Origin of the sequence: Pusillimonas caeni (assembly GCF_003545815.1) — a bacterium.
Classification (GTDB): Bacteria; Pseudomonadota; Gammaproteobacteria; order Burkholderiales; family Burkholderiaceae_B; genus Pusillimonas; species Pusillimonas caeni.
In genome coordinates, this window is sequence record NZ_PDUW01000008.1 from 112,121 (window position 1) to 214,852 (window position 102,732).

Below are 102,732 nucleotides of genomic sequence, written 5' to 3' on the forward strand. Positions count from 1 at the left end.
CTGGGCAAGCGCCTGGCGGCCGTGGTGGCGCGGCGCTTCGGGCCCGAGAACTCCATGCTGGCCACCACCGCCGCGGCCGTGGACGAAATCACCGCCACCACCAGCGCGCCCATCCTCATACAAGGCAACGAAGGCCAGGCCGTCCAGCTTGCGCCCTGCTGCGGCCCCCTGCCGGGCGACGCCATCATCGGCGGCATCCGCCTGGGCCACGGCCTGGTCGTGCACATGGCCGAATGCGCCGTGGCGCAGCGCCAGCGGGCCCGCGAACCCGAGCGCTGGATTCCCGTAGCCTGGGACGCCAATACGGCGCGCCACCTGTCCACGCGCCTGGACGTCACCGTCATCAACGAAAAAGGCGTGCTGGGCCGCCTCGCGGCCGAGATCAGCGACGCCGACTCCAACATCCTGCACCTCACCATGCACGACGACGACAACTCGTCCACCACGGTGCTGCACGTCACCGTCCAGGTCGACGGCCGCAAGCACCTGGCCCAGGTGATACGCGCCATGCGCCATGTGCCTCAGGTGCAGAAAATCGTCCGCGTCAAAGGCTGATTCAGGGCTCGAATGCGCCGATGAAAATCGCCGGGTCCACCCGGTTGCCGTTCAGGCTGACATTCCAGTGCAGATGCGGCCCCGTGGCGCGTCCTGTGGATCCCACCTTGCCGATTACCTGCCCCCGCTTCACGGCCTGTCCGATCTGCACATCGGCGGCCGACAGATGGCAGTACATGGTCACCAGCCCCTGGCCGTGGTCCAGGAAGATCGTCTTGCCATTGAAGAAGTAGTCGTCCACGATGGTGACCACGCCGTCGGCCGGCGCCTTCACCGGCGTGCCCTTGGGTACGGCGAAATCCAGGCCCGAATGGGCGTTGCGTTCTTCGCCATTGAAAAAACGCCTCAGGCCGAAAGGACTGGACAGCCTGCCTCCATCCACGGGGCGATCCAGCATGACATTGCTGGGCAGTTCGGGACGAAAGCGCTCATAGGCCGCGATCTGCGCCTTGTACTCGCGCTCGAAGCGCGCTTGCTGGGCCGGGTCCGGATTGACGTAGCTCTGGTTCTTGAGCTTGATGTGCTGCTCTTTGTAGCGCTTGGCCCGCACGTCGAAACCCACGCTGCGGACCCGCCCGTCCACCGTCACTTTCAGCGATTTTCCGCCGGGCGCCGTCTTCAGGTCGATGCCCGCCAGCGCCACCCATTGCTGGTCGCTGTCGCGCATTACCAGAACCGGCTTGCCCTCGTACTGCGCCGAAGGCGCAAGCTCGGCCTCGCCCAGCGGCACCACGGCCACCCCGCCCGGCACCGGCTTGTCGAGCGTGCGCGCCACATAGCCCTGGGCCCAGGCGGCGCCTGCCGCCAGCAGTGCGAGCGCCGCCGCGCAACCGCGCACCATCGCGCCCGCCCCGCGAGTCCTGAAATCAAACATGCTGCTATCCCCCGTGATTCTTTGCCGCCCGCCGCCAGAAAACCGCGAAGGGCTTTTGCACATTGCAGGCCAGCACGCCGATGAGCGCCACCGCGAAGCCCAATAGCTGGATGGGCATCAGCCGATCGCCAAACAGCAGGTAGGCCTCGATGGCGGCCAGCGGCGGGGCCAGAAACATGAGCGACGCCGCCTTGGTCGCCTGGCCGCTGCGTATGATCCAGACCAGGATCATGGTGCCGATGCCGGTCATGACGAAGGCCGTCCACAGCAGCGTCCCCCACAGCGTGGGCGACCATATCCATCGGTCCTCGCCCAGCACCCAGACGAAAAAGCCGGTGAACATCATGGTGCCGATGTTCTGCAGCAAGGCCGATACGCGGATGTCCGCCGCCGAGATCGATGTCTTCTGCAGCAGGGTGCCCAGTGTGATGGAAATGACGGCCAGAAGCGCGATGGCCAGGATGGCGGGCGTGTAGCCCGTTGCGCTGGAATCGCCCAGGGCGGGCTGGATGACCAGGAACACGCCCGTCAGGCCCAGCATGAGCCCTATCCAGATCTTGGCGGTGGGTATCTCTTTGAGGATGGGAATCGCCAGGAGCGCCGTCAGCAAGGGCTGCAGCGACCCGATGAGCGCCATCACCGCCGGAGGCAGGCCGCCGCCTATCGCCCAATAACAGCACGACAGATACAAGCCTTGCAGCAGCACGCCGGCCAGAAGATGCTTGGGAATCTCGCGCCATGCCGGCCAGGCGGCCCTGGAAAACAGGGCGATGGCGGCGAAGAACACCGAGGCGATACAGACGCGGATGAACAGGAACAGCGTGGGATCGGCATAGGGCACGATCGCCTTGCCCACAATGAAGCCCGTGGACCAGATGAACAAGAACAAGGCAATGATGAACAGCTTCATGGATATCCCGCACGCGACGACAAGCGGTACGGTAACACGTCCGGCGCCGGGCTTAGGCCGCCGGCAGGCTCAAGCCTGCAGCCTGCCGCCCTGCAGACGCAGCTGGCGCTGGCAGCGGCCCGCCAGGTCCGGGTCGTGCGTGACCATGACGAGCGTGGCCTGCCGCTCGGAAAGCAGCGAGAACATCAATTCGATGATGAGGGAGCCATTGTGCTGGTCCAGGCTGCCCGTGGGCTCATCGGCCAGCAACAGGCTGGGCTCGACGACGAAGGCCCGCGCCAGCGACACGCGCTGCTGCTCGCCGCCCGAGAGAGTGCGGGGGTAGTGGTGCAGCCGCGAGCTCAGCCCCACTCGCTCCAGGGCCTCGCTGGCCGGGCGCAGCGCCGGCCTGCCCGCCAGTTCCAGCGGCAGCATGACGTTTTCGAGTGCAGTAAGATGAGGCAGCAATTGAAAGGACTGGAACACGAAACCCACGTGGGCGGCCCGCAAGGCGGCCCGCCCTTCTTCATCCAGCGCAAACAGATCGTGGCCCAGCAGCCTGACTTGGCCGGAGGTGGGAACATCCAGGCCCGCCATCAATCCAAGCAAGGTCGACTTGCCCGAACCGGAGCTTCCCGTGATGGCGACGGCTTCGCCCTTCATGATGTCGAAACTGACGTCGGCAAGGATGTCGATCGTCCCGGACGAATCGAGCACCTGCTTGCCGAGATTTCTTACTTCTATCGAATGGACCTGACTCATGCATACCCGCTGGAGATTGTTGATCGCAAGCCTTGTCTTCCTGGGCTGGTTCGGTACCGCCCAGGGCGCAAGCCCGCAACAGGCAAACCATAACATTTTGGTGATCGGAGACAGCCTGTCGGCCGAATACGGCATCCGGAGAGACTCGGGATGGGTGCAGATCGTCCAGCAGCGGCTGCGGGACGAAGGGCTCGGCTACACGATGCGCAACGCGAGTATAAGCGGAGACACGACCAGCGGGGGCCTTAGCCGCATGCCGGCCGCGCTCGAGCAGCACAGCCCCGCCATCGTGATCATCGAGCTGGGCAGCAACGATGCCCTGCGCGGCCTGCCTCTGGACATGACGCGCGACAATCTGGCCCGCATGATCGGCATGGCCGAGGACGCGGGCGCCCGCGTCCTTCTCGTGGGCATGCAGATTCCGCCCAACTACGGGCGCCCCTATTCCGAGCAGTTCCGCAATCTGTTCATCCAGCTGGCGGAAGAACGCGATACGCGCTTCGTGCCGTTCTTGCTGAAGGGCGTGGCGCTGGACAGGACGCTGTTTCTGGACGACGGCCTGCATCCCAACGAGGCCGCGCAGCCCGTCATCGCGGATAACGTATGGGCTGAGTTGAAGCCGATGGTGACGGCGCGATAGCAAGGGATGCCTAGCAAAGACTGCCGGACCCTGCGCTTTTTGTCTGCTGGAGTTCTAAAACGCCCTCGGCGGCGGGCTCTGGGAAGCGGACGGTCGGGTGGTCCGAGGCAGCACCCTCCAACGCCCGCTTCCCAGAGCCCGCCGCCGAGGGCTTGCATTTGTGGCCTGCATAGATTGTAAAAGCCCATCCCGAGAACCATTCGGGATGGGCTTTTTTGCGGGCCTGGCGGCGAGATGCCTTACTTGAGTTGCAGCGCCACCCAAGCAGCAAACATCAGCCCTGCTGCTCTTCCGGCTGCAGGGCCTTCTCCGCTTCGGGCAGCATGCGAACCTTGGCGGCTTCGCGCATGGCCTGCAGCACGGCCGCCTGTTCGGCCATGCCCACGGCCTGGCCGATCTGGGCCGACAGCGATGCCTGCAGCATGGGGTCGGCCTGGCCCGACTTCGCGCCTTCGACACGTACGATGACGTAGCCCTGGCCGCCCTCGACGCCCACGTAGGCGGGCATGCTTTGCGTGTCGGCGCCAAAAGCCGCGTCAAGCACCGGCTTGCCCAACCCCTGGGGATCGACGCGGCTGATGGTTTGCGAGGAGCCGAAGCCCTCGGGCACATCGTTGCCGGCCTGGCCCTTGAGCGCCGCCAGGGCCTCTTCGCCCGCCTTGCGGGCCGCATCGCGCGAGCGCTCGGCCAGCAGTCGTTCGCGAATCTGGTCGCCGGCCTTCTCCAGCGGCAGCACGTGCGCGGGCGTGATCTGGTTCACCCGCACCACGACCATGACGCCCGGGGAGATCTCGATCACGCCGGAATTGTGCTTGTCGGTGTAGCTTTGGCTGGAGAACAAGGCGCGCCGCACGCGCGGGTCGTCCAGCACCTGGGCGTCGTCGCTTTGGGCCGCCGCCTTGCCCCCTTCGATGTCGGTTGCCGCCAGCAGGCGGTCGCGGGCGATGCCGTTGGCGCTGCGAACCTGCAGGCCCAGCGCCTGCGCGGCGGGTTGCAGACTGGTCTGGTCGTCGTACACCAGGTCGGTCAGGCGAGTGGCCATCTCGGCATAGCGGTCGGCGGCAAGCTGGCGCCGGATCTCGCCTTGCACTTTGGCCTTGGCCTGGTCGAAAGTTTCGCCGGCTTCGGCCTGTACGTCTTCGGCCAGAAAGACATGAAAGCCGTCCGGGCCTTCGACGGCGCCGGAGACCTCGCCCTTCTTGAGCGCAAACACGGCGTCCTCAAGAGACTGCGGCCACGACCCCTTGGTGATCCATCCGAGCCGGCCGCCCGAGCCGGCCGTGCCCGCGTCCTGGGACTCGGCCTTGGCGACTTCAGCGAATTGCGCCGGGTCGGCCGCGAGCCGCTTGGCGATCTCTTCGGCCTTGCCGCGCGCTTCGTCGCGCTGCGCCGCGCCTTCGGGCGCTTCGATGAGAATGTGGCTGACCTGCACGCGTGCAGGCATGACGTAGCGCGCCTTGTTCTGCTCGTAATAGGCGCGCATTTCGGACTCGGTGATTTCCGGCAGGCTTTGCATGGCCGCCGCCTCGTCCAGCAGCAGGTAATCGGCCGACACGTATTCGGGCAGCTGCAGCTGCTGCTGGTTGGCATCGTACCAAGCCTTGACATCGGCCTCGCTGATCTGGATCTGTCCGGCGTAGTCGGCGGAGTCGAAGGCGCGCAAGCGGATGGTGCGCTGGGCGGTCAGGGCCTGCTCGACCGCCTGCGTCACCGTGGCGGGCACGCCCGCGGTGGCGCCGACGGGGCCCAGCACGCGCTGCAGCGCCAGTTCGGCGCGCTGGCCCTGTTCGAAGTCCCTGCTGCTGACGCCCATGGACGCCAGCACCTGGTTATAGCGCTGCGGCGAAAAACGTCCGTCTTCCTGCAGTTCGGGAATGGAGGCGATGGCCTCGCGCAACATGGCGTCGGAGACGCTGAAGCGTTCTTTCGAAGCCTCGTCGATGATCAGCCGCCGCTCGATGAGGGACTCGAGCAGCGCCGACCGCGCTTGCGGCGTGTCGAGGGCGGCCGCGTCGAAGGCGCCGCCCGAGCTGGCCTGCATGCGCTGCAATTGATTGCGGCGCGCCTCGTCGAATTCTTGCTGCGTGATCGCCGAGTCGCCGACGGCGACCAGGTCGTGATCGCCCGATACATAATTGGTGTAGCCGCTGACGCCGATCAGGGCGAACGAGGGCAGGATCAGGATCAGCAGCACCAGTTGCATCAGGCGCTGATGCGTACGGATAAAATCGAACATGGACGGACTCGCACACCTTGCTGTCGGCGCCGAAGGCGCCCAGCTTATATTTACGATTTATAGTAATTTGCCCCGATGGGCCGAACGCCGACCTATACGCAAGACCGGCCGGGCGCCGAAGTTTTGCAGTTTACCATCACTGGAACACTACGCTCATGTGGCCCTATCCACGAATCATCGCCCATCGGGGAGCCGGGCGCCTGGCGCCGGAAAACACGCTGGCCGCGATGCGGCTGGCCGCCAGCCGCGGGCTGTCCATGGTCGAGTACGACGTGGCGCTGAGCCGCGACGAAGTGCCCATCGTCCTGCACGATCGCGACCTGCGGCGCACGTCGAACGGCAGCGGCAACGCCGACGCATTGAGCTTCGCCGAACTGGCCCGATACGATTTCGGCGGCTGGCACAGCGCGGCCTACGCCGGCGAACCCCTGCCCACGCTGTACTCGATCGCCGCATTCACCCTGGCCAACCGCATGCACAGCAATATAGAGATCAAGCCGCAGCCGGGCCGCGAAGCCCTTACCGGCCGCGTGGTCGCGCGGATTGCCGCAAGGCTGTGGAAGGATGCGGACGCGCCGCCCCTGCTGTCCTCCTTTTCCGAAGCCGCCCTTTCGGCCGCCCGGGACGCGGCGCCGGGACTGCCGCGCGCTCTGTTGCTCGAAGGCCCGCTTCCCTGCGACTGGCGCGAACGCATGTCCCGGCTCGGCTGCATCGCACTGCATCTGGAGCAGGCCCGCATCGATCCGGACGTCGTGCGGGCGGCGCACGGCAAAGGCTATAAAATAGCCGCCTGGACCGTCAATGACGCCGAGCGGGCGCGCCGCCTGCTTAAATGGGGCTGCGACGCGGTGTTCACCGACGCCATCGACACGCTGCCCGGCGTTCTTCAACCCACATAGGCCCGCCCTTGTTCAGCTACCGACACGCCTTCCACGCCGGCAACCATGCCGACGTGCTCAAGCACGCCATAGTCGTCCACATCCTTGACCACTTCAACCTCAAGGACAACCCTTATTGGGTCATGGATACCCATGCGGGCGCCGGCATCTACGATCTCACCAGCGACTGGGCCAGCACGAACGGGGAATTCGTCGACGGGCTCGACCGCCTGCTGGGCCCGGACGAAAAACCTCATCTCATCATGCGCTACCTGGAAGAAGTCCAGCACTTCAACCCGGACGGCGTGGCCAACTTCTATCCCGGATCGCCCTGGCTGGCGCTGCGCGCGCTGCGCGACAAGGACCGCCTGCGCCTGTTCGAGATGCATCCCTCCGAAGTCGAAGTGCTAAAGCACAATCTTTCGCAGCAAGACAAGCTGGCCAGCCGCCAGACCATGGTCTACGAGGCCGACGGTTTCACCGGCCTGAAAGCCCTGCTGCCCCCGCCCACGCGGCGCGGCATCGTGCTGATCGACCCTTCGTATGAAGACAAGAACGACTACCGCAAAGTGATGCAAACGCTCAACGAAGGACTGAAGCGCTTTGCTACCGGCTGCTACGTCGTGTGGTACCCGCTGGTGCAGCGGCGCGAGGTCGCCGAGATGGCGCGCTCGCTCGAGAAGCTCAAGCTGCCGTGGACCCACGCCATGCTGGCCGTGCGCAAGCCGGTCAAGACCGGCTTCGGCCTGCACGGCAGCGGCATGTTCGTCCTCAATCCGCCCTATACCTTGTACGAACGGCTGGAGCAGGCCCTGCCCTGGCTGGCCAAGACCCTGGCCCAGGACGACCGGGCCACGCACACGCTGAAAAGGTCCGGCTGAAGGCTTCTGCAGGACCGACGTCGCACGACGAAATCGCCCGGGACGGGAGCCTGCGGGCAGGCCGTGCTTGAATGGCCGCCATGCCGCAGGAACTACATGAAGCGCTCGCCCTCGCGCAGATAGCGCCATTTGCCCGGCGGCAGGTCGCCCAGCACGATGCGGCCCATGCGCACGCGCTTCAGGCCCACGACCTTCAGGCCGACGAGTTCGCACATGCGCCGGATCTGGCGCTTCTTGCCCTCGTGCAGCACGAAGCGCAACTGGTCGTCGTTCTGCCATTCCACCTGGGCCGGCTTGAGGGGCTGGCCGTCCAGGCTCAGGCCGTGGTTGAGCAGCTTCAGGCCGTTGCCGGCGATACGCCCTTCGACTCTGACGAGATATTCTTTATCGATGTCCGAATTCTCGTCGATGAGCTGGCGCGCAATGCGTCCGTCTTGCGTAAGCACCAGCAGGCCCTGCGAATCGATGTCCAGGCGCCCCGCCGGAGCAAGCCCGCGCAAATGCGAAGGGTCGAAAGGAAACGGCGCGCGAGAGGGATTGTGCAGGGTGCGGGCGGTAATGAGGGACACCGCCGGACGATAGCCGCGCTCGGCTTGGGCGGACACATAACCCACGGGTTTGTTGAGCAGGATGGTGACGCGCGCGCCCTGGCGCCGCTGGGCCTGCTTGTCCAGGGTGATCTTCTGGTCCGGATAGGCTTTGCTGCCCAGTTTGGAGACCACCACGCCGTCCACGCGCACCCAGCCGCGCTCGATGTAGGCATCGGCCTCGCGCCGCGAACACAGGCCGCGCTCGGCCATCAGCTTCGATATTCTTACTTTCTCCATGGGAAATGGGACGGTCTCACTGGTAGTCTTCGGGCCTGGGCGAGTCGGTGGGGTTCGCAATGACCTTTTCCAGCTCGGCCGACATGGGCCAGTTCAGGTTGATGTTGCGCGGCGGGATGGGCTGCGTGAACCATTTTTGATACATCTGCTTGAGGCGGCCGTCTTTCATCATGGCCTTCACGGCCTCGTCGACCGCCCGCTTGAACTCGGGATCGTTCTTGGGCAGGATCATGCCATAGGGCTCGACCGTATAGGCTTTTTCGCTGATGGCCCAGTCGCCGGCGTTGCGCGAGTTGGCCACCAGGCCCGCCAGCAGGATGTCGTCCATGAAAAAGGCCACGGCGCGGCCGCTGTTCACCGTCAGAAACGCCTCGGAATGATCCTTGGCATTCATGATGCGCATGCCGAGTTTCTGCTGCGCGTTAACCTGCGTAAGCCAGCGCAGATTGCTGGTGCCGGCCGTGGAAATCACGGTGGCGCCCTTCAGGTCGACCAGGTCCTTGACGTTGGACGACTTGAGCGAGGCGAAGCGGGTCGAGGTGACGAAGGTGGTGGGCGCAAAGCTGACCTGCTGCTGGCGCTGCTCGTTGTTGGTGGCGGAGCCGCAGCTGATGTCGACCGTGCCGTTGGCCACCAGCGGAATCCGGGTCGATGACGTGACCGACACCTCTTTGACGCTGAGCTGCTCCAGCCCGAGTTTTTCCTTGAGCGCGTCGACGATGCCGTGGCAGATGTCCATGGAATAGCCGATGGGTTTTTGCGCATCGTCCAGGTAGGAGAACGGAATCGACGATTCGCGCACGCCCAGCGTGATCTGCCCCGTGTCCTTGATCTTGTCGAGCCGGCCCTGGGCCTGAGCGGCCGCCGGCAAGGCGATCAGGGCGGCCAGCATCATGGGTAGTAGCTTCATTGTCCCTCCTTGGGTTGCGGATTGCAGCGCCGCTACAGCGCCTCGACGCCGCACTCGCCGGTGCGGATGCGTATGGCCTGCTCGACGGGCAGGACGAATATCTTTCCATCGCCGATCTTGCCGGTGCGCGCGGCCTTGACGATGGCCTCGATGGCCGATTCGACCATGTCGGCGGGCAGCACCACTTCGATGCGGATCTTGGGCAGGAAGTCGACGACGTACTCGGCGCCCCGATAGAGCTCGGTATGCCCTTTCTGACGACCGAAGCCCTTGACCTCGGTGACGGTCAGGCCGCTGACGCCGATCTCGGCCAGGGCCTCGCGCACCTCGTCGAGCTTGAATGGTTTGATGATTGCGGCGATCAGCTTCATATGCTGGGCTCCCAAAGTGGTGTGTATGCCTGGTTTCGAAGTGCGTCAGTCGCGATAGCCGTTGGCGATGGGCATGCGCCAGTCCCGGCCGAAGGCGCGCGAGGTGATCTTGGGACCGACCGCGCCCTGCCTGCGCTTGTATTCGTTGAGGCGTATGAGCCTGGCCACCTGCGCCACGGTTTCGGGTGCGTAGCCGGCTTCGACGATCTGCTGGATGGACTGATTGTGCTCGACGTAGCGTTCGATGATGCCGTCCAGAATGTCGTAGGGCGGCAGGCTGTCCTGGTCGGTCTGGTCGGGGCGCAGTTCGGCCGAAGGCGGACGCGTGATGATGCGTTCGGGTATGACGGGAGAACGCTCGTTGCGCCACCGCGACAAAGCATACACCATGGTCTTGGGCACGTCTTTGAGCAAGGAGAACCCGCCTGCCATGTCGCCATAAAGGGTGCAATAGCCCGTCGCCAGTTCGGACTTGTTGCCTGTGCTCACCACCAGGCTGCCGAACTTGTTGGACAGGGCCATGAGCAGCGTGCCGCGGATGCGGGCCTGGATGTTTTCTTCGGTGGCATCCGCCTGCAGGCCGGAGAACAGCGGCGCCAGCGCCGCGTCGAAGCCGTCGGCCAGGGGCCCGATCAGGATCTCGTCGTGGGCGACGCCCAGCGTGCGCGCCATTTCGAGCGCGTCGGCCTGGGAGATGTCGGCCGTGTAGCGCGACGGCATCATCACGGTGCGTACGTTGGACGCCCCGATGGCATCGACGGCCACGGCCAGGACCAGCGCCGAATCGATGCCGCCCGACAGGCCCAGCACGACCTTGCTGAATCCGGTTTTGGCCATATAGTCGGACAAGGAGAGCTTGAGCGCGCCGTACACCTGTTCGAGCGTGGGCGGCCATTGGCCGGTGGCGGGCTGCGAAGGCTCGCCCGCCGCGGAATAGACGCTGTTCACGGGCAGGCCGCGCTCGTCCAGTTCGACAAGCCCATAGGCCTCTTGGAAAACCGGCAGGCGCGCCCGCACCTCGCCCTCCGGATCGAGCACGAAGGAGGCGCCGTCGAACACGAGCTCGTCCTGGCCGCCGACCTTGTTGACGTAGACGGCCGTCATGCCGCGCACATGGGCGCCCACCTGCTCGAAGCGCAGCCGCTGCTTGTCGGTGCTGTAGGGAGAGGCATTGAGCACCAGCAGCACTTGGGCGCCATGCGCGGCGGCCATGGCGGGGCTGGAAGGCAGCCAGGCGTCTTCGCAGATGTTGAGCCCGAAGCGCAGGCCCTTCACCTCGAATACCTTGGGCTCCCGGCCCGTGGAGAAATAACGTTCTTCGTCGAACACGCCGTAGTCGGGCAGCTCGTGCTTGCAGTAGCAGGCCAGGACCCGGCCCTCGCCCACCACCGAGGCGACGTTGTACAGCTTGCCGTCGATGCGGCTCACGTGACCCACCACGACGCGCATTGCACTATCCAGGGCCGCCAGGTCGGCGCGCAGCTGCTCGAAGGCTGCGTCGTGCCGGCGTATGAATTCGTCGCGCAGGAACAGGTCTTCGGCCGGGTATCCGGTAAGGGTCAATTCCGGGGTCGCCAGCAGGTCGACGCCCTGCCCGTGCGCCCAGCGCGCAGCGTCTAGAATCTTGGCCGCATTCGCCTTCAGGTCGCCCACGCGGGAATTGATCTGGGCAAGACCGACTTTCACAACCGTCATTGACAGGAGACCGTGTTGAATTCAAGGAAATAAATTATCGCACGAGGTGTAAAGGCCCGCGCCGGACAGACTTAAGTCCTTCTGCTGTCCTGTTGCATTCTTGAACACTGCCGGACTTGGCGTGATGGTCATTATTGGTTTTTAAGCGCTGCTGGCTTGATGGGAAGGCCAGTATTGGGTCTTAAAGCGCTGCTGGCTTTGATAGGAAGGCCGTTATTGGGTTTTAAAGCGCCGCTGGAGCAGGGGGTATTTGCGCCGGGCGGTCGGGCGGTCCGAGGCAGCGCCCTCCAACGCCCGGCGCAAATACCCCCTGCTCCAGCGGCTCAGGCTTGGGCAAGCCATACACGCCGGCGTTCTGTTGTTATGTTGCTAGTTAGCGAATCTCGGCAAGCCGCCACCGCAAGCCGTTGGGGGTGATGCCGTTTAGGCCGGGCGTTGGAGGGCGCTGCCTCGGACCGCCCGACCGCCCGGCCTAAACGGCATCACCCCCGACGGCGCTTAAGGACCCAGATCGACAAATGAGCCTATATCGCTGCCCCGCCGCTCGCAATCCACGCAGACGCGGACTAAGAAGAGCGAGGCGGACCGGAACGCCCGGCGGCCGGCTCGGCCATCGCTGACCGAGCGGCGGCGCCTTGCAAACCATAGATGAAGTCGGCCCCGGACGGCGCCTGGTACAGCTGCAGCGACAGTTCGGGCAATATGGCCAGCAGATGGTCGAACACGTCGCCCTGGATGCGCTCGTACTCCACCCAGGCGGTATTGGCCGAAAAACAGTACACCTCGACGGGAATGCCCTCGGACTCTGGCTCCATCATGCGCACGATCATCAGCATGTCCTGGCGCAACTCGTTGTGCTGCTTCAGATAGGCCAGGGCGTAAGCCCGGAAGGTGCCCAGGTTGGTCAGGCGCCGCCGATTCACCGGTTCGACCGCCAGATCGCCCAGCGCCCGATTGCTTTCCGCGATTTCGGCCTCTTTGCCCGCCAGATAGTCCTTCAGAAGTCCGAAGCGGGTCAGGTCCCGCACCTCGTCCTCGGTCAGAAAGCGCACCGTCGCCGCATTGATGCGCAAAGTGCGCTTGATGCGCCGACCGCCCGACTCGAACATATGCCGCCAGTTGCGGTAGCTCTCCGAGAACAGCTTGTAAGTGGGAATGGTGGTGACCGTCTTGTCCCAGTTCTGCACCTTGACGGTGTGCAATGCAATGTCGATGACGAAGCCGTCGGCGTTGGCCTGCGGCATCTCGATCCAGTCGCCGATGCGCAGCATGTCGTTGGTGGTCATCTGCGTGCTGGCGACCAGCGACAGCAGCGTGTCCTTGAACACCAGCAGCAGCACCGCCGACAGCGCTCCCAGGCCGGACAGCATCAGCAGAGGCGACCGGTTGATCAGCAGGGAGAACACCAGAATGACGCAGATGCCCCACAGGATGATCTTGGCCAGTTCCAGATAGCCCTTGATGGACCGGGTCTGCGCCCGCGTGGTGGCCGAGTAGGTGTCCAGCCAGGCGCGAAGCAAGCCGTTCAGGGCCATGAAGAAGAACACCAGGCACACCGCCTGCAGAAAACGCGATATGGGCTCGACGTATTTCTCGGTAATGGGCAGCAAGGTGACGTTGATCGTCAGGACCAGCATGGGTACCAGATAGCCGATATGGCGGAATACGCGCCGGCGATGCAGCGCCCTGGACCAGTCGTCGTGCCCTATCGCTTTCAGCATGCGGCGCGTTACCGTGACGGCCACCTTGTCAGTCAGCCAGCTGGCCAGGAACACCAGCACGGCCAGGACTACCAGCCCGATCACCACCTGAGCCCAGATCGAATCGGGAATGTGATTGCCCAGCCAGTTGTCGCCCAGCCATTTGGCCATCAGATTGTTGTGTTCTACCGCAAGATCCATGTCCATGTTCAGCCCCGCATGGCAACGCCGCGCAACATCCGGCGGACGTTTCGCTGGCGTCAGGCAAACGCTTCGTACTGTACGAAAAGCCTAATACAATACCTCATTCGCGCAAGATTTCGTTACCTGCGCCTGTTTTATAATCCGCCCTTATGTCCAAAAACACCTCCCCATCCGGGCAAAGCCAATTTGCCAACAAAGCCCAGGCCTGGTCTGCGCGCTTTTCCGAACCGGTTTCCGACCTCGTCAAACGCTACACCGCCTCGGTCGACTTCGACCGCCGGCTGGCCGCGGTGGACATTCAGGGCTCTCTCGCTCACGCCGACATGCTGGCCGCCATCGGCATCATCAGCCAGCAGGACAACGCCGACATCCAGCGCGGCATGGCGCAGATTCTGCAGGAAATCGAGCAGAACGCCTTCGAATGGTCGCTCGACCTCGAAGATGTGCACCTGAACATCGAAAAACGGCTGGTGGAGCTCATTGGCGATGCCGGCAAACGCCTGCACACTGGGCGCTCGCGCAATGACCAGGTGGCCACCGACATCCGCCTGTGGCTGCGCGCCGAGATCGACACCAGCATCGAATTGCTGCGCCAGCTGCGCCGCAATCTCGCCGGACTGGCCCTGCAGCACGCCGACACCATCCTGCCCGGCTTCACCCACCTGCAGGTGGCCCAGCCCGTCACTTTCGGCCACCACCTGCTGGCCTATGCCGAAATGTTCGATCGCGACGCGCAGCGCCTGGCCGACTGCCGCAAGCGGGTCAACCGCCTGCCGCTGGGCGCCGCCGCGCTGGCCGGCACGTCCTACCCCATCGACCGCGAGCGTGTCGCGCGAGCGCTCGGCTTCGACGGCGTATGCCGCAATTCGCTCGACGCCGTGTCCGACCGCGACTTCGCCATCGAGTTCTGCGCCGCCGCAGCGCTGGTCATGACCCACATCTCGCGACTGTCCGAAGAGCTTGTGCTGTGGATGAGCCCGCGGGTCGGCTTCATCGACCTGGCCGACCGCTTCTGCACGGGCAGCTCGATCATGCCCCAAAAGAAGAATCCCGACGTGCCCGAGCTGGCTCGCGGCAAGACCGGGCGAGTCAACGGCCATCTCGTCGCCCTGCTCACCCTCATGAAGGGCCAGCCCCTGGCCTACAACAAAGACAATCAAGAAGACAAAGAAGGCCTGTTCGACTCGGCCGACACCATACGCGACACGCTGACGATCTTCGTCGACATGGTCAGCGGCATCCGGGTCAAACCCGAAGCCATGCGCGCCGCGGCGCTGCAGGGGTTCGCCACCGCCACCGACCTGGCCGACTACCTCGTCAAGAAAGGCGTGCCCTTCCGCGACGCCCACGAAACCGTGGCCCATGCCGTGCGCAGCTGCGAAGAACAAGGCTGCGACCTGGCCGACCTGCCTCTCGAACAACTGCAGGCCTTCCACGCCTCGATCGAATCGGACGTGTTCGACGTGCTGACGCTGGAAGGCTCTGTGGCGGCCCGCAATCACATCGGCGGCACCGCGCCCGAGCGAGTCGAGGCCGAAGCGCAGCGGGTGCTGGACGAAACCCGCTGAGCCATAAGGGCGGGGCCGCCGCCCGGCCTGTTCGAATACTCGCTTCGGCGGGCTGCGCCGACTTAGAAATAGCGCAGCAACTGCACCCAGACCCTGGGCTTGCGATCGGAATCGCTTTGCGGTTCTGAGCCCAGCCGCCACGCCGCTACGGCGCTGAGCTGCCAGCCGTACCGGGCCCAGCCAAGACTCAAGCCGGTGGCGCTCAGATCGCGGTGGTTGTCGCCCTCCGCCCAGGGCTTCTTGTTGACGGTGACGCGGCCGTGGTCGACAAAGGCGCCCACATGCCAGGCCGGCGCAAAGGCGTAGCGCAGCTCCATGCTTCCCATCCAGCCCTGGTCGCCGCTGGCCTCGCCCTGCGGATAGCCACGTACCCCGTAGGCCCCGCCCAGGCCCAGCTTCTCGGATGAATCCAGGTTCTTGCTCGCCCACTGTCCCTGCAGGCGGGTGTACAGGCTGAACTTGTCATTGAGCCGCTGCAGGCGCAGCAGCGATGCCGTCAGCTTCTGGAAATCGCCCGCTGTTTTCGCCGTAAGGTCGTCGATGGCCTGATCCAGGGCGCTGCTCAGAGTCAGGCGGCCACTGCTGTACGACAACGCGAAGCTCGTCACGCCCCCGCCGCCGAAATTGTCGCGGGCGTCGCCGGTGAGCGAGGCCGTCCAGACCCTGGAGTGCTTCAATGTGTCGAAGGCCAGCAGGTCGATCTTGTCGTGCAGGCGTTTGTAGTCGTATTGAAGCTGGCCGTACAGGCTGAAGTCGCGACCGCGCACCAGAGGCTGGATCAGATAGCCGCTGGCGATCTGCGCCCGGCCGTACGCATCCAGCACCTCGAAATCGCGCGCCAGTTCATAGCGCATATTGGAGAACGCAGCGCCCACACGCGTAGCCCAGGGTCCGACAGGAAGCTGGTAAGCCAGCCTGTAGTAGGTCTGGTATTCGTCCGTGCCCATCAGCCGCAACGTGGCCGCATCGCCCAGGCCCAGCGGGTTGTTCAGGTTGAGCGTGCCGCCCAGGCGCCACTGACCCGTATAGCGGCTGCCGTAGTTGTCCAGGTCGACCGAACCGCTTACCAGCGGACCGGGCTTCACGTTGACCAGCAGGTCGGACGCGCCCACGCTGGCGCCGGGACGCAGGGTGGCGTCCACCGACACGCCGGGCAGGTCGGACACCAGCAAGAGGCTGCGTTCCAGCGTGTCGCCGCGCACTGAACCGCCCGACTCCAGATCGCTCAGGGGCGCCAATGCCCAGCCGCCGGCACGCGACCGGTTGTCCACCGATACCTCGCCATAGCGGCCCTCGAGTACGGCGATGCGCACCTGGCCGTCGTTGACCTCCTGCGCCGGCAGATAGGCGCGCGCCAGCAAATAGCCCTGCCGGCGATAGTAGGCCGTGATGCGGGCCACGCCGGCCTGCAGCTGCGCCAGGCTCAGTTCGCGGCCCTTCAGATCGTCGAGCAGCGGCAGAAGCTGCTCGTCGCCAATGGCCTGGTTGCCGCTGAGCGCAAAGCTTTCCACCCGCGCCCTGGCGCCGTCCGAGGCCACGCCCGAATCTTCGGTGACGGGCAGCTCCAGCCGTAGACTGGAATCGGACGGCAGCGTCAGGGGCGCGGCCTCCATCTCGCGGATCGACTGCCCGGCGTCGGGCGTGCCCAGAATGGATTGCGCGAACGCGGGCCCGGCCAGCGATACAGAGGCCAGCGCCAGAAGCACCCGGGACAAGCCCGGGACAAAACGGCTCGTGGGCGCCATGTCAGATTCCTTCGGGCATGCGCAGCCCATTGTTTTCTATGTGATACAGGGATTGAGGCTGCGAACCGCCGGAAACCGGGCCGGCTGTCCCATCGCCTTGATGCTGATCGAAGGCCATGGGCCCTTGCTGCATAGTGTGGGCCGACACGGTCGCCGCATGGTAGGCCGGCGCCAGCTCACCCAGATAGTCGTCGACGGTGCCCGGCAGCACGACCAGTTGTCCGTCGACGAAATCCAGCACATAGTTTGCTCCGGCGGCCAGACTGCCCTGCCTGATCGCATACGCGCCCAGGCCCTCGCCCGGATCCCGGTTCAGAACTCCGCTGAGCCGGTCGTCGAAGGCCAGACTGCCCCCCGTGATGCGCCAGGTCAGCGCCGGGTCGGCCTGGCCGAAATATTTGCGCTGGTCATCGGCCGTGACCATGATGGAACGAGGAGTAATGCTCAATGCGGCGCCCGAGAATTCGGCGACTTGGTAATTGTCGTTGCCCAGGCTGCCCAGCCCGATCGCATAGCGTCCCACATTCTCGCCGCCCGCCCGCGCCAGCGCGCCATTCAGGCTGTCGCCCGCCACCAATCCCTGCCCACCCACGGTGTAGCTCAGCGAAGGATCGGCATTGCCGTAGACCTTGCCCTGGTCCCGGGCCGAAATAGTGATGGCGCGCCGGTCGATGCGGCCGACGTCGGCTGATGCCGAGGCATTGATCCGATAGCCGTAGATCTTAGCGCCGCTATCGGCCTCATAGGCTTCCAGAATCTGCAGACCGTCAACCGTTACGGTTTTGCCTGCAGCGGCGTTCTGGTCGCTGTAGCGCCCTTTCGCGGGCTTGGAAAACGCGACGTGGTCGCCATCCTGCAAGCCGGCCTTCAGCACATAATTTGAATCCGTAATGGCGGCGGCGTCTGTGCCGTCATAGGTTTTGTCGACCACCCCCTTCAAGCCCACATCGAGCACCGGCGCCAGGGTATACAACACGCCATTGCCTTGGCCCAGCACAGCGCTGCTTCCGTAGCGAGCGTTGTATTGCTTGAAATCGTAGGCCAGTCCGTCCAGATTGGTTTGCGCGGGGCCCTGCGACCAGACGCGCCAGCTTCCGTCGTTGGCCTGCAGGGCATCCGCGCCCATCTCGTTGCGAAACGCGCCGGCGCTGACCAGGTCAATGTCGCCCTTCCCGACAACGCGAACCACTCCTGACGGTGGGGCCGTCATCGTGGGCCCAAAGGGCGGAATCAGAACTAGGTCGCCCGCCGTCGTGCGAATGAGGATGTTGCCGTCACCCGCGACAGTGGCCTCTTCCACCTCCAGCCGTTTGCCATTGACTAAACTCAGCCCACTCCGCGCCGACGCGACGAGATTATCGATCTGATGCACGCCCTGGTACAGCGCGATCGCTCCATCGTTGCTCCTTACCTCAAGCTGTGGAGTAGTGATAGCCCCGTCGCCGTTGGCAACGATGTCTCCCTCGGCCTCCATGAAGACGGCCTCCGCCGACAAACCCGCGCCCAGGACGATGGCGCCATCCGAACTGATGTCGATCACGCCTTCTCCATCTATGGACACATCACCATTGATCACGATGTCGCCAAGCGAGGGATTGCAACTGCAGGTCTCCAGATCGATAAATCCGCCGCCGGCAACCGTTACCCTGTCGTTGATGCGCAAGCTGTTGCCACTGAGGGCGATCTGCGCCTCGTCGCCTGTTATCGATACTTTGGAATCGATCGTAAGATCGCCGCCAAGCAGTGTGATCGTTCCATCCTGGCCTGCAATCGATATGTCTCCCGCCGTCCAGATACCGTCGTCCGCCATCATGAAGATGTTGCCGCGGTCACCGGTTATCGATACGGCGTCGTTGACCAGAATATCCCCGCAGCCGGATTCGCGGCAGGCTACGAAGGCGATCGTTCCATCGTGCCCGTTTATTGAAACCGGGGAATCGACGGACACATCGCCGCCGATCATGGCGATCGCGCCCGCGTTCCCGTCGATGGAAACATTGCCGCCTATCGAGATGACGCCATCTGCAGGCACGAAAGTGCTCGATTCATCGTAGTTGGCGGGTATCACCTCGTCCCCGAGAATATCGGTGCATTCGGAGTCGCCGCAGGCCACGAGCGCGATGGCTCCCTGCCCTCCCTCGATCGATATCGAAGAGCCTTCCTCTGTAGTGAGTCCGCCGCCAAGCAGGGCGATCGCCCCATCGTCTCCGGTGATCGACACGTCGCCGGCTATCGATATCCCCCCGCCTGCGGCCATCATGATGCTGCCTTGGTCGCCTTCTATCGCCACTTCGCCGTTTAGCGCCATCTGCCCGCATTCGCCGCCGCAAGCGCCGAATGCCATCGTTGCAGAATCGCCTTGTATGGATACTTTGGAATCGATCGACAGATTGCCTCCGATCAGGGTGATCAAACCTTCATCTCCGTCGATCTGGACGTCGCCGCCGAGCGAGAGGTCGCCCTGCGCCATGGCGATAATCGAGGCTTCGTTGCCGATCGCCGTCAGTGTGGAGTCGCTGCCTGTTGACAGGCCATGCCCGGCAAGGCTGATGCTTCCCTCAGTCCCATAGACCGCCATATCGCCCGTTATCGAGACGTCGCCGTTCGCAATCAGTGAGATGCTTCCATTATTGCCGTGTATTGAAACTTGGCTGTTTATCGCGATATCGCCTCCATCACTCCCCTCACCCGCGTAGAGTTGCAATCCCGCGTCGTCTCCAATGGCCGTGATGTTGGCGTTGACGTTAATGTTGCGGTGCGCGGAAAGCGTCAGGGTTGTTCCGGCATTCCAACCGACGGCGCCATCGACATGGATGTCGCCCGCCTCATCGCCATGATCGACAGTTTCAATCGATATATCGGTAGTAGCCAGTTGAGTTGACAGCGTGTCCGCCCCTATTCCACTGTCAGTTTTGGGATCGTTGCCCGCCCTGATCGTGAAATCCGTCGGATCGATCAGCCACGTGCCCGTCTTGCCTTGCGGCGCCAGGGTCGTAACCTTGACGCCGTCGGCGATCTGCACATGCGCGCCGGACGTATCGATAAAGCCGCCATCGCCGCCATCAGGCGCGCTGGCGTCCAGCTTGCCGTCCACCTTCACCGTGCCGCCGGCGAAATCGCCCAGCAGCACGATTTTGCCGGCGCGGTTTTGCAGGGTGCGGGCTTCGACTACACCGGTGTTGTTCACCACTGTCTGCAACAGGGCGTCGGAGGCGCTGGCGGTCATGAGGACCTGGCCGCCGTCCGCCTGGATGAGTTGGCCGTTGTCGACCAGAGCGTTCTTGGCGGCCTGGTCGACCTGCACGTTGAGCAGGCCGTCGCCGGCAAAGTCGAGCGTGACGGCATTGCCCGCGGCCAGCGCGACGGTGCCCATGCGGGCCTGGATGACGCCCTGGTTGTGCACCTGCCCGCCCAGCAGGGCCACGGCGCCGCCGTCGCCCGCGTTGATGCGGCCCCGGTTCACCACGGGCGCCGGGTTGCCGTTGCCCTGGAAGCGATAGTGGCCGGCCATGAAGTCGGCGTTGCCGATGTCGAGGGTGGAGGCCACCAGCCCGCCAACGTTCACTTGCGCATTCTGGCCGAACAGCACCCCATTGGGATTGATCAGGAAGACCCGGCCGTTGGCCTGGAGCTGGCCCATGATCTGCGAGGCGTCGGGCCCCAGCACCCGGTTGAGCGCCACGGCGTCGCGCCCGGGCTGGTTGAACTGAACGGTATTGTCCGCGCCGATATCGAATTGCCGCCAGTCGATGGCCAGACGATGGCTGGCCTGGTCGATGACCAGTTTGCCCCCGGCCGCCGCGCCGATGGAGCCTGAACCGGCCACCACCTGGCCGCCGGCTGGCAGCCCCTGGCCCAGGGCCGGGGCCGACGCGAAAAGGCCGGCCACCAGCCAGGCGCCACGCGCCCGGCTCCATACGATGCTGAATATGCGGTTCATCTTGTCCCCAAGAAGTGGTCTATATGCCACATGGCCGGTGCGCCTTGCAGGCTCACTGCCATGAGCCGGGGAATCTCGCCGCCTTTGGCGTAGTTTCACCGCGCTGAGACCGAGGCGCAGGCAATGTTTTATACGTTAGGTTTATTTTCGAAATATTCTAAATTAATTAATTCGTATTACGTCTTTTTGATTCTTTTGGTAACTTGAGTGGCAACAAAAAAGGGCTGAGCCCGAAAAGCCCGCCCATCAGTCCGCCAGAAGGGAAAATTGCTTATTCGTGAGAGCCGGCACCGGTCAGCGAACTCTCGAAATAGGAAACGACCTCGCCTCGGTCGATCGAGACGCACAGTCGGCGCGCGGAGTCGGCCACGACGTCCACGGCTTGTTCGAGCGATCGGACCGCATACAGGTTGTCGAGCAAGGAAGCGTCCTGGCTGGTGAGGCGATGCAGGGTTTCAAGGGTCTGGAGCGAAATGTTCATGGGTCTCTCGTGCGTCAAAAGTGGCAAACGGACAGGGTCGCGTGCGGGTTGAACAGTGGCGCGCGTTCGGCCGGCGCGTTATGCTTGGCCAAACAGTTCACAAAAAACTTACATTTGTATTGATTTGACCAAAGCAGCGTAAGCCGCCCGTAAGCCAGAATGCGCTCATGATTCCGACCCGCTCGCCCCAGCCCCGTCTTTCCATATGCCTGCTAGGCGAGGCGCGGCTGGTGCGGGACGATCTTCCCTGGCGCGGCAAGCTTTATGACAAGGTCATCGCGCTGCTGGCCTACCTGGTGGTCGAATCGAACCGCAGCCACCCTCGCGAACAATTGGCCGCCCTGCTCTGGCCCGCTCTGCCCGCCGAGGCCGCACGCACCAATCTGCGCCAGACTCTTTATTATCTGCGCCAGCTCTTCGGCGCTGAATCCGATGAACTGCTGCACGCCAGCCGGGAGACGGTACGTTTTTCATACTCGCCCCGGCATTGCTGGGTAGACGTCAAGACCCTGACCGAACAGGCCCCGACGTGCCGCGACTGCCCCACGACGCCCGCCTCCCCGCCTTGCGAACGCTGCCTGGCACGCATCAAGGCGCGGGCCGACGCCTATCAGGGAGAATTCCTGGCCGGGCTTTCTCTTTCCGACGCGCCCGATTTCGACGTCTGGCTGGACGCTCAGCGCCATAGCTTGCGCGGACATGCGTTTTCTTGCGCAGAGCGGCTTCGCAATGCCTATGAGGCGAAAGGCCGGCTCGGCCCCGCCCTGGCCTATGCGCAGCGTTGCGTACAGCTCGAGCCCTGGAACGAAGCCGGCCACCGCGAGCATATGCGCCTGCTGGCATGCAAGGGCCAGCATGGGACGGCCGAGACGCTTTACGACGTCTACCGCGACACCCTCGCACGCGACCTCAACGTAGAGCCCGAACACCTGACGCGGGCCCTTTTCGAGACGATTCACCGGCGCCAGCTCGAGCCCGAATCCTCTCCCCCGGCAAGCATTGGAGCCTTCGCCGGCGGTGATTCGGACGGACGGCGGCAGGCCACCATCATGTGCTGCCATATCGACCTGCCGCCCGGCATCGCGCAGCACAACATCGAACAACTCGCCAAAGCCCGCTCTCTCTGCGCGGCGGCGCTTCGGCGCCATGCCGGCCATCTCACGCTGGGACAAGGCGGATACATCTACGCCTATATGGGCTACCCCCGAGCATCGGAGCACGCCGCTGAACTTGCCGCGCAAACCGCCCTGGAACTGCAGGGCCGCTTCTCCGACCGCTATCGTTTCCGCGCGGGCATCCACACCGGGATCATTCTTGCCGGTTTCGATCCTTCCCTGCCCGACATCGTGGGTGACGTTTCGACCATTGCCTGGCGCCTATGCAGCCGTATGCAGAAAAGCGGCGTGGCCGTCAGCGATGCGACGCGCCGCCTGCTGCACGGCCGCTTCAGGCTCGATACGCTCAGGCCCCTGGCGGCCGGCGCCGACAGCGTGCAGGAGGCCGGCGGCCCCATGCCGGCCTTCAGGCTGGCCGGCATGGGGCAAACCACGGGGTCCGGCGATGTATTGGCTCGGCCGGCAACGCTCGCCGGCCGCAAGGCCGAGCTGCGCCGCCTCAATGACTTGTGGACTCGGGCCTGCACCGGCAGCCCGCAGTTTCTCGTGGTGCGCGGCGAATCGGGCACGGGCAAGACGCGGCTGGCCCGCGCCCTGCTCGACGTCGTGGACCCCACTGCGTGCGTCGTCCACCATATGCGCTGCTATCCCGAACACCGGCACACACCGCTATATCCCGTCATCGCCCTGTTCGAAACCGCCATGGGTTTCTCGATGGGCGATACCGTCCATCAACAGCGTCAAAAACTCGACCGCTATCTTGCCCTGCATCATGGCGCCATCGCGGACCAGGCGCGGCCCATCATCATGGACATGCTTTCGATCGCGCCCGGCGACGCCCCCGTTCTGCCGCCGCGCCAGCGCAAGCTGCAGACGCTGGAAATGCTGCTGACGCTGCTGGACAACAGGGCCTCGCGTCAGGCCGTGCTGTTGATCATCGAAGACGCGCATTGGCTCGACGTCACCAGCCGCGACCTGCTCGAACGCCTGATCGGCCGGCAGGACCGGGCGGCCGTGCTGACCCTGGTCACCGCCCGGCCCGAGTTCAGGCCGCCGTGGCTGAGAGCCGACTCGGTGCTCGATCTTGCCCCTTGCCCGGCTCATCGAACACCGCGATAGACTCCACGTGACCGGTATGCGGGAACATGTTGACGACGCCCGCGGCGCTCAAGCGATAGCCGCCCTCGTGCACCAGGATGCCCGCATCGCGGGCCAGGGTGGCCGGATTACAGGAGACGTACACCAGCCTGGACGGGCGTTCGCGCGGCTCGAGCGCCGCCAGGGCGCGTGACACGGCCTCGGCGCCCTCGCGCGGCGGGTCGATCAGCATGCGATCAAAGCGGCCCAGCCCGCGCAGCCACTGCGCGTCGACGGTGAACAGGTTCAGCATGGCGAAGCGCGCCCGATCGGCCAGGCCGTTTTGTGCGGCCGCCGCCGACGCCCGGTCCACCAGGGCCTGGCTGCCTTCGATGCCCACGACCTCGCGCGCACGCGTGGCAAGAGGCAGCGTGAAGTTGCCCAGCCCACAGAACAAGTCGGCCACCCGATCTTCGGGCTGGACTTCCAGCAGGCCAAGGGCGCGTGAAATCAGAGCCCGGTTGATCTGGCTGTTGACCTGGGTGAAGTCGGTCGGCCGATAGGCCATGCGCAAGCCGAACTCCGGCAATAGATAAGCCAGCCCGTCGGCGTCCGAGCGTTCCAGCGGATGCACGGTGTCCGGCCCCTTGGGCTGCAGCCACCACATCACCTCATGCCTTTGCGCAAAAGCGCGCAGCAATTCCATGTCGCGATCGTTCAGCGGCTCCATGTGGCGCAACAACAAGGCGCTTCCTTCGTCGCCCACCGCCACTTCGATCTGCGGAATGCTTCTGGGTATGCTCAAGGCGCCGATCAGCTCGCGCAAGGGCGTCAACAAGTCGGACACATGGCGCGGCAGCACCAGGCACTGGTCCATGTCCGCCACATAACTGCCCCGCTTCTCGCGAAAACCCACCAGCACCCCGCCCTTCTTGGCCACCAGGCGCACCGAAAGACGCGCTCGGTAGCGATAGCCCCAGGTGGGACCGTGCATCGGGGCCAGGACCTGGCCCGGCTCGACCTTGCCGATATGTCCCAGAGCGTCCTCCAGCACCCGCTGCTTCACGGCCACCTGGGCCGCCGGCGTAAGATGCTGCATGGCACAGCCCCCGCACTGTCCGAAATAGCGGCATGCGGGCTCGACCCGCTGGGCGGACGGCTTCAGGACGCGTTCGGTGCGCGCGACATCGAACGAAGGCTTGCGCCGTGCGACGTGGGCCTGCACCCGCTCGCCCGGCAAGGCGCCCTCGACGAAGACGACCTTGCCGTCGTGATGCGCCACGCCCCGGGCTTCCAGATCCAGGGACTCGATATCAAATACTTCGGACATAAAAATGCGGCCGGAAAAAGTCAGGAGCGAATTGTAAAGGACGCACCGCGCTTTGCCCCGTTCCCGCGCCGGCTCCTTGCCCCTCTGTCGCTTCTTCGCTCGCCGGGGGCAGCCGAAAATAAACCGGCGCCCGGCTTGAAGAAGCATCGGGCGCCGTATGGGGCGGACGAGCGCGGCGGCATTCCGCGCGCAGAAGACTAATGCGGCATCAGGACTGGACCTGTCCGGCGGCCTTGTCAGCCGGCGCCTTGTCGCTTGTCTTGTCCTGCTTGGCGGCGCGGCGTTCGGCATGCTTCTTCATGAACTCGGCACGCTTCTCGGCCCGCTCGGCGAACTGCTGGGCGACGAGCTTCTGTTGCCCATCGTCCAGCGAATCCCACAAGGCCAGCCATTTCTCGGAGATTTTTTCGTGGCGCTCGGCAGCCGCCTTGCGTGCCGAATCGGCTTCCTTGAGCGCAGCGCGCGGATCGAGCTTGCCGGCCTTGAGAGCGTCGACGCGCTCCTGGCGCTTCTCCTTCATGGCTTCGAAGCGTTCGCCGCGCTCGACCTTCTGGGCGTCGCGCGCTTCCTGCAGCAGCTTTTTCTGGTCGTCGTTCAGCTTCAGGGCGTCGACCGATTTCTCACCCAGCGGGCCATAGCCGGGAACCAGCATGGCGGCGCGCTGCTGAGCATGGCGATGCATGTGCTTGTGGTGCTTGTGGTGCATGTGCCCGTTGCGCTTGACGTCCGGTGTTGCGCTGGCGGCCTGCTGCGCGTCGGGCGCTGCGGCGGGGCTTGTTGCGGGCTGTGCCAGCGCGATGCCTTGCATGGAGACGGCGGCGGCGATGGCGGCAAGCTTGAGGGTCAGGGCGGTGGTTTTCTGCATGATGGCTTCCTTCTTGAATAGGAGTCGCCATTGTCGGTTCCAAGCAATTTCGGAACTGTTTCATCGCAGAGGAATTGTTTTCAGCCGATTTCAGGCGTTCCAGACGGCCATGTATTGTTTCCAGTGCGCCGCGTCGCTGGCGGTGAGCGTTTCGCGCACGAGGTCGACCTCGGCCTGGTAGGCGGTCTGGTCGAGCTCGCCGCGCAGGAAGCGGAAGCGGCAGTACACCAGCCAGGTATTGACGACGTCGGTTTCGCAATAGGCCCGCACCTCGTCGGCCTGCCCGCCGGCCCAGGCGCGCCACACCTGGCTGCCATCCATGCCCAGCTTGCCCGGAAACCCGCACAGCTTGGCCAGATCGTCCAGCGGCGCATTGGCCCGGCCGTTGTACTTGGCCAGCAGGTCCATGAGGTCGGTATGTCGATTGTGGTAGCGGCTGATGTAGTTGTTGAACTTGAAGTCGCGGTCGTCCTCGCCCATGTCCCAGTACCGGGGCGCCTGCACGCCGTGTATCAGGCTGCGGTAATGCAGCACCGGCAGGTCGAAGCCCGAGCCGTTCCAGCTGACCAGCCGGGGCGTGTAGCGTTCGATGGTCTTGAAGAAGCCGCCGATCAGCACTTCTTCGGGGTCGTCGGCCTGTCCCAGCGTCTTGACGCGAAAACCGTTGTCGTCGCGAAAGACGCAGCCTATGACCGCGATTTTATGCAAATGCAGGGGCAGGAAGTCGCTGCCGTGGCTTTCCATGCGGGCCTGCAAGGCCGCTTCGATGACCTGCTGGTCGGTCATCGCCGAGTCGTAGTCGCCCAGCGTACGCAGGCCCTGGGCGTCCGGTATGGTTTCGAGGTCGAAGACCAGCGTGGGGGTCATCGCTTGGGCAGGTAGGAAAGCGGATCGACGGGCGTGCCGCTGCGGCGGATCTCGAAGTGCAGGCGCGGCGAACTGGTGTCGGTCTGCCCCAGTTGAGCGATTTTGTCGCCCTTGGAAACCGAGTCGCCCGACTTGACCAGCAGCTTGTCGTTGTGCGCGTATGCCGTGATGAAGCCGTTGCTGTGGCCGAGGAGAATCAGGTTGCCCAGCCCCCGCACGCCGTTGCCGGCGTACATGACCTTGCCCGACGCGGCCGCCACGACCGGGTCGCCCACCTGTCCCTGGATGTCGATGCCCTTGGTATTGGAATTGAAGCCTTGGATGATTTTGCCGCCGGCCGGCCAGCCCCAGGAAATGAGGTTGGCATCGGCCGCGCGCGTGGGGGTGGGCGGCTCGGACGGCGCGACAGGAGTGACCGGTATGGGCGTGGCCGTAGAAGGCGGCGCGGAAGGCGCCGCCGATGCGCTGCCCGACAGACGCAGCGTCTGGCCCACCCGCAGCTGGCCGGGATCGGTGATGTTGTTGAGGCGCACCAGCGTGGCGACGTCCATGCCGTGGCGCTGGGCGATCTGGTACAGCGTGTCGCCCGGCTTGACCACATAAGTGCCCGAAGCGGGCGCAGTGTCCGTCTGTCCGCCGGTCATGTCCGTAACCGGCGCGCGCGTCGTTCTGGACGCGCAGCCCGCCAATATCGCCAACGCCGACAAGGACGCAATCACCAGGGCTTGGCGACTGTGCCGGGGCCGGATCGATGTCGTGACGACAGACGGGGACGTCGCTGAATGCATAGGGCTCTCCTAAAACCAGAAACTTTATGACTGCGTGCCGGCCCGCAGCGGGACGAACCGGACCGATTCAAGCTCTTGCCGCCGCCACGTGGCGGGGCCGGTGCGCTCGATCAGCACCAGGCGCTGGGTTGCCGCGCCCTCGGGCGCGATGAGCCGCCCGCCGATGGACAACTGCTCGAGCAATGTTGCAGGGATTTTAATCCCTGCAGCAGCCACAATAATACCGTCGAAAGGGGCGTTGCCGGACAAACCCGCCATGCCGTCGCCAAACGATAGCCGCACCCGGCTGGCCAGCCGAAGCGTGCGCAAATGGAAGCGCGCCATGTCGTACAGGCCGCGGATGCGCTCGATGGCATAGACCTCTTTGATCAGTTGCGCCAGCACGGCGGCCTGGTAGCCGCAGCCCGCTCCCACCTCGAGCACCCTCGCGGGCATGCGCTCTTCGCACAGGGCCGCGATCATGCGGGCCACCACCCAGGGCTGGGAGATGGTCTGCCCGTAGCCTATGGGCAAGGCCGCATCCTCGTAGGCCCTGCTGGCCAGGCCTTCGTCGACGAAAACATGCCGCGGCACGGCCAGCATGGCGCCCAGCACTCTTTCATCTTGTATGCCTTGGTTACGCAATCTTTGCACCATGACGGCGCGCTGGCGATCGGAATTGAGGCCCAGGTTCGCCGTGGCGGCGGCCAGCGGGCGCACCGGCGTGGCGGGCGTGGCGATGCGGCCCGGCATGGTGGCGATGCGCGCATTGCTGTTGGTGGTGGACGGCCCGCCGCCCAGGCTGGAGCGCCCGAACCGGTTCATGGTGCCCGATGCGAAGGGAAAACGGTTTACCGGCTTGCGCATAGCGGATCGGCCCAAGCCTTGAGATGGGTCAGTTGTTCGTAGTGGGTAAGGTCGAGCCGCAGCGGCGTGATGGACACCGCATGCTGTTCGATGGCGCCGAAATCGGTATCGGCGGCAGAGTCGGACACCAGGCCCACCGGCCCGATCCAATAGACCGGATCGCCATAGGGGGTGCTGCTCTTGACCACGGGCTCGGACGGGTGCCGCTTGCCCAGGCGGGTGACGGTGAAGCCCTGCATGGCTTCGTAGGGCACGGCGGGAATATTGACGTTGAGCAGCGTATTGCCGGCCAGGGGCTCGGCGATCTGGCGCTCGACCACCTGGCGCGCCACGCGCGCGGCCGAATCGAGGTGCTCCCAGCCTTTTTTGACCAGCGAGAAGGCGATGGCGGGAATGCCGAACAGATAGCCTTCGGTGGCGGCCGCCACGGTGCCCGAATACAAAGTATCATCGCCCATGTTGGCGCCGTTGTTGATGCCGGAAACCACCAGGTCGGGCCGGAAGTCGAGCAGGCCGGTCAGGGCGATATGCACACAATCGGACGGCGTGCCATTGACGAAATAATAGCCGTTGGCCGCTTGGCGCACCGACAGCGGGCGGTTCAGCGTCAATGAGTTGGATGCGCCGCTGCAGTTGGTTTCGGGTGCCACGATGGTGAGTTCGCCCAAGCCTTTAAGAGCCCCCACCAGGGCCTCGATGCCCTCAGCGTTGTAGCCGTCGTCGTTAGACACCAATATGCGCATCATTACTTCCAGGAAACTCAACCGAACGTAGCCAATTGTACCCGGTCGTTTTATGGTTTTGGCCGCGCGCGCTAGAATTCAGAGCCTGCCCAGCTCAGCAAATCCGGAGCCCATAGTTTATGTCGTCGTCGTTCCTCGCGCTTGCCGTCCTCGTTCTGATCGCCCTGGCTTATCTGCTGGGCTCCATCCCTTTCGCGGTCGTGGTCAGCCGCGTCATGGGGTTGCAGGACCCGCGCAGCTACGGTTCGAAGAACCCCGGAGCCACCAATGTGTTGCGTACGGGCAACCGAGCGGCGGCCGCGCTGACTCTTCTGGGCGATGCGGCCAAGGGCTGGGCCGCGGTCTGGCTGGCCGCGCTGCTTGCACGGCAGTGGGGCCTGCCCAGCTATGTCATCGGCCTGGCCGGCATCGCCGTCTTCCTGGGGCACCTGTATCCGGTATTCCTGAAATTCAAGGGGGGCAAGGGGGTGGCCACCGCCCTGGGCGTGATCCTGGCCTTCCAGCCCTGGCTGGCCTGCGCCACGGTCGCCACGTGGCTCATCGTGGCCTTCGCCACCCGCTACTCATCGCTGGCGGCCATCGTCGCGGCGATCTTCACGCCCTTGTATTATCTTTTCGGCGGCAACATCGCCTGGCGTTTCGACGGCTTCACCTGCCTGGCCATCGTCGTGATCAGCGTGCTGCTGTGCTATCGCCACCAGGCCAACATCGCCCGGCTGCTGGCCGGCAAGGAAGACCGCATCGGCAAGGACAAGGGGCCCGCCGGGCCGCGGCCACGCAAGCACGGCGGCAAACGCTAGGACAGGGCAAATGCCGGGACGGCGGCAAGCGCTGCGGAAGCGGCCGGCGCTTTGGCCGGCCGGCGCCATGAGCCGCCTACGCCCATGCCTTCCCTGCCCCGATCAGGCCAATGCGGGCGCGGACTGCTCGTGAAGATCCCAGCGAGGGCGCACGGTAAATGCGTGGCCGCGGTCGGTCAGGTCGACCAGCCCGGCCTGTACGCGCTGGGCGGCGGCAAATGCAATCATGGCGCCGTTGTCGGTGCATAAATCCAGGGGCGGAAAAAAGACCTCGCCGCCCAGTTTCTTCATCTCGTCGACCAGGCGCTGGCGCAGCAGCCGATTGGCGCCCACGCCTCCGGCCACCACTAGGCGCTTCAATCCGCTGCGCTTCATGGCCTTGATGGCCTTGCCGCCCAGCACGTCCACAATGGCGGCCTCGGTGGCGGCGGCAAGATCGGCCCGCTGGCTTTCGGTCAGGCCGCCGGGCTGGCCCTCGAGGGCCTTCAGGCGTGTCAGCACAGCCGTCTTCAAGCCGCTGAAACTGAAGTCCAGATCGGCGCTGTGCAGCATGGGACGAGGCAGGTCGAACGCGGCCGCATCGCCCTGCTGAGCCAGGCGGGACAGTTCGGGCCCGCCCGGGTAGCCCAGCCCCAGCAGTTTGGCGGATTTGTCGAAGGCCTCGCCGGCCGCGTCGTCCAGCGTCTCGCCCAGCAACTCGTAGCGCCCCACGCCTTCCACCTTCATCAATTGCGTGTGTCCGCCGGACACCAGCAGCGCCACGAAGGGAAAGGACGGCGCGGGCGCGGCCAGCAAGGGAGAAAGCAGATGGCCTTCGAGGTGATGGACCGGAATGGCGGGAAGCCCCAGGGCCCAGGCCATGGATTGGGCCACACTGGCCCCCACCAGCAGCGCGCCGGCCAGGCCGGGACCCGCCGTATAGGCGATCGCATCGACGTCCTCGAGCGTAAGGCCGGCGGCATCCAGCGCCTGCCGGGTCAGGGGCAGCACACGCTGGATATGGTCGCGCGACGCCAGTTCGGGCACCACGCCGCCATAGTCGCGATGCATCGCGACCTGGCTGTGCAGGCTGTGGGCCAGCAGGCCGCGCTCGGTGCAAACCAGCGCCACGCCGGTTTCGTCGCAGGAACTCTCGTAACCAAGAATAATCATGATGTGCAAATGTACATCTGGGCAGAAAACAGTCTTAGAATGCTGGCTGTCGGACCAGAATCAATAAGTCATAAAACCATACCGCTTTTTGGGGATGAGCCAATGCTAGAAAAACTTTTCAAGCTGAACGAACACAATACGAATGCCCGCACTGAAATATTGGCCGGGATAACCACCTTCCTGACGATGTCGTACATTATCTTCGTCAACCCGGCCATTTTGTCGACCACGGGCATGGAGCACAGCGCCGTGTTCGTCGCCACCTGCCTGGCCGCCGCCCTGGGTACGCTGATCATGGCCTTCGTGGCCAACTGGCCGATCGGCATGGCCCCCGGCATGGGCCTGAACGCCTTCTTTGCCTTCACGGTAGTGGGCGCCATGGGCTTTACCTGGCAGCAGGCCCTGGGAGCGGTGTTCATTTCCGGCGTGATCTTCGTCATTTTAACCGTTACCGGCATTCGCTCGTGGCTGATAGAAGGCATACCCAAATCGCTGCGCTCGGCCATTGCCGCGGGTATCGGCCTGTTTCTGGCCATCATCGCCCTGGGGCCCAACGGGGCCGGCATCGTGGTCGCCAACGAAGCCACCATCGTCGGGCTGGGCGACCTGACCGCCACCCCGACCCTCTTTGCCATTCTGGGCTTCTTCATCATCGCGGCCCTGGATGCGCTCAAGGTGCGCGGCGCGATCCTGATCGGCATTCTGGTCATAACCATACTGTCGATGCTGACCGGCAACAACGAGTTCCACGGCATATTCTCGGCGCCCCCCAGCCTGGCTCCCACCTTCCTGCAACTGGACATCATGGGCGCCCTGCACATGGGCATCGTCCACGTCATCCTGGTGCTGGTGCTGGTCGAGGTCTTTGATGCCACCGGCACCATGATAGGCGTGGCCAAGCGCGCCAACCTGCTGCCCGAAGGCAAGCCCAACCGCCTGGGCCGCGCGCTGCTGGCCGACTCCACCGCCATCGTCGGCGGCTCGCTGCTGGGCACCAGCAGCACCACGGCCTATATCGAAAGCGCCTCCGGCGTCCAGGCCGGGGGCCGCACCGGCCTCACCGCCCTGACCGTGGCCGTGCTGTTCCTGCTGGCACTGCTGTTCTCGCCGCTGGCCCAGTCGGTGCCCGGCTATGCCACCGCGCCCGCGCTGCTGTATGTGGCCGGCCTCATGCTGCGCGAAGTCGGCGAAATCGACTGGAACGACATCACCGAAGCCACCCCGGCGGCCATCGCGGCGCTGGTCATGCCTTTCACCTACTCCATCGCCAACGGCCTGGCCTTCGGCTTCATCAGCTATGTGGTGCTCAAGGCCATCACGGGCCGCTTCCGCCAGATCCATCTCGCAACCCTGATCGTGGCGGTGCTTTTCGTGATCAAGTACGCTTTCTATCCGGAATAAAGCTCCAGACCAAGCCGCCCCCCTCCGGGGGGACGGCCCTTGCCCGGCGAGGCGGAGTCCCGCCCCGCGCTTCCCGCACCGCAGCTCAAGGCCTTGCACAAGGCGACGACCTGGATCTGGGAAGCCGTCTCCGCAAGCGCGATCTGCTGCCGCAACTGGAAAAGCGCGCGCTGGTTCTCCAGCACCGCCTGGTAGGAGCCCGACCCGGCGCGGTATCGCTTCTCGGCAATCTCGAGCGCCGCGCCGGCATGCCGGGCCGAACCCAGCAGCGCGGCCAGGCGCTGCTGCGCTTCGGCCAATTGGGTGACGGCATTCTCCACCTCTTCCTGAGCGTGCAGCAGTACCTGTTCGTAGCGGGCCAGCGCCCCCTCGGACAGGGCTTGCGCGCCGCGCAGCCGCGCGCGGGCATTGCCCCAGCGCAGGGCGGGCCAGGTAATGCCCGGCGTCAGCTCGAAGGCGCGGGAGGCAGCTGCGCCCAGGTCGCCGTCGCGCAACACAAAGAATCCGACGAAGCCGCCGAGGCTGAGCCTCGGATAGAGATCGGCTGTGGCAGCGCCCACGTCTTCGACACTGGCCGCCAGCAACCGTTCGGCCCGCCTGACGTCCGGACGACTGCGGATCAGGCGGTCGGCGCCGGCCAGGGACAGCCGCTTGACCAGCGGCACGGCCGTCGCAGCGCCGACATTGGCCCGCACGGCTCCGGGGCGCCGGCCGGCCAGCACGCCGAGGCGGTAGCGCGTCCGCTGCAAGGCCGCCCTGAGCGGCGGAATGGCGGCCTCGCTACGCAGCAGGTTGGAGCGGGCGTTCTGCACTTCTTCCGGCAGGCCCGCGCCGCCTCGCGACAGGGCCTGGGCGAGCGCCAGGGTTTCCCGCCAGCTGGCCTCCTCCTGTTCGGCGGCGGCCAGCTGCCGCCGCAAGCCTTGCGCCTCGAACCAGAGTCGCGCCACGTCCGCCGCGACGCTGAGCCGCATCAGGTCCAGCTCGGCCCCGCTGGCCTCAGCGCGGGCCGTCGCCGCCTCGCGCAGGCGATCCAGGCGGCCGAACAGGTCGATCTCCCATTGCATGTCGAAGCCCGCGCGAAAAGATTCGGCCAGGCTTCTAACCGGTTCCGCGCCGGCTCCCGGCCGCTGCTGAATGCCACGTGAATAGCGGCCGTCGGCGGTGGCGCCGGGCAGGCGGTCGAGCCGCCGCTCGTCAGAAACGGCGCGCGCCGCCAGCAGGTTGGCGCGCGCATGACGGACATCGTGATTGTGAGCCAGGGCCGCCTCGACCCAATACGTCAGGCCCTCGTCCTCGAACAGGCGCCACCAATCGGCCGGCACCGCCTCCCCCCCCTGGGCGTCGAACTGCGCGGCCTGGGGGCTGGCCAGCTCGATGACGGTGGGCTCGGGCTCGACGTACCTCGGACCGACTGCGCAACCGGCGAGGATCGCCGCCGCGCCGAGCGTCCACGCATAGCGCACGCAGGATTTCATGGATGTGCTTCTCATGCCGCGGCCCCTTCTTTCTCGGCGCGTTCCATCTCGGCCAGCTGAACGTCCCGCGCGCTTTGCACACGATGGTCGCGCGCCAGCCAGGTATAGACGGTGGGCAGTATGAACAAGGTGAACAGCGTGCCCACCAGCATGCCGCAGACAATCACCGCTCCCAGGCCGAAACGGCTGTTCGCGCCGGCGCCGCTCGCGAACAGCAGGGGCACCACGCCGAAGGCCATCGCCCCGGTGGTCATCAGCACGGGGCGCAGCCTGAGCTGAGCGGCGCGGACGATCGCCTCGGCAGGCGCCAGGCGTTCCCGCGCCTGCAGTTCGTTGGCGAACTCGACCATCAGGATGCCGTGTTTGCTGATCAGCCCGATCAGCGTCACCAGGCCGATCTGCGTATAGATATTGAGCGTGGCCCAGCCCGCCGCCAGCGGAAGCAGCGCTCCGCAGACCGACAAGGGCACGGTGATCAAGATGATAAGGGGATCGACCAGGCTCTCGTATTGGGCGGCCAGCACCAGATAGATCACTACCAGCGCCGCTAGGAAGGCGGACACCAGCGCGTTGCCCTCCTGCACGTACTGGCGCGACTCGGACTGCCAGTCATGGCTGAAGCCCGGAGGCAACTCGGCGACGGCCTGTTCCAGGAAAGCCACTGCTTGGCCCAGCGTCACCCCGGGCCCCGGAATCGCCTGCAGTGTCGCGGCGTTCTGCTGGTCGAACTGCTTCAGGCGATTGGGCTCGACCTGCATCTCCAGCCGCGCCACGGCCGAGAGCGGGACCAGCGCGCCGTCCCCGGTACGCACGTACTGCCGCTCGAGCGCCTGTGGCGTGAGCCGCTGATCGCGTACGCTTTGCGGGACCACGTCGTAGGAACGGCCGAAGAGCGCAAAGCGGTTGATGTAGTTTTCGCCCACCAGCACTCCCAGCGAGTCGCCGATGTCCTGCATGCGGATGCCCAGGCTGCCCGCCTTGGCGCGGTCGATGCGCACCTGCACCACGGGGCTGTCGTACTCCAGGTCGCTGTCCACCACGGCGAACAGGCCGCTCTGACGGGCCTGATGCTTCAGCTCTTCCATGGCTTCGTACAACACCGGGTAATCCTGCGCGCTGCGCAGCACCAGTTGCACCGGCAGGCCGCCGCTGCCGCCGGGCAGCGGCGGCAACTGGAACACGAAGATGCTGCTGCCCTCGACCTCGCCGACGGCGCCCTGCAGATCGGCGACGATCCGCGGCTCCTTGCGGACCCGCTCGCTCCAGTCGGAGAGGTTGACGCCGCCGAAGCTGGCTGACGGGCCGTCGATGCCGTTGATGATCCAAGTGCCGATCGATTCGGGAATGGCCGCCATCGCTCGATGCAGTTCATCGGCGAAGCGTTCCGCATAATCGAGGCTGGCATGCTGCGGCGACTTGATCGCGGTCATTACCGCGGCCTGATCTTCGGACGGAGCCAGTTCGCGCTGCGGCATCTGATAGAGGAAGGGCAGGCTCAGGCAGACCAGCAAGGCCAGGCCGCCGCTGAACCGGCGGTGCCGCAGGGAGGCGCGCAGCGCGCGCCCGTAGCGGCGCGCGAGACTGCCGAAGACATGTTCGGCCTGCGCCGCCATGCGGCCGCCGCCCCTGCCGCCTCCGGGTTTCAGCAGCAATGAACTCATTACCGGGGAGAGCGTCAAGGCCACCACACCGGAGACCAGCACCGCGCCGGCGAGCGTCAGGGCGAATTCGCGGAACAGCGCGCCGGTCAACCCACCCATCAAGCCAATGGGGGCATAGACGGCCGCCAGCGCGAGCGTCATCGCAATCACGGGACCGGCGATCTCGCGGGCGCCGACCAGCGCCGCCGCCACGGGGGACTTGCCGTCCTCGATATGGCGATGCACGTTTTCGACCACCACGATGGCGTCGTCCACCACCAGCCCGATCGCCAGCACCATCGCCAGCAACGTCAGAAGATTGATACTGAACCCGAAGGCCAGCATCAGCGCCGCCGCGCCCAGCATCGACAAGGGAATCGCCAGCACGGGGATGAGCACGCTGCGCAACGAGCCCAGGCACAGCCAGATCACCAGCACCACGATCAGCACGGCCTCCAGCAGCGTCTTCATCACTTCGTCGATCGAAGCCTCGATGAAGCGCGCACGCTCATACACCATGTCCACCTTCACGCCGGGCGGCAGCGTCTTGCCGATGTCCGGCAGCAGGCGGCGGATGCCGTCCACGATGACGAGTGGATTGCCCTCGGGCGTGGGATAGAAGGAAAGATAGACGGCCGGCCGGCCGTCCATCCGGCCGCTGGTCTGCGTCGCGGCGGCGCCCAGTTCCACGGTGCCGACATCGCGCAGGCGAACCAGGCCGTGGCCGTCGTTGCGGATGACGAGGTCGCGGAACTCTTCCACACTCACCAGATCCGTATTCACCCGCAAGTTGGAAATCACGTACTGTCCGCGCACCTGGCCCGCGGCGGCCTGGTAGTTGTTGCTCTGTACCGCCTCCGCCACGTCCGACGCGGTCAGGCCTCGTCCCGCCAGACGCTCGGCATCCAGCCACAGGCGCATTGCCAGGCGTTGGCCGCCGTCTACTTGCACCTTGGCCACGCCGTCGATGCCGGAGAACAATGGCTCGACGACGCGCGCGAGATAGTCCGTCAGCTCGGGGACCGACAGGCTTCCGGTCGAGAAGCCGACATAAGCCACGGCGGTCGAATCGCCGGCCGACAACTCGATCACCGGATCATAGGCCCGTTCCGGAAGCCTGAATCGCACTTGATCGACCTTGGCCATGGCTTCGGTCAACGCCTGGGTCGAGTCGCGGTTCAGCTCCATGCGTAGCGTGACCAGGCTGCGGCCCTGCATCGACGAAGACACGAGATAGTCGATGCCCTCGACCGAAGACACCGCCTGCGTGATCGGCTGGGTCACGAAGCCCTGCATCAGCTCCGCCGAAGCGCCGGGGTACTCGGTGCTTACCGTGATGGTCGAGGTTTCCAGCGCGGGATACTGCCGGATGGGCAATTCGCCCAGCGCGAACAATCCCAGCAGCACGATCAGGCAGCTCACCACCAGCGCCAGCACCGGCCGGCGCACGAAGACATCGGTGAACCTCATGCTGTGCTCCCCCGTGCCTGGCCGGCATCCGGCGTTTCTTCGCTCAGGGCATCGCTTGCGGCCGGCTCCAGCGCCATGCCGTCGGCAAGTTTGATCTGTCCCGACACCACTACCCGCTCGCCCTCCTCGAGGCCCGAAACAATCTCCACCCGTCCGTCCCAGCGCTCGCCCGTCTTGACCGCCACGCGCCGCGCCTTCAGGCCCTGCCGCCCATCCGATTCCGCCACGAATACCATCTGTCCGTAGCTGGCGTAGGTCACGGCGGTCTCCGGCACCGCCAGTACGGAGGGGGACTGCTCGCGCAGCAGGCGGATGCCGGCGAACATGCCCGCTTGCAGCAGGCCTTCCACATTCGATAAGCGGGCCTGGACCCTCAACTGGCGCGACTTGTCTATCAGCGGATCGATCGCCGCGACCTGTGCGACGAAGCTGCGCTGCGGCCAGGCGTCCACCTTCACCTCCAGAGGCTGGCCGGGATGCAGCCGGGACGCTGCTCCTTCATCCAGCGCAAAGTTCACATGGAGCGTGCCGGCATCGACGAGGCTGGCGATGGTTTCACCCGCACGAAGGTAATGGCCTTCGTGCACGCGGCGGATCCCGATCACGCCGCTGAACGGCGCCGTAATCGCCTTCTGCGCGATCATTGCTTCAATGCCTTGCAATGCGCCGCGCGCCATGTCTCGCGTCGCGAGGGCGTTGTCGAGTTGCTCTTGGTTCGCCACCTTGTCGGCCAGAAGCCGCCGGGTCCGCGCCAAGGCCGCCTCGGCGTTGCGCAGTTGCGCGCGCAGGCGCAGGCGCTCGGCCTGTTCGGGCGCATCGTCGACCTGCACCAGCAACTGGCCTTTGGCGACCTGCTGGCCCGATTCGAAGACGATCCGCGCAATGCGACCGGACGCCTCGGAGGCGAGCTCGACCTGGCGGACGGCTTCCAGTTCGCCGACGCCATGCAAGGCGCGCGGCGCAGCGGCGCGCTCCACCGTCGCCAACGCCACCTTGGCGGCCAGCCAGCCGCCGTCTTCGGCGCCGGGCGTGCACGCCGCCAGCATTACGGCGCAGACCGCCGACGCGGCTGCCAGGCCGCGCACTACTGTGGACCGGTTCATGCGTTCTCCTCCCTCGCCCGCGCGGCGCGCAGCCGGCGTCGCGCGCGGCTGGCGACGGCCGCCGCCGTCAGGCCTCCGATCACCGTGATGTGCTCCAGCGCCCAAAACATCGCCTGCTTCGCCAGCGGCTCGGGCAAGGCCCAGAAGCGATGCACGACCAAGATGGTCAGCAGCAGGAACAGCGCCAATGCGCCGGCGCCGGCCCACAGCACGCGGTCCAGCACCAGCAGCGCGGAGCCGCCGATCAGCACCACCGCAGTGGCGATGTTGAACAGCCCCGCCGGCTCCAGACCCGCCGCGCGCATCTCGGCCAGCCCTCCCTGGAAGTCGATGAGCTTGGCCAGCCCGGAAGAAAGAAAGACCACCGCCAGAAGAAGGCGGGCAGTGATCCACAGCCAGCGGCTGTCCAGTACGTCGTCGATGAGATTGTGCATATGAGTCCATTCGTGATGAGCGGCCGCAAGGCGTTCGCCGCGCAGCCGCAGGGTTTGCCAGGACATGGCAACCGCGGTTGCCAAATGTGGCACGGCGGACTATAAAACCTCAAGTTAAGTTGAGGTCAATAGCCATGGCACAAGAAAAAACGATTGATTTCACCCGCTCGCTCACCGTCGGGGAAGTGGCCCAACGCAGCGGCGTCCCTGTATCGACCATCCATTTCTATGAATCCAAGGGGCTCATTGCCAGTACCCGCAGCACTGGCAACCAGCGGCGCTTCCCCTCGGTGGTGCTGCGCTACATCGCCGTGATCAAGGTGGCGCAGCGCACGGGCATCCCACTGGATGAAATCAAGGAAGCGCTGGGGCGCTATCCGGCGGGCAGCAAGCTTACGGCGGCACAATGGCGGGAACTGTCCTCGCGCTGGCGGCAAAGCCTGGAGGAACGCATCCGCACGCTCACTCAGCTGCGCGACAAGCTCGACGGCTGCATCGGCTGCGGCTGCCTGTCGCTGGAAGAATGCCCGCTGCGCAACCCCCAGGACGTCTTGGGCCGGCAAGGCCCGGGACCGAGGATTCTGGAACAGTCCTGACGCCCCGAACGGGCCCCAGGTCCTGTCGCTCCATGGCAAAAAAACGGTACACTGGTATCGAACGCAGCATTCTTGAAACTGGCGGCCTTTGATAGGCCGCTTTTTTATTCTGGATATCTCATGAGCACTATCGAACTTACCAAGGACACCTTCCAGGAAGCCATCCAGAGCGACAAGCCCCTGATCATCGATTTCTGGGCGCCCTGGTGCGGCCCCTGCCGCACTTTCGCGCCGGTCTTCGAAAAGGCGGCGGAACAGCACGAAGACGTGACTTTCGCCAAGATCAACACCGAGGAACAAGACGAGCTGGCCGCGGCCATGCGCATTCGCTCCATTCCCACGTTGATGGTGTTTCGCGAGCGCGTCATGCTGTTCAATCAGGCAGGCGCGCTATCGGCCGGACAGCTCGAAGAACTGATCACGCAGGTCAAGGCCTTGGACATGGCTCAGGTACACGCGGAAATCGCCCAGCAGGAAAACCAGGGCAATCAGCAGTAAAGCATCCTCGGCTTATCGGCCCTCGTCGATGCGGGCGTCGCCCCGCCCCCGCGTCAGATCGACGAAAAGCGCCATGAAGGCGTCGACCTGTTCGCTGGGCAGCGCCAGGCGCCAGCTTACGCCTTCGGCATCGAATGTTTCGCCCGCGACGGCGGCGTCGAAAGACGGGAATTTCGACTGCACCAGCGCCATGTCGCCGAACGGGCAGCGGCAGACCAGCACCGTGCGCGGCACGATGGGCGTCTTTGAGCCCAGCCTCAGGCACTGCGCCGCCGCGCCTCCATAGGCGCGCACCAGGCCTCCCGAACCCAGCTTGATGCCGCCGAACCAGCGTATCACCAGCACCACCGCCCGATCGCACTGCTGGCCGTCTATGGCCTGCAATATGGGACGGCCGGCCGTGCCTCCGGGCTCTCCGTCGTCATTGAAGCGATAGGCGTCCCCGACGCGATACGCCCAGCAATTATGAGTGGCCGAAGCCACGCTGTGCGTGGCGATGAAGTCCAGGGCCTCGTCGGCCGAAGCGGCCGGCCCCGCCATGGCGAGAAACCGGCTCTTCTTGATTTCTTCTTCGTGCGTGTGGAGGCCGTCAAGCGTGTAGAGCATGACCGAAAGGCCTGTGCGCTTAGGGCCTGCTGGCCCTAGCTGGCGATGCCCCGCGATGCGAGGTAGTCGTCGTAGTTGCCCTGGTAGTCGATGATCTCGCCGGTGGGCAGGATCTCGATCACGCGCGTGGCCAGGCCCGATACGAACTGCCGGTCGTGCGAGACGAAGAACAGCGTGCCCTCGTATTTTTCGAGCGCATACTGCAAGGACTCGATCGACTCCATGTCGAGGTGGTTGGTGGGTTCGTCCAGCAGCATGACGTTGTGGCGGCCCAGCATCAGGCGCCCGAAGGTCATGCGGTTTTTCTCGCCGCCCGAAAGCACCTTGACCGGCTTGACGATGTCGTCGGCCGAAAACAGCAGGCGGCCCAGCACCGCGCGGATGGCCTGGTCGTCGTCGCCGGGCTGGCGGTAATCGTCCATCCAGTCGAACAGATTGCTGTCGGACTGGAACTGGTCGGAGACGTCCTGCGCCATATAGCCCAGGTCGGCGCTTTCAGACCATTTGATGCTGCCCGTGTCGGGCTGCAGGTCGCCCGCCAGCATGCGCAGCAAGGTGGTCTTGCCCACGCCGTTGGCGCCGATGATGGCCACTTTTTCGCCCGCTTCGATCATCGCCGAGAACGAGCCGATGACCGGCTGATCGTAGGCCTTGCTGATCTTCTCGGCGGTGACGGCCAGACGATGCATCACTTTATTCTGCTCGAACCGTATGTAGGGGTTCTGCCTTGAAGAAGGCTTGACCTCGATCGTGTCGGCCTTGATGCGGTCGATCTGCTTCAGGCGCGACGTGGCCTGGCGCGACTTGGACTTGTTGGCCGCGAAGCGGCGCACGAAGTCCTGCAGTTCGGCCACGCGCTCTTTCGCCTTGGCGTTGACGGCGCTGATTCGCTCGCGCGCCTGGGCCGCCGCCAGCATGTAGTCGTCATAGTTGCCCGGATAGACGCGCAGCTCGCGGTAGTCCAAGTCGGCCATGTGGGTGCACACCTCGTTGAGAAAGTGGCGGTCGTGGCTGATGATGATCATCGTGCTGTCGTAGCCGTTGAGCACGTCTTCGAGCCAGCGGATGGTGTTGATGTCCAGGTTGTTGGTGGGTTCGTCCAGCAGCAGCACGTCCGGGTTCGAGAACAGCGCCTGGGCCAGCAGCACGCGCAGCTTCCAGCCCGGGGCGATCTCGCGCATGGGCAGCTGGTGCTGTTCGGTGGGAATCTCCAGGCCCAGCAGCAGCTCGCCGGCGCGCGCCTCGGCGGTGTAGCCGTCATACTCGGCGAACTTGGCCTCCAGGTCGGCCGCGCGCATATAGTCTTCTTCGCTGGCATCGGGGTTGGCGTAGATCGCGTCGCGCTCGGTCATGGCCTGCCACATTTCCTCGTGGCCCATCAGCACCACATCGAGCACGCGCACGTCCTCGTAGGCGAACTGGTCCTGGCGCAGCTTGCCCAGCCGCACGCCGGGCTCCAGCGACACGTTGCCGGCAGAGGGCTCGAGATCGCCGCCTATGATCTTCATGAAGGTGGACTTGCCCGAGCCGTTGGCGCCGATCAGGCCATAGCGGTTGCCATCGCCGAACTTGACGCTGACGTTTTCAAAAAGCGGCTTGGGGCCGAACTGGATGGTGAGATTTGCGGTGGAAATCAATTGAAGCCGTATTAATGTGAGGAATTCTGGCGCTACGCCGTGGGCCGCTTGCGGCCGAACGCCTGCGCCAAATGAAAGATGGGCCGGGACGGCCCATCGTACAGATGCAAAGAGCTAGTGTATCAAGTTTGGCCTCGCGGGCGGCCGCTGCCGCGGCGTGCTAGTTGCCCGAACCGGCGTAAGGCGTCCCCGTGTGGTAGAAGAATGCGGTCCATAGATAGGTCAGGACGGTCTGCCAGTTTCGGTTCAGGCTGTGCCCGTCCTTGGGAAAGGCATAAAGCAGGTAGGGGTTCGTGCCCGTGGCGATGTTTTGCAGCGCCGCGGCGAACTTGTAGCTATGGGCGGGCATCACGCGCCCATCCGACTTGCCCGTGAAAACGTAGGTGGGCGGATACGCCAGTGGCTTCACGTTGTGCAACGGCGAAAACTGCATCATGTTCTCGAATTCTGCCTGCCTGGTGGTTTGGCCGTAGTCGCCGTGCCAGCCAAAGCCCGATGTGAACTTATCGTAGCGCACCAGATCCAGCACGCCGACCGTGGGAAAGACGACACTGAAGAGATCGGGCCGCTGAAGCGCCACGGCGGCGGTGGTCAGCCCCCCGTTGGACTCGCCCTGAAGGGCCAGTTTGCCGGGGCGGGTCAGGCCTTGATCGATAAGGTGCTGAGCCACCGCAATGACGTCGTCATAAGTGTTCTGCTTGTTCAACAAGCGGCCTGCATCATGCCAGGCGGAGCCGAATTCATTTCCGCCGCGCACCTGCGCCACGGCATAAATGCCCCCGTTTTCAAGCAAGGGAATGGCCTTTTCCTGGAATCCGGGCGTCAGGGCGACACCGAAGCCGCCGTACACGTAGATGAGCGTGGGCGCCTCGCCGGACGCCTCGAGGCCTTTCTTGTGCGCGATGTAGACGGGCACCTGGGCCCCGTCGGCGCCGGTCGCGATCAGGCGGCGCATCTCGTAGAGGCTCGGATCATAGCCTTCGTAGCGTCGCGCCGGCCCCCGGGTGGCCACGTTTGTGGCGGGGTCGTAGCTGAAGTCGATTCTCGGCTGGGCCAGCGTCGAGAACCAGTAATTCAGTATGTCCCGGCCGTCCAGCTCGGAGCAGTACATGCCTGAAACCGCGCCCATGCCGGGCAGCGGAATTTCGCGGGCGCCGGCCGCGCTGTAATGGAACAGCCTGCTGCTGCCGTGGTCCAGATGCTCGGCGTAGTAATCGCTGCCGCAGACCATGATCTCGTTGACGTACACCGTTTCGCCCGCCGTGCTGCGCGGCAGGATTTCACGCCAGTTGCCGGGCGAGGGGTCGGCCGGGTCCACTTCGATCAAGCGCTTCGACGCGGCGCCTTGCGTGGTATCGAACAGCAGCTTGGCGGGGTCTTCGGCGCTTGGGCCCAGGAAGTTGAAACTTTGCGGGTCCGCGCCTGCGTCGAGGAAAACGTGCGCGCCCTGCTCCGGGCGGGCCGGATCAAGACGCAGCTGGGCAGACTGCATATCGGTCAAGACAGTGATGTAGAGCTGGCCCTGATGCAGGGCCGTACCCGCGATCTGGTCGAACTCCTGACCCTGGAACCACACCTGGCGCCCGCCCCCTGTAAAAGGCTGGTAGTACAGGGATTGGAATGTATGCGGGGAAACATGCGGATCCTCGGTGCCGCTCGGGGAGGAATAAATTACCCCGTCGCCATACAGAGTGAATTCGCTGGAAAAGACATGCGGTATGCGCAACAGCGGCTGCGTGGGCTCCATCAGGTCGATGACATGCAGCTCTGCCAGATCCGCGAAATTGCGCTCCATGGCGTAAACCATGTATTTACCGTCGGGCGACACCTGATGATTGACTAAGCGGATGTCGTCGTCCGGATCGGTGCGGAAATCGTCCACGTTGACCAGGACCTTGCTTTGATCCACGGCGTCGGGGCCGGATGCGACATAGATGATGTTGTCGGCCGAAACGAAACGGACGGAGGCTGCCGGGATACGCTTGTGATTGCGTTCCTGCTGGACTTGAAGCTGGTAGTAGAAGTGGCCGTCCACGCCTTGCACCCCTTGCACGCGCCGGGTGCTTTCTTCTTGCTGCACGCTCAGCGACTGCATGGCCGCAGCCTTGCGCGGCGCTGCGAACCACGGTGCAATGCGCCGGGCGATGGCGTCGTAATCGGGCAGCGCCTTGATGTAGTCGGCCGTGAACCGGTTTTGCGCCTGCACCCAGTTGTCGGTCTTCTGGCTTCGAATGTCTTCGAGCCAGCGATACGGGTCGGCCACCGTACGGTTGAAATAGGTATCGCTGTCGGAACCGGCGGCCGTTTCAGGATAGGCCAGCTCGGGAGCCGGGGGTTCGCTGTGCTTGCCCGAGCCGCCGTCGCAGCCGGCCAGCGCCAGAAGAGCAGTCAACGCCAAGGTGAAACGACATCCGAGCATCGAAGGCTCCCGAGTGAAAGATGGCGTATTCTATGTCATATTGATACATAATGTTTGATTATTTATCGTCGTTTTCTGCCCAGGACGCCAACAAAAAAAGCCCGCTCGCGGCGGGCCGGCATCTGCGCTTTTCAATGCTAGTCGTGCTCGTGCAGCAGCAGGTAGGCCATGCCGCCTTCGGTGGCGATGCCCACCCGCCGGCCCACCGGCAGCGTGGCCTTGACCTTCACGTGGCCGTACGGCAGGCCCGTCACCACGGGCACCTTCACGTTCTGCCGCAGCCAGGCCACGACCGCATCCAGGTCGTAGCCGTTGTCGTTCTTGCCCAGGCGGTATTCGGTGAATCGCCCCAGCACGATCGCTTTCTGCTTTGCCAGCACCCCCGCGTGCAGCAGTTGCGACAGCATGCGCTCGATGCGGAACGGATGCTCGTTGACGTCTTCCAGGAAAAGAATGCCGCCGCGCAGGCGAGGCAGGAACGGCGTGCCGACCAGCGAGGCCACCATGGCCAGGTTGCCGCCCCACAGCACGCCCCGCGCATCGACCGGATCCGAGCCGGGCGCCTCGAAACTGAGGATCTCGAGCTCGCCCCGCAGCGTCTCGGTGAACAGGGCCGCCGTCAGGTCGTCCATCTTGGCGGCGCCGAAATCGAATACGGCCGTGGGGCCCGCCAGACTCTCGGCTCCGGTGCGGGCCAGCAGCGCCAGATTGAACACGGTGAAGTCGCTCTGGCCGATGAAGAGCTTGCCGCTTTCCGCCACCGCGTTCCAATCGATGCGATGCAGGAGGCGGCTGAGGCCATAGCCGCCCCGCGTGGCCATGACGACGGGATGCTTCTGCTTGAGCGCGCGCGTTATGGCCGCCAATCGCTGCGCATCGGTGCCGGCGAAGCGCTCGTGCACCGCCAGGGCCGTGCGGTCGAGGGCCGTCTTGAAGCCCAGGCCGGCAAGCCGCTCGCGAGCCAGGTCCACGGCGGCCGGATCGGGCACCGCGCCCGACGGGGAAATCAGATAAATGCCCTTGGGAGAAGCATGATGCGCATGTGCCATGGATGGTCGGTCTTGATAGCGAGGTGATGAAATGGGAAAGCGGCCGCCGCAGCGCGGATGCCGCGGCGGCCTGCAGCGCAACGATTGCGCAGGCGTAAGTATAGAGGAGACGAAAAGCATGACGCATGCATGCCGCGGCAATAAGGGGCGGAGGCGCTCGAGCGGAAATCGGGCGCGCCTTGCGATGCGTCAGCCTTGTGTACGCGCCTGTTTGGCGGCCTGGCGCCGCGTCCGGAAAAACCCGCGCAGCAGCTCGCCGCATTCCTGCGCCAGCAAGCCGCCCTCGACCCGGGTCTGGTGATTCAGCTGCGCGATGGCGGGCACGTTGAGCACACTGTGGCAGGCGCCCGTCTTGGGGTCGGCCGCGCCATATACCACGCGGGCCAGGCGCGCGTGCAGTATGGCGCCGACGCACATGGCGCAGGGCTCGAGCGTGACGAAGAGGCTGGCCTCGGGCAGGCGGTAGTTGCCCAGCGCCTGCGCTGCCTGCCTCAGGGCTACGATCTCGGCATGGCCGGTGGGGTCATGCCCGCTGATGGTGCGATTGAAGCCGGCGCCTATCACCCTGCCCGCGGCGTCGAGCACCACGGCGCCCACGGGCACCTCGCCCAGGGCCTCGGCCTGAGCCGCCTGCTCCAGCGCAAGCCGCATGGCGTCGGCGTCGTCTGCATTGAACGGCTCGACAGGCGTTTCGCTGCCAGGCACCGCATCGGCGGACGCCGTCCCGGCCGTGCCATGATGCCCGGCCGCCTTGGCGGACGCCTCGTCCGGTCGGTCGCGCTCAGCCGCCATAAATGCGCGCATTGAGCGAGATGCGCCCGGCCAGGCTTTCCACCGCCTCTTCCAGCCATTGGTAGAGCTCGGCCTCTTCGTCGTAGCGGGCCTGGTTCAGGTTGGAGACCCGCCCTTCCTGGATGAAGCCCCAGGCGCGGCTGCGCTTGTCGCGGTGGCGCGGATCCCACACGCCGAAGGCCACGCCGCCCGAGCGCCGTATGAGCGAGAAGCAGGGGATGTCGGTGTAGCCGTCGCCCACGAAGATCATCTGCTGGAAGGGCACGCGCAGCTTGTCCTGCTCCACCTTCTTGTTGACCTCGAAGGGCTTGTTGCGCGAGGCCGCGCCGACGATGCCTTTCTGGATGTGGAAGAGATAGCGCGTCTTGTCGGTGAAGCTGACGATGCGCTTTGGAAAGAGAATGCCGCCCTGCTCGTCGTAGATGAACTCCGACGCCCAGATGTCCGTGAATTCGTGGGCGATGGCGGTGTGCCTCACCACGTCGCCGATGCCGCTGGAAATCAGGTAGAACTCCAGCTGCACCTGCGGATGGTTCTTGCGCACCACCTCGCGCAGGCGGTTGAACAGCGTCTGCACGCCGTCGTGCAGCGGCAGCCGACTGCCCCATTCTTCGAGCCGCTGGCGTGTGATGGGGCCATGGCGTCCGCCGCGCGACAGCTCGATGAGCTTGTACAGATAGGCCGGCACCGGATCCCAATCGTGCTCGGCCAGCAGCGGACCGACCTCCTGCGACCAGAAATGGGCCGCGTCGACCCCCATGTCGGTCAGCAGACCGGACGTGCTGTCGGGCGCCAGGGTGTCGTCAAAGTCGAAGATTAAAGCGATTACGTCGGACATGTAGGACCTCGGGCGGCGCGGGCCGTCCACCGGCCCGCACTACGTTGGAACCGCAAGTGTAACGCCTGGCGTGGAGGGATAGGCCTTGAGCCGGCGCAGTACACGCGGCAGCATGGCGGGCAAGTCTTCGGACACCAGGCCGGGGCCGAACTGGCGCGCCGCCTCGCCATGCAGCCAGGCGCCGGCGCTGGCGGCCAGGAAAGGCGCCATGCCCTGCGCCATGAGGCCCGCGATGAAGCCGGTCAGCACGTCGCCCGTTCCACCCGTGGCGAGCGTGGCCGGCGCATTGCTGTTGATGACGGCCCGCCCGTCGGGCGACGCAATGACGGTGTCGGCGCCTTTCAGCAGCACCACCGCCCCGCTTTGGCGGGCGGCCTGCCGCGCGCGCTCTAGCTTGCTGCCATGGCCCGCGAACAGCCGGCTGTATTCGCCTTCGTGCGGCGTCAGCACGCAAGGCCCCTTGATGGCCGAAAACAGGGCGTGCGGGGCGGGGCCGAAAGAAGTGATGGCATCGGCGTCCAGCACCACCCCCCTGCCCGTGTCGAGCGCAGCCAATACGTGCTGGCGGGTCGCTTCGGACACGCCCGCGCCCGGGCCCACGACCAGCACGTTCTTGCGCGCATCGGCCAGGATGTCGTTGAGGTTGCTGGCGTCGTCGAGCGGCTGCACCATGACGCTGGTCAGCGCGGCCGCATACACCGGCCACACGGGCGCGGGCGCGGCCACCGTGACCAGTCCGGCGCCGGCGCGCGCCGCCGCCATGGCCGAGAGACGCGCCGCGCCGGTCATGATCTCGCCGCCCACCACCAGCACGTGGCCGCGCGCGTACTTATGGTCGTCGGCACGCGGCCAGGGGAACATGTCGCGCCACAGCGCCGGCTCGTTCTCGAAGGCGATTTCGTCCATGCCCTCGACCACCTGCGGCGGAATACCGATGTCGGCCAGCGTGATCTGCCCGCACAACTGCCGGCCGGGCAACAGCACGTGCCCCGGTTTCTTGCGAAAGAAGGTGACCGTATGCCGGGCGGGCACGGCCATGCCCAATACCTGTCCGGTGGCGCCGTCCAGCCCGCTGGGCACGTCCACGGCACAGACCGGAAGGCCGCGATGCGCCACCTCGCGCAGCACTTCCAGCGCCGGTCCTTCGATGGGACGCGCCAGGCCCGCGCCGAACAAGGCGTCCACGATCACGCTTGCACCGTCCAACAGGCCGGCATCGAAAGGTTCGATTGCATCGCCCCACAGGGCGGCGTGATGAGCGGCATCGGGTGTAAGGCTGTCGGCCGAACCGAGCAGGCCAAGGCGCACCGGCCAGCCCCAGGCTCGCAGGTGGCGGGCGGCCACGAAGCCGTCTCCGCCGTTGTTGCCGGGGCCGCACAAGACGGCCACCGGCCCCATGGGCCAATGGCGCCGCACTGTCGCCGCCACGGCCAGGCCGGCGGCTTCCATCAGATCGGCGCCGCGCGCACCGGCGGCGATGGCCGCCTCGTCGGCGGCCGACATTTGCTCGGGTGTCAACAGGACGGAGTGGCTCGCATCCGCGCGGTTGCTCATGCTTTCTTCCCTTACTGCGATTAACACTAAAGACGGAGTGTGTACCAAGGTTAAATGATAAGCTGCCCCACAGAGAGTGAAACATCGTAAACGGACGTCACCATGCCCGCGGTCATTTCAGTATCCAAGCTTTGCAAATCCTACGCCTCGGGGTTCCAGGCCCTGAAAGACATCGACCTGGACATACAGCAGGGCGAGATCTTCGCTCTGCTGGGGCCCAACGGCGCGGGCAAGACGACACTCATCAGCATCATCTGCGGGCTGGTCATGCCCACCAGCGGCCACGTCACCGCGGCCGGCTACGACATCATCACCCAATACCGCCAGGCCCGCTCCCATATCGGCCTGGTGCCGCAAGAGCTCACCACCGACGCCTTCGAATCGGTGTGGGACACCGTAAGCTTCAGCCGCGGCCTGTTCGGCAAGCCGCCCAATCCGGCCCACATCGAAAAAGTGTTGCGCTCTCTTTCTTTGTGGGACAAGAAGAGCAACAAGCTCATGACGCTGTCCGGCGGCATGAAGCGCAGGGTGCTCATCGCCAAGGCGCTGTCCCATGAGCCCGACATTCTCTTCCTGGACGAGCCCACCGCCGGGGTGGACGTGGAACTGCGCAAAGACATGTGGGAGCTGGTGCGCTCGCTGCGCGCCATGGGCGTGACCATCATTCTTACCACCCACTACATCGAAGAGGCCGAAGAGATGGCCGATCGGGTCGGCGTCATCCGCAACGGGCGCATCATCCTGGTGGAGGAAAAGCACCGGCTGATGCGCCAACTGGGCAAGAAACAGCTTTCCCTGCAGCTTGCCCAGCCGCTGGCCCGGGTTCCGGCAGCGCTGCAAGCCTACGAGCTGCGGCTTTCCGAAGACGGCCACGAGCTCGTCTACACTTACGACTCCAGCCGCCAGGACCGCGACATCGCCACCTTGCTGAACGACCTGCAGCAGGCCGGCGTAAGGTTCAGCGACCTCCAGACCCGGCAAAGCTCGCTGGAAGACATCTTCGTCAGCCTCGTCAAGGACGCCGCATGAACCTGCATGCCATACGCGCTATTTATCTGTTCGAAATGGCCCGCAGCTGGCGGACGCTGTCGCAAAGTCTGCTTGCCCCGGTGATTTCCACCTCTTTGTACTTCGTCGTATTCGGCGCCGCCATCGGCAACCGCATCAACGAGGTGCAGGGCGTCAGCTATGGGGCCTTCATCGTGCCCGGCCTGATCATGCTGTCGCTGCTGATGCAAAGCGTCACCAACGCCTCGTTCGGCATTTATTTTCCGCGCTTCACCGGCACCATATACGAGATTCTTTCAGCGCCGCTGTCGTACATGGAGATCACCTTCGCCTATGTCGCGGCGGCAGCCACGAAGTCCATCATACTGGGCCTGATCATCCTGGCCACGGCCACCCTGTTCGTGCCGCTGCATATCGACCATCCCGTCTGGATGCTGCTGTTCCTGGTGCTCACCGCCCTCACCTTCAGCCTGTTCGGCTTCATCATCGGCATCTGGGCCGACGGCTTCGAGAAGCTGCAGCTGGTGCCGCTGCTTATCATTACCCCCTTGACCTTTCTGGGCGGCAGCTTCTATTCCATCGACATGCTGCCGCCGTTCTGGCAGACGGTAACGCTGTTCAATCCGGTGGTGTATCTGGTCAGCGGCTTTCGCTGGAGCTTTTACAGCATCGCCGACGTGCACGTGGGCATCAGCCTGGGCATGACCGTGGTCTTCCTGGCGCTGTGCCTGGGCGTGGTCGCATGGATGTTCAAGACCGGCTATCGGCTCAAGGCCTGAGCCTCAGTCGCGGAAATTATTGAACTGCAGCGGCAGGTCGACGTCCGTCTTTCGCAGCAGGGCGATGGCCTCTTGCAGGTCGTCGCGTTTCTTGCCGGTAACGCGCAGCTTGTCCTTGTTGATTTGCGCTTCGACCTTCAGCTTGGCCTGCTTGAGCGCGGCGATGAGCTTCTTGGAAACCGCCTGCTCCAGGCCCTGGCGCACGGTGATTTTCTGGCGCGCGCCGCCCAGGTTCTCGTTGGGCTCGGCCACGTCCAGGCAGCGCACGTCTATGCCGCGCGCCGAGAGGCGCCCGCGCAGGATGTCGAGCATCTGCTTGAGCTGAAAAGCGCTGGGCGCCGTCGCCGTGACCACGAAGCCTTCCAGCTCGAACCTGGCGTCCACGCCCTTGAAATCGAAACGCGTATCCAGTTCGCGATTGGCCTGGTCGACCGCATTGGACAGTTCGTGCTTGTCTACTTCCGAGACGACGTCAAAAGATGGCATGGCGCATATCCCCGTTATGAATGGCTTTATGATGAGCCACAGTTTAAACGATGGACGCTGCCCGGCGGCCGGCGTAAACGGCAAACTTCGCGCAGGGCGGCGCCGATTTCCGGCCGCTCCCGCGCGCGGAAATCGACAAGCGGCGGCGCTGCTGTCAGAATAGCCTACTTTATCTCCCGCTCGCCGCCGTGACTTCCGGAAACTCGTCGTTCAGCCTGCGCGGCATCGCCGTCGCCGCCTTTGGTCCTTCGCTGCTTTTCGGCATTGGAGAAGGCGCCATCTTCCCGGTCATTGCGCTCAGCGCCAAAGAGCTGGGCGCATCGGTGGCCCTGTCGGGCTTCATCGTATCGCTGATCGGCATCGGGTCCCTGCTCAGCAACATTCCCGCCGCCCTCGTTACCGCCCGCTATGGCGAACGCCGTTCCATGATCGGAGCGGCCGCCCTCACTGTGCTGGCGCTGGTGCTGTGCCTGTTCGCCTCCACGACCTGGATGCTGGGGCTGGGGGTCTTCCTCATCGGCGCGGCAAGTTCAGTCTTCCTGCTTGCCAGGCAGACCTTCCTGACCGAGGTGGTACCCATATCGATGCGCGCCCGGGCCTTGTCCACGCTCGGCGGCACCATGCGGGTGGGCCTGTTCATAGGCCCGTTCGCGGGCGCCGCCGTGATGCATTTCATAGACCTGCCGGGCGCCTATTGGGCGGCCATCGTCGCCATGGTGGGCGCAGGGCTGCTCTCGTTCGCCATTCCCGAACTCGAGCACGGCAGGCAAGCCAAGGCGGCCGACGTCGTGCCGGCGCGGCTGGGCGGGGTGTTGCGCGACCACGCGCAGGTCTTTCTTACCCTGGCGCTGGCCGGCTCCCTGCTGGCGGCCATCCGGGCATGCCGCCAGATCATCGTGCCGCTGTGGGCCAGCCACATCGGCCTGGACGCGCCCACCACCGCCGTCGTGTACGGCGTCATGGGTTCGATCGACATGCTGCTGTTCTATCCAGCGGGCAAGGTCATGGACCAGCACGGGCGGCTGTGGGTCGCCCTGCCCTCGATGCTGCTGATGGGCGGCTCGCTGATGCTGATGCCTCTGACCACCGGCCTGGCCGCCTTCGTCATCGTGTGCATGGTCATGGGGCTGGGCAACGGCATAGGCTCGGGACTGAACATGACCATAGGCGCCGACGCCTCGCCGCCCGGGGCCCGCACCCAGTTCCTGGGCATCTGGCGGCTGATCACCGACTTCGGCGCCGGCGGCGGCCCCCTGCTGCTGTCCGGCATCATCGCCGTCCTGTCACTGGCCGCCGGCATCCTGGCCATCGGCTCGATGGGGTTCATCGCCGCCGCCATGTACTGGCGCTGGCTGCCGCGGCGCGTCGAAAAGTAAAGCGCCTATCCGCAGTAAGCCCTTACCACGACGTCGTAGTCGTTGAGCTGCAGGTTCAGGCGTTCGGACCGGTATTCCTTGGTGACCATCTGGCCCGGCCGTATGACGCGTATCATGCCGGCGCCGCTGCTGCGCCGCGCTTCCTGCTCGAGCTCGGCCGAGATGCGCTTGCCCGTGACATGAGAAGCGTTGTCCGCATTGCAGATGCGGGGAATCGTATTGTTGTCGGGCTCATTCAGGTCGACCGACGAGCACGCGGCCAGGGCGAGCGTTGCCGCCGATACCAACAGGATGCGTGTGAACATGGCGTCTCCTTGGATTCGGACGCTCGGCGAATCGGCGTCCCAAATCGATTTTGCCATAGTGCAACGCGACGCCGGCGAAGAGGTTGTTATCACTTGCGACAAAAACGCCCCCCAAGGGGGCTTTTTTGCCTTGGGGCGGCCCGGCGGCAAAAAATGGCCCCCACGCCACGCAGGCTGGGCCTGCTTGCTGCCCCCCAAGGGGGCTTTTTTGCCTTGGGGCGGCCCGGCGGCAAAAAGCTCAACGGCAAAATTCGCGTGCCAGAGAGGCGCAGAGGTCGGGCCGCTCGAGTTGCAGGAAATGGGTTGTCCCCGGCACGCAGGCATAGTCCAGGTTGAATTCCCGCGCCAGGTCGCGGTCGATGGCCGCGGACGGCTGGACGCCGGGCACGTCCGGGTCGGCGCACAGCAGCTTGAGCGGGAAATCGACCCGGCCGAGCCACGACCACAATGTGGTGTCGTCATTCGACGCGAATATTTTCGCTTCCTGCTCGGGTGCGCAGGAAAGAGTCCAGCCGCCGCCCTCGTCCTCGGAAACCGGGCGCAGCAGCGCACGCGCCATCTCGTCGCAGGCATCCGACTGGCAGCGGGCAAACATGGGATTGCGCCGGTACTGGCCGGCCAGGTCGCGCCAGTCGTCGAAGTGCGCGCGCCGCTTGGCGACCCGGCTTGCCAGCCCCATCATCTCGTCGACGTGCGAGGCCTGCATCGGATGGCCGTCGGGCGGGATGATGGGCGGATCGAACAGCACGAGACCGTCGCAGGCAGGGCCGAAACGCCGCGCATGCAGCAGCGAGACAATGGCCGACAGCGAATGAAAAGCGCCATAGGTCTTGCGCTCGCCCAGCGCCGCCCGGATGGCGCACATCGCCACGTCGAAATCCAGTTCGAATTGCGCCCACGAATGGTTCTCCAGGGAACCGCGATCGCTCATGCCGTGGCCGCGAAAGTCGAGCAGGACGAGCTGGTACTCCGAGGCCAGCCGGCGCCAGAAAGAGGCATAACCGCTGGCGGCCAGGCCATTGCCGTGGCTGACGATCAAACGCGTGGCATCCGGGCGGCCGCATACCTGCGCCCTGATGATGACATCGTCGTCGGCTGCGATTTCGAGTATTTGTCCTTGCGATATTGCTGTCTCGGCCTGCATGAAACCATTCCTTGATAATTACTGAGCGCGGGCGGCAGCGCCCGGACGAAGCACGCGGTTCACGCCCGGCGACTGCGCTGCACCACTGAGCGATGATACCCGAACCCGCCTATGCGGGCGGACCCGTCCGCGCCGTATGCTGCACAGGCTGTATAGAGTCAGCCCCCCGTCCGGTCCTGCGCCCGACTAAACTCCCTGGCTTCCTGCAGAAAGGCCTCGAGCAGGTCCTGGGCGGGCAGCGTCAACGGCGCATCGGCCCGCAACACCGCATAAATGGTGGTGACGGGCAATGGGTCCTCGATGGGTAGCGCCACGAGGCCGGCCCTGCGGCCGTGGCGATCCAGGAAGCTGCGAGGCATGATGCCCACGACGTCCAATGCGGACATGAGGCCCAGCAAGGTGGAAAACGATTCGCACTCCAACTCGACATGGGGCGGCCTCAGCCCCAGCGCCTCGAATCGAAGATGGGCGGGATCGCCCGGGCCGTGCGTCGGCCCGGTCAGTATCCAGCGCGCATCCACCAGATCGGCCAGGCGCCGGGCGCGCGAAAGAGGATGACCGCGCCGGGCCGCGATGATCTCCTGGCTATGGAACAAAGGCTGGCGCAGCAAGTCACTTCCCACGCCCGCCGCCGGAACCGGTCCGAGCACGAAATCCAGCTCTCCGCTGCGCAGCTGGCGCAAAGCATGTGGATACAAGGCGTCGCGCATGCATAGCTTCACACCGGGCCATCGCGACGCGAAACGGGCCGTCGCCCCGGGCGAAAACAGGATCGCCACTGCCGGCGACATGCCCAATGTCACTTGGCCAGCGGTATTCCCCAGGTGCAATGCGATGTCTTCGCGAGCCCGATCCAGCTCGCGCAGCGCTGTCGCGGCCCGGGCGGCCAGCAGCTCCCCCGCCGGCGCGAGCCGCGCACCTTTGGCGCTGCGCTGCACCAACGCAATGCCGAATTCTTCTTCCAGCTGCCGCAGCGACTTGCTCAAGGCCGGCTGGGTGACATTCAACTGCTCGGCCGCGGCGCGAAGACTCCCTTTCTCGCCCAGCGCGATCAACAGCTCGAGTTGTTGCAGCCGCATGCGACCTCCCTTGTAGTGATAACCAATGGTAATAGACATGAAAACAAAACACTACTGGCAAGCGGAGGCGGCTCCTAAAATCAAAACCAAATTACATACCCCATGACACAAGACTATGGAGGAGACCATGACGCGCCACGTTAAGAACGTGCTCTTCATCATGTGCGACCAATTGCGCGCCGATCATCTATCGTGCTTTGGCCACCCCAATCTGAAAACCCCCAATCTGGACGCTTTGGCCGCCAAGGGCGTCCTCTTCGACCGCGCTTATGTACAGTCTCCTGTCTGCGGCCCGTCGCGCATGAGCTACTACACCGGCCGCTACGTACACTCTCACGGGGCGAGCTGGAACTTCGTCCCGCTCAAAGTGGGCGAGATGACCATAGGTGATCACTTGCGCCCGCTCGGCGTACGGTCCGTCCTGGTCGGCAAGACGCATATGCGGGCCGATCTCGCCGGCATGGCGAGGCTGGGTATCGATCCTTCATCCCAAGTCGGCGTGCGCATCTCCGAATGCGGTTTCGATCCCTACGAGCGCGACGACGGCATCCATCCCTACTCAGGGCACGATCCGGATCCGGCCTACAACCGCTATCTGAGGGAACTGGGTTTCGACGGCGACAATCCATGGGAAGAATGGTCGAACTCCGCCATGGACGAGGACGGCCAGATGCGATCCGGATGGTTTCTCAAGTACTCGAACCTCGCGGCCCGGATCCCGGACGAGCACTCCGAAACGCCCTACATCACCCGCCGCGCCATGGACTTCATCCAGGAGGCGGGCGACGAGCCCTGGTGCCTGCACCTGTCGTACATCAAGCCCCATTGGCCTTACTTGGCTCCGGAGCCCTACGCCGGCATGTACAAGCCGGCCGACGCGCTGCCCGTGCGACGGTCGGAGCAAGAGCGGCTGGAGCCCCATCCGGTGTACGAGGCCATGATGAACCACCGGGTCTCCCGCACATTTTCCCAAGACGGCACAAGGGACGCCGTGATGTGCGGCTACATGGGCCTGATCAAGCAGATAGACGATCAGCTGGGACTTCTGTTCTCGTTTCTCGAGGAACGGGGCCTGATGGACACGACCATGGTCGTGTTCACCGCCGACCATGGCGATTATCTGGGCGACCACTGGATGGGCGAGAAAGACCTGTTCCACGAGCCTGTGATCCGCGCTCCGCTGATCATCTACGATCCTGATCCCAGAGCCGACTGCACCCGCAACACCCGCTGCCAGGCGCTGGTCGAAGCCGTCGACCTTGCTCCGACCTTTCTCGATGCCTACGGCGGTCCCGCCGTGCCCCATGTCATGGACGGCCGTTCGCTGCGTCCCCTGTTGTTCGGCCAACAGCCCGGCGACTGGCGCGACACCGTGATCTGCGAATACGACTATGCCTTCCAGGACGCCCGCATCGATCTGCAGACCAGGCCTCGCCAGGCGTGGATGCGCATGGTCTTCGATGGACGCTGGAAGTACGTACTGTTCGAGGACTACCGCCCCATGCTGTACGACTTGCAGGCCGATCCCGACGAATTCCATGATCTGGGCGCATCGCAGCAGCCCGAGCATGTCCAAGCCCGCGCCCGGCTGCACGAGGCCCTCTTCCGGTGGTCGCGCCAGCCCCGCCAGCGCGTCACCGTCGCGGACGAAGCGATCGAATCGATCGAGGTGCAGCCGCGCATCTCGGAAGGCGGCATTTTGATCGGCTACTGGGATGAAGAGGACCTTGCTCAGGCGCGCCAAGGCTTCAAGCCCCGCTTCGCCTCCACCAATCCATTGGTCAAGCCTACGCTGGACCGTCTGACGTCATTGCAAGGAGATCCGCATCATGCTTGAAACCCCCGACATCACGCCGGCGCATTCCGGCCTGGACGGCGTGGCCTGGAACGTCATGGGCCAGGTCTACGTTCCCAAGCAGGTGAGCGAAGACAGCTTCGCCTGGCACGCCACGTTTCCCATCGAAACCTTCGTGCCGCCCCACACTCATCCCTATCAGGACGAATACATCTTCGTGCTCGACGGCCGCATCGACCTACTGATCGACGGGAAGAAACGATCGGCTCAGAGCGGAGACCTGGTCAGAATGCCGCGCGGGATTCCGCATGCCTTCTTCAACAATTCGGGCGAACCGGTCACCGCGTTGTTCTGGGCAGCGCCCGCGGGCAAGCTGCTGGCCCTGTATCGCCGTCTTCACAACGTATCGAGTCCGGCGGAGGCCGTCCGGATCGCGCGCGACTACGACGTTTTATTCGGGCCGCCGGTTTCATCGGCCGCCTGAACCCCGGACGCCGGCGGGCAGCGAACACAGAGTCGCACCCGGCCGGCGCCGCAGCGCGGCGCCAAAGACCGCGCATCCAGCCTCATGTCCGAGGATGGAAACCCACAAAAATGGAGGAGTAGGATGGCAATCTCTACAAATATGCCCGTCGGCACGGGCATGGGCGGCAACATCGCCTCTGTGCAACGCCGGGCGTGGCTGGTCACCGGCATGCTGACGCTGTTCATGGTGCTCAACTTCGCCGACAAGGCAGTGTTGGGTCTGGTGGCCAAGCCCGCCATGGCGGAGCTCGGCCTCAGTCCGGTACAGTTCGGCTTCATCGGCAGCAGCTTCTTTTTTCTGTTCAGTCTCAGCGCCATTGTCGTGGGCGCGGTGGCGCACCGTTTCTCCAGCCGCTCGTTGATACTGGTTTTGACCGTGGTGTGGGCCGCGGCCCAGTTTCCCATGCTGTTCGGCGGGGCGACGGTATTGCTGGCAACCCGCATTATGCTCGGCGCGGGCGAAGGGCCGGCCTTGCCGGTCGCCCTGCATGCGACCCACAATTGGTTTCCCACCGAGGACCGCGCTCTGCCCAGCAGCCTTATCGCCATAGGGCCCACCATCGGTGCTGCGGCGGCCGCTCCCCTGCTGTCGTTGATCATCGCCTCTCCGGCCTTGGGATGGCGCTGGGCGTTCGGCGTGCTTGGCATCGCGGGCTTGATCTGGGGAATAGCCTGGGCCTTCATCGGCAAGGACGGTCCGTATCAGGCCGGCGGACCCGCCAATGAAAACCATGGCGTCACGCCCTCGGCCACTGAAAAACTTCGCAAGGTGAGTCTTTGGCATGTCTTCACCGGTCGAGCCTGGCTGGTGGCGACACTGGCCGGCTTCGGCTGCTTCTGGGCGCAGGGAGCCATGACGACCTGGCTGCCCCGATACATCGGCGACGTTCTTGCCGTCGCGCCTGAAAAAGTGGGCATGGTGTACGCCCTGCCCTGGACCTTCGGCACGCTGCTCCTGCTTCTCCTCGGTTTCCTTGGACGCAAGCTGATGCGGCGCGGCGTATGCGCGCGCTGGGCCGTTGCGGCGCTGTTTGGCCTGGCCCTGGCCATCTCCGGTCTTTGTCTGCTTGCGCTGCCCCACCTGTCGGGGATGCGCGCCATGGCCGCCATGACCGTGGGCTGGGGCGCCTTCCTGGTGTTTCCCATGGCGCCCACCGCCATTGCCTACGCCGTCAACCCGCAGCAACGTGCGGTGGTCATGTCCGCGTTGGTAGGGCTGGCTTCGGTGGGAGGCGTCGTATCGCCCGCCATCGTGGGCTGGCTGGTGGAGCGCGCTGGCTACGGCCTTCGGGCGGGCGACGCGGCGTTGACCGCCGGGCTGCACGATGCCTTTACGCTCACCGGGCTGATTCTGCTGGCTGCCGGCGTGGCCGCCATCGTGCTGCTCGATCCGGAAAGAGACTGCGCACGCCTTCAACGCCACTGCACGATAGAACCTCGATAGTCCTAGAAGCTGCCGAACATCGTCCCCAGGCTAATGACGGCGATCAGCGCGACCATGGGCACGCCCATGGTCACCGCCGCGATGTTCATGTACGACTGCCGATGGGTCAGACTGCAGATGGACAGCAAGGTGATGATGGCGCCGCAATGAGGCAAGGTATCGAAACCGCCCGCCGCCATCACGGCGACACGGTGCATCAATTCGGGACTGATTCCGGCCTCTTGCGCCATGCGCAGGTAATCGGCGCCCAAAGTCTGCAGGGCAATGCTCAGGCCGCCCGATGAGGAGCCGGTGATGCCGGCCAGCACGTTCATGGCGACGGCTTCGGAAACAAGCGGATTGCCCGGCGCCACATTGAGCACCGCGTCGCGGATGATGGCAAAGCCCGCCAGGCCGGCGATGACGGCGCCGTAGCCTACTTCCGAAGCCGTGTTGAAAAGCGGCAGCATGAAGCCGAAGACGCCCTTGTTGACCGTTTCGCGCAGATCGATCCAACGGCCCAGGCGTGACACGACCAGGGTTGCGCAGGCCACCACCAGCGCGACGATCAGCGCCCACAAGCCGGTCATCTTCTCGGGCGCCACCTTGGGAAAGCGTTCAATAACGAAGGACAGATCCATGTTCGGGAACACGGCGTAGGTGAACAAGGCGTTGACGCCCACCACCAGCAACAGGGGCAAGACAGCCAGAGCCAGCGGCATGCGCGACATGGGACCGCGCGCTTCATCGGCCGCGTCCGCAGCGGCCACGCCCTCGGCATGCACGCCGTAGCCCTCGCCCTTCAGGCGCGCGGCGGCCTGGCGCGACAGCAGCCACCACAAGCCGCCGCCCAGCATGATGATGCCGCCGATGATGCCCAGCCCTGGCGCGGCAAAGACATTGGTGCCGTAATAGGGAATCGGGATGGCGTTCTGGATGGCCGGCGTGCCGGGCATCGCCGTCATGGTGAAGGTGAAGGAGCCCAGTGCAATGGACGCCGGGATGAGGCGCTTCGGAATGTCCGCCGCGCGGAACAGGCTGCGCGCAATGGGGTAGATGGCGAAGGCCACCACGAACAGGGACACGCCGCCATAAGTGAGCACGCTGCAGGCCAGCACCACCGTCAGAATGGCATGCTTGTGGCCCAGGCGCTCGACGATCCATCGCGAGATCGTGTTGGCCGCACCCGAATCGGCCATGAGCTGCCCGAACAATGCGCCCAGCAGGAATATCGGCAGGAACTGCAGCACATAACCGCTGAGCGCCGACATGAACGTTTCGGTGTAGATCGGCAGAAAGTAAAAGATATCTCCCGACAGCAGCACCGCGAGCGCGGCCATGAGGGGAGCCAGCAGCAGCACGGTGATTCCCCGATAAGCGAGATACATCAGAAGAAGAAGCGAAACGACGATTGCGAGCGTGCTGCCCATGCCTCATGCCTTGTCAAACGGTTGCCGGGGCCGCCCCGCGCCGTGCGGCGGCCAATAGCCGTCGAGTGTGGCATCGGGCACGAAGCGGTCCATTACAACGGAATGACGGTCTACGAATTTTGCCGGCGGCAAAACTGGCTTCGCGGCCGCAAACCGTCTACCATACTGGCGGTAACTATGTATATCCGGTCGATACAAACATTGGAAGATTCATGGTTGAAACACCGTATTGCGCGGCCATCCTGCTGGCCTGTATGGCGATAAGCTCGCCCGCTGCCGCAGAGCAGGCGCCGAACGATCAAGGCATGTACGCGGGCATATTCGGCGGGCTCGGCGCCGCCACCGCGACGAGCCTGCAACAGCAAGGCGCGGTCTACCTGCGCCCGCCGCAAAGGCTGCCCATACTGCCCATCAACGCCAAGGGCTCCACCGCCAGCAGCACCAGCGTCGCGCTGGGCGGCGCGCATCTGGGCTATGAATGGAATCGCCTGAACCTCGCTTCGAACTGGGGGTTGCGTCCGGCGGCTGAACTGGAAGGCGTCTACATCGGCAAGCATTCGCCCACCGGCGAAATGCCCGTCATGCCGCGCTTCCTGGGCATGCAGTATGTCACCGTTCCCACCACGGCCGGGGTCTTCCTGGCCAACGCGATCTTCACCCTCGAAACGCCCTACTCCAGTAAAGTCCTTCCCTACATAGGCCTGGGCGCCGGCATGGCTTTCGTGTCCATCAAAGGGTCCGATTCCGCCAACCCCTCCGAACCCGGCATCAATCACTTCAACTCCGATCCCGACGCATCGGACTCCGCCTTCGCCATGCAGATCAAAGCCGGCATCAAGGGGCGGATCACCAAGAACCTGCGCCTGTTCGCCGAATACAGGCATTTGTCGATCGACGCGACAAGCTACAAATTCGGCGCCACCGACTACCCCGGCCTGCACCTTCCCACCGCAACATGGCATGTCAACATGGGCCGCCAGAAATACAATCTGTTCGTGGCCGGCCTGCAATATAAGTTCTGAAACCAGTCTCCCTGCCAGCGCGCGGCGCCGGCAAGCCGCAACCCCTACCTTCTTTTTTGTGCCGTCATCTACGACCTGGGCCAGGTATTCGCTCAAGCCGCGCCGTGAACCATGCCGCGCCGGTCCGGCCTGAACGACGTGCGCATCGTGCGCGACATTTATCCGCCGCGCTTGGACCTGGACTACCAGTTGTCCGATGAGCACGGTGCCACGCTGCGGGAAGGCAGCGCAACGCTGCGCGATCCCAGCTTCCAGCGTCCGAACATCCAGCCACTCGGGACGCCAATAATTAACCTTCCAACTCCCGTTTAGGGTTTTTCCGGATCATATCCATGCTTGTCATCCATTGGCGTGCCATGTAGTATCGGCCGTATATCAGGATACCTGATACTGCCTTGATTCAAACACTCCACCATCCAAGCGCAATTGCCAATCACCAATAACAAGCAAACGGGAGACATGCATGGACAAGCGCCTTACCCTCACGACCCTGGCCGCGTTGACCGCCCTGCTGTATGGCTGCCACAGCAGCAGCGGCGACAATAAGCCCGACGACCCGCCGCAGCTCAGCTGCGCCGACATCACCACCGAAGCCCTGGACGTTCCGGGTCTGGTCATCACCAACGCCGTCGCCAATCCGGCCACCGACGCCGGCACCAGCCAATCCGCGCCGGCGCACTGCCTGGTGGAAGGCCATTTGAACGAACGCAAGAGCGAGGTCGACAACCAGCAGTACGCCATCGGTTTCGAAGTGCGCCTGCCCACCGACTGGAACGGCCGCTTCTTCTTCCAGGGCGGCGGCGGCACCGACGGCGCCGTCAACCCCGCACTGGGCAGCCTGCCCGGCGAAGGCCAAGCCACCAACGCCTTGAGCGAGGGCTATGCGGTCGCCAGCACCGACGGCGGGCACAAGAGCATCGATGACGGCACGCCCGCCGGCGGCTCGCTGTTCGGCGTCGACCCCCAGGCGCGTATCGACTATGGCTACAACGCCGTGGGCGAGGTCACCAAGGTGGCGCAAACGCTCATCCAGCGCCATTACGATAAAGGCGCAGATCGTTCGTACTTCGTCGGCTGCTCCAACGGCGGCCGCCAGGCCATGGTGGCCGCCTCGCGCTTTGCGGACCTGTATGACGGCGTCATCGCGGGCAATCCCGGTTTCAATCTGCCCAGGGCGGGCATCCAGCACGCCTGGGACAACCAGCAATTCGCCAGCGTCGCGCCCCGTGACGCCGCCACCGATCGGCCCATCATCGAGCAATCGTTCACCTTGCCCGACATGCAGCTCGTGGCCGGCAAGGTGCTGGGTGTATGCGATGGGCTGGACGGCTTGAAGGACGGCATGATCTTGAACTCTGCCGCCTGCCAGGCCGCCTTCGATCCGGCGAAAGAACTGGTTTGCGTTTCCGGCCAGACTCCGGGCACCGACTGCCTTGGCGATGCAGCAAAAGTCGACGCGCTCGTCCGGGTGTTCGATGGGCCGCGGAACTCGCAGAATCAGGCGCTGTACGCCAGTTGGCCATGGGATGCCGGCGTCGGCGAGATGGGCTGGCGCATCTGGAAACTTGCCATGCCGTTTCCCAACCCCGATCCCACCATTCCCAATTCCATCATTGCCACCATGGGCGGATCGGCTCTGCCCTACATCTTCATGACGCCGCCCGTACAGGTTCCCGGCGCCGGACATGGCCTGATCGACTACCTGCTGGGCTACGATTTCGATGCGGACGCTCCCGGCATCCACCGCCGCACCGACGTCTACACCGAATCATCGATGGAATTCATGACGCCTCCCAATCCCACCGACCTCGGCGCATTCAACGCCAAAGGCGGGAAGATGATCGTCTACCATGGCAACAGCGATCCTGTGTTCTCGGTGCATGACACCATTCAATGGTACGAGAACCTGAAAAACGCCGACGCCGAGGCCGGCGACTATGCCCGCCTGTTCACCGTGCCGGGGCAGAACCACTGCAGCGGCGGCCCCTCCACCAGCCAGTTCGACTTGCTGACCGCCCTGGTCGATTGGGTGGAGAACGACAAGGCGCCCGAGCAGGTAATCGCCATGGCTTCGCCCGACAGCACACTGAGCGGCGTCGAAAGCCGGCCCCTGTGCCCGTATCCGCTGTACGCCAGATACGACGGGCACGGAGATCCGAAAGTGGCTTCCAGCTTCGAGTGCGTCGAGCCCTGAGCCGATGCCTAGCGATCTCATTGCGGAAGCCGGCCAGGAGGTTCGGCTTCCGCAAATTATTTGTATATGCCCTATGGCCGTGCCGACCGTTTGGCTCCGGCGACACAGAACACCGCGGCCAGGGAGACCCCCAGCATTGACCAGCTCACCCGCTCGTGCAGAAACAAGGCGGCCAGGCCCAAGCCCATGAACGGCTGGAGCAATTGAAGCTGACCCACCGCGGCGATGCCGCCCAGCGCGAGCCCACGGTACCAGAACACGAAACCGATCAACATGCTGAACAGCGCTACGTAGGCAAGGCCGAACCAGGCTGGTCCGCTACATGAGCAAAGGACTCCGGCGAGGTCACCGAGACTTGCCGCTTTCGACGGCCTGTCGCGCGTCATTCCATATCGGCAGCTTCTCCAAAAGCGTGTCAGCCTCTCTGCGCTGCGGCTACATCGCGGCCCGACCCGATTGGATCGAATCCCTGACCAACCTGAAAATCGCCACCGCCTTCGGCGGCGGGCGGCTGGCCGCCGACGTCGTGTTGAAGGTGCTCACCGACAGCGGCTACCGCAAACACATGGAGTCCATACGGCTGCGCCTTGCCCGCGAAATGGAAAAGACACTTGCCGGGCTTCAGAGTGTTGGCATCGAGCCGTGGCTCGTCCCCCGTGCGGGGATGTTTCTTTGGTGCCGCCTTCCACAAGGCCTGGACGCGGCTTCCGTTGCGCGATCATGCCTGAAAGAAGGCATTGTGCTGGCGCCCGGCAACGCGTTCAGCCAGTCATTGAGCGCAGGCGATTTCCTGCGCTTCAATGTGGCGCAATGTCATGACCCGCGGATCTTCGAGGTCTTGAGTCGCGTGTTGAATCAGCAAGCGGGAAGCGCCTGAGCAGACCGCCTTTCAGACACGCCCTTTCTCTGAGCAGGTTTATTCCACAACGCACGGCGGAATTTATCCACTGAATCTGTGCGCAAGGCTGTGAATAATTATTGAACGAATCGCCGCGAGCCCGGTGGCGCATGGTGTTGTCAGCGTGGTCTCGTATTTGAGACTCGATCTATCCAGATAACGAGATGACAGGATATTTTCGTCCTTTTCAATTTTGACCGCAGAGTACCTATGCAGCATTATTCTCAGCGCTGCCGAGGTTTTCCGGAACTCACGCATACTAGCACTTTATTAACATATTTGTTAACATTCTCCTATGTCTTACAGCATTCACTACTATAGTGAAGATGTAGAAGCAAAAGTTCTGGCTTTGCCCAAAACCCTACTTGCTCGTTACTTCAGCCTGACTGACCGCATGATCTTGATGGGCGCCAATCTGGGCGAACCGCATACTAAGGCCTTCGGCGGCGGCCTGTTCGAATTGCGCCTCAAAGGGGCTGAAGGTGTCGCTCGTGTTTTTTATTGCACACGCATTGAGCGCCGTATCGTGATGCTTCACAGTTTCGTGAAAAAGACGGAAAAAACGCCTCCTGCAGAACGACGCATTGCTGAAGCCAGATTGAAGGAGATCCAGAATGCGAACTCATGAAAAACTCAAGGCTCTGGCCCTTTCCGACCCTGAGGTCCGCGCCGAATACGAACGCATCGAACGCGAGGAAATGCCCATGCTCGATGCCATTCTGAAAGCTCGAGCCGAGGCGGGCCTGACCCAGGCTCAAGTCGCGGAACGGATGGGCACCAAAGCTCCCGCCGTGGCACGGCTGGAAAATTCCCTCGTAACCGGAAAGCATTCGCCTTCAGTGGCTACGTTGCAGAAATATGCCGCGGCCCTAGGCAAGAAACTGGAAGTCCGTTTCGTCTAAAGCGCGGCCGTCCGGCGTATCGCGAGCCGGTGTCCCCGCTGCGGTCGGCGGGCAACTGCTTTGAAGCCGCAAATCACGAGATTTGCGGCTGACTCGTACAGACTCCGCCGATATGCATCAGCGCCTCGTCCACCCGATCGATCAGGATCAGGCACAGGTCGCCTGCCCGCAGGCGTGCCAGCGCAGTATCGATGGCAAGGAATTCCCCGTTGACCTCATCGATATGCCGGGTACGCTCGGCCCCGGCCAAGCCCCGGCGCAGCAAGGCGATGACCTCGCCGTCTTGGCGGCCGCGCTGGCAGGCGTCCTGATACAGCACGGCCTCGTCGAAAGCCCGGCCAAGGATTTCGGTCTGCCGGCGGATATCCTCGTCGCGCCGGTCGCCGGGAGCGCTGATGACGACGGAGCGGCGTGCCGCCGGCATCGACTCGACGGCCCGCGCCAGCGCCTCGATGGCATCGGGATTGTGGCCATAATCGACGATCAGGGTCGCGCCTTGGTAGTCGAACACGTTGAAACGTCCGGGCGTGGTCGCGGCATCGCTGACGAACCCCTCCAGGGCCTGTTCGATGATTTCCCAGGACATGCCCAGGGCCCAACCGGCGGCCGTGGCAGCCATCGCATTGTCGACCTGGAAACCGATGCGGCCGCCGTGAGTGAGCGGAATCCGGCTGAATGGAATGGCGTGCTTCGCGCTGCCTTCCTGGCAGACCAGAGCATCCGGCTCGGCATAAACGACGCGCCGGTTCTGGGCGCGATGCGTGGCCAGCACCGGATCGGCCTTGTCGCGGGCGAAGAAGATCACGTCTCCCGGACAATGGCCGGCCATGCCGGCAACCACGGGGTCGGCGGCGTTGAGCACGGCGGCGCCGCCCGGGGCGACATGCTCGACGATGACGCGCTTGACCACGGCCAGCTCATTGACGGTGGTGATGTAGTTCAGGCCCAGATGGTCGCCCTGGCCGATGTTGGTGACCACGGCCACATCGCATAGGTCGAATCCCAAGCCCTCGCGCAGTATGCCGCCGCGCGCGGTCTCCAGCACCGCGGCGTCCACGTCAGGATGCATCAGCACATTGCGCGCGCTGCGCGGCCCCGAGCAGTCGCCCGTATCGATGCGCTTGCCCTGCACGTAGATGCCGTCGGTGCTGGTCAGGCCGACGCGCTTGCCGCCGGCCTCGAAAATGCGTGCGATCAGGCGGCTGGTGGTGGTCTTGCCGTTGGTGCCGGCGATGGCGACGAGCGGGATGCGGGCGTTGTCCGGCGTACCGTCGGGGCCGCCGCGGAACATCATGTCGATGACGGCCTCGCCCACCGCGCGGCCCTTGCCGAAAGACGGATCGAGGTGCATGCGCAGGCCGGGCGCGGCGTTGACTTCGACGATGCCGCCCTGTCCTTCCAGCGGACGGAGTACGGTCTCGCACACGATGTCGATGCCGGCGATGTCCAGGCCGACCGTCTGCGCGGCCGCGACGGCCGCGGCGGCCAGTTCCGGATGAACGTCATCCGTCACATCGGTGGCGCTGCCCCCCGTTGAGAGATTGGCGTTGTCGCGCAGCACCACGCGCGCGCCCAGAAGCGGCACCGACTCGGCGCTGTAGCCTTGCTCGGCCAAGCGTCCCAGGGCGACCTCGTCGAACCGGATCTTGGTCAGCGAAGTGGAATGCCCGTCCGAGCGGCGCGGATCGCTGTTGACGATGTCCACCAGTTCGCGGACCGTGTGCGTGCCGTCGCCCACGACCGTCGGCGGATCGCGCCGCGCGGCTGCGACCAGCTTGTTGCCGACCACCAGCATGCGCCAATCATGGCCGGGAAGATATTGCTCGACGAGCACTTCGTCAAAGCAGCTGATGGCGTGCCTGTATGCCTGGCGCACCCGCTCCTCGCTGCCCAGGTTGACCGAAATGCCCCTGCCCTGGTTGCCGTTCTGCGGCTTGACGACCACCGGCAGACCCACTTCCTGCGCCGCCCGCCAGGCATCGTCCTCGTCTTCGACCGGACGGCCGCGCGGCACGGGCACGCCGGCCGCACGCAGCAGTCTCTTGGTCAGTTCCTTGTCCTGGGCGATGGACTCGGCAATGGCGCTGGTCAGGCTGGTTTCGGCGGCCTGAATACGCTTTTGCTTGCTGCCCCAGCCGAACTGCACCAGGCTGCCGCGCGTCAGGCGGCGGAACGGGATGCCGCGCGCCTGAGCCGCCGACACGATGGACTGCGTGGAAGGACCGAGCCGGACGTTCTCATTGAGCTCGCGCAGTTCGCGAAGCGCGCCGGCAAGATCGAAAGGCGTGTCGTCCAGCGCCGCCCGGCACAGCTGCCCGGCGCACTCGAAGGCCAGCCGTCCGACCTCCTCCTCGGTATATTCGACGACCACCTGATAGACGCCGGCCTCGACGGTTCGAGCAGTGCGGCTGAAGGTCACCGGACAGCCCGCCTGGGCCTGCAAGCCCAGCGCCGCGAATTCGAACACATGCGCCAGCGACACGGGGTCGAACGCATCGTGGGGAACCAGATGGCCCACCTCGGGAAAGCGTTCGCGCAAACGGATCTCGAAGCCGGGAAGCTCTTCGATGTCGCATTCGCTGCCGTGGCAGGTCACGACGGCCTGGATGGCGGTGCGCCGGCTCCACAGATTGGGGCCGCGCAGCGCGCGGATACTGGAAACGTCCATGAGGCCTGTTCCTCTATCCTGTCTTTTGGGTCAATATTGTCGAAGGGCGTCAAACGCGGGCGGCGGACGGCTCGGGCAGTTCCAGGCCGTAGGTCTCGACGCCGGTGCTGATCACTTCTTCCGTCAGGCCGAGGGCCCAGCCCGCGGCGACGGCGGCCAGCACGGCGGCGACATCCTCGGACCGCTCGTCCCGCCCGACCAGCGGCACGTCGTCCAGGCGGCACAGCACGGTCTGCTCCGCGCCGCCGGACAGCACAATGCGTCCGTCAGCGACGAACACGCCGCGTTCGCCATGGCCCAGATGGGCGTCAAGCACGGCATTGCGGCGATCGAGCGCGAAGTAGATCACCTTGCCGTCGCACAGCCCGGCAAGATCGGCCGCCTGTTCGTCTTCGGCGTTGAGCACCGCATATCCCGACGGCAGCACAACGTCGACCTGCGTGCGGTAGATGGCGCGCGGCGTGGTGTAATACTCGCCGCCGGTCGGCTGCACATCCCAATGCGTCAAGTCCTCTGCCTGCGGCAGGATGTTGGTGACGACGCCGACCGAGCATCGGTCGTAAGCCAGGCCTTCGCCCAGAATCAGTTCGGCGCCGTTCTCGATGACGGCGGCTTCGACAGCGCTGTTGAGCAGAAGGCGGCGGCCGTCCGCCCAGTTGACGGCATTGCCGGCCTGCACCTGCCGCCGGCCGAGGAACAGGCCGTCGGCGCATGCCAGGCCGGCATGCCGGCCGGCCAGATACAGCATGTGCGCCACCATCCGGGCAACCGGGGTGCGGCCCCGCGTGCCGCTGATGCCGACCAGCGGAATGCGGCCGCTCTCGTGCTGTGCGAAAAGATTGGCGACTATAGCCTGGCCGACCGGACGCGTCTTGCCCTCTCCCGGCTTGATGTGCATGAGCAGGCCGGGACCGGCGTTGACTTCGACGATGGCCCCTGCCTGTCCGGCCAAAGGCTTGCCGATGTCCTCGCAGACCAGATCGATGCCGGCAATGTCCAGACCGACGACGCGCGCCGCCAGCGCGGCGGCCTCGGCGGTGTCCGGATGTACTTCGTCGGTACAGTCGAAAGCATGATTGGCGTTGCGCTGGATCAGCACGACCCGGTCTCGCGCCGGCACCGCGTCGGCGCTCAGCCCCTGGCGCTCGAGCTCGATGCCGGCGGCGGTGTCGATTCGGACGACGGACAAGGGATGCAGTTCGGTCGGTCCGCGCCGCGGGTCGCTGTTGATCTGGCTGTCGATCAACGCCTGGACGGTCTGCCGCCCGTCGCCCATGACGGTGATAAGGTCGCTGCGATTGGCGGCGACCAGGCGGCCGCCGACGATCAGCAAGCGGTGTTCAGTGCCCGGAATGGAGCGCTCCACCAATACGCCGGAGCCCTCCTCCACGGCGATGGCGTAGGCCCTGGCCACTTCCTCCGGGCTCTTAAGATCGATGAACACGCCGCGCCCGTGATTGCCGTCGATCGGTTTGACCACGACCGGAAAGCCGATGTCTGCGGCGGCATCGAGGGCGTCCTCGGCACTGTCCACTTCGCGCCCGGCCGGCACCGGCACGCCGACCGCGGCGATCAGTTCCTTGGTCAGGTTCTTGTCGCGGGAAATGGCCTCGGCGATGGCGCTGGTCCGGTCGGTCTCCGCCGTCCAGATTCGGCGCATGGCGGCGCCGTAGCCGAGCTGCACGAGATTGCCGTCGTCGAGCAGGCGGACGTGCGGAATCTTGCGTTCTTCGGCGGCGGCAACGATGGCCGCCGTCGAAGGCCCGAGATATTTGCGGTCCACCAGGCGGCGCAACGGCTTGAGCGCCTCGGCCAAATCGAACGGCTCGTCATGGATGGCTGCCAGCAAGACATCGCGGCCGATCGCCAGGGCCAGGCGCGAGCACTCGTCGTGAAAATTGCTGATCGCCATCTTGTAGACGCCGCGCTCGCTGGTTTCACGGGTGCGGCCGAAGCCGTCCGGCAGGCCGGCCAGCGCCATCAGTTCGATGACGATATGTTCGAGGACATGGCCGGCCCAGGTGCCTTCCCGCAGGCGGCGCAGGAAGCCGCCGCGCTCGTCGTAGTTGCAGCGGTGTTCGACCAGGGATGGAATCCAGGTCGCGAGACGCTCGTAAAACCCGGGAATCCGATTGGAGGGCAGGTCTTCCAGCTCGCCGATGTCGATCCAGGCTTCGATCGAAGGGGGGTAGGTCCAGATGCTGGGACCCCGCAGCGAAATCGTGTTTCGAAAAACAACGTCGTACTTCTTCATGGTGGCGGAGTCCGATGGCCCGTGGAACCAGTGAATCGGCTGGCTCGCACATTATCTGCCCTTTTTTCGTTCAGCAGATGAGCGTTAAAAAGAATAAATTGATACTTTTTATTACAAAACTCTCTTCACAGAAAACGGTCCAGCAGCTTCCTGCTTCGCTTGTCCAACGCGGCTACGTCGCGCACCAGAAAATGGACGCCATGGCTATCGGCGACCATCAGACGCGTGCGGCCCAGCCGGCGGATATCCTCTTCGCCCTTCAATGTCAGCTCGGTCGGGCCGCGGTCGGTCAGCACTTTCCACGTACTCGGACAAACGAAGCCTGACACCTCGACAATGCGTTCGATCTCGGGTATGAATTCGCGCGCCGCCAACTCTTCTTCGATCATGGCGCGGATGGGCGCCGGCAGGCCCGACAGGCGTTCGACCCAGCCGACCTCATGTCCTTCGGCGCTGACCAGAGACAGCCCCTCGTCCGGCGCAGCGATGGGAAAGGCCCGTACCGGCGTGACGCCGACATGGCGCCGGCCGTCGAAAGTCGTCAGGACCAGCCGGCCGTAGGCGTCGCGCTGCAATTGAAAAGAATCGACCATCATGATCGTTCCGATGCGGTTTCGGATATTACCGGCCGGGCGGCTTCGCTGAGCGGCGATGCCTCGTCGCCGTTCTCGGCGGTGCGCGCCTGCGCCATGAAGAGCTTGTAGTAGTAGCCCTCTGCGGCCATCAGCCGGTCGTGGGAGCCGATCTCGACGATCCGGCCGCGGTCCATGACCACCAGCCGATCGGCCTTGCGCAGCGTGGACAAACGGTGGGCGATGGCGATGGTGGTACGCCCCTTGACCAGGTTGTCCAGCGCCTTCTGGATCTCGTTCTCGGTCTCGGTATCGACCGCCGACGTGGCTTCATCGAGGATCAGGATGCGGGGATCGATCAGCAGCGCGCGGGCGATCGAAATGCGTTGGCGCTCGCCGCCGGACAGGCCCTGGCCGCGCTCGCCGACCAGCGAATCATAGCCATGCGGCAGGCGCAGAATGAACTCGTGGGCATGGGCGGCGCGCGCGGCATCGATGATTTCGGCGCGCGTGGCCTCGGGCTTGCCGTAAGCGATATTGTCGGCAATCGTTCCGAAAAACAGGAACGGCTCCTGCAGCACCAGCCCGATATGCCGGCGAAACTCATTGACCGGGACGGAGCGCACGTCGACGCCGTCGATCAGCACCCGCCCCTCGGCTACGTCGTAGAAGCGGCAGATCAGGTTGACCAGGGTGGACTTGCCCGATCCGGAGTGTCCGACCAGGCCGATCATTTCGCCGGGTTGAATGACCAGGTCCACATCCCTGATGACTGCGCGGGTGCCGTAGCGGAAACTGGCGCGCTGCAGTTCGATGCGGCCGGCCACCTTACCCAGGCGCACCGGATTGGCCGGCTCGGGCACGCTGGAAACGTGGTCGAGAATATCGAAGATGCGTTTGGTCGAGGACGCGGCCCGCTGCGTCGCCGAGACGATGCGGCTCATCGAATCCAGGCGCGTGTAGAAGCGTCCGATATAGGCGAGAAAGGCGGTCAGCACGCCGACGGAGGAATCGCCGCGGGCGATCTGCCAGATTCCGAACACCCAGACGATGAGCAGGCCGATTTCGGTCAGCAGCGTCACGGTCGGCGTGAAGAGCGACCAGGTCCGGTTCAGTTTGTCGTTCATCGCCAGATTGTGCTCGTTGGCATCGCGAAAGCGCGCCGCCTCGCGCTTTTCCTGGGCGAATGCCTTGACAACGCGTATGCCCGGGATGGTGTCGGCCAGCACATTGGTGACTTCCGCCCAGACGCGGTCGATCTTCTCGAAGCCGGTGCGTAGCCGCTCGCGCACCAGGTGGATCAGCCACGCGATGATGGGCAAAGGCAGCAGCGTGACCAGCGCCAGCCACGGGTTGATCGAGAACAGAATCACCGAAGTCATGGCGATCATCAGCACGTCGGTGGCGAAATTGAGCAGATCGAGCGACAGGAAGATGTTGATCCGGTCGGTCTCATTGCCCAGGCGCGCCATCAGATCGCCGGTGCGCTTGCCGCCGAAGTATTCGAGCGACAGGCCCAGCAGATGCTCGTAGGTCCGCGTGCGCAGGTCGCGGCCGATGCGCTCGGAAACCCGTGCCAGAACATAAGTGCGCAGCCATCCCAGCACCCAGGCGAGCGCCGCGGCGCCCAGGAGGCCGCCCAGATACATGCGGACCAATGGCCAATCGATGGGTCGGCCGTTCTGAAACGGAATCAGCACCTTGTCCATCAGCGGCATGGTGAGATACGGCGGCACCAGCGTCGCCGCGGTCGAGGCCAGCGTCAGCGCGAAACCGGCGAACAAGCGCCAGCGGTATGGCCGGGCGAAGCGCCAGAGGCGCAGCAGCGTCCAGGTCGATGGCGCGGCGGTTCCACGCATACAAGCGGGACATTCGCCTTCAGGCGTCAGCGGCGTCCTGCATTTGGAGCAGACGCCCTCGGCAGCCTGTTCCCGGCATGCTGCGCCGTTCGCCGGGCCGTCGCGGCACAGCTCGAACGCGGCGATGAGCTCCATGGCCGCGACATTGCGTCCGAGCGTGTAGCGCCAGCAAGCCAATCGGCCCCGATCGTCGAGCAGCTCGAGCTGGCCGACACCGGCATGATCGAGATGCTCGAGCCGCAGCCCGGACCGCAACGGCCAGCTTTGCCAGGATGCGTCCTGCGGAGCGCGGGCCAGCACGCGGCGGTCGGTGACCACGACCAGCCCGACGGCAAAGCGCAATTTTGCGTCGAGATCGGTTTCGAGGCAGGCCCTCACCCGCTCACCGGCCTGCAGGGCGGCGAACAGCTCGGCGGCAAAGCGCTCCGGCACGGCGGACGCGAGGACGCCGGCGGTGTCCGTCGAAAGCGGTGCAGCGGTCATCACGCGAAAATCACCTGGATATCCCCGGGGCCCTGGAGCAGTCCGGCGCAAAGCCGCCCATGCGACAGGCATGGAAACATGATCTTTACACGGAGGGATCGTAGATTAGCGCTGTTTCCCCCCGCCGTCCAGCCGCTGGGCAAGGCGCTGGGCGTCGAAAGGCGCCTGGCTTTTCGTGTCATTGTCAAAGTAGCAATACACGTCTCGCCGCGATCGCTTGCGGGACGCCAAATCCGGCGCGATCAGGCGGGCGTCCGCGGGCTGGCTTCCAGCCGCCCATTGCCGAATCCGGGCGGCCCAGCGATCCAGCGACGCATCCGTGTATTCACCGGCATACTTGGTTTGCGTGCCATGCAGCCGCAAGTAAACGAAATCAGACGTGAGGTCCTGCACACAGGGCCAATTCGCGGTGGAATCCGAGACCACCAGGCCGCAGCGGTATTTGCGCAGCAGCTTTATGAATGCCGCGTCCCGAAAGCTATCGTGGCGGATCTCGACCGCGTGGCGCATGGGGCGGTTCTGGTCGATGGCCACATAGGGCTCCTTGACGTGCTGGTCGTGGCGCCGGGCCAGCTCGAGCGCGCCACTGCCGTCCTTGGGAAGCATGGCCAGAAAAGCCTCGAAGCGCCCGGCCTCGAACTTGAAGTTCGGCGGAAACTGCCAGAGTATCGGCCCAAGCTTTTCCCGAAGCAAAAATACCCCCTGAGCGAAGAAGTTCGCCATGGCCACCTGGGCGGTCTCATTCCGGAAACGCAGTATGTGGGTCAGATACCGAGAGCCTTTTACACTGAAGACAAAGTCGGACGGCGTCTCGTCGTACCAAGCCCTGAAGCTTTTGAGCGACTGAAGCTTGTAGTGCGTCCCGTTTATTTCTATGGTGTTCATCGCGCGCGAGGCGAAATGCAGTTCGCTCGCCTGGCGCAGGCCCTCGGGGTAAAAAAGACCGCGCCAACCGCCATAGCGCCACCCGGATATGCCGACGCGCACGATGCCTGGCTTGATGTGGCCAGCCATATCGGTTTCCTTCACTTGGCAAAGACCATTCCGGAGCAACTGCCATGCCGGGCAGGAATGCCTTTTGCTCTCTGTACACATCGGATCCACATGTTCGGCCCGCCTTGCCAAGCGGCGCGGAACGCAGAACCCAGCCAGGAGAGCGATATGCCAGACGAATCCAAGACCGGCCGCAAAGACACATTGCAAAGCCACGAAAAGCCGAACCGCAATATCCAGGGCAAGGCCGACGCCCAGCCGGGGACGGAAGAAACGCCCTACGAACGGACGCATACCGGCCTTCGAGCAGCCGGCCATGGCGGAGGCGAACTGGACGGCGGCGGGATAGCGCCCGAGGAACGCACCGAGCAGGGCTATGCATTCGGCGGCGGTGGACAAGGGCATACGCCGGTGCGCAGCCAGCAGTATGAAGCCGAGGAAGACCTGGAAAGCCGCAGCGGCCCCTTTACGCGGACAGGCCGACCCGGCGGCGATGCTCAAAAGGGCGCCGCTGAAACATCAGGCGCGGAAGGCCGCAAGGACTCCGCGCAAGCGTCATCCCCGCGAGACCGCAAGGACACCGCCCAGACGCCCGGAGCAGGAAAGAAAGCCTGACCTGACTTCGCATGTCATCGACATGGCCTCGGGGCCAAGCGCTTCGGCAAGCGCCGTTCGGCGGGCGGCCGGTCTGGGCGAGCCGACCCACTCATCTCGGGAGGCCGCGTTTTTTCAGGGCATGGCTGGGAGGATGTCCGAAGCGCTCGGTGTAGCGCTTGGTGAAATGCGAAGGATTGTTGAACCCGCATGCGTATGCGATCTCGGTGACGCTGGCCGCCGCTGCCGCGCCCAGCAAGTCATTGGCCATGTCCAGCCGGGACCGGATCAGATACGCTTCGAACGATGTGTCGCCATGCCTGGCAAACAATCTATGCAGAGTGCGCAGCGAAACGCGGCACGCGGACGCCACCTGCGCGGCGGACAGCTCGGCGTCGGCCAGATGCCGATCGACATAGCGCTTTACGATTTCAAATGAGGATTCGGTCGCCGTGGGTACAGAGACTCCGGCATCGACGAAATGCATGCCGAGCACGGCCGCCAGGGCGCCAACCAAGGTCTCGACCGACTGCCTCTGCGTGCTTCGCTGATGGTTTGTCAGCGTGACGACCAGCTCTTTGAGCAATGGGGCCAATGTATCTTCTTTGCGGATGAACAGAGGTCCGAACGAACGCATGACGACGGGCAGCCGGGCGCCCAGCGCATGCCGCGGCATCACGACGAGGCTGCGCTTGGTGTGCTGGGGGAAGGCCACTTCGAACGCAGAGGACGTGTCCAGCAGGCAGAAGTCGCCCGGCCTCGATACGCCCTCTTTCCGGCCCTGCAAGATATGAGCGGTTCCGGACCATTGAAAACTCAAGATCAGGCTGTCTTCGGTCGTGCGGCGCAGCCGCGGAGCCCGGCGGAAAATACGGTGCGGTGAGTTGGTGAAATTGACCAGCCTGATATCTTGATGCTGGCGGCTGTACATGGCGCCTTCGAACTGGGGTTCGCTCGCCGCAAAATCGGTATCCATAATACCGCTACGCACCGCATCAAGCCAAAACTCAATGGGATTCAAGCTTCGATTTGTGTTCCAGGCTTGCCAATCTGCAGACATAGAATTCAGAAATACTCGAGAAACTGCCAACACTGCTGGTGAATCAATAGAATTAATTAGTCTAATCAGAGCGCCAACGGACCGCAACGGGGTTTACCCCTGGGCGCCTGCCCCGGTCCGGATACAGCTCGCCAAGCCCATACGCCAGCCTGACACTGTCAGACAAATCGCGTGGCACGCACAACCATGACAATCGTCTTCTTGGATCATAAAGTGGGAGCCAGGCAGCACTTTGTGATTGCGCCGTCGCGAACGGCCGCAGTGAGGAGACCCATATGAAGATGAAAAACATGATTGCCGCCGCGCTGGCCTTCGGCGCCCTGGCCGGCGGACCCGCCGCCGCCCAGCAGGCCTCTTACCCTGAGCGCGTCGTCAAGATCATTGCCGGATTTCCGCCCGGCGGCGGCAACGACGTGCTCGCGCGTCTGCTGGCGGAAAGGCTTCAAAACGTTCTCGGCCAGCCCTTTGTGGTGGAAAACCGGCCCGGTGCGAACGGGTTCATTGCCTTCGACGCCGTCAGAAAGTCGAAGCCTGACGGCTATACCCTGCTGGTCGGCCCAAGCAGCGGCATGGCCGTCAACCCCGCCGTATACCGCAAGCTTCCGTATGACCCGCTGAAAGACTTCGCGCCCATCAGCATGGTCGGCGGGTTTCCCTTGCTGGTCACGGTAAAGCCCGACAGCCCGTACAAAACGCTCGATGACTTCGTGCAAGCCGCAAGGAAGGACCCCGACAGCATAGACTACGGCTCGGCGGCGACATCGTTCCAGCTCGCCACCGAGATGTTCGCGCAGCAAGCGCAAATCAAGCTGCATCATATTCCCTATACCGGAAGCGCCCAGGCGGTCCATGCGGTGCTCAGCGGCGAAGTGCCGGTCACCTTCGCCGACAGCTCGGCAGCCGTTCCGCAAATCAAGGCCGACTCCCTGCGCGCGCTCGCAGTCACCACCGGGCAGCGTATTTCGTCATTGCCCGATGTGCCGACTGTTCGGGAAGCAAACTATCCTGGCTATGAAATGATGCTGTGGTCCGGTCTGTTCGCGCCGGCCGGCACGCCTCCTGAAGTTCTGAACAAACTCGAGCAGACCGTACGCGACATCGTGCAAGAGCCCGGGATCCAGGAGAGGCTTCAGGCGCTAGGCATAGAGCCCATCGGGAGCACGTCCGAAGAATTGACGGCGACCATGCAGACCCAGATCGAACAATACAAAGAAGTGGCGCGCAACGCAGACATCAGCATTGACTGGTAAACGCGCGCAAACCGCGTCTCGGCCCGCCCCTGGATGGACCGGGGCGGATCCCTGTCGGCAAAAAAAAAGAGGGATGCTCTTGAAGTTCAGGATCAATAAGCGAGAGGCGTGGGCCAGTGCCCTGCTGTGCACGCTCGGCCTTGGAGTCGTTCTGATAGGAAGCGGCTACTCTTTAGGCTCCCTGGCAAGGATAGGGCCGGGCTTCTTCCCCGTAGCGCTTGGCACGCTGCTGACCTTCCTGGGCCTGCTCTGCCTGTTTACCGGCGGCATGTCGCCCGATGAAGAAGGCGAGGATGCCGACGCCCCTCCTCAATGGCGAGGCTGGGGCTGCATCATCGGCGGCGTCATCGCCTTCATCACCCTCGGCAGATACGGCGGCTTGCTGCCCGCCACATTTGCATTGGTGTTCATATCGGCGCTGGGCGATCGCACGCACACAGTGCGCAGTGCGCTTCTGCTATCGGCGTTTGTGACAGTGGTCGGCATACTTATTTTTTCTTGGGGGCTCGAGCTGCAGTTTCCCTTGCTTCAGTGGGGTTGACGATAGATGGAAACTTTTTCGAGCTTGATGCACGGCTTTACCATCGCCTTCCAGTTGGACAACCTGATGTGGGCCGCGTTCGGCGTGTTCATGGGCAACCTCATAGGCGTCTTGCCCGGCATGGGCGCCCTGGCGGCAATATCCATTCTCCTTCCGTTGACCTATGCCATGACACCCACCGCGGCGTTGATCATGCTGGCCGGAATGTATTATGGCTCTCAGTACGGCGGAGGCATTACTTCCATCATGCTCAATCTGCCGGGCACCGCTTCGCACGCGGTCGCATGCCTGGACGGCAATCCGCTCGCGCGCAACGGCAAGGCGGGGTCTGCGCTGTTCATGCTGATGTTCTCCTCGTTCTTGGGCGCAACCTTCGGCATCCTGGCCATGATCCTGTTCTCGCCATGGCTCGTGCAACTGGCATTCGAGTTCGGCCCCGCCGAGTATTTTTCAATGATGATGCTGGGTCTGCTGGCCGGCGCTACATTGGCCAAGGGCTCGGCTGTCAAGGGCGTGGCCATGGTGGTGGTCGGCTTGATTCTAGGCCTGATAGGCACGGACGTGAACAGCGGGATTTCTCGTTTCGACTTCGGGGTGCCCGAGCTTCAAGACGGCCTGCAGATCGTAGCGCTCGCCATGGGGCTGTTCGGGGTTGCGGATTTCCTGAAGAATATAAACCGGGGCGGCGGCGCGCATACGCAGGTGCTGGGTCGAGTTTCCACGCGCTCCCTGCGCCCTCAAAAAGGCGACATCAAAGCGTCGCGCGGCGCGCTGATGCGGGGAACGGGCATCGGGGCGGCCTTTGGCGTCCTGCCCGGAACCGGCCCCACCATAGCCTCGTTCATCGCTTATGCAACCGAAAAGAAAGTCGCCAGAGAGCCGCATCGTTTTGGACGAGGAGCCATAGAAGGCGTTGCCGCGCCCGAAGCGGCGACCAGCGCCGCCACGCAGACCGGTTTCATCCCCACGCTCAGCCTGGGCATCCCCGGCGACCCGGTCATGGCGCTGATGCTGGGAGCGCTGATCATCCACGGCATCCAGCCGGGTCCGCAAATGGTGGTCGAGCATGCCGACATGTTCTGGGGCCTGATTGCAAGTTTCTGGGTAGGCAACGTACTGCTGCTCCTGCTGAATCTGCCTTTGATCAGCGTATGGATACGTTTGTTGTCGGTACCCTTCAGGCATTTGTATCCTGCGGCACTGTTCTTCGTCTGCGTGGGCGTCTATAGCACCAACAACAACCTGTTCGACGTAGGTATCGTGCTGCTGTTCGGCATTGTCGGATATCTATTGATGCGCTTGCGGTTCGAGGCTGCGCCCCTGCTGCTGGGCTTCGTGCTCGGCCCCATGGTCGAGGTGAACTTCCGGCGAGCACTGTTGCTGTCACGAGGCGACCCCATGATATTTGTCGACAGGCCGATCAGCCTGGCGTTCATCATTGCCGCCGTGCTGCTCATTGCCGGTTTAGTGTATTCGTCCTGGCGTTCCATCAGTCGCGCGGGCCAAGTCGCCGCTGCCGCCTGATCTGCCGCTACGCCGCAGCTGCAGCACGAGCGTTACGCTCACGAAGACGATCAATGTGGAAACCAAGAGCACTCCGCCCTCCACGAATCCCGAGGTAAGGGCCAGACCCCAGAGGATTCCCCCCGTCCACAAGCCGCCATCGACGGAAAGATTCCACATGACCGAAGCACGACCCGCGTCCATCAGCCGCATCGCCGTGTGAAGCGTGACGGTCTGCACGATTCCGACGCCCAGGCCCACAAGCCCCCCGGCGGCGACCACCACCGCCGGGATGGCAGCCAGTACACCCGCTATCCCTCCCGCGGCAAGCAGGACCGCCCCGGTCACGATCGTGACGCCGGTAGTGGATCTTGCTTCCAGTTCACCGCCCAGCCAGCGCCCCAGCGCATTGCCCGCCTGCACCGAGAAGATGACGACCGCCGCGTAGGCCGAGGCCAGCACGGGCAGGCTCGACAGCCCGTGGGAAAGCACGATTATTCCAAGGAGCAGGAAACACAACACCAGCCACGGCGCATCCGCCAAGAGTCTACGCAGGCGTCCCGCCCCGCCCTTCCCGCTGGCGGCGCAATGCCCGCGCTCCTCGGCCGCCGCGGCGGGCCGGCTGCCGGAAACCCGGCCCACGGCCGCGGGGACGCCGAACGACAAGCCCGCCGCAATGATGCCTGCAAACAAGGCGCATACGCCGAATATGGCCGGCGAGAACGTGAGCGCAAGCTGGACTCCCAAAGGAGACCCCAAGGCGGAGGCCGCCATGGTGATCAGCCCGTACACGCCAAGCGCCCTGCCAAGCTTGTCGGCGGGCACGAGCAGCGCCACACCCTGCGCGCCGGCAACGATCAAGGTGCCAAAGCCCGCGCCGCCGGCCACCGCGCCGATGAGCAAGGTGGACGTACTGGCCGACATGCCGGTGATCAGCCCTCCCACGGCGGCGAGGCCGACCGAGCCGGCGAGCACGAATCGAAGGGAAAACCGTCCGACCAGCGCCGGCGTGAACGCCTGCACGCCCATGACGAAAGCCATCATGGTCCCGAGAAAAAGGCTGCTCAACCCGGGCGAGTCGGCGCGGGTCACCGGAACGAGCGAATACAGCGTAAAGAAGATCGTAAGGCCCAACGACACCGCCGCCGTCAACGCCGCGAGGGGACGAGTGCTTGGCGCCGGCATTACAGCGCGGTTCTCACCGTCCATATCTCCGGGAACAGCACGACCTCCAGCATCTTCTTGAGATAGCTTACGCCTCCCGTTCCGCCGGTGCCGCGCTTGAAGCCGATCACGCGCTCGACCGTGGTGACGTGCCGGAAGCGCCAAAGACGGAAGGCGTCCTCGATGTCGGCAAGCTTCTCGCCCAGCTGATAGAGGTCCCAGTGGGCATGCGGCTCGCGATAGATCGTCAACCAGGCCGCCTCGACCTGCGGGCTCGCGACGTACGGCTGCGTCCAGTCGCGCTCGAGGTGGTCGGCCGGAATGGCCAGGCCGCGGCGCGCAAGCAGCCGCAGCGACTCATCATACAGCGAAGGCGAGCGGTACGCCGCCTCGACCTGGGCAAGCAGATCGGGCCGGTGCGCGTGAGGCTTGAGCATGGCGGCATTCTTGTTGCCGAGCGCGAATTCGATGCAGCGATACTGCGCGCTCTGGAAGCCGCTGGAACTGGCCAGGTAGGGACGCATGGCCGAATACTCGGGCGGCGTCATCGTCGAAAGCACCGTCCAGGCGCTGACCAGCTGCTCCATGATGCGCGAGACGCGCGCCAGCATCTTGAAACTGTCGGCATGCTGGTCGGCCGCCACCGCCGCCGTGGCGGCGGCGAGCTCGTGCAGCATCAGTTTCATCCAGAGCTCGCTGGTCTGATGCTGAATGATGAACAGCATTTCGTCGTGCGCGGGCGACAATGGATGCTGAGCGCCCAGGACCTCGTCCAGATGAAGGTAGTCGCCGTAGCTCATGGACTGGCTGAAATCCAATTGCGCTTTTTCTTCGGCGACGATGCGCTCGGTTTCGCCGGCGCCGTTGCCAGCCGGGGTTCGCGACGTGCTCATTGGGACTCTCCCAGTACAGTAGTGATGGCGTCCGCCACATATTGCACATTGTCGCGCGACAGGCCCGACATGCACATGCGGCCCGACCTGACCAGGTATACGCCGTGCTCTTCGCGCAGGCGATCGACCTGCGGCGCGGTAAGGCCTGTGTAGCTGAACATGCCGCGCTGAGTCAACAGAAAGCCAAAATCGCGCCGCTCGCCGAAATTGTCATGCAATGCCTGGTAGAGTCGCGCACGCATGTCCTTGATGCGCTCACGCATTCCGGCCAGATCCGCCTCCCAGCTCGCGGCCAGTTCGGGCGACTGCAGCACGTGCTGGACGAGCCGCGCTCCCTGCAAAGGCGGCGAGGAATAGTTGCGGCGAACCGTGGCCTTCAACTGGCCCAGCACATTGTCGGCGGTGGCCGCGTCAGTGCATACCACGCTGAGCGTGCCCACGCGCTCGCCGTACAGCGAAAAGTTCTTCGAGAACGAATTGGCGACGAAGGCCTGCGCGCCCGCGTCGGCCAAGGCTCGCACCGACCAGGCGTCTTCGTCGAGCCCGTCGCCAAAACCCTGGTACGCCATGTCGACGAACGGGATCAGCCCGCGCTCGACGATGAGGGGAATCAGCGCCTGCCACTGCTCGCGGGAAAGATCGACGCCCGTGGGGTTATGGCAGCTTGCATGCAGCAGCACCACGCTGCCCGAAGGCAAGCCGCGCAGCGATTCCATCATGTTGTCGAAACAGACCGTCCCGGTGGCCGCATCGTAATAGGGATAGCGGTGCGCGCGAAAACCCGCACCCTCGAAAATCGCCACATGATTCTCCCAGGTCGGATCGCTGACCCAGACTTCGGCTTCCGGGAAATAGCGCTTGATGAAGTCGGCTCCGACCTTGAGCGCGCCCGAGCCGCCGGGCGTCTGTATGGTGGCGATGCGCCCGGCGCGCACGGCTTCATGCCCGGCGCCGAACACGAGGTTCTGCACCAGCCGGCGATATGAGGCCAGGCCCTCCATGGGAAGATAGCCGCATGGATCCGTGCTGTCGGCCAATGACCTGACCGCCCGGCGCACCGAATCCAGGACGGGCAGGCGCCCCGCCTCGTCAAAATACAGGCCGATGCTCAGGCTGACTTTATCCGGCCGCGGATCCCGCTGGAATGTCTCCATCAGCGACAGGATGGGATCGCCGGGATAGGCGGGTACATGGGCGAATATGGAGTTTGTCTCAGGCTTCATTCTTGAATCGTATATAAATTTATGCGTTCGAGTTTATCTATTTTCCATGGCCCCGCGCCACACGCGGCGTGATAGGGGTTTTCTCTATTGCCGCAGAGCGAGCCTCCCCTTAGACTTTGATCAAAGATCAACGATCTTGGCTCGATACCCGTTTCTTTTTGCGAATCCCAATGAAAAACTCAGATGCCCCGGGCACAAGCGCTCCGCTGAGGGCCTACCGGCCCATCGTCCGGCAATCCGTCAACGAAGCGGTGTATCAAGCCCTGAGCAACAAGTTGATGCATGGCGAATACCGTGCCGGCCAGGTGCTTGGAATCCAATATCTCGCCGACGCCCTGGGCACCAGCACGATGCCTGTGCGCGAAGCCCTGCGGCGCCTGGTGGCGCAACAGGGCCTGGAGCCCTTGCGCAACGGAACGACCCGCGTGCCGCTCATCACCAAGGCGCGCCTGAACGATATCCGACGCGCCCGCGTACTGATCGAAGGCATGGTCACCGAGTGGGCGGGCCCTTGCCTTGCCTCGCAGACACTGGCCGAGCTCGAGCAACTGGCGCGGGAAATCACCCAGGCGCGCCGCACGCGCAAAGGCGTTGCCAGCAGCCTTGAAAAAAACCGGGTCTTCCACTTCACCATTTATGGCGCCGCGCAGTCTCCCGTCATGCTGGCGATGATCGAAAGCCTGTGGCTGCAGTCGGGGGCCTACCTGCGCGAGACCCGTGAATTGCTGCACACCGACGAACAGCCCGCTGATCAATTGCATGAATCCACGGTGAAAGCGCTGCGCGCCGGAGACTTCGGCAAAGCGCGCCAGTACATCCAGGAGGACATCTCCTGGGTGTTCGACCGCCTGGATCTGGCCGACTAGATCACTCTATCAATCATCAAACCCCTTAGCCTCATGCTTACAAAACATCGCTCCAAAATGGTTACCGAGGGCGCCACCCGCACACCGCATCGCGCCTTCCTGCGCGCCACCGGCCTGGACGACGACGACCTGGCCAAGTCGATGGTGGCCATCATTGGCACCGCCGGCGACAACACGCCCTGTTCCAAATCGCTGGGGCCCCAGGCGGACAGCGTCCGGTTGGGCGTGGCCGAAGGCGGCGGCGTGCCGGTCATGATGAACACCATTTCCGTGTCCGACGGCACCTCCATGAACCACGACGGCATGCGCATGAGCCTGATCTCTCGCGAGATCATCGCCGACAGCATGGAGGTGGCCGTACGCGGCCATGCCTACGACGCCTTGATAGGCCTGGGCGGCTGCGACAAGACGCTGCCCGGCACGCTGATGGCCATGGTGCGGCTGAACGTGCCCTCGGTATTCATCTACGGCGGCTCGATGCTGCCCGGATACTCGCCGGACGGCGCCGAAAATACGGTCCTTACCGCCATCGAGGGCGTGGGCCGCTACCAGACCGGCGCCATTTCCCTGGAGCAGTTGCACGGCATCGAGCGCACGTGCGCCATGACGGTGGGCTCCTGCCCGGGCCAGTTCACCGCCAACACCATGGGCATGGTGGCGGAAGCCCTGGGCCTGTCCTTTCTGGGTTCATCGACCATTCCGGCGGTGTACAGCCAGCGGCATGCCCTGGCCCGCCGCGCCGGCCGCCGCGTGATGGAAATCCTGGCCGGCGGCGGGCCGCTGCCGCGCGACCTCATCACCCGGAAAAGCCTCGAGAACGCCGCCGCCGCGGTCGCGGCCACAGGGGGCTCGACCAATGTGGCGCTGCACATTCCCGCCATTGCGCACGAGGCCGGCATCCGCTTTACCATGGACGACCTGGCCGAAGTGTTCAACCGTACGCCGCTGATTGCCGATCTGCAGCCGGGAGGGCGCTATCTCGCACGCGACCTCGACGTCATCGGCGGTGCGCCGGTGGTGTTCAACGCCCTGTTGAAAAGCGGCCACCTGCATGGCGACGCGCTCACCATCACCGGCGAAACCCTGGCCGAGGCATTGGCGCACTTTCCCGGCGCCGACGGCCGCATCGTGCGCGACAGCGCGCAGCCCATCCATGCTTCGGGCGGCCTGGTGGTCCTCAAGGGCAATCTCTGTCCGGACGGCGCATTGCTGAAGATCGCCGGCCTGAAGTCCCTCACTTTCGAAGGGCGAGCACGCGTTTTCGAAACCGAAGAAGACTGCATGCGGGTGGTATCGCAGCAGGCCTACAATGCCGGCGATGTACTGCTGATTCGCAACGAAGGGCCGAAAGGCGGGCCCGGCATGCGCGAGATGCTCAGCGTCACCGCGGCCATCTACGGCCAGGGCAATGGCGAAAAGGTGGCGCTGCTTACCGACGGCCGTTTCTCCGGCGCAACGCGCGGCATGTGCATCGGATACGCCAGTCCCGAAGCGGCCGCGGGCGGGCCCATCGGGCTGGTGCGCGACGGCGATCGCATCACCATAGACGCCACGCGCGCCAGCATCCACCTGCATGTGACCGACGAAGAACTGGTCGCTCGCAAAGCCCGATGGCAGCCGTACGCCCGCGAGCGCCTGGCCGGCGCTCTGGAGAAATACGCGCGCCTGGTGGGGCCGACCCATGAAGGCGCGGTCACCCACTCGGGCGCCGCCGAATGGCCGCTGGAAGACAACGAGGACGCATGACATGAAACTGGGATTCTGCGGTTTGGGCTTGATGGGGGCAGCCATGGTGCGGCGCCTCCTGGAAGCGGGCCATGAAGTAAAGGTATGGAACCGCTCGGCCGCGAAGGCCCAGCAGTTGGGTGCCCTCGGCGCCCAGGTAGCCGCCAGTGCGCGCGAGGCGGCCGAAGGCGTCGACGGCGTGCTGCTGTGCCTATTCGATGCCAAGGCGGTGGAAGCCGTGGTGTTCGGTCCGGAAGGCGTGGCGCAGGCAAGCGGCTTGAAGTGGCTGGCGGACCATTCCAGCATCGATCCCGAGGCGACCCGGGGCATGGCGGCCCGCTTGGCACAGGCCAGCGGCGCCGACTGGATCGATGCTCCGGTTTCGGGAGGCGTTCCCGGCGTGGAAGCCGGCACGCTGGCCATCATGGCCGGCGGGAACGAAACTTACATGCAGGACGCGGCCGCCGCAATGCGGGCCTACGCGGGCAACTTCACGCATATGGGGCCGTCGGGAGCCGGCCAGGCAACCAAGCTGTGCAACCAGACCATCGTCGCCACTGCGGTGGTGGCGCTGGCCGAAGCCATCGGCTTCGCCCAGCGCAACGGCATCGACGTACATAAACTGGCGCCCGCATTGGCCGGCGGCTGGGCGGACTCCAAGCCGCTGCAGATATTCGCTCCGCGCATGATAGACCCTCCGCCGAGCAGCATCGGCGCGCTGTCCACCATGCTCAAGGATGTCGACACCGTCATCGCCAACGCCCAGCAAAGCGGCGCGCCCATGCCCGTCACCGCCAGTGTGCAGCAGATGCTGCGCATGGCGGGCGCGCTGGGCCTAGCGCAAGCGGAACTGTCCGCGGTGGTCAGCGTCGTCATGCCCGAACAGCGCGACGCCTTCCTACGGCAGGTCGGGGGCTGAGGAAGGCCGCGCCATGCAATTATCCGCCAACCTCAGCTGGCTCTATCGGCATCTGGACTGGAGCGAGCGCTTCGAAGCCGCCGCCCGCGACGGCTTCCGGGGCGTTGAAATTCTGCTGCCCTACGATCATCCGCCTGCCTGGTACGCCCAGCGCCTGAGCGATGCGGAACTGGCGCTCACCCTCATCAATACTCCGGTCGATCAAGACCGGGGGCGCCTGGGCTGGGCGGCCGTCCCCGAGGCTCAGACGCACTTTCAGCATGCATTCGATCGCGCCCGCGCTGTGGCGCATGCCACCGGATGCCGTCGCATCCATGTGATGGCCGGGGACACGAGCGGACTATCGCCCGACGCCTGCATGGCCGCGCTGCGCCGCAACCTGGACCATGCATTGGCCGTGGCCGAAGCCGATGACCTCGTACTGACGCTGGAAGCGCTGAATCGCAGCGATATGCCGGGTTATTTCTACCATCTGCCCGAACAGGTGGTCGAAGTGCTGAGCCGGTTCGATTCGCCGCGCCTTCGCCTGCAGTTCGACTACTACCACTGCGTCAAAGAGGGGCTGGACGTGCCTTCCAGCGTCGCCGCCTGCGGACCCTGGATCGGCCATGTGCAAATCGCGGGCGCCGACGGCCGCCATGAGCCCGATCTTGGCCGGCACGGCCTGCTCGAGGGAGTGACCGCCCTGCCCGGCCTGGGCTATGACAGCTGGCTGGGTTGCGAGTACCAGCCCCGCGCCCTGCCGGCGGACGGCCTGGCATGGTGCCGGCCCTTGATCGACCGGGGGGTGCTGCAATGAAGCAGGTGTTGGTCACCGGCGCCAACGGCTACATCGGCCAGGCACTGGCCCGCGCATTGGCCAAGCGCCTTGCATCGGGCGAAATGCAAGGCCTGACCCTGACCGACCTCATGCTCGATGACCGGGCCTGCCATCACACGCCCGGCGTGCGCCTGGTGGCCGGAGACCTATGCGACAAGGCTGTGCTCGACGCCGCCCTTGCCCCTGCTCCCGATGCCGTTTTCCATCTCGCTTCCATCACCAGCCGGCGCGCCGAAGAAGACTTTGCGCTTGGACTGCGCGTCAATCTGCACGGTACCTTCGCCTTGCTCGAATACTTGCGGCGGCAGGAGCAATGCCCCGTCGTGGTGTTTGCAAGCAGCATCGGGGTATTCGGCACGCCCCTGCCCGGCCAGGTGGACGACGACACGCCGCCCGCGCCCACGCTAAGCTACGGAACACAAAAGCGCATGGTGGAACTGCTGCTTGCCGACTACAGCCGCCGCGGCTGGCTGGACGGCCGCTCCGTTCGCCTGCCCACGGTCGTCGCTCGGCCGGCCGCAGCCGATACCGCGCTGTCTTCCTTCGCCAGTTCGCTGATCCGCGCGCTGGCCGAAGGAAGCCCCTACAACTGCCCCATCGGGCCCGGGGGCTGGATGTGGCTGCTGTCCTTGCCTGCCTGTGTCGAGCATCTGATGCAGTCGGCCATGGTTGAGAACACCCAGCTGCCCGCGGGCCGGGCGTGGAATCTGCCCGCCCAGCGCATCCAGGTGGCAGAGCTGCTGCGGGCCGGGCAATCCCGCTACGGCCCCTCCGCCGATGCCAAGCTGCACTTCCAGCCCCAGCCCCAGCTCGAGAAGCAGTTCGCGCAATGGCCGCCGTTGACGACTTCGATCGCCGCGCGGCTGGGCATGTACCATGACGGCGACGTCGATACTTTGATTGAGCGGGCCCTTGCTTCCGAATCCCGCGCTTGCTGTCCCGACCCTACCACCAAAGAAAGGATTTCCTCATGAAGAACCGATGGATTTTTCGCCTGCTGGGAGTCGCTCTGGCCACTCTTACCATGGCGGCCGGCCCCGCCAAAGCCGACAAGCCCGTTGAACTGACTTTCTCGACCTGGATTCCTCATACCCACATTCTGGTCTCCAACTTCATGATGCCGTGGGCCAAAGAGGTTGAAAAGGCCACCGAAGGCCGGGTCAAGATCAACTTCCTCACCAAGCCCGCCACCAATCCGGTCGGACACCTCGATGCAGTGCGCAACGGCGTGGTCGACCTGGCGTTCATCTCGTATTCGTACTACCCCGGGCGTTTCGACCTGATGAAATTCGCCGTCCTGCCCTTCTCGGGCAACTCGGCCGAGTCGACATCGGTGGCCGCATGGCGCGTCTACGACAAATACCTGCATGGGGCCAATGAACATCGCGGCATCAAGCTGCTCGGCATCTATGGCCACGGGCCCGGCGGCGTCTACACGACTGCAAAGCACGTCGAAAAAATTGAAGACTTCGACGGCCTGAAGCTGCGCATAGGCGGCGGCATCCAGGCCGACGTGGCCAAGGCGCTCAATGTCAATGCCGTCGTCAAGCCGGCGCCCGAATCCTACGAGCTGTTGAGCACCGGGGTCGTGGACGGCGTGCTCTTTCCGCCGGAATCCGTCGCCTCCTTCCGTCTGGACACCGTCGTCAAACATGCCACTTTCTTCCCGGGCGGCCTTTACGCCGACGTGCATGGCATCATCATGAACCAGGGCGCCTTCGACCGCCTTCCCGAGCGCGACCGCGAGATACTGCTCGGCTTGTCTGGCGAGCATATTGCGCGCATGGGCGGCAAAGCCTGGGGCGACGCCGACGTCGCGGCGCTGAAGACACTGCGCGAGCACAATGTGGCGTTTCATGAGGCCAGCGACGCACTCGTGGCCGCCGTGAAAGAGCGTACGGCGAAGTTCGAACAGGCCTGGCTCGATGCCGCAAAAGAAAAGGGCATCGACGGGCCGGCCGCACTTGCAGAGTTCCGCGCCAATCTCAAAGAGCTGGAAAGCGGACGCTGATCGGCCGCGTTCCAGCCCCTGCAATCCCGCTGTGCGCCCTGCGCCTTCTCCGCTGCAATGAAGCCATAAACGATGAAAACCATTTTCCCTCTGCTGGCAGCGGCCCTTCGTCGTCTGGCCGAGCTATGCATGGCGGCCCTGGCCCTGCTGACGCTCGCCGACGTGCTGGGGCGCTATGTCTTCAATGTATCGGTGATGGGCTCCGTCGAACTCACCGAGATACTCATGGTGGGGGTCATCTTCTGCGGCATCGTACTGGCGACGATGGAACGCGCGCATGTGGTGGTGGACCTGCTGCCGCTTCCCTTCGGGGAACGCGGCGCGCGCGTCGCCCACGCCGCCACGCATCTGCTTGCAGCCGGCATCAGCGCCCTGCTTGCCGTGGTCAGCTGGAGCCAGGCCGAATCGGCCCGCGAATACGGCGACCAGACCACCATGCTGGGCCTGCCGCTGGCCCCGGCCGTTTACTTCATGAGCATCATGCTGTTCATCAACACCGCGGTGCAGCTGGGCCTGCTGCGGCGGGACCTGCGCAAAGAGGCGGCCGATGACTGAAGCGCTCATCGGCTTCGCGGCCATGCTGGCCCTGATATTTCTGCGCGTGCCGGTGGCGTTTTCCATGGCTCTGGTGGGTTTCATCGGCGTCGGGCTGATGCGCAACTGGCCGTCGGCCTATGCAATGACCGGCGCCGTAGTGCGCGAAAGCGGGTTCCAGTACCTGCTGTCGGTGCTGCCCCTGTTCATCCTGATGGGCAATTTCATCACCCGCGCCAGGTTGTCCAAGGAGCTCTATGCCGCCGCCTATGCCTTCCTGGGGCATCGCAAAGGCGGCCTGGCCATGTCCACCATCGTGGCCTGCGGCGGCTTTGGAGCGGTATGCGGATCCAGCCTCGCCACCGCCGCGACCATGTCCAAGGTGGCCTATCCCGAAATGCGCAGGCTGGGATACAGCCGCGCGCTCGCATCCGGCTCCATCGCCGCGGGCGGCACACTGGGCATATTGATTCCCCCGTCGGTGGTCATGGTGGTCTATGCGATCCTGACCGAACAGAGCATAGGCAAAATGTTCGCCGCGGGCATTCTGCCGGGCCTGCTGGCCGTCGGCTTCTATCTGCTTGCCGTGCGGTGGACCATATGGCGCGATCCCGACTCCGGGCTGCCCGGACAGCGCCTGAGCTGGATGGATCGCCTGCGCGCGCTGCGTGACGTGTGGGGCGTGCTGGTGCTGTTCGCCGTGGTCATGGGCGGCATCTACGGCGGGGTCTTCAGTTCCACCGAGGCGGCCGGCATCGGCGCCTGCGGCGCTTTCCTGTTCGCATTGCTGCGCGGCCGGCTTACCTGGCGGGTGCTGTCCGAAGTGCTGGTCGAATCGGCCCGCACCACCGGCATGCTGTTCATGGTGCTGATCGGCGCGCTGCTGTTCGCCAGTTTCATCAACTTCACCTCTTTGCCCGGCGACCTGCAGGAATGGGTGCAGCGCTTCGACATCGATCCCCTGATAGTGATACTGCTTATCTGCGCGATATACATCGTGCTGGGCAGTGTGCTCGAAAGCATGTCCATGGTCCTGCTTACGGTGCCGATCTTCTACCCCTTGGTGCAACACCTGGGCTTCGACCTGATCTGGTTCGGCATCATCGTCGTGGTGGTGACCGAGATCAGCTTCATCACGCCGCCCGTGGGCATGAATGTGATGGTGCTGAAAAGCCTTTTGCCCAACGTGACCATGCGCACGCTGTACCGGGGCGTCATCCCCTTCGTGGTGGCCGACGTCCTGCGCCTGGCGGTGCTGCTGGCCTTTCCGGCGATCTCGCTGCTGCTGCCGAGGTATCTGGGATAGCTCTTGAACGGATTCGCAACATGATCATCGACCATAGAACCTACACCATCCAGACGGGCCTGCTGCGCGACTTTCTGTCGCTCTATGCGGCGGAGGGGCTCGCCGTGCAAACTGAACACCTGGGCGCTCCGCTGGGCTACTACACCACCGAAGTCGGCGAACTGAACCAGGTGGTGCACCTGTGGGCCTACACCGACATGGCCGACCGTGAACGCCGCCGCGCCGCACTGGAGGCCGACCCGCGCTGGCTGGCCTATCGACGCAAAGCGGCGGCGGCAGGCCAGGTGCTGCGCCAGCACAACACCCTTCTCAAGCAGGTGGATTTCACCGCCTTTACGCCCGCATCATGACGCTTACCCACGAAACGCCCCCACACCGCGCCGAGGCGGCCCAGCCTCAGAAAATCCTTCAGGCCGGCCCATTGCCGCCCGGCCTGGCCGGCCAGCTGCCCACCTTGGGTCCCGTCGAGATCCTTAGCGACATGCCCGACCCGGAAGCGTTCCTGCAGGAACGAGGCGGTGACTTCGCCGTGCTGGTCACGACCGGAACGGGCGGCGCAGGCCGCTCGCTCATCGATGCACTGCCCAACCTGAAGGCCATCTGCAGCCTGGGCGTGGGCTACGACGCCATCGATATGGAGGCCGTCCGCGCCCGCGGCCTAATGGTCAGCAACACGCCGGACGTGCTCAACGATTGTGTGGCCGACCTGGCGATGGGCTTGCTCATCGACGTGGTGCGTGGCCTTTCCGCCTCCGACCGCCACGTACGGCGCGGCGACTGGAACAGGGTCGGGCCCACCCGCCCCAGCACCCGGGTAAGCGGCAAGCGCCTGGGCCTGCTGGGCATGGGCAGGATCGGCCAGGTCATTGCACGCCGCGCCACGGGCTTCGACATGGACATCCGCTATCACACGCGCAGCGCCAAACCTCATCTTCCGTGGCAGCACGAACCCTCGCTCATCGCATTGGCGCAATGGTGCGACTTTCTGATCGTGGCCTGCCCGGGCAGCCCCGAAACCTTCCATCTGGTTTCCGCCGACGTGCTCAAGGCACTCGGGCCTCAGGGATACCTCGTCAACGTCGCACGCGGCACGGTGGTGGACGAGCGCGCCCTGGTGGCCGCGCTTCAGAACGGCGAACTGGCCGGCGCCGGCCTGGACGTGTTCGAACACGAACCCGAGGTGCCCGCCGAACTGATTGTCAGCGAACAAGTGGTGTTGCTGCCCCACGTCGGCAGCGCGACCCGCGAAACCCGGGCCGCCATGTGCAATCTGGTGCTGGACAATGTGCGAGCCTTCCTGGCAGAGGGACGTCTTCTTACGCCGATCGGCCTATAACGCACCCTGCCGCCGCAGCATGTAGACTTGTCCATGGAGCCATGTGTTTTGAGAGTGCTTCGTCGACACGGAGAGTCATCATGAACAAGAAAGGCAGCGGCGCCGTTCGTATAGGCATAGGTGGCTGGTCGTATGAACCATGGCGGGGCTCCTTCTATCCCGCAAAGCATCCTCAAAAACGCGAGCTCGAGTACGCCAGCCGGCGGCTGACTTCAATTGAGATCAACAGTACCTACTATCGCGCCCAGACGCCCGAAGTCTATGCGGGCTGGTACGAGCAGACGCCCGACTCCTTCGTCTTTTCCGTCAAGGCGCCGCGCTATGCGACGCATAGAAAAGTACTGGCAGACGCGGGGGAAACGATAGAGCGCTTTCTTGCCGGTGGATTGACAGAGCTCAAGCACAAGCTCGGCCCGGTCAATTGGCAGTTCATGCCAAGCAAAGTGTTCGATGCCGACGACTTCGAAGCCTTTCTCAAGCTGCTGCCCAAAAACCTCGACGGCCTGCCCTTGCGCCACGCAGTCGAAGTGCGCCACGACAGCTTCCTGACGCCCGAATTCATTGCACTGGCTCGAGAGTACGCTGTGGCCGTGGTGACGGGCGCCGATTCAAAGCATCCGTTCATCGCCGACGTCGCCGCGCCCTTCGTCTATGTGCGGCTGATGGGTACACAGCACGACGAGCCGCTTGGCTACCCCGCGAAAGTCCTGGCACAGTGGGCCGAAAGAGCAAAGACTTGGGCCGGCGGCGCCACACCCTCGGACCTGCCCAGGCTCGCGCCCAAGTTGCCGGACACCGCCGGGCGCGACGTCTATCTCTACGTCATCGCCGGCAACAAGGTGTCCAACCCTCAGGCGGCAATGTCGCTGATCGAGCGTGTGAACTAGAGGCTGTTCACGGGCCGTAGTCCAGGGTCGCGCAAACCAGCGCATGGTCACGGCGCGGGAAGTTCGCCCATCGCCATCAACCGCTGCATCAACGCCAGCGCGTTCGGTATCGCCTCGCCCGCCGCGGTATTGTCGAAAATGCACCATACCTGCTGTCCCGACCGGCGGGCCTCGGCGATACGCATCGCTACCGCATCGATGTAGGCCTCGTCATACGCTGAGTAGTACATATGGGGCGAGCCATGCAGCCGTATATACAGAGTATGGGGATCGCCTGCCGGCTCGGCGCCGGGAACCGGCTGCGGGTCGGCCCGGACGCAGGCCACGCCCGCATCCCGCATGATTTGCTCGGCTTCCGGCGTGAGCCAGCTCGCATGGCGCGGCTCGCACACCACCGGCACGCTGGTCAGGCCGCGCAGCATGGTAAAGAACGGCACGGCGGTTGGAATCTTCAGCGCCAGACTGGGAGGAAGCTGCAGCAGCAGGCAACCCAATTTGTCGCCCAGCGAGCTTGCCTCTTCAATGAACGCATGCATGGCCGCATCGGCCTCTCGCAGCCTGAGCTCATGCGTCACCGTGCGCGGCACCTTGACACTGAAGCGGAACGCATCGGGCACGCTTTCGGCCCAACGCGCATAGGTCTTGGGAAGATGCGCGCGATAGAACGAAGAATTGATTTCCACCGACGGAAAGACCCGGGCATAGCGCTCGAGATGGCTGCCCTCGCCGGGAAAGCGCTCCGCCACCTTCGAGGACAGGGACCATCCGGCGCATCCTACGAGAATCGGCTTGACTGGGTTTTCCTGTCTGGAGTCCATGATTACTGTGTCAGCGCATGCGACTTATCCACCGAATCTGTGCGCAAGGCTGTGAATAATTATTGAACGAACGGCCGCGGGCGTGATGCCGCTTGGCGTTGGCAGTGATGGCCGAATATCGGCCATGTCGTGGACGGACTCGACAGTACATAGATCATGCTAGCAGCATACCCCCAACGCGCGGCCTTGCCCTGAACCACCCGGTCGAAACGACCGCTCCATTTGGCGCCGGATCGGTCTAGCCGGCAAAGGTATCGCAGGCCCGCAACATGCCGCTGTCAAAGCCGCGCTTGAACCATGACACCCGCTGCGCCGAACTGCCGTGCGTGAACGAATCCGGAACGACATAACCTTGGCTGCGCCGCTGAAGGGTATCGTCGCCCACGGCGGCGGCCGCGTCCAGCGCCTCCTGCATATCGCCGGGCTCGAGAATCTCCCGCTGTGCATTGGCGTGATGCGCCCAGACGCCCGCATAGCAATCCGCCTGCAGCTCCAGCCTCACCGAGGCGGCATTGCCGCCTTGTTGCGATCCGCGCATCTGTTCGGCGCGCTGCATGGCCCCCAGCTGGTTCTGCACATGATGGCCGATCTCGTGGGCAAGCACATAAGCTTGCGCAAAATCGCCCGGCGCATTCAGCTGCTGCTCCAGTTCATCGAAAAAAGACAGGTCGATGTAGACCTTCTGATCGCCGGGACAATAGAAAGGCCCCATGGCCGACTGACCCGTGCCGCAGGCCGTCGGCGTAGCGCCCCGGAACAACACCAGCGTCGGTGCGCGATATTGGCCGGTGGTCTGTTCCATGAACACCTGGTTCCAGACGTCTTCCGTCTCGCCCAATATCCTGGCCACGAACTGCCCCTGCGCGTCCGTGGGGGCACCATGCTGCCCCTCCACCTGCGCCGTCGGCGCGACCTGATCCTCCATCTGCAGCACGACGTTCGGATCGACACCGAAATACACGGCGATCAATGCCAGTACGATGGTGCCGATACCAATGCTCCGCCGCCCCACCTGGCGTCCGAGACTGCGTCGGTCATCGATGTTCTGGCTGGCTCGCGATCTGTTGAGGCGCATGGCGGATTCCGATACGAAGTGACGATGCAGCTAATTTAACGCCAAAACGGGCGCTTAGGGATTCGCATAACGCCTGCCTCCCTCAACTGGAGGCGCCTGCCCTGTAGTTCGAGACTCATGGGCATCAGCCGATCCGCAGGGACTTGATCTTGTCGGCCTCCAGGTCGAATACATGATCGAGCCGCACCGGGCTACCGGGGAAGTTGCCGACAACGTTGGCCGTGACCGTCAGCCGATCACCATCTCGGGACGCGCTGACAGGCTCAACGATGTACTCGAATTTCGCGCGCGCCTCGCGTTGCCAGAGGTGGATGGCATCGTGGCCGTGGTACGTCCTGCCTTCGTCGACTACAACCGCGTCCCGAGTGAAACATCGGGCAAGCCGAGTAATATCCGAGCCATTGCTGATATCGAAATAGGCGGAAACCGGATCCGGAAGTGAAAGACTCATGACAGCATTCTCGCTATGTTTTGCCGTATAGGCATTTTCGTCATAGACTAGTTAATTATCAAGAACGCACCAAAAAGTAAGCTACTGTCTTATGGGAAATACCCACACGCCGGCGAGCGCCGCACTCGGGGTCGAAGAGGTTCTTCGGATGCTGGAAGGGCGATGGAAGCTGATCATTCTTTTCCATCTCTTCGACGGAAAAGTACAGCGCTATTCGGACTTAGAGAAACTGATCCCCGGCATTTCCCAAAAAATGCTGGCCCAGCAACTTAGGCAATTGGAAGCTGACGGACTCGTCTCGCGGAAGCTGTATCCGCAGGTACCTCCGAAGGTTGAGTATCGCCTGACAGAATGGGGGCAAGCCTTGTGTCCCGCTTTGGACGCGATACTCAAATGGGCGGAGCAGCGTGAGGCCCTGCTTGCGAAAGGACGTTTCCTCACTCCCACTCGATAGTAGCAGGCGGCTTGCTAGACACGTCATACGTCACCCGATTGATCCCCCGCACCTCATTAATGATCCGCGAGGACACCTTCTTCAGCAGCGAATACGGCAGTTCCGCCCAGTCCGCCGTCATGAAGTCCGACGTCTGCACGGCGCGCAGCGCCACCACATAATCGTAGGTGCGGCCGTCGCCCATGACGCCGACCGACTTCACCGGCAGGAAGACCGCAAAGGCCTGGGACGTGAGGTCGTACCAGTTCTTGCCGCTGACGGGGTCTTCGGCGCGGCGCAGTTCTTCGATGAAGATGGCGTCGGCGCGGCGCAGCAGGTCGGCGTATTCATGCTTGACCTCGCCCAGGATGCGCACGCCCAGGCCCGGACCGGGGAAGGGATGGCGGTAGACCATGGCGGGCGGCAGGCCCAGGGCGACGCCCAGCTTGCGGACTTCGTCCTTGAACAGCTCGCGCAGGGGCTCGAGCAGCTTGAGGTTGAGGGTGTCGGGCAGGCCGCCGACGTTGTGGTGCGACTTGATGGCGGCGGCCTTGCCGGTCTTGGCGCCGGCCGATTCGATGACGTCGGGATAGATGGTGCCCTGGGCGAGCCAGCGGGCGTTGGCGAGCTTGCCGGCTTCGGCCTGGAAGACTTCGACGAATTCTTTGCCGATGATCTTGCGCTTCTGCTCGGGGTCGGTGACGCCGGCCAGCTTGCTCATGAACTGTTCGGTGGCATCGATGTGGATGATCTTCATGCCGAAGTGGTCGCCGAAGGTGGTCATGACCTGGTCGGCTTCGTTCAGGCGCAGCAGGCCGTGGTCGACGAAGACGCAGGTGAGCTGGTCGCCGATGGCCTTGTGGATGAGTGCAGCGGCCACGGAGGAATCGACGCCGCCCGAAAGCCCCAGAATGACCTCATCGCTGCCCACTTGGGCGCGGATGGCGGCGACGGCTTCTTCGACGTAGTCGGGCATGTTCCAGTCGCCGGCGCAGCCGCAGATTTCATGGACGAAGCGCGACAAAAGGGCCTGGCCCTGGGTGGTGTGGGTGACTTCGGGGTGGAACTGCACGCCGTAGAAGCCGCGTTCTTCGTCGGCCATGCCGGCGATGGGGCAGGATTCGGTCGAGGCCATCAGCTTGAAGCCGGGGGGCAGTTCGGTGACCTTGTCGCCATGGCTCATCCACACCTTGAGCATGCCGTAGCCTTCGGTGGTGGTGAAGTCTTCGATGCCCTCGAGCAAGCGGGTGTGGCCGCGGGCGCGCACCTCGGCGTAGCCGAACTCGCGCTTGTCGGACCACTCTACCCTGCCGCCCAGCTGCATGGCCATGGACTGCATGCCGTAGCAGATGCCCAGCACGGGCACGCTGGCCTCGAACACGGCGGCCGGCACGCGCAGGGAGTCCTCGCTGTAGGCCGAGGCATGGCTGCCGGAAAGAATGATGCCGCGCAGGTTCTCCTGACTCTTGACGAAGCCATCATCGACATCGCCCGGATGGATTTCGCAGAACACGCCCGCTTCGCGCACACGGCGCGCGATCAATTGGGTTACCTGCGAACCGTAGTCAAGTATGAGGATTTTCTGGTGCATGATGGCTGGGTGGTTTGAGAGCGCCACCCGAAGGTGGCGCATTATTTGTCAGCGAAGTACCGTGAGGGAAATCAATCCGCCCGGTAGTTCGGCGCTTCTTTGGTGATCTGCACGTCGTGCACGTGCGATTCGCGCACGCCGGCCGAGGTGATCTCGACAAACTCGGCCTTGGTGCGCATTTCCTGGATGGACTTGCAGCCGCAGTAGCCCATGGATGCCCGGATGCCGCCCACCAATTGATAGATGATGGCGATGACGCTGCCCTTGTAGGGCACGCGGCCTTCGATGCCCTCGGGCACGAGCTTGTCGGCGTTGTTGGCCGGGTCCTGGAAGTAGCGGTCGGCGGAGCCGTCGCTCATGGCGCCCACGCTACCCATGCCGCGATACGATTTGTACGAGCGTCCCTGGTACAGCACGACGTCGCCCGGCGCTTCTTCGGTGCCGGCGAACATGCCGCCCATCATGCAGGTGAAGGCGCCGGCCGCCAGGGCCTTGGAGACGTCGCCCGAGTAGCGGATGCCGCCGTCGGCGATCAGGGGAACGCCGGTGCCTTCCAGCGCTTTGGCCACGTCGGAAATGGCGGTGATCTGGGGCACGCCCACGCCCGCGACGATACGCGTGGTGCAGATGGAGCCGGGACCGATACCGACCTTGACGGCGTCGGCGCCCGCTTCGACCAGCGCAAGCGCGGCTTCGGCGGTGGCGATGTTGCCGCCCACGACCTGGATGCGCGGATAGTTGCGCTTGACCCAGCGCACGCGCTCGATTACGCCGGCCGAATGGCCATGGGCCGTATCGACCACGATGACGTCGACGCCCGCGTTGGCGAGTTTCTCGGCGCGCTCTTCGGTGCCCTCGCCCACGCCCACGGCGGCGCCTACGCGCAGCTGGCCCTGGGCATCTTTGGAGGCAATGGGATGCTCGGTGTTCTTGACGATGTCCTTGACGGTGGCCAGGCCGCGCAGCTCGAATTTGTCGTTGACGATCAGCACGCGCTCGAGGCGGTGCTTGTGCATCAGGGCCTGGGCCTCATCCAGCGTACCGCCCTCGTCCATGGTGACGAGGCGCTCTTGCGGCGTCATGATGTCGCGCAGGGAAACGTCGAGGCGGTCTTCGAAACGCAGGTCGCGGTTGGTGACGATGCCCACCAGCTTGCCGCCTTCGACCACGGGCAGGCCCGAGATGCCGTGCTGGCGCTGCAATGCGATGGCGTCGCGCACCTTCATGGTGGGCGTGACCGTGACCGGGTCGATGACGATGCCGAACTCGTGCCGCTTGACGCGGGCGACTTCACGCGCCTGCTGGTCGGCGCTGAGGTTCTTGTGAATGATGCCGATGCCGCCCTCTTGCGCCATGGCGATGGCCAGACGCGCTTCGGTAACCGTGTCCATGGCCGCCGAGACGAGCGGAATATTGAGCGTGATGTCGCGGGTGAACTGGGTAAGCAGTGAAGTGTCGCGAGGCAGAACCTCGGAATAGGCAGGGACCAACAACACATCGTCGAAGGTCAGTGCTTTTTTGATGAGCCGCATTCGATAACTCCGTGCACAAAGCAAGATTATACGCTTATCCCAGCCACACCCGGGCGTTGCGGAACATGCGCATCCAGGGGCTGGCGTCGCCGCCGGCGTCCCGGGCGCCCCAGCGTTCGGGGTGCCACGACATCATCACATTGCGGGTGACGCGCTCGGGGTGCGGCATCATCACGGTGAACCGGCCGTCGGCCGTGGTGGCGCCCGCCAGCCCGTCGGGGCTGCCGTTGGGATTGTAGGGATAGGTTTCGGTGCGCCGGCCCTGGTTGTCGACATAATGCAGAGCGCCCGCGACGCGGGTCAGGTCGCCCTGGGTCTGGAAGTCGGCGTAGCCTTCACCATGGGCGACGGCGATCGGCACCCGGGTGCCCGCCATTCCTTTCAGGAACAGCGAAGGCGAGTCGGCGATCTCCACCATGGACAGGCGGGCCTCGTATTTCTCGGACAGATTGCGCGTGAAGCGGGGCCAGTGGTCCGCGCCGGGAATCATGTCGGCCAGGGTGGCCATCATCTGGCAGCCATTGCACACGCCCAGGGCGAAGGTGTCTGCGCGCTGGAAGTAGGCGGCGAACTGCTCGGCCAGCCGGGGATTGAAGCGGATGGTGCGCGCCCAGCCTTCGCCCGCGCCCAGCACGTCGCCGTAGCTGAAGCCGCCCACGGCCACCAGGCCCTGCACGTCGTCCAGCCGGATGCGGCCGGACAGCAGGTCGGTCATGTGCACGTCCCAGGCTTCGAAGCCGGACTTGTCGAAGGCCCAGGCCATCTCGACCTGGCTGTTGCAGCCCTGTTCGCGCAGTATGGCGACGCGCGGGCGCTTGCCGGTAGCGATGAAAGGCGCCGCGATGTCCTCTTGCGGGTCGAAATTCACGATCGGGCTGAAGCCGGGGTCTTCCGTGTTTTTCCAGACGTCGAACTCGGCCTGGGCGCAGGCCGGGTTGTCGCGCAGCGCCATGATGCGGCGGCTGACCTCGCTCCATTGCTGGGCCAGCTCGGCGCGTGCGCGGCTGTAGACGCATTTGCCGTCGCGGTAGATCTGGATCTCGTCCAGTGTGTTCAGGCTGCCCACCACATGCGAATGCACCGACAGGCCGGCCTCGCGCAAAGTCTGCATGACGGCATCGCGCTGCGCCAGCGGCACCTGCAGCACGGCGCCCGCCTCTTCGGCGAACAAGGCCTTCAGGCTCAATTCGTCGCGCTGCACGGCCACCTGCTCGGGCCGTATCTTGTAGTCGCCCCAATCGGCGGCATGGGGATCGATGGTCAGCATGTCGAGGTTGAGCGAAACGCCCACCCTGCCCGCAAAAGCCATCTCGCAGACCGTGGCCAGCAGGCCGCCGTCCGAGCGGTCGTGATAGGCCAGCACCCTGCCCTCGTCCGCCAGCTTGCGCACCACGCCGAAGAAGCCGGCCAGCATGGCGGCATCGTCGATGTCGGGGGCCGCGTCGCCTGTCTGATTGAACACCTGCGCCAGCACCGAGCCGCCCAGCCGGTTGCGGCCCTGTCCCAGATCGACCAGGATCAGCACCGTGTCGCCGGCGTCGGCACGCAATTGCGGCGTCAAGGTCGCGCGCACGTCCCGCACAGGCGCGAAAGCGGTCACGATCAAGGACACCGGCGATATCACTTCGCGCGCGCCGTCCTGCTCCTGCCAGGTGGTGCGCATCGAGAGAGAGTCTTTTCCGACCGGTATGGAAAGGTCGAGCGCCTGGCACCACTCGCTGACCGCCGACACGGTGTCGTACAGCGCCGCGTCCTGGCCCTCGACGCCGCAGGCCGCCATCCAGTTGGCTGAAAGCTTGATGTCCTTGAGCGAACGCACGTCCGCCGCGGCGAGGTTGGTCAGCGCCTCGGCCACCGCCATGCGGCCGGACGCCGGAGCGTCGATCACGGCCAGCGGCGTGCGCTCGCCCATGGCCATGGCCTCGCCGCGCACACCCTCGAAGTCGGCCAGGGTGACGGCGCAGTCGGCCACCGGCACTTGCCAGGGCCCCACCATCTGGTCGCGGCTGCTGAGGCCGCCGACGCTGCGGTCGCCGATGGTGATGAGGAAGGTCTTGTTGGCCACCGTCGGATGGCGCAGCACCCGCTCGACGGCCTCTTCCAGAGGCAGGCCCACGACGTCCACGGGCTGATGCAAGGCCTTGGTCCGCCGCACGTCGCGCGTCATGCGGGGCGGCTTGCCCAGGATGACGTCGATGGGCACGTCCACCGGACGCGGGTCATGGGCCGGTTGGCCTTGCGGCGCCTGCGCCACGCCGGGCAGGTCCTCGCCCAGGGTCACGCGCAGCCGGCGCTCTTCTGTGGCGACGCCCACCACGGCGTACGGACAGCGCTCGCGGTCGGCGATGGCCGCGAAGCGCGGCAGGTCTTCGGGCAAGATGGCCAGGACATAGCGCTCCTGCGCCTCGTTGCTCCATATCTCTGCGGCCGACATGCCCGACTCTTCGAGATGCACCTGCGTCAGCTCGAAGATGGCGCCGCGCCCGGCATCGTTCACCAGTTCCGGAAAGGCGTTGGAGAGTCCGCCGGCGCCGACGTCATGGATGGCAATGATGGGATTGCGTTCGCCCTGCTGCCAGCAGCGGTCGATGACTTCTTGCGCACGCCGTTCAATTTCGGGATTGCCGCGCTGCACGGAATCGAAGTCCAGTTCGGCGCTGTTGGCGCCCACGCTCATGCTGGAAGCCGCCCCGCCGCCCATGCCGATGCGCATGCCTGGGCCGCCCAGTTGCACCAGCAGCGCGCCGGGAGGAATCGGATCCTTGTGCGTCAGGCGCTGGTCGATGGCGCCCAGGCCGCCCGCAATCATGATGGGCTTGTGGTAGCCCCAGCGGCTGCCCGCCGCCTGCAGCTCGTAGCTGCGGAAGTAGCCCAGCAGATTGGGCCGGCCGAACTCGTTGTTGAAGGCCGCGCCGCCTATGGGCCCTTCGATCATGATGTCCAGCGGGCTGGCAATGCGCTCCGGCAGGCCGTGCGTCTCGGCCTCCCAGGGCTCGAGGGCGTCGGCGAAGCGAAGATTCGAGACCGTGAAGCCGGTCAGCCCCGCCTTGGGCTTGGAGCCGCGCCCCGTGGCGCCCTCGTCGCGGATCTCGCCGCCGGCGCCCGTGGCCGCGCCCGGAAACGGGGCGATGGCGGTCGGATGGTTGTGGGTCTCGACCTTCATCAGCGTATGCATGACGGCGTCGTGGCTGGCATAAGCGGTGGCGCCGGGTTCGTTCGAATCGGGCGATGCGCCGGCATGGAAGACGCTGGCGGCGCCGCCGGCCATGATGGCCGCATTGTCCGAATAGGCCACGATGGTGCCCTCGGGCTGGGCCGCGTGAGTCGCCCGGATCATGCCGAACAGCGTATTGGGCTGCTCGACGCCGTCGATCACCCATTTGGCGTTGAAGATCTTGTGGCGGCAGTGCTCGCTGTTGGCCTGGGCGAACATCATCAATTCGACGTCGGTGGGATTGCGGCCCAGCTGGCGGAAGGATTCGTCCAGGTATTCGACTTCGTCTTCGGACAGCGCCAGGCCCAATTCGACGTTGGCGTCCACCAGGGCCTGTCGGCCCCGGCCCATGACGTCCACCGTCTGCATGGGCTTGCCGGGCAGGGAGGCGAACAGCTCGGCGCCATCGAAGCGTTCGTCGACCACGGTTTCGGTCATGCGGTCGTGCAGGCAGGCGGCGATCCGGCCCAACTGCTCGGCGTTGATGCTCTGGCTGCCCAGCAGCCCGCGCGTGGGCTTGATGGTGTAACGGACGCCCCGCTCGATGCGCCGCACCTGCGGCAGTCCGCAGTTATGGGCGATGTCGGTGGCCTTGCTGGCCCACGGCGAAACCGTGCCCAGCCGGGGAATCACGCGCAGGGTGAGCGCATGGCGGTCTTCTTTCTGCGGCGGAACGGGCGCGCCGTAATCCAGCAGCGCGGCCAGCTTGTCCTGCTGGCCGGTTTCCAGGTCGGATTCGACCCAGACAAAGTGTTCGTACTGCCCCTGGATATCGGAAACCGGCAGGTCCAGCTCGGCAAATCGTTTGAGAAGGCGCTCGCGGCGGAACGGCGACAAGACCACGGAACCGGGGAAATGCTGGATGGAAGTCACGATAGGAGGGGCAAAAATGGCTGGGATTAGTGGAATCCCTTATTTTAGCGGGTTAAGTTCGAGTCGGGTGGGGCCTGTAGGGATGGCCGCCTTCGTGGCGGATTGCTGCCGAGCTCTGGCTCCGTGGTTCTTGCCTTCCTCTGTTTTTCTCGTTGCTCCGTTGTTCTTGTTGCTACGTCGTTCTTGTAGGGTTTGATATCTGAGTTCTAAAGAGCCGTCTGGGACAAAGCCCTTTTGGCCGGGCGGTCGGACGGTCCGAGGCAGCGCCCTCCAACGCCCGGCCAAAAGGGCTTTGTCCCAGACGGCTTGCATTGGCGGCCGGCCGCGGTTTCGGGGGATCTCAAGACTGTGGTGGTATTGCGAATGCGGGAAGGTCTTTAATCTACGATCTAACACGAATGTGGTGGCTCTTAGCATCACGGAATTTCGCCATGCCACATCACACATTCCAGGACGCCGGCTTGCCGGCTTGTATGGCTTGCCCAAACCTGAGCCGCTGGAGGCGGCAGCGCTTGTACCGGGCGTTGGAGGGCGCTGCCTCGGACTGTCGTGGTCAAGTTTTCGTGGACACCGTTTTAGGTGTATTGGCCTTCAATCCAGCCTCGTAGTGGGCTGGAGTCAGATAGCCCAGCGCTGAGTGCAAGCGCTGGGTGTTGTAGAAGTTCTC

At 64.5% G+C, this 102,732-nt stretch carries 87 protein-coding genes and 2 pseudogenes (1 of these 89 running past the window's edge); 38 read left to right on the top strand and 51 right to left on the bottom strand.

What is annotated here, in order from left to right:
• Window positions 1-555, top strand: partial view of a RelA/SpoT family protein gene (locus CSC67_RS16890; protein ID WP_118995624.1) — the 3' portion only. 1,722 nt of this gene lie to the left of the window's left edge; only the last 555 of its 2,277 coding nucleotides appear in the window; the start codon falls outside the window, past its left edge; its stop codon occupies window positions 553-555.
• 1 nt (window position 556) lies between these two features.
• Here the strand turns inward: CSC67_RS16890 and CSC67_RS16895 are convergent, their stop codons facing one another.
• The 3 genes from CSC67_RS16895 to CSC67_RS16905 form a co-directional block, all read right to left on the bottom strand.
• Window positions 557-1,429 carry a peptidoglycan DD-metalloendopeptidase family protein gene (locus tag CSC67_RS16895; protein ID WP_425337669.1) on the bottom strand — a complete coding sequence of 291 codons (873 nt, stop codon included), beginning with the start codon at window positions 1,427-1,429 and terminating at the stop codon, window positions 557-559.
• Window positions 1,430-1,433: 4 nt separating this feature from the next.
• Window positions 1,434-2,339: a DMT family transporter gene (locus CSC67_RS16900; RefSeq protein ID WP_118995626.1), complete on the bottom strand. Its 906-nt coding sequence runs from the start codon at window positions 2,337-2,339 to the stop codon at window positions 1,434-1,436.
• 69 nt (window positions 2,340-2,408) lie between these two features.
• Complete coding sequence (locus CSC67_RS16905; protein WP_118995627.1) at window positions 2,409-3,080, bottom strand: ABC transporter ATP-binding protein; 672 nt, start codon at window positions 3,078-3,080, stop codon at window positions 2,409-2,411.
• On the opposite strand from CSC67_RS16905, the gene CSC67_RS16910 reads away from it, so the two are divergent.
• Window positions 3,079-3,720, top strand: coding sequence for an arylesterase (locus CSC67_RS16910; RefSeq protein ID WP_118995628.1), 642 nt, complete (start codon window positions 3,079-3,081; stop codon window positions 3,718-3,720). The genes CSC67_RS16905 and CSC67_RS16910 overlap by 2 nt on opposite strands.
• 274 nt (window positions 3,721-3,994) lie before the next feature.
• Here CSC67_RS16910 and CSC67_RS16915 read toward each other — a convergent pair whose 3' ends face one another.
• Window positions 3,995-5,956 (bottom strand): SurA N-terminal domain-containing protein, encoded by a 1,962-nt coding sequence (locus tag CSC67_RS16915; RefSeq protein ID WP_118995629.1) that lies wholly within the window; start codon window positions 5,954-5,956, stop codon window positions 3,995-3,997.
• 155 nt (window positions 5,957-6,111) lie between these two features.
• On the opposite strand from CSC67_RS16915, the gene ugpQ reads away from it, so the two are divergent.
• The gene (gene ugpQ, locus CSC67_RS16920) at window positions 6,112-6,855 is read left to right on the top strand and encodes a glycerophosphodiester phosphodiesterase (protein WP_118995630.1); all 744 of its coding nucleotides are present in this window, start codon (window positions 6,112-6,114) and stop codon (window positions 6,853-6,855) included.
• A gap of 8 nt (window positions 6,856-6,863) precedes the next feature.
• Window positions 6,864-7,715, top strand: coding sequence for a 23S rRNA (adenine(2030)-N(6))-methyltransferase RlmJ (locus tag CSC67_RS16925; RefSeq protein ID WP_118995631.1), 852 nt, complete (start codon window positions 6,864-6,866; stop codon window positions 7,713-7,715).
• 92 nt (window positions 7,716-7,807) lie between these two features.
• On the opposite strand, the gene CSC67_RS16930 is transcribed toward CSC67_RS16925, so the two are convergent.
• From CSC67_RS16930 to CSC67_RS16950, 5 genes are all read right to left on the bottom strand, one after another.
• Entirely contained in the window at window positions 7,808-8,542 is a 735-nt protein-coding gene (locus CSC67_RS16930) for a pseudouridine synthase (protein WP_118995632.1), read from the bottom strand.
• 16 nt (window positions 8,543-8,558) lie between these two features.
• The gene (locus CSC67_RS16935; protein WP_118995633.1) at window positions 8,559-9,452 is read right to left on the bottom strand and encodes an amino acid ABC transporter substrate-binding protein; all 894 of its coding nucleotides are present in this window, start codon (window positions 9,450-9,452) and stop codon (window positions 8,559-8,561) included.
• Window positions 9,453-9,484: 32 nt separating this feature from the next.
• A complete protein-coding gene (locus CSC67_RS16940) occupies window positions 9,485-9,823 on the bottom strand; it encodes a P-II family nitrogen regulator (RefSeq protein WP_017523351.1) in 339 nt (112 codons plus the stop codon).
• Between the two features lie 45 nt (window positions 9,824-9,868).
• Window positions 9,869-11,518 (bottom strand): NAD+ synthase, encoded by a 1,650-nt coding sequence (locus tag CSC67_RS16945; RefSeq protein ID WP_118995634.1) that lies wholly within the window; start codon window positions 11,516-11,518, stop codon window positions 9,869-9,871.
• A gap of 566 nt (window positions 11,519-12,084) precedes the next feature.
• On the bottom strand, window positions 12,085-13,419 hold the full coding sequence (locus CSC67_RS16950) for a mechanosensitive ion channel family protein (RefSeq protein WP_118995708.1): 1,335 nt from the start codon (window positions 13,417-13,419) through the stop codon (window positions 12,085-12,087).
• 152 nt (window positions 13,420-13,571) lie between these two features.
• On the opposite strand from CSC67_RS16950, the gene argH reads away from it, so the two are divergent.
• Entirely contained in the window at window positions 13,572-14,990 is a 1,419-nt protein-coding gene (gene argH / locus CSC67_RS16955) for an argininosuccinate lyase (protein ID WP_118995635.1), read from the top strand.
• Window positions 14,991-15,052: 62 nt separating this feature from the next.
• Here argH and CSC67_RS16960 read toward each other — a convergent pair whose 3' ends face one another.
• The 3 genes from CSC67_RS16960 to CSC67_RS16970 form a co-directional block, all read right to left on the bottom strand.
• The gene (locus CSC67_RS16960; protein ID WP_118995636.1) at window positions 15,053-16,735 is read right to left on the bottom strand and encodes a ShlB/FhaC/HecB family hemolysin secretion/activation protein; all 1,683 of its coding nucleotides are present in this window, start codon (window positions 16,733-16,735) and stop codon (window positions 15,053-15,055) included.
• A gap of 1 nt (window position 16,736) precedes the next feature.
• Window positions 16,737-20,675: a two-partner secretion domain-containing protein gene (locus CSC67_RS16965; RefSeq protein ID WP_118995637.1), complete on the bottom strand. Its 3,939-nt coding sequence runs from the start codon at window positions 20,673-20,675 to the stop codon at window positions 16,737-16,739.
• A gap of 271 nt (window positions 20,676-20,946) precedes the next feature.
• Window positions 20,947-21,156, bottom strand: a complete 210-nt coding sequence (locus tag CSC67_RS16970; protein ID WP_118995638.1) for a hypothetical protein — start codon at window positions 21,154-21,156, stop codon at window positions 20,947-20,949.
• A 167-nt stretch (window positions 21,157-21,323) separates the two neighbouring features.
• On the opposite strand from CSC67_RS16970, the gene CSC67_RS16975 reads away from it, so the two are divergent.
• Window positions 21,324-23,390 carry an AfsR/SARP family transcriptional regulator gene (locus tag CSC67_RS16975; protein WP_118995639.1) on the top strand — a complete coding sequence of 689 codons (2,067 nt, stop codon included), beginning with the start codon at window positions 21,324-21,326 and terminating at the stop codon, window positions 23,388-23,390.
• Here the strand turns inward: CSC67_RS16975 and rlmD are convergent.
• From rlmD to surE, 6 genes are all read right to left on the bottom strand, one after another.
• A complete protein-coding gene (gene rlmD, locus CSC67_RS16980; RefSeq protein ID WP_118995709.1) occupies window positions 23,317-24,678 on the bottom strand; it encodes a 23S rRNA (uracil(1939)-C(5))-methyltransferase RlmD in 1,362 nt (453 codons plus the stop codon). The two genes, CSC67_RS16975 and rlmD, sit on opposite strands and share 74 nt — an antisense overlap.
• A 208-nt stretch (window positions 24,679-24,886) precedes the next feature.
• Window positions 24,887-25,543 carry a hypothetical protein gene (locus CSC67_RS16985; protein WP_118995640.1) on the bottom strand — a complete coding sequence of 219 codons (657 nt, stop codon included), beginning with the start codon at window positions 25,541-25,543 and terminating at the stop codon, window positions 24,887-24,889.
• 90 nt (window positions 25,544-25,633) lie between these two features.
• Complete coding sequence (locus CSC67_RS16990; RefSeq protein WP_118995641.1) at window positions 25,634-26,410, bottom strand: 3'-5' exonuclease; 777 nt, start codon at window positions 26,408-26,410, stop codon at window positions 25,634-25,636.
• Window positions 26,407-27,198 (bottom strand): peptidoglycan DD-metalloendopeptidase family protein, encoded by a 792-nt coding sequence (locus CSC67_RS16995; protein ID WP_167752939.1) that lies wholly within the window; start codon window positions 27,196-27,198, stop codon window positions 26,407-26,409. Before CSC67_RS16995 ends, CSC67_RS16990 begins: the two co-directional genes overlap by 4 nt.
• A gap of 24 nt (window positions 27,199-27,222) precedes the next feature.
• Entirely contained in the window at window positions 27,223-28,044 is an 822-nt protein-coding gene (locus CSC67_RS17000) for a protein-L-isoaspartate(D-aspartate) O-methyltransferase (protein WP_167752940.1), read from the bottom strand.
• Complete coding sequence (surE, locus tag CSC67_RS17005; protein WP_118995643.1) at window positions 28,029-28,787, bottom strand: 5'/3'-nucleotidase SurE; 759 nt, start codon at window positions 28,785-28,787, stop codon at window positions 28,029-28,031. The genes CSC67_RS17000 and surE overlap by 16 nt, the downstream gene beginning before the upstream one ends.
• A 119-nt stretch (window positions 28,788-28,906) precedes the next feature.
• Between surE and plsY the strand changes: the two genes are divergently transcribed.
• Window positions 28,907-29,587 (top strand): glycerol-3-phosphate 1-O-acyltransferase PlsY, encoded by a 681-nt coding sequence (plsY, locus tag CSC67_RS17010; RefSeq protein WP_118995644.1) that lies wholly within the window; start codon window positions 28,907-28,909, stop codon window positions 29,585-29,587.
• A 102-nt stretch (window positions 29,588-29,689) separates the two neighbouring features.
• Here plsY and tsaD read toward each other — a convergent pair whose 3' ends face one another.
• Window positions 29,690-30,739: a tRNA (adenosine(37)-N6)-threonylcarbamoyltransferase complex transferase subunit TsaD gene (gene tsaD / locus CSC67_RS17015; protein WP_118995711.1), complete on the bottom strand. Its 1,050-nt coding sequence runs from the start codon at window positions 30,737-30,739 to the stop codon at window positions 29,690-29,692.
• A gap of 102 nt (window positions 30,740-30,841) precedes the next feature.
• Here tsaD and CSC67_RS17020 point away from each other — a divergent pair, with 102 nt between their 5' ends.
• On the top strand, window positions 30,842-32,140 hold the full coding sequence (locus CSC67_RS17020) for an NCS2 family permease (protein WP_118995645.1): 1,299 nt from the start codon (window positions 30,842-30,844) through the stop codon (window positions 32,138-32,140).
• On the opposite strand, the gene CSC67_RS17025 is transcribed toward CSC67_RS17020, so the two are convergent.
• The 4 genes from CSC67_RS17025 to CSC67_RS17040 are packed head-to-tail and all read right to left on the bottom strand — an operon-like array spanning window position 32,128 to window position 38,328.
• Window positions 32,128-33,630 carry an efflux transporter outer membrane subunit gene (locus tag CSC67_RS17025; RefSeq protein WP_280813832.1) on the bottom strand — a complete coding sequence of 501 codons (1,503 nt, stop codon included), beginning with the start codon at window positions 33,628-33,630 and terminating at the stop codon, window positions 32,128-32,130. The genes CSC67_RS17020 and CSC67_RS17025 overlap by 13 nt on opposite strands.
• Entirely contained in the window at window positions 33,627-36,725 is a 3,099-nt protein-coding gene (locus tag CSC67_RS17030; RefSeq protein WP_118995647.1) for a MexW/MexI family multidrug efflux RND transporter permease subunit, read from the bottom strand. Before CSC67_RS17030 ends, CSC67_RS17025 begins: the two co-directional genes overlap by 4 nt.
• Window positions 36,722-37,828 carry an efflux RND transporter periplasmic adaptor subunit gene (locus tag CSC67_RS17035; protein ID WP_118995648.1) on the bottom strand — a complete coding sequence of 369 codons (1,107 nt, stop codon included), beginning with the start codon at window positions 37,826-37,828 and terminating at the stop codon, window positions 36,722-36,724. The genes CSC67_RS17030 and CSC67_RS17035 overlap by 4 nt, the downstream gene beginning before the upstream one ends.
• The gene (locus tag CSC67_RS17040) at window positions 37,825-38,328 is read right to left on the bottom strand and encodes a DoxX family protein (RefSeq protein WP_280813835.1); all 504 of its coding nucleotides are present in this window, start codon (window positions 38,326-38,328) and stop codon (window positions 37,825-37,827) included. The genes CSC67_RS17035 and CSC67_RS17040 overlap by 4 nt, the downstream gene beginning before the upstream one ends.
• Window positions 38,329-38,396: 68 nt before the next feature.
• Between CSC67_RS17040 and soxR the strand changes: the two genes are divergently transcribed.
• Together soxR and trxA are read left to right on the top strand one after the other, a co-directional pair.
• On the top strand, window positions 38,397-38,858 hold the full coding sequence (soxR, locus tag CSC67_RS17045) for a redox-sensitive transcriptional activator SoxR (protein ID WP_118995649.1): 462 nt from the start codon (window positions 38,397-38,399) through the stop codon (window positions 38,856-38,858).
• A 120-nt stretch (window positions 38,859-38,978) separates the two neighbouring features.
• Entirely contained in the window at window positions 38,979-39,356 is a 378-nt protein-coding gene (trxA, locus tag CSC67_RS17050) for a thioredoxin (protein ID WP_118995650.1), read from the top strand.
• A 12-nt stretch (window positions 39,357-39,368) separates the two neighbouring features.
• Here trxA and CSC67_RS17055 read toward each other — a convergent pair whose 3' ends face one another.
• The 7 genes from CSC67_RS17055 to CSC67_RS17085 all read right to left on the bottom strand — a co-directional run bounded on the left by CSC67_RS17055 (window position 39,369) and on the right by CSC67_RS17085 (window position 48,251).
• The gene (locus CSC67_RS17055) at window positions 39,369-39,962 is read right to left on the bottom strand and encodes an IMPACT family protein (RefSeq protein ID WP_118995651.1); all 594 of its coding nucleotides are present in this window, start codon (window positions 39,960-39,962) and stop codon (window positions 39,369-39,371) included.
• 35 nt (window positions 39,963-39,997) lie between these two features.
• Complete coding sequence (locus CSC67_RS17060) at window positions 39,998-41,599, bottom strand: ABC-F family ATPase (protein WP_118995652.1); 1,602 nt, start codon at window positions 41,597-41,599, stop codon at window positions 39,998-40,000.
• A gap of 160 nt (window positions 41,600-41,759) precedes the next feature.
• On the bottom strand, window positions 41,760-44,018 hold the full coding sequence (locus CSC67_RS17065; RefSeq protein WP_118995653.1) for a prolyl oligopeptidase family serine peptidase: 2,259 nt from the start codon (window positions 44,016-44,018) through the stop codon (window positions 41,760-41,762).
• 137 nt (window positions 44,019-44,155) lie between these two features.
• A complete protein-coding gene (locus tag CSC67_RS17070; RefSeq protein WP_118995654.1) occupies window positions 44,156-45,067 on the bottom strand; it encodes an LD-carboxypeptidase in 912 nt (303 codons plus the stop codon).
• 189 nt (window positions 45,068-45,256) lie between these two features.
• The gene (gene tadA / locus CSC67_RS17075; protein ID WP_118995713.1) at window positions 45,257-45,772 is read right to left on the bottom strand and encodes a tRNA adenosine(34) deaminase TadA; all 516 of its coding nucleotides are present in this window, start codon (window positions 45,770-45,772) and stop codon (window positions 45,257-45,259) included.
• Between the two features lie 76 nt (window positions 45,773-45,848).
• A complete protein-coding gene (locus CSC67_RS17080; RefSeq protein ID WP_118995655.1) occupies window positions 45,849-46,697 on the bottom strand; it encodes a haloacid dehalogenase-like hydrolase in 849 nt (282 codons plus the stop codon).
• 39 nt (window positions 46,698-46,736) lie between these two features.
• A complete protein-coding gene (locus tag CSC67_RS17085; RefSeq protein ID WP_118995656.1) occupies window positions 46,737-48,251 on the bottom strand; it encodes an NAD(P)H-hydrate dehydratase in 1,515 nt (504 codons plus the stop codon).
• Between the two features lie 102 nt (window positions 48,252-48,353).
• On the opposite strand from CSC67_RS17085, the gene CSC67_RS17090 reads away from it, so the two are divergent.
• Window positions 48,354-49,280, top strand: coding sequence for an ABC transporter ATP-binding protein (locus CSC67_RS17090; protein ID WP_118995657.1), 927 nt, complete (start codon window positions 48,354-48,356; stop codon window positions 49,278-49,280).
• The gene (locus CSC67_RS17095; protein ID WP_118995658.1) at window positions 49,277-50,038 is read left to right on the top strand and encodes an ABC transporter permease; all 762 of its coding nucleotides are present in this window, start codon (window positions 49,277-49,279) and stop codon (window positions 50,036-50,038) included. The genes CSC67_RS17090 and CSC67_RS17095 overlap by 4 nt, the downstream gene beginning before the upstream one ends.
• Window positions 50,039-50,041: 3 nt before the next feature.
• Here the strand turns inward: CSC67_RS17095 and CSC67_RS17100 are convergent, their stop codons facing one another.
• Complete coding sequence (locus CSC67_RS17100) at window positions 50,042-50,524, bottom strand: YajQ family cyclic di-GMP-binding protein (RefSeq protein ID WP_118995659.1); 483 nt, start codon at window positions 50,522-50,524, stop codon at window positions 50,042-50,044.
• A 188-nt stretch (window positions 50,525-50,712) separates the two neighbouring features.
• On the opposite strand from CSC67_RS17100, the gene CSC67_RS17105 reads away from it, so the two are divergent.
• Window positions 50,713-51,900, top strand: a complete 1,188-nt coding sequence (locus CSC67_RS17105) for an MFS transporter (RefSeq protein ID WP_118995660.1) — start codon at window positions 50,713-50,715, stop codon at window positions 51,898-51,900.
• A gap of 5 nt (window positions 51,901-51,905) precedes the next feature.
• Here CSC67_RS17105 and CSC67_RS17110 read toward each other — a convergent pair whose 3' ends face one another.
• The 3 genes from CSC67_RS17110 to CSC67_RS17120 form a co-directional block, all read right to left on the bottom strand.
• Window positions 51,906-52,205: an I78 family peptidase inhibitor gene (locus CSC67_RS17110; protein WP_118995661.1), complete on the bottom strand. Its 300-nt coding sequence runs from the start codon at window positions 52,203-52,205 to the stop codon at window positions 51,906-51,908.
• Between the two features lie 238 nt (window positions 52,206-52,443).
• Complete coding sequence (locus tag CSC67_RS17115) at window positions 52,444-53,349, bottom strand: alpha/beta fold hydrolase (RefSeq protein WP_118995662.1); 906 nt, start codon at window positions 53,347-53,349, stop codon at window positions 52,444-52,446.
• Between the two features lie 158 nt (window positions 53,350-53,507).
• Entirely contained in the window at window positions 53,508-54,428 is a 921-nt protein-coding gene (locus tag CSC67_RS17120) for a LysR substrate-binding domain-containing protein (RefSeq protein ID WP_167752941.1), read from the bottom strand.
• Between the two features lie 127 nt (window positions 54,429-54,555).
• On the opposite strand from CSC67_RS17120, the gene CSC67_RS17125 reads away from it, so the two are divergent.
• The 3 genes from CSC67_RS17125 (at window position 54,556) to CSC67_RS17135 (ending at window position 58,192) form a co-directional block, all read left to right on the top strand.
• Window positions 54,556-56,265 (top strand): alkaline phosphatase family protein, encoded by a 1,710-nt coding sequence (locus CSC67_RS17125; protein WP_118995664.1) that lies wholly within the window; start codon window positions 54,556-54,558, stop codon window positions 56,263-56,265.
• Window positions 56,258-56,707 carry a cupin domain-containing protein gene (locus tag CSC67_RS17130; protein WP_118995665.1) on the top strand — a complete coding sequence of 150 codons (450 nt, stop codon included), beginning with the start codon at window positions 56,258-56,260 and terminating at the stop codon, window positions 56,705-56,707. The genes CSC67_RS17125 and CSC67_RS17130 overlap by 8 nt, the downstream gene beginning before the upstream one ends.
• A 123-nt stretch (window positions 56,708-56,830) precedes the next feature.
• On the top strand, window positions 56,831-58,192 hold the full coding sequence (locus tag CSC67_RS17135; RefSeq protein ID WP_118995666.1) for an MFS transporter: 1,362 nt from the start codon (window positions 56,831-56,833) through the stop codon (window positions 58,190-58,192).
• 2 nt (window positions 58,193-58,194) lie between these two features.
• On the opposite strand, the gene CSC67_RS17140 is transcribed toward CSC67_RS17135, so the two are convergent.
• A complete protein-coding gene (locus CSC67_RS17140; protein WP_118995667.1) occupies window positions 58,195-59,601 on the bottom strand; it encodes a GntP family permease in 1,407 nt (468 codons plus the stop codon).
• Between the two features lie 212 nt (window positions 59,602-59,813).
• Between CSC67_RS17140 and CSC67_RS17145 the strand changes: the two genes are divergently transcribed.
• From CSC67_RS17145 to CSC67_RS17155, 3 genes are all read left to right on the top strand, one after another.
• Window positions 59,814-60,623 (top strand): outer membrane protein, encoded by an 810-nt coding sequence (locus CSC67_RS17145; protein ID WP_245220271.1) that lies wholly within the window; start codon window positions 59,814-59,816, stop codon window positions 60,621-60,623.
• Between the two features lie 111 nt (window positions 60,624-60,734).
• Complete coding sequence (locus tag CSC67_RS17150) at window positions 60,735-60,935, top strand: DUF3016 domain-containing protein (protein ID WP_118995668.1); 201 nt, start codon at window positions 60,735-60,737, stop codon at window positions 60,933-60,935.
• A 151-nt stretch (window positions 60,936-61,086) separates the two neighbouring features.
• Window positions 61,087-62,817 carry a tannase/feruloyl esterase family alpha/beta hydrolase gene (locus CSC67_RS17155; protein ID WP_118995669.1) on the top strand — a complete coding sequence of 577 codons (1,731 nt, stop codon included), beginning with the start codon at window positions 61,087-61,089 and terminating at the stop codon, window positions 62,815-62,817.
• Window positions 62,818-62,888: 71 nt separating this feature from the next.
• Here the strand turns inward: CSC67_RS17155 and CSC67_RS17160 are convergent.
• A pseudogene (locus CSC67_RS17160) lies at window positions 62,889-63,134 on the bottom strand (EamA family transporter); the annotation flags it as partial.
• Between the two features lie 28 nt (window positions 63,135-63,162).
• Between CSC67_RS17160 and CSC67_RS17165 the strand changes: the two are divergent.
• From CSC67_RS17165 to CSC67_RS17175, 3 genes and pseudogenes are all read left to right on the top strand, one after another.
• Window positions 63,163-63,694 (top strand): annotated as a pseudogene (locus tag CSC67_RS17165) (aminotransferase class I/II-fold pyridoxal phosphate-dependent enzyme); the annotation flags it as partial.
• Window positions 63,695-64,010: 316 nt separating this feature from the next.
• On the top strand, window positions 64,011-64,343 hold the full coding sequence (locus tag CSC67_RS17170; protein ID WP_118995670.1) for a type II toxin-antitoxin system RelE/ParE family toxin: 333 nt from the start codon (window positions 64,011-64,013) through the stop codon (window positions 64,341-64,343).
• Window positions 64,330-64,617, top strand: coding sequence for a helix-turn-helix domain-containing protein (locus tag CSC67_RS17175; protein WP_118995671.1), 288 nt, complete (start codon window positions 64,330-64,332; stop codon window positions 64,615-64,617). Before CSC67_RS17170 ends, CSC67_RS17175 begins: the two co-directional genes overlap by 14 nt.
• Window positions 64,618-64,690: 73 nt before the next feature.
• On the opposite strand, the gene cphA is transcribed toward CSC67_RS17175, so the two are convergent.
• The 5 genes from cphA to CSC67_RS17200 form a co-directional block, all read right to left on the bottom strand.
• Window positions 64,691-67,285 carry a cyanophycin synthetase gene (gene cphA / locus CSC67_RS17180; protein WP_118995672.1) on the bottom strand — a complete coding sequence of 865 codons (2,595 nt, stop codon included), beginning with the start codon at window positions 67,283-67,285 and terminating at the stop codon, window positions 64,691-64,693.
• Between the two features lie 49 nt (window positions 67,286-67,334).
• Window positions 67,335-69,539 carry a cyanophycin synthetase gene (locus tag CSC67_RS17185; protein ID WP_118995673.1) on the bottom strand — a complete coding sequence of 735 codons (2,205 nt, stop codon included), beginning with the start codon at window positions 69,537-69,539 and terminating at the stop codon, window positions 67,335-67,337.
• Window positions 69,540-69,664: 125 nt separating this feature from the next.
• On the bottom strand, window positions 69,665-70,135 hold the full coding sequence (locus CSC67_RS17190) for a cyanophycin metabolism-associated DUF1854 family protein (RefSeq protein WP_118995674.1): 471 nt from the start codon (window positions 70,133-70,135) through the stop codon (window positions 69,665-69,667).
• Entirely contained in the window at window positions 70,132-72,453 is a 2,322-nt protein-coding gene (locus tag CSC67_RS17195) for a cyanophycin metabolism-associated ABC transporter (RefSeq protein WP_118995675.1), read from the bottom strand. Before CSC67_RS17195 ends, CSC67_RS17190 begins: the two co-directional genes overlap by 4 nt.
• 105 nt (window positions 72,454-72,558) lie before the next feature.
• Window positions 72,559-73,467 carry a DUF72 domain-containing protein gene (locus CSC67_RS17200; RefSeq protein WP_118995676.1) on the bottom strand — a complete coding sequence of 303 codons (909 nt, stop codon included), beginning with the start codon at window positions 73,465-73,467 and terminating at the stop codon, window positions 72,559-72,561.
• Between the two features lie 147 nt (window positions 73,468-73,614).
• Here CSC67_RS17200 and CSC67_RS17205 point away from each other — a divergent pair, with 147 nt between their 5' ends.
• Window positions 73,615-74,061 (top strand): hypothetical protein, encoded by a 447-nt coding sequence (locus CSC67_RS17205; RefSeq protein WP_118995677.1) that lies wholly within the window; start codon window positions 73,615-73,617, stop codon window positions 74,059-74,061.
• A 91-nt stretch (window positions 74,062-74,152) separates the two neighbouring features.
• Here CSC67_RS17205 and CSC67_RS17210 read toward each other — a convergent pair whose 3' ends face one another.
• Window positions 74,153-75,100, bottom strand: a complete 948-nt coding sequence (locus CSC67_RS17210) for a helix-turn-helix domain-containing protein (protein ID WP_118995678.1) — start codon at window positions 75,098-75,100, stop codon at window positions 74,153-74,155.
• A gap of 275 nt (window positions 75,101-75,375) precedes the next feature.
• Here CSC67_RS17210 and CSC67_RS17215 point away from each other — a divergent pair, with 275 nt between their 5' ends.
• The 3 genes from CSC67_RS17215 to CSC67_RS17225 all read left to right on the top strand — a co-directional run bounded on the left by CSC67_RS17215 (window position 75,376) and on the right by CSC67_RS17225 (window position 78,415).
• On the top strand, window positions 75,376-76,350 hold the full coding sequence (locus tag CSC67_RS17215) for a Bug family tripartite tricarboxylate transporter substrate binding protein (protein WP_245220272.1): 975 nt from the start codon (window positions 75,376-75,378) through the stop codon (window positions 76,348-76,350).
• Between the two features lie 73 nt (window positions 76,351-76,423).
• Window positions 76,424-76,891, top strand: coding sequence for a tripartite tricarboxylate transporter TctB family protein (locus CSC67_RS17220; protein WP_118995679.1), 468 nt, complete (start codon window positions 76,424-76,426; stop codon window positions 76,889-76,891).
• A gap of 6 nt (window positions 76,892-76,897) precedes the next feature.
• The gene (locus CSC67_RS17225; protein ID WP_118995680.1) at window positions 76,898-78,415 is read left to right on the top strand and encodes a tripartite tricarboxylate transporter permease; all 1,518 of its coding nucleotides are present in this window, start codon (window positions 76,898-76,900) and stop codon (window positions 78,413-78,415) included.
• Here the strand turns inward: CSC67_RS17225 and CSC67_RS17230 are convergent.
• The 3 genes from CSC67_RS17230 to CSC67_RS17240 are packed head-to-tail and all read right to left on the bottom strand — an operon-like array spanning window position 78,356 to window position 81,653.
• Window positions 78,356-79,603 carry an MFS transporter gene (locus CSC67_RS17230; RefSeq protein WP_118995681.1) on the bottom strand — a complete coding sequence of 416 codons (1,248 nt, stop codon included), beginning with the start codon at window positions 79,601-79,603 and terminating at the stop codon, window positions 78,356-78,358. The two genes, CSC67_RS17225 and CSC67_RS17230, sit on opposite strands and share 60 nt — an antisense overlap.
• Window positions 79,579-80,451 carry a tryptophan 2,3-dioxygenase gene (gene kynA / locus CSC67_RS17235; protein ID WP_118995682.1) on the bottom strand — a complete coding sequence of 291 codons (873 nt, stop codon included), beginning with the start codon at window positions 80,449-80,451 and terminating at the stop codon, window positions 79,579-79,581. The genes CSC67_RS17230 and kynA overlap by 25 nt, the downstream gene beginning before the upstream one ends.
• A complete protein-coding gene (locus CSC67_RS17240) occupies window positions 80,448-81,653 on the bottom strand; it encodes an amino acid aminotransferase (RefSeq protein WP_209304347.1) in 1,206 nt (401 codons plus the stop codon). The genes kynA and CSC67_RS17240 overlap by 4 nt, the downstream gene beginning before the upstream one ends.
• A gap of 191 nt (window positions 81,654-81,844) precedes the next feature.
• On the opposite strand from CSC67_RS17240, the gene CSC67_RS17245 reads away from it, so the two are divergent.
• The 11 genes from CSC67_RS17245 (at window position 81,845) to CSC67_RS17295 (ending at window position 92,078) form a co-directional block, all read left to right on the top strand.
• Window positions 81,845-82,540, top strand: a complete 696-nt coding sequence (locus CSC67_RS17245; RefSeq protein WP_118995684.1) for a GntR family transcriptional regulator — start codon at window positions 81,845-81,847, stop codon at window positions 82,538-82,540.
• A gap of 33 nt (window positions 82,541-82,573) precedes the next feature.
• The gene (gene ilvD / locus CSC67_RS17250) at window positions 82,574-84,286 is read left to right on the top strand and encodes a dihydroxy-acid dehydratase (RefSeq protein ID WP_118995685.1); all 1,713 of its coding nucleotides are present in this window, start codon (window positions 82,574-82,576) and stop codon (window positions 84,284-84,286) included.
• Window position 84,287: 1 nt separating this feature from the next.
• On the top strand, window positions 84,288-85,184 hold the full coding sequence (locus tag CSC67_RS17255) for an NAD(P)-dependent oxidoreductase (protein ID WP_118995686.1): 897 nt from the start codon (window positions 84,288-84,290) through the stop codon (window positions 85,182-85,184).
• 13 nt (window positions 85,185-85,197) lie between these two features.
• Window positions 85,198-85,983, top strand: a complete 786-nt coding sequence (locus CSC67_RS17260) for a hydroxypyruvate isomerase family protein (protein ID WP_118995687.1) — start codon at window positions 85,198-85,200, stop codon at window positions 85,981-85,983.
• Window positions 85,980-86,978 (top strand): NAD-dependent epimerase/dehydratase family protein, encoded by a 999-nt coding sequence (locus tag CSC67_RS17265; protein WP_118995688.1) that lies wholly within the window; start codon window positions 85,980-85,982, stop codon window positions 86,976-86,978. Before CSC67_RS17260 ends, CSC67_RS17265 begins: the two co-directional genes overlap by 4 nt.
• Window positions 86,975-88,015 carry a TRAP transporter substrate-binding protein gene (locus tag CSC67_RS17270; RefSeq protein ID WP_118995689.1) on the top strand — a complete coding sequence of 347 codons (1,041 nt, stop codon included), beginning with the start codon at window positions 86,975-86,977 and terminating at the stop codon, window positions 88,013-88,015. Before CSC67_RS17265 ends, CSC67_RS17270 begins: the two co-directional genes overlap by 4 nt.
• A gap of 72 nt (window positions 88,016-88,087) precedes the next feature.
• Entirely contained in the window at window positions 88,088-88,570 is a 483-nt protein-coding gene (locus tag CSC67_RS17275; protein ID WP_118995690.1) for a TRAP transporter small permease, read from the top strand.
• The gene (locus CSC67_RS17280) at window positions 88,563-89,855 is read left to right on the top strand and encodes a TRAP transporter large permease (protein WP_118995691.1); all 1,293 of its coding nucleotides are present in this window, start codon (window positions 88,563-88,565) and stop codon (window positions 89,853-89,855) included. The genes CSC67_RS17275 and CSC67_RS17280 overlap by 8 nt, the downstream gene beginning before the upstream one ends.
• 20 nt (window positions 89,856-89,875) lie before the next feature.
• Complete coding sequence (locus tag CSC67_RS17285) at window positions 89,876-90,205, top strand: NIPSNAP family protein (protein ID WP_118995692.1); 330 nt, start codon at window positions 89,876-89,878, stop codon at window positions 90,203-90,205.
• Window positions 90,202-91,191: a 2-hydroxyacid dehydrogenase gene (locus CSC67_RS17290; RefSeq protein WP_118995693.1), complete on the top strand. Its 990-nt coding sequence runs from the start codon at window positions 90,202-90,204 to the stop codon at window positions 91,189-91,191. The genes CSC67_RS17285 and CSC67_RS17290 overlap by 4 nt, the downstream gene beginning before the upstream one ends.
• A gap of 80 nt (window positions 91,192-91,271) precedes the next feature.
• The gene (locus tag CSC67_RS17295) at window positions 91,272-92,078 is read left to right on the top strand and encodes a DUF72 domain-containing protein (RefSeq protein ID WP_118995694.1); all 807 of its coding nucleotides are present in this window, start codon (window positions 91,272-91,274) and stop codon (window positions 92,076-92,078) included.
• Window positions 92,079-92,125: 47 nt separating this feature from the next.
• Here the strand turns inward: CSC67_RS17295 and CSC67_RS17300 are convergent, their stop codons facing one another.
• The 3 genes from CSC67_RS17300 to CSC67_RS17310 all read right to left on the bottom strand — a co-directional run bounded on the left by CSC67_RS17300 (window position 92,126) and on the right by CSC67_RS17310 (window position 94,422).
• Complete coding sequence (locus tag CSC67_RS17300; RefSeq protein ID WP_118995695.1) at window positions 92,126-92,896, bottom strand: DUF72 domain-containing protein; 771 nt, start codon at window positions 92,894-92,896, stop codon at window positions 92,126-92,128.
• A gap of 238 nt (window positions 92,897-93,134) precedes the next feature.
• The gene (gene ypfJ / locus CSC67_RS17305) at window positions 93,135-93,971 is read right to left on the bottom strand and encodes a KPN_02809 family neutral zinc metallopeptidase (protein ID WP_118995696.1); all 837 of its coding nucleotides are present in this window, start codon (window positions 93,969-93,971) and stop codon (window positions 93,135-93,137) included.
• A 124-nt stretch (window positions 93,972-94,095) separates the two neighbouring features.
• A complete protein-coding gene (locus CSC67_RS17310) occupies window positions 94,096-94,422 on the bottom strand; it encodes a nuclear transport factor 2 family protein (protein WP_118995697.1) in 327 nt (108 codons plus the stop codon).
• Window positions 94,423-94,513: 91 nt separating this feature from the next.
• Here CSC67_RS17310 and CSC67_RS17315 point away from each other — a divergent pair, with 91 nt between their 5' ends.
• Window positions 94,514-94,876, top strand: coding sequence for a winged helix-turn-helix transcriptional regulator (locus CSC67_RS17315; RefSeq protein WP_118995698.1), 363 nt, complete (start codon window positions 94,514-94,516; stop codon window positions 94,874-94,876).
• Here CSC67_RS17315 and guaA read toward each other — a convergent pair.
• The 3 genes from guaA to purL form a co-directional block, all read right to left on the bottom strand.
• Window positions 94,860-96,446 carry a glutamine-hydrolyzing GMP synthase gene (guaA, locus tag CSC67_RS17320; RefSeq protein ID WP_118995699.1) on the bottom strand — a complete coding sequence of 529 codons (1,587 nt, stop codon included), beginning with the start codon at window positions 96,444-96,446 and terminating at the stop codon, window positions 94,860-94,862. The two genes, CSC67_RS17315 and guaA, sit on opposite strands and share 17 nt — an antisense overlap.
• 71 nt (window positions 96,447-96,517) lie before the next feature.
• On the bottom strand, window positions 96,518-97,978 hold the full coding sequence (gene guaB, locus CSC67_RS17325; protein ID WP_118995700.1) for an IMP dehydrogenase: 1,461 nt from the start codon (window positions 97,976-97,978) through the stop codon (window positions 96,518-96,520).
• Window positions 97,979-98,012: 34 nt separating this feature from the next.
• Window positions 98,013-102,065 (bottom strand): phosphoribosylformylglycinamidine synthase, encoded by a 4,053-nt coding sequence (purL, locus tag CSC67_RS17330; protein WP_118995701.1) that lies wholly within the window; start codon window positions 102,063-102,065, stop codon window positions 98,013-98,015.
• Window positions 102,066-102,732 lie beyond the last annotated feature (667 nt).

Excerpts from the sequence above, each read along its gene's own strand:
- CSC67_RS16895 (WP_425337669.1), bottom strand. The coding sequence starts at position 1,429 with ATGTTTGATTTCAGGACTCGCGGGGCGGGCGCGATGGTGCGCGGTTGC.
- CSC67_RS16900 (WP_118995626.1), bottom strand. The coding sequence starts at position 2,339 with ATGAAGCTGTTCATCATTGCCTTGTTCTTGTTCATCTGGTCCACGGGC.
- CSC67_RS16910 (WP_118995628.1), top strand. The coding sequence starts at position 3,079 with ATGCATACCCGCTGGAGATTGTTGATCGCAAGCCTTGTCTTCCTGGGC.
- CSC67_RS16905 (WP_118995627.1), bottom strand. The coding sequence starts at position 3,080 with ATGAGTCAGGTCCATTCGATAGAAGTAAGAAATCTCGGCAAGCAGGTG.
- CSC67_RS16915 (WP_118995629.1), bottom strand. The coding sequence starts at position 5,956 with ATGTTCGATTTTATCCGTACGCATCAGCGCCTGATGCAACTGGTGCTG.
- ugpQ (WP_118995630.1), top strand. The coding sequence starts at position 6,112 with ATGTGGCCCTATCCACGAATCATCGCCCATCGGGGAGCCGGGCGCCTG.
- CSC67_RS16930 (WP_118995632.1), bottom strand. The coding sequence starts at position 8,542 with ATGGAGAAAGTAAGAATATCGAAGCTGATGGCCGAGCGCGGCCTGTGT.
- CSC67_RS16935 (WP_118995633.1), bottom strand. The coding sequence starts at position 9,452 with ATGAAGCTACTACCCATGATGCTGGCCGCCCTGATCGCCTTGCCGGCG.
- CSC67_RS16940 (WP_017523351.1), bottom strand. The coding sequence starts at position 9,823 with ATGAAGCTGATCGCCGCAATCATCAAACCATTCAAGCTCGACGAGGTG.
- CSC67_RS16945 (WP_118995634.1), bottom strand. The coding sequence starts at position 11,518 with ATGACGGTTGTGAAAGTCGGTCTTGCCCAGATCAATTCCCGCGTGGGC.
- CSC67_RS16950 (WP_118995708.1), bottom strand. The coding sequence starts at position 13,419 with ATGGATCTTGCGGTAGAACACAACAATCTGATGGCCAAATGGCTGGGC.
- argH (WP_118995635.1), top strand. The coding sequence starts at position 13,572 with ATGTCCAAAAACACCTCCCCATCCGGGCAAAGCCAATTTGCCAACAAA.
- CSC67_RS16960 (WP_118995636.1), bottom strand. The coding sequence starts at position 16,735 with ATGGCGCCCACGAGCCGTTTTGTCCCGGGCTTGTCCCGGGTGCTTCTG.
- CSC67_RS16965 (WP_118995637.1), bottom strand. The coding sequence starts at position 20,675 with ATGAACCGCATATTCAGCATCGTATGGAGCCGGGCGCGTGGCGCCTGG.
- CSC67_RS16970 (WP_118995638.1), bottom strand. The coding sequence starts at position 21,156 with ATGAACATTTCGCTCCAGACCCTTGAAACCCTGCATCGCCTCACCAGC.
- CSC67_RS16975 (WP_118995639.1), top strand. The coding sequence starts at position 21,324 with ATGATTCCGACCCGCTCGCCCCAGCCCCGTCTTTCCATATGCCTGCTA.
- rlmD (WP_118995709.1), bottom strand. The coding sequence starts at position 24,678 with ATGTCCGAAGTATTTGATATCGAGTCCCTGGATCTGGAAGCCCGGGGC.
- CSC67_RS16985 (WP_118995640.1), bottom strand. The coding sequence starts at position 25,543 with ATGCAGAAAACCACCGCCCTGACCCTCAAGCTTGCCGCCATCGCCGCC.
- CSC67_RS16990 (WP_118995641.1), bottom strand. The coding sequence starts at position 26,410 with ATGACCCCCACGCTGGTCTTCGACCTCGAAACCATACCGGACGCCCAG.
- CSC67_RS16995 (WP_167752939.1), bottom strand. The coding sequence starts at position 27,198 with ATGCATTCAGCGACGTCCCCGTCTGTCGTCACGACATCGATCCGGCCC.
- CSC67_RS17000 (WP_167752940.1), bottom strand. The coding sequence starts at position 28,044 with ATGCGCAAGCCGGTAAACCGTTTTCCCTTCGCATCGGGCACCATGAAC.
- surE (WP_118995643.1), bottom strand. The coding sequence starts at position 28,787 with ATGCGCATATTGGTGTCTAACGACGACGGCTACAACGCTGAGGGCATC.
- plsY (WP_118995644.1), top strand. The coding sequence starts at position 28,907 with ATGTCGTCGTCGTTCCTCGCGCTTGCCGTCCTCGTTCTGATCGCCCTG.
- tsaD (WP_118995711.1), bottom strand. The coding sequence starts at position 30,739 with ATGATTATTCTTGGTTACGAGAGTTCCTGCGACGAAACCGGCGTGGCG.
- CSC67_RS17020 (WP_118995645.1), top strand. The coding sequence starts at position 30,842 with ATGCTAGAAAAACTTTTCAAGCTGAACGAACACAATACGAATGCCCGC.
- CSC67_RS17025 (WP_280813832.1), bottom strand. The coding sequence starts at position 33,630 with ATGAGAAGCACATCCATGAAATCCTGCGTGCGCTATGCGTGGACGCTC.
- CSC67_RS17030 (WP_118995647.1), bottom strand. The coding sequence starts at position 36,725 with ATGAGGTTCACCGATGTCTTCGTGCGCCGGCCGGTGCTGGCGCTGGTG.
- CSC67_RS17035 (WP_118995648.1), bottom strand. The coding sequence starts at position 37,828 with ATGAACCGGTCCACAGTAGTGCGCGGCCTGGCAGCCGCGTCGGCGGTC.
- CSC67_RS17040 (WP_280813835.1), bottom strand. The coding sequence starts at position 38,328 with ATGTCCTGGCAAACCCTGCGGCTGCGCGGCGAACGCCTTGCGGCCGCT.
- soxR (WP_118995649.1), top strand. The coding sequence starts at position 38,397 with ATGGCACAAGAAAAAACGATTGATTTCACCCGCTCGCTCACCGTCGGG.
- trxA (WP_118995650.1), top strand. The coding sequence starts at position 38,979 with ATGAGCACTATCGAACTTACCAAGGACACCTTCCAGGAAGCCATCCAG.
- CSC67_RS17055 (WP_118995651.1), bottom strand. The coding sequence starts at position 39,962 with ATGCTCTACACGCTTGACGGCCTCCACACGCACGAAGAAGAAATCAAG.
- CSC67_RS17065 (WP_118995653.1), bottom strand. The coding sequence starts at position 44,018 with ATGCTCGGATGTCGTTTCACCTTGGCGTTGACTGCTCTTCTGGCGCTG.
- CSC67_RS17070 (WP_118995654.1), bottom strand. The coding sequence starts at position 45,067 with ATGGCACATGCGCATCATGCTTCTCCCAAGGGCATTTATCTGATTTCC.
- CSC67_RS17080 (WP_118995655.1), bottom strand. The coding sequence starts at position 46,697 with ATGTCCGACGTAATCGCTTTAATCTTCGACTTTGACGACACCCTGGCG.
- CSC67_RS17085 (WP_118995656.1), bottom strand. The coding sequence starts at position 48,251 with ATGAGCAACCGCGCGGATGCGAGCCACTCCGTCCTGTTGACACCCGAG.
- CSC67_RS17090 (WP_118995657.1), top strand. The coding sequence starts at position 48,354 with ATGCCCGCGGTCATTTCAGTATCCAAGCTTTGCAAATCCTACGCCTCG.
- CSC67_RS17095 (WP_118995658.1), top strand. The coding sequence starts at position 49,277 with ATGAACCTGCATGCCATACGCGCTATTTATCTGTTCGAAATGGCCCGC.
- CSC67_RS17100 (WP_118995659.1), bottom strand. The coding sequence starts at position 50,524 with ATGCCATCTTTTGACGTCGTCTCGGAAGTAGACAAGCACGAACTGTCC.
- CSC67_RS17110 (WP_118995661.1), bottom strand. The coding sequence starts at position 52,205 with ATGTTCACACGCATCCTGTTGGTATCGGCGGCAACGCTCGCCCTGGCC.
- CSC67_RS17115 (WP_118995662.1), bottom strand. The coding sequence starts at position 53,349 with ATGCAGGCCGAGACAGCAATATCGCAAGGACAAATACTCGAAATCGCA.
- CSC67_RS17120 (WP_167752941.1), bottom strand. The coding sequence starts at position 54,428 with ATGCGGCTGCAACAACTCGAGCTGTTGATCGCGCTGGGCGAGAAAGGG.
- CSC67_RS17125 (WP_118995664.1), top strand. The coding sequence starts at position 54,556 with ATGACGCGCCACGTTAAGAACGTGCTCTTCATCATGTGCGACCAATTG.
- CSC67_RS17130 (WP_118995665.1), top strand. The coding sequence starts at position 56,258 with ATGCTTGAAACCCCCGACATCACGCCGGCGCATTCCGGCCTGGACGGC.
- CSC67_RS17135 (WP_118995666.1), top strand. The coding sequence starts at position 56,831 with ATGGCAATCTCTACAAATATGCCCGTCGGCACGGGCATGGGCGGCAAC.
- CSC67_RS17140 (WP_118995667.1), bottom strand. The coding sequence starts at position 59,601 with ATGGGCAGCACGCTCGCAATCGTCGTTTCGCTTCTTCTTCTGATGTAT.
- CSC67_RS17145 (WP_245220271.1), top strand. The coding sequence starts at position 59,814 with ATGGTTGAAACACCGTATTGCGCGGCCATCCTGCTGGCCTGTATGGCG.
- CSC67_RS17150 (WP_118995668.1), top strand. The coding sequence starts at position 60,735 with ATGCCGCGCCGGTCCGGCCTGAACGACGTGCGCATCGTGCGCGACATT.
- CSC67_RS17155 (WP_118995669.1), top strand. The coding sequence starts at position 61,087 with ATGGACAAGCGCCTTACCCTCACGACCCTGGCCGCGTTGACCGCCCTG.
- CSC67_RS17170 (WP_118995670.1), top strand. The coding sequence starts at position 64,011 with ATGTCTTACAGCATTCACTACTATAGTGAAGATGTAGAAGCAAAAGTT.
- CSC67_RS17175 (WP_118995671.1), top strand. The coding sequence starts at position 64,330 with ATGCGAACTCATGAAAAACTCAAGGCTCTGGCCCTTTCCGACCCTGAG.
- cphA (WP_118995672.1), bottom strand. The coding sequence starts at position 67,285 with ATGGACGTTTCCAGTATCCGCGCGCTGCGCGGCCCCAATCTGTGGAGC.
- CSC67_RS17185 (WP_118995673.1), bottom strand. The coding sequence starts at position 69,539 with ATGAAGAAGTACGACGTTGTTTTTCGAAACACGATTTCGCTGCGGGGT.
- CSC67_RS17190 (WP_118995674.1), bottom strand. The coding sequence starts at position 70,135 with ATGATGGTCGATTCTTTTCAATTGCAGCGCGACGCCTACGGCCGGCTG.
- CSC67_RS17195 (WP_118995675.1), bottom strand. The coding sequence starts at position 72,453 with ATGACCGCTGCACCGCTTTCGACGGACACCGCCGGCGTCCTCGCGTCC.
- CSC67_RS17200 (WP_118995676.1), bottom strand. The coding sequence starts at position 73,467 with ATGGCTGGCCACATCAAGCCAGGCATCGTGCGCGTCGGCATATCCGGG.
- CSC67_RS17205 (WP_118995677.1), top strand. The coding sequence starts at position 73,615 with ATGCCAGACGAATCCAAGACCGGCCGCAAAGACACATTGCAAAGCCAC.
- CSC67_RS17210 (WP_118995678.1), bottom strand. The coding sequence starts at position 75,100 with ATGTCTGCAGATTGGCAAGCCTGGAACACAAATCGAAGCTTGAATCCC.
- CSC67_RS17215 (WP_245220272.1), top strand. The coding sequence starts at position 75,376 with ATGAAGATGAAAAACATGATTGCCGCCGCGCTGGCCTTCGGCGCCCTG.
- CSC67_RS17220 (WP_118995679.1), top strand. The coding sequence starts at position 76,424 with ATGCTCTTGAAGTTCAGGATCAATAAGCGAGAGGCGTGGGCCAGTGCC.
- CSC67_RS17225 (WP_118995680.1), top strand. The coding sequence starts at position 76,898 with ATGGAAACTTTTTCGAGCTTGATGCACGGCTTTACCATCGCCTTCCAG.
- CSC67_RS17230 (WP_118995681.1), bottom strand. The coding sequence starts at position 79,603 with ATGGACGGTGAGAACCGCGCTGTAATGCCGGCGCCAAGCACTCGTCCC.
- kynA (WP_118995682.1), bottom strand. The coding sequence starts at position 80,451 with ATGAGCACGTCGCGAACCCCGGCTGGCAACGGCGCCGGCGAAACCGAG.
- CSC67_RS17245 (WP_118995684.1), top strand. The coding sequence starts at position 81,845 with ATGAAAAACTCAGATGCCCCGGGCACAAGCGCTCCGCTGAGGGCCTAC.
- ilvD (WP_118995685.1), top strand. The coding sequence starts at position 82,574 with ATGCTTACAAAACATCGCTCCAAAATGGTTACCGAGGGCGCCACCCGC.
- CSC67_RS17255 (WP_118995686.1), top strand. The coding sequence starts at position 84,288 with ATGAAACTGGGATTCTGCGGTTTGGGCTTGATGGGGGCAGCCATGGTG.
- CSC67_RS17260 (WP_118995687.1), top strand. The coding sequence starts at position 85,198 with ATGCAATTATCCGCCAACCTCAGCTGGCTCTATCGGCATCTGGACTGG.
- CSC67_RS17265 (WP_118995688.1), top strand. The coding sequence starts at position 85,980 with ATGAAGCAGGTGTTGGTCACCGGCGCCAACGGCTACATCGGCCAGGCA.
- CSC67_RS17270 (WP_118995689.1), top strand. The coding sequence starts at position 86,975 with ATGAAGAACCGATGGATTTTTCGCCTGCTGGGAGTCGCTCTGGCCACT.
- CSC67_RS17275 (WP_118995690.1), top strand. The coding sequence starts at position 88,088 with ATGAAAACCATTTTCCCTCTGCTGGCAGCGGCCCTTCGTCGTCTGGCC.
- CSC67_RS17280 (WP_118995691.1), top strand. The coding sequence starts at position 88,563 with ATGACTGAAGCGCTCATCGGCTTCGCGGCCATGCTGGCCCTGATATTT.
- CSC67_RS17285 (WP_118995692.1), top strand. The coding sequence starts at position 89,876 with ATGATCATCGACCATAGAACCTACACCATCCAGACGGGCCTGCTGCGC.
- CSC67_RS17290 (WP_118995693.1), top strand. The coding sequence starts at position 90,202 with ATGACGCTTACCCACGAAACGCCCCCACACCGCGCCGAGGCGGCCCAG.
- CSC67_RS17295 (WP_118995694.1), top strand. The coding sequence starts at position 91,272 with ATGAACAAGAAAGGCAGCGGCGCCGTTCGTATAGGCATAGGTGGCTGG.
- CSC67_RS17300 (WP_118995695.1), bottom strand. The coding sequence starts at position 92,896 with ATGGACTCCAGACAGGAAAACCCAGTCAAGCCGATTCTCGTAGGATGC.
- ypfJ (WP_118995696.1), bottom strand. The coding sequence starts at position 93,971 with ATGCGCCTCAACAGATCGCGAGCCAGCCAGAACATCGATGACCGACGC.
- CSC67_RS17310 (WP_118995697.1), bottom strand. The coding sequence starts at position 94,422 with ATGAGTCTTTCACTTCCGGATCCGGTTTCCGCCTATTTCGATATCAGC.
- CSC67_RS17315 (WP_118995698.1), top strand. The coding sequence starts at position 94,514 with ATGGGAAATACCCACACGCCGGCGAGCGCCGCACTCGGGGTCGAAGAG.
- guaA (WP_118995699.1), bottom strand. The coding sequence starts at position 96,446 with ATGCACCAGAAAATCCTCATACTTGACTACGGTTCGCAGGTAACCCAA.
- guaB (WP_118995700.1), bottom strand. The coding sequence starts at position 97,978 with ATGCGGCTCATCAAAAAAGCACTGACCTTCGACGATGTGTTGTTGGTC.